Here is a 111,709-nt window from a genome sequence, read left to right as displayed (position 1 = left end):
CGAAATGCTGCGGGATCACACCGAAAACCGCCCGATATTCCCTGTTCGACCAGCTTTGTGAGGCGTCGACAGTCCACGTTCCCTGCCGCTACAGTGCCAGCCAACAAGAAAGACATCAGGGAGGTGGGCATAATGGCCCGACGTTTTATGCTGGCGCCGGCCGTAAGCCTGTTCGCCGCACTCTCGGCATCCCCCTCATTCGCACAGGATTACCCGACCCACGCCGTCCGGATCGTGGTGCCCTTTGGCGCCGGCGGGCCGGCGGACGTCGCGGCTCGGCTGATCGGCAACGTACTCCAGGAGAGCTTTGGCCAGCCCTTCGTGGTCGAGAACCGCACCGGCGCGGGCGGCGTCATCGGCACGGTCGAAGCGGCAAAGTCGCCGGCCGACGGCTACACGCTTTTGATGATGTCCAACACCCAGACCGCGAATGAATCGCTCCTGACGCCGGACAAGCGCAAATACGAGCTGATGCGCGACCTCGCGCCGATCGCGCCGGTGAACTACTCCGACCTCGTCATCGTGGTGAACCCGCAGGTTCCGGCGAAGACTCTTCAGGAGTTCATCGCGCTCGCCAAATCGCAGCCGGGCAAGCTGAACTACGCCTCCTCCGGCCAGGGCACGCCCTATCACATGGCCGGCGAGCTGTTCAAAGCCATGGCCGGCATCGATGTGGTCCACGTGCCCTATCGCAACAGCGGCGAGGCGCGCAGCGGCGTGATCGGTGGACAGGTGCAGATGATGATCGACGCCGTGCCGGCGATGGCGCCGAATATCGACGAGAACCAGGTCCGCGCGCTCGCGACCACCGGCAAGGAGCGCTCGGCCGTGCTGCCGAACGTGCCGACCGCGGGCGAAGCCGGCGTCGCAGGCTATGAGGCGACGATCTGGCTTGGCCTGATGGCCCCGGCCGGCACGCCGAAGCCCGTCATCGACAAGCTCAATGCCGCCGTGAACGCAATGGTGAAGCGACCGGACATCGTAAAGCTCTGGACCGAGCAGGGTGCCGTACCCATGTCCATGACACCGGAGGAATTCGACAAATTCCTTCGCGGCGATATCGAGAAATGGGCCGATGTCGTCAAGAAGTTCGACAAGTCCTGAGGCCGTAGAGCGATCATGCCGACCATTCAATTTCAGCTCAACGGCGCGGCGATGACCGTGGAGGCCGATCCCGACCAGACGCTGCTCGATGTGCTGCGCGGCCGGCTCGGCGTCACGGGCGCGCATTTCGGCTGCGGAGCCGGTGAGTGCGGGGCCTGTTACGTCATGGTCGGCGACCGCGCGATGGCCTCCTGCGACATGCCGATGTGGTCAGTGGCGGACAAGAACGTCGTCACGGTGGAGGGCCTCGGCACGGCCGAGCAGCCGCATCCGCTGCAACGCGCCTTCGTCTCCGAGCAGGCGATGCAATGCGGCTATTGCGTCTCGGGGATCCTGATCAGCGCGGCGGCGCTGCTGAAGCGCAATCCCTCGCCGACGGAGACCGAGGTCAGAGCCGCGCTCGATCGCAATCTTTGCCGCTGCGGATCGCATAATCGCATGGTCCGCGCCGTGCTGCGCGCGGCAGCGGAGACAGCGACGTCATGAGTATGCCGTCCCCCGTCCCGAAACTGCCGGTTAGCCTCGCGGCCAATCCAAAGCTGTCGTCCTGGGTGCGGTTCAGCGGCGAAGGCGGTGTCGCAATTTCGCCCGGCAAGGTCGAGATCGGCCAGGGCATCGTCACGGCGCTGGCGCAGATCGCCGCGGACGAGCTCGACGTCGATATCGGCAGGATCGAGCTGATCCGCGCCTCGACGGCGACCAGCCCGAACGAGGGCGTCACCTCGGGCAGCCTTTCGGTCCAGCAGTCCGGCCGCGCGCTGCGACACGTCTGCGCCGAGGTCCGCCAGCGCTTCCTCGCAGCTGCATCGGAGCGTCTCGGCGTCGATGCGGCGCTGCTCGATATCGATGACGGCACGATCTCGGGTCCCGGCAATGTCAGGACCAGCTATTGGGAGCTGGCTGGCGACGTCTCGCTCGACCGCGACGCCACCGCGGGTGTCGTGGCGAAGCCCGCTGCCACACGCGGTGTCGCCGGACATTCGGTCCAGCGGGTCGACATTCCCGACAAGGTGTTCGCGCGACCGCGCTTCATTCACGATCGCGCACTGCCGGACCTGGCACACGGCCGCGTGCTGCGGCCTGACATCTCGGGTGCCAGACTGATCGCGCTCGACGAGACGGCGGCGCGCGCCGTTCCCGGTCTCGTCGCGATCGTCCGCGACGGCGGCTTTGCCGGCGTGGTTGCCGATACCGAGGCTGCGGCGGAAGCCGCACTGAAAGCCTTGCGCAAGGGCGCAGCCTGGTCGGCCGGCGAGCTGTTGCCCAACGAAGACGATCTTGCAGGCTTTCTGAAGAGCCAGCCGGTCGAAACCACCGTCATCGACACCAGAGCAGCGTCAACGACGAAGAAAGCTGCGCGCACCCTCCGCCTGCAATACACCCGTCCCTACATCGCACACGCCTCGATCGCGCCGTCCTGCGCCATGGCGCAATGGGACGGCGAGCGTGTCCATGTCTGGACCCACAGCCAGGGCGTCTATCTGCTGCGCGCCGATCTTGCGATCGTGCTCGAGCTGCCGGCCGAGAACATCGTCGTCGAGCATATGGAGGGGGCCGGCTGCTACGGGCACAATGCGGCCGACGACGTCGCGCTCGATGCCGTGTTGCTGGCGAAAGCCGCCGGCGGCCGCCCGGTGCGGGTGCAGTGGTCGCGCCATGACGAGATGTCTCATGCGCCGTTCGGCGCAGCGATGGCCATCGAGATCGAGGCCGACCTCGATGCGGACAGCGAGATCGTCGGCTGGCGCCATGCAATCTGGAGCAACGGCCATGCCGCGCGCCCGGGACGCGCGGCGCAGCCGGCGCTGCTTGCGGCGACCGAGATCGCGAACCCCTACCCGCGCATGATCTCGACGAATCCACCGGCCGCCAATGGCGGGGGCGGCGACCGCAACTCCGTTCCACTCTACGACCTCCCGGCCTGGACCATCACGAGCCACCGGGTGCTGACGATGCCGGTGCGCACGTCGGCACTGCGGACCCTGGGCGGGCAAGGCAATGTGTTCGCGATCGAATCCGTACTCGACGAGATCGCGGTCCTGCGCGGCGAGGACCCGATCGCGTTTCGCCTGCGTCATCTCCGCGACGAGCGCGCCAGCGACGTCATCCGCGCCGCGGCACGGCGCGCGCAGTGGAAACCGCAAAAACAGTCTGGCATCGGCTATGGCGTCGGCTTCGCCCGCTACAAGAACACAGGCGCCTATTGCGCCGCGATCGCGGAGATCGAAGGCAACGACGACATCCGTGTCAGGCGGTTGACGCTTGCGGTCGACGTCGGCGAAGCCATCAATCCGGACGGCGTCATCAACCAGATCGAGGGCGGTGCGATCCAGGCCACGAGCTGGGTCCTGAAGGAGCGCGTGCGCTTCGATTGCACGCACATCACGTCGACATCTTGGACGGACTATCCGATCCTGACCTTCAGAGAGGTGCCGGCGGTGGATGTCGAAATCATCCAGCGGCCGGAGATCGAGCCGGTGGGCGCCGGCGAAGCCGCGCACGGCCCCGTGACGGCGGCGATCGCCAATGCGGTCTACGACTGCCTCGGCGTGCGCGTGCGCGACCTGCCGATCACGCGCGATAGGATCATCGCAGCCATGGAGCTTGCATCGTGACGACAGTGACCATTTTGAGCGGCGGCGCGGCGCAAGGCCTGGTGCGCGGCCTCGGCGAGCCCTTCAAGACGCAGACCGGCCTCAGCATCGACGGCGAGTTCGGCGCGGTCGGCATCATGGCCGACAAGCTGCGCGCGGGGACGCCGGCCGATCTCGTGATCCTGACGCAGGCCCTCCTTGCGAAGCTCGCCGCGGAGAGGCTCGTCGTCCCCTCCTCGATCGCAGATATCGGCCGGGTCGAGACCGCGCTGGCGGTCCGTAACCGCGATCCGAAAGTCACGGTGAAGACTGAGGCCGATCTCCGCGAGGTGCTGCGATCCGCGGATGCCATCTACGTTCCGGACACCAAAGCCTCGACCGCGGGACAGCATGTCGCCAAAGTGCTGGATCAACTTGGGATCGCCTATGAGGTCGCATCGCGTCTCAAGATCTTTCCTAACGGAGCGACCGCGATGCGGGAGCTTGCTGATTCCACCGCAACTCAGCCGATCGGATGCACCCAGGCGACCGAGATCATCGCGACCGACGGCATCGCGCTGTCAGGATCGCTGCCGCCGGGCTGCGAGCTCGTGACGATGTACACGGCTGGCGTGACGGCGCGGGCCGCACATCCGACAGAAGCGGCCGCGCTTATCGCTCTATTGACCGGCGCAGACCGGAAGGAGCTGCGCCGGAGCATGGGCTTTACCGGCTAGGTGCCGACGGCCGCCTTATTTGTGCAACTGGGTGAGACCGGTCGGCGGCCCATCGACGGCGGTCCAGCCGCCGTCGACGAACAGCGTGCTGCCGCTGACATAGCTCGCGGCATCAGAAGCAAGATAGGCGACCGCCGTCGCGACCTCGTCGGCGCTGCTCCAGCGGTTGAACACGGTATGGCCGGCATAGAGATTGTAGATATCGGGCCGCTGCTTGAACGGGCCGGTCAGCGCGGTCTCCGCAATGCTCGGCGCGATCGCGTTGACGCGGACGCCGGCGTGGCCGACCTCTGAAGCAAAACCCTTCACCAGCAGGCCGATCGCCGCCTTGGTCGAGCCATAGACGCCAAGACCGGGCTCGATGGTCACCGCGCGCACCGAGGAGCAGGCGATGATGCTGCCGCCCTTCTGCTCGACCATGATGCGGCCGAAGGCCTGGAAGAACCAGACGGTGCCCTTGATGTTGAGGTTGAGGACGCGGTCGAGATCCTCCTCGGTGTAGTCGAGGATGGTCTTGCGGATGTTGAGCCCGGGCGTCGTCACGGCGATGTCGAGCCGCGAGAATTTCTGCATGACGATCTTGGCGAGCGCATTGACGTCCGCAGCACTCGCGGCGTCGCAGCTAGCTGCTTCCGCCCAGCCGCCCTTGTCGCGAATTCCGGCTGCCGTCGCCTCGGCGGCGTCAAGCGCACGATCTGCGCAAACGACGCGGGCGCCGAGCCCGGCCAGCGCCTCGGCCGACGATTTGCCGATGCCCGAGGCGGCGCCGAGCACCACGGCGGTCTTGCCGGTGAGATCGAAGAGCTTGCGATAGTCAGTCACGAACGGATTCTCCCTGTTGCTGCTATCCCTTGTAGCCCATCAGCAGGCGGGGCAGCCACAGCGAGAACGCGGGGACGTAGGTCACGAACATCAGAGCTGCGATCAGGGCAGCATAGAACGGCAGGATGGTGCGCATCACCGCACCCACCGAGATGCCGCCGATGGCGCAGCCCACGAATTGCGTCGTTCCGACCGGCGGGGTGTTCAGCCCCAGCGCGCAGTTGATCAGCATCAGCATGCCGAACTGCACCGGATCCATGCCCGCCTTCATCGCGATCGGCAGGAAGATCGGGGTGCAGATCAGGATGGTCGCCGCCATGTCCATGAACGTGCCGAGCACGAACAGGATGACGTTGATGAGCAGGAAGATGACCCAGGGCTGCGAGGACACCCTGCTCATCAAGTCACCGGCGAAGTCGGCGACCTCGTAGAGCCCCATCAGATACTGGAACATGGTGGAGACGCCGATCAGCAGCAGCACCACGCCCGTCGTCTTCACGGCCTTGGCGGCAGCCCGCAGGAAGTTCGGCAGGGTCATGGTGCGGTAGATGAAGAAGGTCAGCAGGATCGTGTAGGTGACCGCGACGGCAGCGGACTCAGTTGCGGTGAAGACACCGGACAGGATGCCCGCCAGGATGATGCCGACGATCAGAAGTCCGGGCAGCGCGGCTGCGAACGAGCGGAAAACCTCGGCCCAGCCCGGGAACTTGCCGGCCGGATAGCCGCGCTTCACCGCGACCGCGTAGGCGGCGACCAGCATGCACACCATCAGCACGATCGCCGGCAGAAGTCCGGCGGCGATCAGCGCGCCGATCGAGACCTTGCCGCCGGCAGCGAGCGCATAGATGATCATGTTGTGGCTGGTCGGCATCAGCGCTCCGACCAGCGAAGCGTGGGTGGTGACGTTGACGGCGTAGTCGGTGTCGAACCCTTCCTTTTTCATCATCGGGATCATCACCGCGCCCATCGCCGACACGTCGGCCACGGGCGAGCCGGAGACGCCGCCGAACAGCGTGCAGGCGACCACGTTCGACATGCCGAGCCCGCCGCGGATGTGCCCAACGAGATTCTTGGCGAGCTGCACGATCTTGTCGGCGACGCCGCCATGCAGCATGAGCTCACCGCTGAAGACGAAGAACGGAATGGCGAGGAAGGAGAAGATGTTCATCCCCGACATCATCTGCTGGAAGATGACTGCGACCGGCAGGCCTTCGTAGAGGATGGTGCAGATCGCGGAGAGACCGATCGCGAAGGCAACGGGTACGCCGAGGATCAGGAAGCCGAAGAAGGTTGCGCCGAGAATGATCAGTTCCATGAGGGGACGACCTCTTCGCCGCGTAGGAGCGCAATGATGTGCTCGATTGAAAAGGAGACGATCAGGACGCCGGAGGCGATCAGCGGGACGTAGCGGATGACCTCGGGGAGCCCGAGATTGGGGATCTTCACGGTTCCGACCGACGCTCCGAGGATCCAGCCGTTATAGGCCATCGCAATGCCGAACAGCGCGACCAGAACGTGGATCACGAGCTCGATCTTCTCTCGCAGATGATCCGGAAGCATCACCAGCAAACTGTCCATGCCGATGTGTCCGGCGTCGCGAACGCCAACGGCGGCGCCGATCAGCGTGACATACAGGATCAGGACCAGCGCAAGGTTCTCCGTCCAGGTCGGGCTGGAATTGAGCACGTAACGTCCGAACACCTGGTAGAACACGATGGTGACGATGACGAGCAGGCCGGTCACGGACAGATACATGCCGAGGCGAGCAACGACGGCATTGATCCGCGACAGCAAGCCGGTCGACGGTCGGCCGGTTACCTCCTGCTCGTGGCTTGCGACATGTGGGTCTGTCATCGGCGTCTCCTTGCGGGGGTCCGGCGCCGCCTCGCGGCGACGCCGGACCCGACGCTGTGGCCCTACTTCGTGTCCTGGATCCGCTTGACGAGGCCCTTCAGCTTCTCGTCGCCGGCGAACTTGTCGTACACCGGCTTCATCGCATCGACGAATTCCGCTTTGTTGGCGATCGTTACGACCTGCACGCCGGCCGCCTCGACGGTCTTGCGGGAGGCCTGCTCACGCTCGTCCCAGAGCTTGCGCATGACGGGCACCGATTCCTTGGCCGCCTTGCGGACCATCGCCTGATCCTCCTTGCTCAACGTGTCCCAGACCGTCTTGGACATCACGAGAACTTCCGGCGCGAGCGAGTGCTCGGTGACGTTGTAGAACTTGGCGGCCTCGAAGTGACGCGAGGATTCGTAGGACGGCCAGTTGTTCTCGGCGGCGTCCACGAGGCCGGTCTTGAGCGCGGTATAGACCTCGCCATACGGCATCGGTGTCGGGTTGGCGCCGAGGCTCTGGATCATGCCGACCCAGAGGTCGGACTGCTGGACGCGGATCTTCAGGCCCTTGAGGTCGGCGAGCGATTTGACCGGCGCCTTGACGGTGTAAATGGACCGGGCGCCGCTGTCGTAATAGGCAAGGCCGATCAGGCCCGCGGGCGCCATGGACGCCAGGATTTCGTCGCCGATCGGACCATCGAGAACCGTGCGCATGTGCTGCGTGTCCCGGAACACGAAGGGCAGGCACAACGCGATGGTCTCGGGCACGAAGTTGTTCAGCGGCGATGCGTTGATCCGCATCATGTCGAGCGCGCCGATCTTCAGCTGCTCGATGGTGTCCTTCTCCGAGCCCAGGGCTCCGTTGGGAAACACCTTCACACCGAGCTTGCCGCCGCTCGCGGCTGCGAGCTGCTTGCCCATGAACTTGACGGCTTCGACGGTCGGATAATCGGCGGGGTGGATGTCGGCCGAGCGGAAATCGCGTGCGGTCGCCAGCGGCGCTGAGACCGCCAGTACGGCGGCTGCGATGATGCCGGTGAGTGTCTTCATCTGGGGCTTCCTCCTGAGTTAATTATGTCGTTGTCGGGCCGATGCTGCAGGCCGCCTTGGGTCGCTCCACTTCGGGTGTAAAGTCAAGCGTTGCAAACGCACCACCTTGGTAGGATTGCGCGGCGGAGTCGAGCGGATTTGACTGGTGAACGATCACGGCGAGGAAAGGTGCGAGCTTCATCGCGCCCTCTCCGGCGGGGACTTGCGCGGCAGGTGCCGGCTTCCCTTTAATCCCGCCTCGCCGTCGGCCAATGCCGGACGCGAGGTGACGATGCTCGTCATATCCATGGACGTTCCTCTGGTTTTAGAATCGACCGCTATTGGTTGCGGCTTGGAGGTGCAGACGTGACGGTCGCCCCATCCTTGCGATGCGCGCTGATCAGCGCGATGTCGCCAACGTCGTCCCTAGGGCGGGCGGCATTCTGAGTCCAAGCCAAATCCGGCATCGATCAATGCTGGAGTTGCATCGATCGATCATGCATCACTTCGAGGGCGCGATCGACGAATGCCCCGTTTTTCCGAAATCGCCTGCACCGGGGCGTTACTTGACGCCAGAGGTAGAGCCCGCCCAAGATGCGCCGAAACGGAACATCGCGAGGGAAATGCCCATGCCGCGGAAGCTGATCGATATTTCCGTGCCGCTCAGAAACGACGTGACGGCCGATCCGCCGGGCAATCACCCGACGATCCAGTATATTGATCACCAGCAGGGCCTGCCCCGCATGCTGCAGTTCTTCGACGGCCTCAAGGCGGAGGATTTGCCGGATGGCCAGGGCTGGGCGGTCGAGCAGGTCTCGCTGTCCACCCACAACGGCACGCATCTCGACGCGCCCTGGCACTTCCACCCGACCATGAATCGCGGCGAGCGGTCATGGACGATCGACGAGGTGCCGCTCGAATGGTGCCTGCAGCCCGGCGTGAAGCTCGACTTCCGCCACCTGGCCGATGGGTACGTGGTGACTGCCGACGACGTCGAGAAGGAGCTGAAACGGATCGGGCACACGCTGTCGCCGCTGGAGATCGTGGTCGTCAACACCAGCGCCGGCGCCAAATTCGGCCAGGCCGATTACGTCAACTCCGGCTGCGGCATGGGCTATGAGGCCACCATGTACCTGCTTGAACGCGGTGTGCGGCTGACCGGCACCGACGGCTGGAGCTGGGACGCGCCGTTCGTCTACACCGCGAAGAAATATGCCGAAACAAAAGATGCCGGCCTGATCTGGGAAGGTCACAAGGCGGGACGACACATCGGCTATTGCCATCTCGAGAAGCTGCACAATCTCGACAAGCTGCCGTCGACTGGATTCACGGTCTCATGCTTCCCGGTGAAGATCGAGCGAGCGTCCGCAGGGTGGACCCGAGCGGTCGCCATCGTCGACAATCAGGTCTGAGGCCTCACTCGCCGTCCAGGCCGCTCGCGGCGAGGTCGCGCAACGCATCGGTATCCAGCACGACGATGGCGCCGTGCTCGAGACGGACCCAGTTGCGGCCGGCCCAGGCGCGCAATTGCTTGTTGATGCTCTCGCGCGTCATCCCCACCATCTCGCTGATCTCCTGCTGCGTGATGGCGAGCGTGCCGCTGCCGGAGTCGAACTTGCGCTCTTCGGTGAGACCGAGCAGCGCGCTCGCAAGCCGGCCCGGCAGATTTTGCAGGATCACCTGCTCGACCTGCTGGCTGGTCCAGCGCAGGCGCGCGCAGAGCAGCTCGATGAACTTCATCGCTAGCGCCGGCTGGCTCTTCACGAATGGCAGGAAGTCGCGGCGGTCGATGATGTAGAGTTCGCAATTGGTGTTGGCAGTCGCGTCGGCCGAGCGCGGCGCGCCATCGAGAACCGCGATCTCGCCAAAGATTTCTCCCGGACCGATCAGATTGAGAATAGCGTTCCTTCCATCCGGCGACGAAGAGGAAATCTTCACTGTTCCCGTGATCACCGCGAACAGGTTGTTGCCGGGATCGCCCTTGGCGGCGATCGTCGCACCGCGCTTCACCGTGGTGTGCTTGGCATAGCGGCAGAGCTGATCGAGCGCATCTGGCTCCAGATCCGCGAAGATCGGGTGCTTGCGCAGGACCGATAATTTGTTGCCCGCCGCTTGTCGGGGGTCGCCGGTCTTGTCCTGAGGCACGCCGCTCGGCTCCTAAGACTGCGAGGCACTGGAGTTCCTGCGTAGTCAACGTTAGCAGGCTTTTCAACCGGAAAGCATGTGCACGGTTTGAGCCAAATACGGCGAAAATGCCGCGGTCGGGCGCCAAGGCGGCATCCGGGGGATGAGCCAATGTGTCCCGGTCGATGCAGAGTTGCAGCTATCGCGCGCACCATTGCGTTGAGGCGCTGCCGAACGGCCGCGAGCTGGCCGTGGAAGCCTCCGCGGCAAGCACGGTAAAACGCGATTGTGATCTCGGGACCGTCAGTGCTTGGCGTCCGAATCGGGGCGACCTGCGCTGGTTTGCCGGTCTGCCCATGCCAAGGCCCCGGCGAATGTGACAAAAACGACCACGACAGCGATCGTCACCAGCAGTGCGTCAGTCGGCATGATGCCCTCCCCTGTTATTTTGGGCATTATTGGCGGCGCACGACCGCCGTCATTGATTGGGATCAAAATTGGCGAGCGCCGGATCAGGCCGCAGCCAAGGCCTCGACCTTCGCCGGATCGAGCAGGCTGATGCCGCCATGAACGATCTCGATCACCCCATGTCGCTCCAGCTTGGTGAAGGTGCGACTGACGGTTTCGATGGTCAGGCCGAGATAATCGGCAATGTCCTGACGACTCATCGGCAGCTGAACCGTGTCCGACGCCCCCTTCAGCGAGAATAGCCGCTCGCGCCAGGCGAGCAGAAACGTCGCGACTTTCTCGTCCGCCGATCGGCGGCCGAGCAGGACCATGTGGTCGCGCGCCTGGCTCAACTCGCGAATCGCCAGCTCGTTGATCCGCCTGAGGAGGTGCGGCCGGCTCTCGACGAAGCGGCCGAAGGGCGCCTTCGCGAACTGGCACACTGTGACGCCACCGATCGCATCGGCCGAAAAATTGTGACGGCCGGAAATATTCATCCCCAGGAAATCGCCTGGTAACGCGAATCCCACGATCTGCCGCCGACCGTCGGGCAACAGCTTGTAGAGCCGCATGACGCCGTCGAGGAGATTGTAGAACGAGGTCGTGCTGTCCTCCTCGGAGAAGACGGTCTCGCCCCCGTCAAAGAGGACGCGGCGCCCCAGATGCTCGAATTCCCTGAGCTCGGCCGGGTCCAGCGACGAGCACACCGCGAAGTCGCGGACCGCACAATCGCGACAGAAATGCCCGTTCGGCTCAATCGTCACCACGGAAGCCTTCATCTACCGCTCCAAGCACCGGCTGCCCCGCATCAGGCCGAGCCCACCGCGCGGGCTGCATTTTACTGCACTGCGCCAAAGCCGATTGACCCAGATCAATTTTGGCGGGCATGGCCGTCTTGTGCTGTTGCTAGACCGCCTGCACCGTCCAGCCGATCAGCTCCTTTGCAATGCGGGCGAAAGCTGTGTCGAACGCTGCGACCGCCGCGGCCGGCTCGACCTTGTCAAGCGTCTCGCTGGTCTCGACGAGGCGCGACGCCACCACTTTGCCGTTCTTGTCGACGATGCGTGCCGACAGTCCGATCTCGACCCGAGCCTCGCCTTCCGTGGCGATCCGGAAGCGCCTGATGTCGATCAGGAGCTGGTAGTCCGCCTGCCCGAGATCGCTCGTGCGCAAGGGCGCGTGGGCGATGTCGTAATTCTCAAAGCTGTCGATCAGCCGCGCCTGCACCAGTTTTGGAATGCTGTCGGCCCAGAGGAATTCCGCAAAACCCGGATTATCCCCGCTGGGTGCAAACAACATCCGCTGGGTCTGGAGCATCGCGACCGCGGTCGGCTCGGGAATCGCCAGTGACGCCGAAAGCGTCTTGCCGGCCGGCCCAAGATTCTGCGGCGTGCGCAGGTCGTAGGTGATCTTCTGCGCCGGCGTCCCGCCGCCGGTCATCTTTTCGAGGCCTGCCAGAATACCGTCGATTTTGCCGGTGTTGCGCGCGAGCCCGTCGGAGAATGTCTTGAGGTTCGCGATAGTGTCCTTCAGCGGACCGGAATTGTCCTCCAGCACGGTGTCGACCCGTCGCAGCGCATCGCGCGCAGCCTGCGTCATGCTCTGGCCTGCACCGGCCTCGGCGATCAGGGTCACGGGCTCGCCGGCCTTGGCAACGATCATGCCGCCCTCCAGCGTCACCACCGGCACGCCGGTCAGCCCCTGGAAATCGAGCCCGACCTTCGTGTCGGTACGCACGGGTGTCGTCGAGGCAACCGAGATCGTCGCATTGACGAAGCGCGGATTATCCGGCGCGAGGCCGATCTGCGTCACCTCGCCGACCCGGATGCCGTTGAACAGCACACCGGCACCGACCAGCAGGCCCGGCACCGGCCCCTGGAATTGCACATGATAGTTTGCGCGCGGCCCGATGCCGCCTGTGTTGTTCAGCCAATAGACGAAGCCGAACACCGCGAGGATAGCGGCCAGCACGAAGCTGCCGATCAGCACGTAGGGAGCGCGGGTTTCCATGTCTCATCTCATCTCGTGTTGCAGCATCTGAGAGCGCTTGCCGTGGAAATAGGCGCGCACCCAGGGATGCTCGGATTGCAGCAATTCGCGCATCGGGCCGATCGCCACGATCTTGCCGTCGGCGAGCGCGGCGACGCGGTCGCAGACCGTGGTGAGGCTCGCAAGATCATGGGTGACCATGAACACGGTGAGGCCGAGGGTCTTCTGCAGCGTCCCGATCAGCGCGTCAAAATCGCCGGCGGCGATCGGGTCGAGACCGGAGGTCGGCTCGTCCAGGAACAGGATCGGCGGATCGAGTGCAAGTGCGCGGGCTAGCGCCACGCGTTTGGTCATGCCGCCCGAGAGCTCCGACGGATATTTGTCGGCGTCCTGCGCTCGCAACCCGACCATCTCGAGCTTGGCGATGGCGATCTCGTCCATCAGCTCCTGCGACAGCACGAGATTTTCGCGGAGCGGAAACTGCACGTTTTGACGTACCGTCAGCGAGGAGAACAGCGCACCTTGCTGGAACAAAATGCCCCACGTCGTGGCCGCGCCTTCGGTGCGGCCACCGATCGGCCGTCCCATGACTTCGATGCTCCCGCCCTGGCGCGGGATCAGGCCGATGATGGTGCGCATCAAGACCGACTTGCCGCCGCCGGAGGCACCGACGAGCCCGAGGATCTCGCCTCGGCGGACGTCGAGCGACAGATGGTCGAGCACGGTCTGGCGGCCGAAGCCGACCACGAGGTCGCGAACGCGGATCGCGAATACCTCTTGCGATTCGTCCATCGTCACATTCCGATCGAAGCGAAGAAGATCGCGAATAAGCCGTCGAGCACGATCACCAGGAAGATCGATTTCACCACCGACGTGGTCGTCTGCCGCCCGAGCGATTCCGCGCTGCCCTTCACACGCAATCCTTCGCTGCAGGCGACGATCCCGATCACCAGAGCCATGAAGGGCGCCTTCAGGATGCCGACCTCGAAATGGGTGACGGAGATGGCCTCATGCAGCCGCGCGATGTAGATCGCCGGTGCCATCCCGCCGTAGAACTGCGCAACCAGTCCTCCGCCATAGAGCGCCGCAACCGCCCCAATGAACGCGAGGATCGGCAGCGCGATGACGAGGGCTGCCACTCGCGGCAATATCAGGACATGGACGGGATCGAGGCCCATGGTCGAGAGCGCGTCGATCTCCTCGCGCATCTTCATCGAGCCGAGCTCGGCCGTGTACGCGCTCCCCGACCGGCCGGCGACCATGATGGCGACGATCAGCACACCCAGCTCGCGCAGCACCAGGATGCCGACCATGTCGACAGTGTAGGACTCCGCACCGAACCTGCGGAAATGAAAGAACCCCTGCTGGGCGATGATGGCACCGATCAGGAAGGTAATGAGAACGACAATCGGAATGGCCTGCCAGCCGATCCGGTAGAGCTGATAGACAAGCGATGTCAGCCGCAGCGAGCGTGGCCGGCGCAGCACGCCGATCACGGCGATGAACAATGCACCCAGCATTTGAAGAAAGATCGTGACGTCTTCGCGCGCGCCAACCGTAGATTTGCCGAGATCGCCGAGCCTGAGCAGAATCGGGTTTGGCGCGGCCGCAACCGCCGGGGGGTGGCGGTTGACCTGACGCACCTCATCCATCAGGCCGCTGAAATGATCGGCAACGCCGACGAATTCGGCCGATCTGCCGGATGATGCGGCCCGTCGCGACAGCTTCTCCAACACCCAGGCGCCGAGCGTGTCGAGCGCGCTGACGCCGGACATGTCCAGCGTCACGGCACTGGATCGATCGACATCCGCTCCGACCGATCGGGACAGCGTTTCGAGCGCCGACACATTGGCTGCCGTCCACGGCCCTTCCGGGCGCAATTTCAGCACATCGCCGGAGGGCGTTGCCAGCAACAGCGGTTCGGAGTTCACGCTTCCACCTCATCGGGACAATTGGTCCCCATTCAGCCGCCACTTCTAGGCCAGCATGTGGCGGCCGGGTTGACCTGTCTCAACACCAGGGCCACGCGCCGTCCCTTGACGCAAATCAAGCGCGGCCGCGCCGCCGGGCCTTAGGGTCGCTTCCATTCAAGGGAGTTCTCAAATCCATGTTCAACAGCGACAGGATGAGCGAAGAACTGCGAGCGCTGAAGGTTGACGTCACGCGTCTGCTGAGCACCGCAGGCGAAGAGATGTTCGACAGCTCGAAAGACCGGGCCGAGGCTCTGGCCGATCAGATCAAGGCCGCGCTTGCCGAGCTCGGAGAAACCGTCAGCGACGAGCAGGAGCAGCTTCAGCGCCTCATTGTGGAACGCCCGGTCACATCGCTCGCCTCCGCTTTCGCACTCGGCGTCGTCGTCGGCGTCATGCTGAGGAGACACTAAGTGAATACCGAGAATGTCGTCAAACATCTGCGCGTGCTGTGGCGCGCGGACAGGATCATCGCGGACATCAAGCTGCGCCATCTGTTGATCGGTCTCGGCCTGCGGGCCTTCGCGGCCCTGATCGCGACATTCGGGCTCCTGATGCTGGAGCTGTCGGCCTATTTCGCGCTGGTCCAGATCTGGAGCGCAATTGCGGCGGCTGCCATCCTCGGCACCGTCAATTTCGCCATCGCGGCGGTTCTCTTCGTCGTTGCCGGCCGTCCTCCATCCGGCCGCGACATCGAGCTCGCCAATGAAATTCACGGCGCATCCATCGAAGCCTTGCAGCTCGAGGCGCGGGCGCTCCAGGCCCAGGTGTCAGGCGCGGTCCATCATCCGCTCAGCACGATTGTGCCGGTGCTGGTGCCGCTGATCGCGATCATCGTCAAGAGTCTGCGGAAAACGGCCACGGAATCCGCCGCATCGCGCGAAGCGCACTCGTGATCGGAACGCTCAGAGCTTGAGCCTGACGTCACAGAGGTCGGGCTCGGTCGAATCCGGCTTCACGTCGAAGCCGAGCTGGCGGCACATCTCAAGCATTGTGGTGTTCTCCCTGAGAACATCACCCGAGATGGTCTTCAGCCCCTCCGATCTCGCATAGTCGATGATCAACTGCATCAACGCCCATCCGAGCCCCCTGCCCTTGAGGTCGGAGCGCAGCAGGATCGCATATTCGCCGCTCTCATAGACCGAGTCCGAATGGAGCCGGACCACGCCGACCATCTCGCCGGTCGCTTCGTCGAATGCGATGAAGGCCATTGCGCGGGCATAATCGAGCTGGGTCAGGCGCGCGATGAACTCGTGGGTGAACTCCTTCATCGGCGCGAAGAAGCGCAGGCGGAGGTCGTGCGCCGTGACGTGACGCAGGAATTCGTGGATGGTCGGCTCGTCCTCGGGACGCAGGGGCCGTACGAAGATGCGCCAGTCATCCTTGAGCGCCAGGCGGCGCTCCCACTGCGACGGATAGGCCCGGACGGCGAAATTGGCCGGGCCGGAGCCGGCGAATTTGCGCTGCGGCGGCTCCACCGCGACGCGGGCGTCGACCGCGGTCACGCCGGTCTCGTCCGCAAGCAGTGGGTTGATGTCGAATTCACGGATCTCGGGAAGGTCGGCGGCCATCTGGGCGAGCTTGACCAACACCATCGCGACGGCGTCCGGCTCGACCGCGGGTACGTCGCGATAGGCCTGCAGCAGCCGTGATACGCGCGTGCGGCCGATCAGGTCGCGGGCGAGTTGCAGATCGAGCGGCGGAAGCGCCAGTGCCTTGTCGTTGATGATCTCGACCGCCGTCCCGCCCCGGCCGAAGACGACAACGGTGCCAAAGGTGGGATCGTCGGCAAGACCCAGGATCAGCTCGCGCGCCTTCGCCTTGACGACCATCGCCTGCACGATGACGCCCTCGATGCGGGCTTCGGGACGGAGCTTCCTCGCCCGCGCGAGAATGTCGGTGGCAGCCGCGCGCACGGCCTCCGGCGTGGTCAGATTGAGGACGACGCCGCCGACGTCCGACTTGTGGACGATGTCGCGCGACATGATCTTCAGCACGACTGTGACGCCCTGCGCGAACATCTCGCTGGCGTAGGCGACAGCCTGCTCGACATCGGTTGCAGCACGGGTCGGTACCATCGCGATGTCATAGGCTCCGAGCAGGTGCTTGATCTCGATGGGCTCGAGCCATTTGCGGCCGTCCGCGATCGCAGCGGCGACGATCTGCCTGGCAGCCCGGGCGTCAGGCACGAACGTGTCGGGCATCGCGGGAGGAACCTGGCTCAGCTCCTCTACGACCTCGCGATGCCTCACGAGATGCATGAAGCCGCGCACCGCATCATCTTCGGTCGGATAATTCGGAATGCCCGCGCCGGAGAGCGCCTGAACGATGTTCTGATCGGCTCCAACCCAAGCCGCCAGCACGGGCTTCGCCCATCGACGCTGCTTCTCGCGATATTTGCCGACGAGCTCCGTCACGGTCGCGGCGATGTCGGCCGCCGGGGCGATCGCGGTCTGCACGTTGAGGACGAGGACGGCATCATTATCAGGGTCTGCGAGCAGCACCTCCAGCGCCGCCGCGTACCGCGATGCATCGGCATCACCGACGATGTCGACGGGATTTGCACCGGACCAGGTCGGCGGCAGCACTGCATCGAGGCTCTTGCGCGTCTCAGCCGAGATGGATGCCGGGATTCCACCAAGGTCCACCAACCGATCCACGGCCAGGACACCGATGCCGCCGCCATTGGTGAGGATGGCGAGACGCTTTCCCGCCGGCGGTTCGACGCGACCGAGTGTCTCGGCGCAATCGAACAGCTCGCGCAGATCGGAGACCCGCAGGACGCCCGCACGGCGGAACGCGGCATCATAGACGGCGTCGGCGCCGGCGAGCGCGCCCGTATGGGTTGCCGCCGCTTTGGCACCCTGCGCCATGCGGCCGGACTTCACCACGACGACCGGCTTCACGCGCGCCGCGGCCCGTGCCGCCGACATGAACTTGCGCGCGTCCTTGATGGCTTCGATATAAAGCAGGATCGCGCGGGTCTTGGGGTCCATCGCGAAATGGTCGAGCAGGTCGGCAATATCGACATCGATCTGATCGCCGATCGTGACAATTCCGGAGAACCCGACGCCGCGCTGCGCAGCCCAATCCACCATTCCGGCCGCGATCGCGCCGGATTGCGAGATCAGCGCGAGGTTGCCCGCCCCCGGCATGTGCGCGGCAAAGCTGGCATTGAGGCTGACGCCGGGCATCATGATGCCGAGGCAGTTCGGCCCAATCAGCCGCATGCCGTATTTGCGTGCCGCCGCGATCGCGGCCTCGTGCAGGGACCCAGGTCCGTGACCGAGGCCCGCCGAGACGATCAGCGCGCCGGCCGAGCCACGACGTCCGGCCTGGTCGATAATACCGGGGACCTCGCGCGCCGGCGCGGTGATGACCACGAGCTCGGGCACGAAGTCCAGCCTGTCCAGACTGCCCACCGCGGCGATGCCGCCGATCTCGGCATGGCGCGGATTGACGAGGCCGAACCGACCCTTGAATTCGGCCTTGTGAATATTCTCAAGAACGGCGCGGCCGACGGAGACCGGGCGGGCGCTCGCGCCGACAAGCGCAACCGAACGCGGCGACAGCAGATTCTTCAAGCGATAGGTTGACATGAAAGCAAATGCGCCCGGTCGGTGGCGGTTCCGATGGTTGGCGATCAGGCCGATAAACTGGCGATGCGCCTAGTGCGAGATAATAACCCAGCACGGCGGCTGGCCAATGACGGTCTTTGTCACACCACCCCAGACGATCTCGTTCAGGCGTGAATGATGGTAGGCGCCCATCACGATCGCATCCATGGCATGGGAATTCGCCCAGCTCCCGAGCACCTTGCCGATCGAGCTGCCGCCGCCCTTCGTCGTTTCGAACGAGGCGTAGACCCCGTGTTCCCTCAGATGGTCGACGAGCGCGGTTCCGGATTGCACGAAGGCATCGGTCTTGTCGTCCGCCACCGTGACCACCCGGGCGGATGAAGCAGCCTGAAGAATGGGCAGCGCGTCGCCGACGGCCCGCGCGGCACGGGCGGAGTGATCCCAGGCGATCATGACGTTCTCGAACTCCGGTCGCAGCTCGTCCACATGCTGTTCCGGGCAGAGCAGCAGCGGCCGGCCGGATTCGAACAGGAGCGTTTCGATGATGCGTTCCGTTTGACTGTCATGCGGCCTCACGGGGACCAACGTCAGATCGCTGAAGCGCGCATGCTCGGCCAGGATCGACGCCATCTGGTCCGCCGGCACCTTACCCGATCGGCTTTGGGCACGAATGTTGGCGCGGGAGGCTGCATTGGTGAAGGCATTGAGGAGTTGCTGCACGTCGCTGAGCTCACGCGAACCGCTCGCCTCCGGGGGATCCAAATCGCCAGGGATGATGACCTTCGGCCGCACGAAAACATCTTCCTCGAGCGCGAGCGCGGTGATCCTGGCGCCGAGGTCGGCGGCGACAGCCACGCATGTCGCGATCGCGGCGAGGGCCGGTCCGCGCGGTTGGCCGACAAGCGGCAGAAAGACATCCTTGATGGGCATCGGGATTCTCCTTACCGGTTAGGATAAGCCACCTTTCGCCGGGAAGCTTGATCCTCCTCAAGGCGGGAACACCGCGCAGCCAGCCGACGACAGGCTTTGACCGATGTCAAGGACTGGCCCCGATCCGCCTCTAAGGATTAGCCTGCTGCCTCACCGCTGACGCATCTGGAAATGCCTGCTGAGATGACAGACGATTCTGCAATCCAGGAACGGGTCTTCGAAGCTCTAAACGCGCGTCCTGGCGTAAAGCGGATCGACACCCACGCAGCGTCGGTGTTTCTCGACGGAACGCGCGCCCTGAAGATCAAGCGGGCTGTCAAGTTTCCATTCCTCGACTATTCGACGCTCGAAAAGCGCGAGGCGGCCTGCGAAGAGGAGATCAGGATCAACCGGCCGCTCGCGCCGCAAATCTATCACCGCGTCGTGGCGATCACGGAGGAACCGGATGGATCGATCGAGATCGACGGTGGCGGCCGGCCGATCGAGTATGCGGTCGACATGTCCCGCTTCGACGAAAACCGGACGCTGGACCATGTGGCAAAAGCCGGCCCGCTGGATGCAGAGCTCGCTGCGGCCATCGCGGATGCGATCGCAGCATCGCATGCGAGGGCGCCCGTCGCGGATGGCGCCGCATGGATTGCCTCCATTCCTGCGCTGATCGATGGCAACAGCACCGGGCTGCGCAGCGGTGGCCATTTCGAAGCAGCAGAGGTTGATCAGCTTGACAAAGCCTCACACCGGGCATTCCTGCGCGTCCGCGCTACACTGGAAGAACGCGCGCGCCACGGTTTCGTGCGCCGCTGTCACGGCGACTTGCATCTTGCCAATATCGTGCTGATCGACCGGCAGCCTGTCCTGTTCGACGCGATCGAATTCGACGCGCAGATGGCGACTGTGGACGTGCTCTACGATCTTGCGTTCACGCTGATGGACCTGCTGCGCCATGACCAGTCGGCCACGGCCAATGCCGTCCTGAACCAGTATCTGATGACGGCGCCCGACGAAACGCTCGACGCCCTGGCGGCGCTGCCACTGTTCATGTCCATGCGCGCCGCGATCCGTGCGCAGGTGGCGCTGGCGCGACTGAGGCGGCTTGATGCCGACGGCCCCGGCACTCTCGACGAGGCGCGCCGCTATTTCGAGCTCGCCCGGGCTTTGATTCATCCCCCCGCCCCTCGCCTGATCGCGGTTGGCGGACTGTCGGGCACCGGCAAATCCGTGCTCGCCCGCGCGCTGGCGCCCGTCGTGGCGCCACATCCGGGCGCCGTCGTGCTGCGCAGCGACGTCATTCGCAAGCAGCTGTTTCAGGTGGGACACACCGAACGGCTACCGCCGTCCACGTACCGGCCTGACGTGACGGCGCGCGTCTACGGGGTGCTGATGCAGCGCGCCCGGCAGGTTCTGGCGCAAGGCCACTCGGCAATCGTCGACGCCGTCTTTGCGCGCGAGACCGAGCGAGACGAGATGGCCGCCCTGGCACGCGAGTGCAGCGTACCGCTCAATGGACTATTCCTCGTCGCCGACCTCGCCACCCGCCAGGCGCGAATCGGCGGCCGCCGGGGCGACGCGTCCGACGCCACGCAAGAGGTTGCCGCGCAGCAAGAGCACTATAATATCGGCCATGTCGGTTGGGCGACCATCGATGCATCCGGGACACAAGCGCAGACGCTCCAGAATTGCCGGGACGTAATCGCTGAGGGCAAATAAGGCAATCTGATTGGCGCGGGCTAGGATGGCGCGACCCACCACGAGTTCGATGGCGACCGCTCGCGCCAAGCCTGCGGCGCGGCGCAATGTTCTGCCCGGCCGCCTCAGCCCCGGCATGGCCTGCGACACCGCGTTCCGGATTATCGCCCGCCGCCACCTCGATGCCGTCCTCGCCCAGCACGATGGCACCTGCCACGGCGATCCCGAGGCGCTGCATCAGATCCGGATCGCACTGACGCATCTGCGCACCGCCATCCGCTTCTTCTCGCCCATGGTCGACGATGCCCTGCGGCCGAATGTCTGGGCCGAACTGAAATGGCTGAACAGCCAGCTCGGCATGGTGCGCGACCTAGACGTGGCGATCGAGCGGGTTATCGCCGAAAGCGGAGGCGAGCTTGACGTGATCGCCGAGCTTCAGCATTGGGACGAGAAGCGCGCCGAGAGCCACCGCCTGCTGGCGCGCGCGCTGCAATCGGCGCGGTATCGCCGTCTTGTCGAGCAGACCTCCGCCTGGATCGAGAGCGGTCCTTGGTCGACCCGGCGCAGCAAGGAGGCCATCCGATTGCGCCGCTGCCCGCTTGCCGACCACGCGACGGCGCAGCTCACGGAATGGGAAACGACGCTGCTCAGGAAGGCGCGGAAACTGCGCAAGCTCGACGTCGGAAAACGGCACAAGCTGCGGCTCCTCAACAAGCGGCTGACCTATTCGATCGAATCGCTAGAGGATTTGTTTGCAGACGAATCGCTGACCAAACAGAAGTCGATCCTCAAGCAATTGCGCAAGGCGCAGAAGTCCCTCGGGCAATTGAACGACGATGCGCGAGGGCAAACCCTGGCAGCATCACTGAACGAGGCCGTCCCCGAGGCGGGCATTCGCTTCCTCAACCGGAAGCGCCAAAAGAAGCTGTTGCGGACCGCCACGAACGCTTACCGGAAACTGGACAAGGCCAAGCCGTTCCGCTCCTCCGACCTCGCCCCGAATGCAGAGCCCGAAGATTAGGTGCGGACCAGCTTGACTTGGGTCAAATCAGCTTCCTGCCGGTGACCTAAGCTCCACACATCGATATTCGTGTGAACTTGCGGAGCTTCCCCATGCGCGCCCACCAGATCATGACCCGCTCGGTCATCTCGGTTGCCCCCCACACCAGCATCGTCGAGGCGGCAAACATCATGCTGAAGCGGCACGTCAGCGGCCTCACCGTGGTCGACGATGCCGGCAAGCTGGTCGGCGTGGTCTCCGAGGGGGATTTCGTCCGCCGCAGCGAAATCGGCACCGGGCGCAAGCGAGGCCGCTGGCTGCGGTTCATCCTCGGCCCCGGCAAATCCGCCAGCGATTTCGTCCACGAACATGGCCGCAAGGTCTCGGAGGTGATGACCGACTCGGTCGTGACCATCACCGAGGATACGGCGCTCGCGGAGATCGTCGATCTCATGGAACGGAACAACGTCAAGCGGCTGCCGGTGGTGCGCGGCGACAAGGTCGTCGGCATCGTCTCGCGCGCCAATCTATTGCAGGCGGTGGCGGGGCTCGCCCGCGAGGTACCGGATCCGACGGCCGACGACGATCACATTCGAGGCCGTATCATCGACACCATGGAGAAAAACGACTGGTGCCCGTTCGGACTGAACGTCATCGTCCGGGACGGCATCGTTCATCTGAGCGGCGTCATCACTGAGGAACGCGCGCGTCAGGCCGCCGTCGTTGCGGCGGAGAACGTCGAGGGCGTCAAGAAGGTGCACGACCATCTGTGCTGGGTCGACACCGTATCGGGCGTCTATCTGAATTCGCCCGAGGACGACGATCTCGCCAGGGCAAGCTAGGCGCGAACCGAAGGCGGCTTAGCGGGGAATGACGGCAGTGGCTTCAATCTCGACGCGCGCCGCCTTCTCGACGAGGCGGACGACCTGCACCAGCGCCATCGCAGGATAGTGCGCACCGAAGGTCGCACGGTAGCTCTTGCCGAGCTCCCTCAGGTTCGCCAGGTATTCGTCCATGTCGACGACGTACCAGGTCAGGCGCACGAGGTGCTCGGGCCGCGCCCCCGCCTCCGCCAATATCTCGGCGATGTTGCTCAGGGCTTGGCGCACCTGCGCGACAAAGCCGTCCGCGAGACGCTCCTCGGCGTCCCAGCCGATCACGCCGCCGGTGACGACGATGCGCCCCTCGGCGGCCATGCCGTTGGCATAGCCTTTCGGTAGCGGCCAGCCGGACGGTTGGAGCACCTGCGCCCTAGAGCCGGTTTCGTCCTCGGCTGCTGTCGGCAGCACTGCCAGGTGCGGGCCTTTCGGCGTCGTCACGGACAATTCTTCATCCTTCTCTTATTCCGCCGCAACGCCAGAGGACGTCGCTGCAGCCTGCGCCAACTGCCGCAGGGCAAATCGCTTCAACTTGCCGGTCTCGGTCTTCGGCAGTTGCGCCACGAACTCGATCGCGCGCGGATATTTGTAAGGCGCAATCTCACGTTTGACATGCTCCTGCAACTCCGCTGCGAGTTGAGCGTCCGGCGTCACACCTGGGGCGGCGATGACATAGGCCTTCACGATCATGCCACGCGCCTCGTCCGGCGCACCGACGACGCCGCACTCGGCTACGGATGGATGCGTCAGCAGCGCCGCCTCCACATCCGTGCCCGCGATGTTGTACCCGGCTGACACGATCATGTCGTCGGAGCGCGACTGGTACCAGAAGTAGCCGTCGCTATCCATCAGATAGGTATCGCCGGTGATGTTCCAGCCGTTCTGGACGTATTTGCGCTGCCGCTCGTCGGCGAGATAGCGGCAGCCGGTCGGGCCGCGCACCGCGAGCCGCCCCATCGTGCCCGGCGGCAGGTCATTGCCGTCGTCATCGACGATTTTTGCTTCGTAACCCGGCACGGGTTTGCCGGTTGCGCCGGGACGGATCTCGTCCACGGTCGCGCTGATGAAGATGTGCAGCAGCTCGGTCGAACCGATGCCGTCCATCAGCTTGATGCCGGTGGCCTTGAGCCAGGCATCGAATGTCGGCTTGGGGAGGGTCTCGCCCGCAGAGACGCACTTTCGCAGCGAAGAAATGTCGCGCCCCGCGAGCTTGCCGATCATGGCGCGATAGGCGGTTGGCGCGGTGAAGCAGACCGAGGTCTTGTATTGCTCGATCGCCGTCAGCATGTCGTCCGGTGTCGTCTTCTCCAGCACGACGAAGGAAGCGCCGATATGCATCGGAAACAACACGCCGCCGAAGCCGAAGGTAAAGGCGAGCGGGGCTGAACCGACGAAGCGATCCTTCTGCTCCGCCCTCAAGATGTTGTGCGCATAACCGTCGCAGACCGCCAGCATATCCCGATGGAAATGCATGGTGCCCTTGGGATCGCCCGTCGTGCCCGACGTGAAGGCAATCAGGCAGATGTCATCGGCGGCGGTATCGACCGCCTTGAACTCCGGGCTCGCATCAGCAATCAGCGCCTCGAGCGAGTCCGACGCGCCGTTGCCCCAATAGACCACGTGCTTGAGGCCGGGCGCCGCCGCTTTCGCCTTCTCCATCTCCTCCGAGAGTTTTCCATCGCAGAGCGCGAGTGTAATCTCCGCCTTCTGGATCGGATAAGATAGTTCCTTGGCGCGCAGCAGAGGCATGGTCGCCACGACGATGCCGCCAGCCTTGATCACCGCGAGATAGGTCGCAACCATCATCGGATTGTTGGCGGAGCGCAGCAGCACGCGTCCGCCGGTTACGAGACCAAGCTTGCGAACCAGAACGTCGGCGATGCGGTTCACGAGCGCTTGCAGCTCGCGATAGGTGTAGCTGACGGCCGGACTGATGACGCACGGCGCGTCGCCGTGGCCCTGCTCGACCCAGCGGTCGAGAAAATAGCTGACGCAGTTCAATCGCTGCGGATAGTGCAGCTCCGGCCGCGTGAATATGAATTCGGGCCAGAACTCGCGCGGCGGCAGATGCTGCCGTGCGAATGTATCGACGTGGGCTGTCGCGGCGTTGCCGTCATACGAGCCCGACTCTTGAGCCTTAGCGGCGTTGGCCATCGCACGCTCCTTTCAGCATGGAAAGCACCCGGCAGCATCATCTAGAAAACATTTTAGGCTTAAAACAATTCGGCGCAATAGCGGATTTTGGGCATCCCATGCATTTTCCGGCGGCAAGGTGGGACTGGCGGGGTGCCCCGCTGGCGGACTACGGCCGGCGGCGACCGGCCGATTTCTGCGCCGACGCCTTTGTCTTGGCCAGGAGCCGCATCAATTCGCGAACATCCTTCGGAGTCAGGTCGGCGAACAGATCGGCGATCCAGGTCTCGTGCTCCGCAGCCATCCTGCGAAACTCGGCGCGACCCAGCTTTGTGAGGCGGATCACCTGGACGCGGCGGTCCGTCTCCGAGGTGCGCCGGTCGAGATGGCCCGATTCCACCAGCCGTTCGACGAGGCCGGTGACGTTGCCGTTGGACACCATCATGCGCTTGGAGACGTCGGACAGCGTCATGCCATCGGGCGCCTTGTCGAGCTGCGCCATCAGGTCGAACCGGGGCAGCGTGACGTCGAAGCGCTGTCGCAGGCGGCCACGGACTTCGCCTTCGATCAGGGTGGTGCAGGTGAGCAGACGCAGCCACAGCCGAAGCTCTTCGGCGTGGTCCTCCGGCGTCTCGACGGCCTTGGTCTCGGAATCGAGCATCTCGATGCAGTCACTCATGGCCGGCCCTGGCGCCAGCACGGATTCCCCAACGTTTTGAGCTTCAAATAAATCGGCCCCGGCCGCAAGCCTAAAGCTGCAACAATCGACCGCACCGAATTTCTTTAGGCTTCAAATAACTGGCGCGCCGCTTGCATGCGCACTGCCCGCAGGATGGCCACGCCTTGAGCTTGCTTGCCGCGGCCGCCATCATCGGCATAAGCTTGGATTGGAGTACGCGGCTTGCTGCGCAAGCCCGATCGTCACGGGGACACATCATGAAGACGCAAACGACCTTGGCCGCTGCCGCCCTGCTGCTCGGCACCGCGGTGAGCCCTTCCCTCGCCCAGGAGAAGATCAAGCTGGGCGTGGTCGTGACCCTGTCGGGCCCCGCCGCCGCGCTTGGCCAGCAGGTCCGCGACGGCTTTGCGCTCGCCGTGAAGGATCTCGGCGGGAAGATGGGGGGCCGAGATGTCGAGGTGATCGTCGCCGATGACGAGTTGAAGCCCGACGCAGCGGTCACGAAGGTCAAGGGCCTTCTGGAGCGCGACAAGGTCGACTTCGTGGTGGGCCCGATCTTCTCCAACATCCTCCAGGCGATCCACCGCCCCATTACGGAGTCCAAGACGTTCCTGATCAGCCCCAACGCCGGCCCATCGACTTTCGCCGGTAAGGACTGCAACCCGTTCTTCTATGTGACGTCGTACCAGAACGATCAGGTCCACGAGATCCTCGGCAAGGTGGCGCAGGATCGCGGCTACAAGCGCATGTATCTGATGGTGCCGAACTATCAGGCCGGCAAGGATTCGGTGGCGGGCTTCAAGCTCGACTACAAGGGCGAGATCGTCGAAGAATCCTACATGCCGCTGAACACGCTGGACTTCCAGCCGGAACTTTCCAAGATCTCGTCGCAGAAGCCCGATGCGCTGTTCACGTTCATGCCGGGCGGCCTCGGCGTCAATCTCGTCAAGCAATACCGGCAGGCCGGCCTTGCCGACAGCATTCCGGTGCTCTCGGCTTTCACGGTGGATGAATCGACCTTGCCGGCGCAGCAGGATGCGGCCGTCGGCATGTTTGGCGGCGCGAACTGGGCGCCCAATCTCGACAATCCGCAGAACAAGAAGTTCGTCGCGGCCTATGAAGCCGCCTACAACGTCGTGCCCGGCACCTACGCTTTTCAGGCCTATGACGCCGCGATGCTGATCGACAGCGCGGTCAAGGCCGTGAAAGGCGATCTCTCGAACAAGGATGCGGTTGGGGCTGCGCTGAAGAAGGCCGACTTCACCTCTCTGCGCGGCGCCTTCAAGTTCAACACCAACGGCTATCCGATCCAGGATTTCTATCTGACCAAGGTCGCCAAGCGTGCGGACGGCAAGTTCCAGACCGAGATCGTTCAGAAGGTCTTCGAGAACTATGGCGACCGCTATGCCAAGGACTGCAAGGCGGCAAACTAAGCCGCACCGCAATACGGGAGGACTGCAATGAAAAGCGAAATCACCGGCATCACACGGGCCAATGAAGGGATCCAGGGCATTTCCTGGAACATCCTCGGCCAGACCTATGTGCCGAAGAGCAATACCGAGCACAGCTTCTCCTGGCACGCGACATTGCCGCCGGGCACATTCGTGCCGCCGCACATCCATCCCGACCAGGATGAGTATCTCTACATGCTCGAGGGCAAACTCGACTTCGTGCTCGGCAATTCGGAGTCGCAGGCGACCGCGGGCGATCTGATCCGCCTCGGCATGGGCGTGCCGCACGGCATCTTCAACAAGTCGGAGCAGACGGCAAAGGTGCTGTTCTGGGTGTCGCCAACCCGCAAGCTGTTCGACCTGTTCTGGGGCCTTCACAACATGAAGGAACAGAAGCCCGAGGACGTGGTGGCGATGGCCGCCGAATTCAACATCCACTTCCTGCCGCCGCCGCCCGGCGGCTAGCAGCGAGTCCTAAGCGCGCACCGCCGCCAGACCCGGCACGGCGGCGAAGCCGGCCTTGGTGGCGTAGCCGCGCACGATCGCCTCGCGCTGGGAATAGCTCAGCACGTTGTCGACGTTGTCGAAGCCATCGGGTGCAAGCTGCTCGACGGCGTCGATGACGCCCTCGGGGCCGCCGCGCCGGTTGGAGCGGACGATGTCAGCGGTCATCGGCAGACGCTTCTTCTCATATTCAAGCAAAGCTTGGCGCGGATGCTCGGCGCGCACCAGCGCATCGGCAAGGCAGCGCGCGTCGAGGATCGCCTGAGATGCGCCGTTGGAGCCGACCGGATACATGGGATGCGCGGCATCGCCGAGCAGCGTAACGCGCCCGGACGACCAGTAAGGCAAGGGATCGCGGTCGCAGGTCGGATATTCGTAGAACTCGGGCGTTGCCGAGATCAGGCTTTTGATGTCGATATAGGGCACCGAGAAGCGCGCGACATGCGGCATCAACTCCTCGCGCCGGCCGGGCCGCGACCAGTCTTCCTTCCGGGGCGACGGGGCATTACCTTCGCCGACCTTCACCAGCACCGCCCAGTTGGTGAGACGGCTCGCCTGGCTCGATCCCTCTGCGATCGGATAGATCACCACCTTGGCGTTGAGGCCGCCGGCCACGATCATCGACTTGCCGGTGAGGAACAGCGGCCAATCGCGCGCACCGCGCCATAGCATCAGGCCGTTCCAGCACGGCGGTCCCTCGTTCGGGAACAGCGTGTCGCGAACGCGAGAATGGATGCCGTCAGCGCCGATCAGGATATCGCCGCGCGCAGTATGGATGTGCGCGCCCGAGCGGTCGAAGAAATAAGCGGTGACGCCGCCCTCGTCCTGCGTGAAGGCGCCGAGGCGGCAGCCGGTGTGAATTGCCTCCGGTCCGAGCCGCTCCTCGACGGCGCGATGGATGACGCCCTGAAGGCGGCCACGGTGAATCGAGAATTGCGGCACGTCATGGCCGGCGTCGATGCCGCGGGCTTCGCGCCAGACCTCCTGGCCGTGGCGATTGAGGTAATAGAGCTGGTCGGTGCGGATCGCGACGTCGTCAAGCTGCTGGAGGAGACCGAGGCCGGCAAGCTCCCGCATCGCATGCGGCAGCGTGTTGATGCCGACGCCGAGCTCGCGGATCGTGTCAGCCTGCTCGAAAATCTCGCACCCGATGCCGCGCGAGCGCAGCATCAATGCCGTGGTGAGACCACCGATACCGCCACCGACGATAATCGCCTTCATCGCCCTTACTCCACTCGAAAATACGCCAGGCAATGGGGTTAAAGTCGCACGGGCGGTCACTCCGCCGCAAGCGGCTTTGTCGCCTCCGCCTTGAGCTCGGCCCGGGTCTTGGGCTTAGCCTTAATTCTCAGCTCCTCGAGATCCCGCCGGTCGCGCACGCCGTTGCTGAAAATCTGATCGGTTCCGGGCAGGTATTGCGGCGCAAGTCACCGTTGCTGGCTTCCCGCAGCAAGTCCGGGGCTCAGTCGCCCCTGAAGACCGGCTTGACCTTGTTGGCGAACGCTTCAAAGGCGCGCTCGAAATCCGCCGTGGTCATGCACAGCGCCTGGGCAACGGCTTCCGCTTCGATCGCCTCTTCAATCGACATCGCCCACTCCATCGCCAGCATCCGCTTGGTCATGGTGTTACCGAAGGTCGGGCCTTCCGCGACCTGCTTGGCCAGCAACTGCGCCTGGGGCAGCACCTGCTCGGGCGTAACGATGCGGCTGAAAAAGCCCCAGCGCTCGCCCTCCTCCGCCGTCATGAACCGGCCGGTGTAGAGCAGCTCGGAGGCGCGCGACTGTCCGATGATCCGCGGCAGGATCGCGCAGGCGCCCATGTCGCAGCCGCCAAGGCCGACCTTGTTGAAGAGGAACGCGACCTTCGCGCCGCTCGCCGCGAGCCGCATATCCGATGCCATCGCGATGATCGCGCCGGCGCCGGCGCAGATGCCTTCGACCGCGGCCACAATGGGCTGAGGGCAGGCCCGCATCGCTTTGACGAGGTCGCCGGTCATCCGCGTGAAAGCGGTCAGCCCCTTGGTGTCCATCTTCACGAGCGGGCCGATGATCTCGAACACATCGCCGCCGGACGAGAAGTTACCGCCGGCGCCGGTGACGATGATGGCCTTGACTGCATCATCGAAAGCGCAGGCGCGGAAGAAATCCGTCAGTTCCCGATAGCTCTCGAAGGTCAGTGGATTCTTCCGCTCGGGACGGTTGAGCGTCACCGTGGCAACGCCGTCGACCACCGCCAGCAGGAAGTGCTGCGGCGAATAATCCGCGAGCGGCACGGTCACAGGATTAGCTGGTCTGCTCATGCGATCTCCTAACTATGTTTGTTCCGCGCTACTAGATTTCGCCGCCTGCGACTGCAATCGCCTGCCCGGTGATCGCACCAGCGCCGTCGCCGCACAACCAAAGCACTGCGTCAGCCACCTCTTGAGGCGTGATCAGCCGCCCCTGCGGATTGTGCTTCGCGAGCTCGGCGATCGCCTGCTCGCGGCTCCTGCCGGTCTTCTTCATGATGTTCTCGATGCTGCCGGCGACCAGATCGGTGTCGGTGAAGCCCGGACACACCGCATTCACAGTCACATTGCTTCCGGCCGTCTCGAGGGCAAGAGAGCGCACGAGACCGACGACGGCGTGCTTCGCCGCCGTATACGCGCTGACATAGGCGTAGCCCTTGAGCCCCGCCGTCGAGGCAATCGCGACGATGCGGCCATAGGGACGATCCTTCATGCCCGGCAGAACGCCCTGGATGGCATGGACAACGCCCATGAAATTGACGTCAATCATGCGCGCAAACAGGGCAGCGTCCGATTTCGCGAACGGCGCGGATTCTGCACTTCCCGCGTTGGCGATCAGGATGTCGATCGGCTTTCGCGCGCTCGCTTCAGCGATAGCGGCTTTCAGTGATAATTCGTTCGAGACGTCGGCGATCGCAGCAAAATGCGCGGCACCTGCGCCGACCGCCTCTTCTAGAACAGCGGCGTTCCGGCCGAGCACCGTCACGGTTGCGCCTGCCCCGACAAGAGAGGCTGCGATGGCGCGGCCGATGCCGCGACCGCCACCGGTCACGAGCGCGTGCGGCGAGTGCGGCAATCCGGACATGCGCTGGCTCCTTGGCTCTGCTGATCGTTCCTCGATATATTTTAACCTTCAAGTTTTTGCAACGAAGCTGCCGTAGTGCCGCGAATGCCTTCGCGCGAGAGACCGGCCCGAAAATTGCTTTAAGTATAAAATTATCGCTTCCCATCCCCCACAGGCCTGTTAGCATCGCCCGGACGAGCAAAAGGATGTCGCGTGTCGCAGCCTGCGCCAATGATAACAAAAGACGGCCGCTTCGCCTATGAAGCCGCGGGCGATCCGGACGCGACACCCCTGATCTTCCTGCATGGCATTGGCGGCGCGGCACGGGCCTGGCGGCAGCAGTTCGCGAGATTCAGCACCCAGTTCCGCGCGATTGCATGGGACATGCCGGGCTACGGCGGATCGGCGCCGCTCGCCAGCGTCAGCATCGCGGCCCTTGCCGATGCGCTCCAGCAATTCATTGAGCAGCTTGGTGCGACCACGCCAATTCTGGTCGGCCATTCGATCGGTGGCATGATTGTCCAGAAATGGCTGGCGCAATCTCCGAAACTGGCCCGCGCGATCGTCCTTGCGCAGACCAGCCCGGCCTTCGGCAAGGCCGATGGCGATTGGCAGAAATCGTTCATCGCGGCGCGGCTTGGGCCGCTCGATCGCGGCGAGACCATGAAGTCGCTGGCTCCCTCCTTGGTGAAGGAGCTTGTCGGCGACGATCCTGATCCGAAGGGAATGGAGCTTGCGCGCGAGTGCATGGCAAGCGTGCCCGAGGCGAGCTATCGCGCCATGATGCTGGCTTTGATGGGCTTCGATCAGCGCAGCACACTCAAGGACATTTCCGTCCCGACGCTGTTGTTGTCCGGCTCCAAGGACAACAACGCGCCTGCTACCATGATGGCAAAGACGGCAACATTCATTCCCTCTGCCGAATACGTCGAGTTGGCTGGGGTCGGCCATCTCGCCAACCTTGAACGCCCTGACGCGTTCGACGAAGCTCTCGGCCGGTTCCTGAATTCCGTCGCAACCAAAACGTAGGGTGGCTGCGCAATGACCATGCAAGTCAGAAAGAACATCGGCGCAACCGACAAGGTCGCGCTGGATGCTCCGATCTTCGATCCCGTCGCATTCCGCCTGAACGACGAGCAGGCCGGCATCATCGCGCGCGCCCGCGAGATCGGCCAGAGCGTGTTCGCTGGTCGCGCGGCGACTTACGATCGCGAGGCGATCTTCCCGACAGAGAATTATCGCGACCTGCATCGCGTCGGCCTGCTCGGCATCGCGGTTCCCAAGAAGCATGGCGGGCTCGGCGCGAACTATCAAACCTACGCACTGGCGGCAGCCGAAATCGGCCGCTATTGCGGCGCGACCGCCCTCACCTGGAACATGCACGTCTGCTCGACCCTGTGGTCAGGTCCGCTCGCCGACGATCTCGACATGGACGCGGAGACCCGCGCCGAGCACGAGCGGCGGCGCGCGGTTCATTACAAGCGTATCGTCGAGGATGGCGCGATCTACTCGCAGCCCTTTTCCGAGGGCGGAGCGGCCGCGGCCGGCGGCGTCGCGTTCGGCACGGAAGCAAAGCCCGTGAAGGGCGGTTGGATCGTCAACGGCAAGAAGATCTTTGCATCGCTGTCCGGTCATGCCGACTATTACGGCGTGCTCTGCACCGAGATGGAGGAGGGCGAAAAAGCCTCGCGCCGCAACACCCTTTACCTCGCGATCTCCGCGAAATCGGACGGTGTCTCGGTGGTCGGCGACTGGGATCCGCTCGGCATGCGCGGTACAGTCTCTCGCACGCTGCTGTTCAAGGATGTGTTCGTCCCTGAGGATTCCGCGCTGATGCCGCGCGGCGTTTATTTCCAGGCAGCGATGCGCTGGCCTCACATGTTCCTGACGCTGTCGCCGACCTATATGGGCCTGGCGCAAGCCGCCTATGATTTCACCGTGCGCTATCTTCGCGGCGAGGTACCGGGCATGCCGCCGGTCAAGCGCCGGATGTACCCGACCAAGCAGATCGCGGTCGCGCAGATGCAGATCAAGCTCGAGCAGATCAAGGCGATCTGGTTCCAGGCCGTCACCGAGGCCCACGCCAATCCAAGCAAGGAGCAGGTGCTGCGCGCCTATGCCGCGCAGTATTCGGTGATGGAGGGCGCCAATGAGCTCGCCGCGCTCGCGATCCGCACCTGCGGCGGTCAGGCCATGCTCCGTTCACTGCCGCTGGAGCGCATCTATCGCGACAGCCGCTGCGGCTCGCTCATGCTGCCCTGGACCGCCGAGCTCTGCCTCGACCGGATCGGGCGCGAGGCGCTGTACGAGGCCGGTGAAACGGACGACTGACCGTGGACCTCTGTAGTCTGATCGATCGCAACGCGGCGTTCGCGCCAGACAAGACGGCGATCGCCTTCGAGGGTGAGCGGCTGAGCTACGCCGCACTCGCCGCGCGCATCGAGCGGACCGCCACGGCGTTGAAGCAGGAGCTCGGCGTCGGCCGAGGCGACCGCGTCGCAATCCTGAGCCTGAACCGGCCGGACTATCTGGTTCTGCTCTACGCATGCGCGCGACTTGGTGCGATGCTGGTGCCGCTGAACTGGCGGCTGGCGGTTGCCGAGCAGCGCTTCATTCTCACCGATGCGGGCGCAAAGGTCCTGGTACTCGAGCAGGCATTTGCCGGAGTTCTCCCGGAGCTTGCGCCGGGGACGGCCGTCATCGGCCTCGATTTCGCGCCGTCGCGGGGCGTGACATTCGAAGACCTGCTGGCTCGCAGCGAGGGCAGCGGCCGCAATCCGCACGCTGATCTCTCCTGCCCGCTGCTCGTCGTCTACACGTCTGGAACGACGGGACGGCCGAAGGGCGCTGTTCTGCGGCAAGAAGCCTTGTTCTGGAATGGCGTCATGAGCCAGCACATGCACAACATGACGTCGGATGATCGCGTGCTGACGGTGCTGCCGTTCTTCCATGTCGGCGGCCTCAACATCCAGACCACGCCGGCGCTGCAGCTTGGTGCGACCGTCACGATCCACGCCCGCTTCACGCCGGATACCGCGCTCGCGGCCATTGAACGGGAACGACCGACCCTGACAGTGATGGTGCCTGCAATCCTCCAGGCCGTGAGCGAGCATCCCGCCTGGACAACGACCGATCTCTCGTCGCTCAAAGCCGTCTCGACCGGCTCGACCATCGTGCCACCGCACCTGATCGATCGCTTCGTGGCGCGCGATGTTCCGGTGCTTCAGGTTTATGGATCGACGGAAACTTGCCCCATCGCAGTCTACACCCGGCTTGGCGGCGATCTTTCGCGCGCGGGATCGACTGGACTTGCCGGCCTGTGCTGCGAAGCGAAGGTGATCGATCAGGCCGGCAATGAGGTCCCTGCGGGTACGCCGGGCGAAATCGCCGTGCGCGGGCCCAACGTGTTCTTCGAATATTGGGGCAATGCGGATGCCACGCACGATGCGCTGCACGACGGTTGGTATCGCACCGGCGATATCGGCCTGTGCGATGCCGACGGGTATTTCTGGGTCCGCGACCGCAAGAAGAATGTGATCATTTCCGGCGGCGAGAACGTCTATCCGGCCGAGATCGAGCGCGTCCTGCTCGAACATCCCGATGTCAGCGAATGTGCCGTGATCGGCCGGCCGGACCCGCGCTGGGACGAGGTGCCGATCGCCTATGTCATCGGGCGGTCCGGCTGCCGGCTCGAAGCGGAGGAGCTGAGAGCGCATCTTCAGACGCAGCTCGCCCGTTACAAGGTTCCGCGCGACATCGTCTTCGTCAACGACCTGCCGCGCACGGCGCTGGGCAAGGTCCAGCATTTCCTGCTGAAGCAGCTTGATGCGCAGTCGCGCGCGCAAGGAGAAGCATCTTGAAGATTGCAGTACTGGGTGGGGGAAACGGCTCCTTCGCGGCCGCGGGCGATTTTGCGATGTCAGGGCATGAGGTCCGGCTCTGGCGCCGCGACACCGATCAGGTGACGGCGCATCGCGCGGCCGGCTCGCAGATCCTGGTCAAGGATCATAATGGCCGGCACGATGTGAAGCTCGCGCTGGTGACGACCGACATCGCCCAAGCAATTGACGGCACCGAGCTGATTCTGTGTCCCGCCCCTGCCTTCGCGCAGCCGGACATTGCTCGTTTGCTCGCTCCGCATTTGCGGGACGGCCAGGTCGTGTTCCTACCGCCCGCCACATTCGGCTCGATGATCTTCGCCCAAGCCGCGCGGGATGCCGGAAACCACGCCAAGGCGAGCTTTGCCGAGACCGGCACGTTGCCTTGGCTGACCCGCAAGCACGGACCGTTCGAGGTCGCGATCACCATCCGTGCCAAGCGGCTGCCGGTCGGCGTGTTTCCGCTCGATCGGGCCGCGCATGCCATCGAAGTGATCGGACGCGCTTTCCCTGATGCGGTCGAGCCCTGCGGCGATGCGCTCTCCGGCGCGCTGATGAATGCTGGGCCCATCATCCACCCGCCGTTGATCGTGATGAACGCGGGCCCGATCGAGCATTTCGAACGATGGGACATCCACAAGGAAGGAACGCAGGCCGCGATCCGCCGGGTGACCGACGCGCTCGACGCAGAACGAATCGCGGTGCGCGAAGCGCTTGGCTATGGCGCACCGCATTTTCCGCTGGCCCACCACTACGCCAAAGAAGGCGAGATCTGGATGTATGGCCGTGGCTCGCACGACCGGCTGACCGATTCCGGCGACTGGCGTGAGAGGATCGTGCTGACCGAGCACCGCTATATGCGTGAGGATCTGCGGCTTGGGCTGTCGCTGCTGGTCTCCGTCGCCGCCCTAGCGGGCACGCCCACGCCGTTGGCCAAGGCCTTTCTGGCCATCGGCGACGCGATTTGCGGCGAGGATTTTGCGCAGGGCGGCCGAACGCTCGAGACACTGGCGCTTGGTAATCTCGGCAAAGCCGAGCTCCAGGCGCTTCTTCGCAGGGGATTTTGACCGATGACCAGCCGCGCCAACATTGTCTGCCTCGGGGCCGGCCGCATGGGGCGCGGCATCGCCGTCGCGTTCGCCTACGCAGGGCATACGGTCACGATGATCGACATCAAGGGCCGTTCCGCGGAAGATTTCGCCAGGTTGGAGGCGGACGCGCTCGACGAAGTCAGGAAGACCTTTGCCAGCCTGTCGAAGCTGGGATTGCTGACCGAGGCAGATGTCGATCCGCTCATCGCACGGGTCTCGGTGGTGCCAGCCAGCCGAAGCGGCGTAGCGCTGTCCGGCGCCGGAATGGTTTTCGAGGGCGTTCCTGAGGTCGTCGAGCTCAAGCGCGAGGTGCTGGGGGCGGCTTCAAAACAAGTCGGCCCGGATACGATCATCGCTTCGACCACGTCGACCATCCTCGTCGACGATCTCGCTGGGGCGATCGTGAACCCTCGGCGCTTCCTCAATGTGCACTGGCTCAATCCGGCCTATCTAATCCCGCTGGTCGAGGTTTCGCCCGGCAAAGCCACCGATCCCGCCATCATCGATGAGGTCAAGGCGCTGCTCGAAGCCATCGGAAAGGTCCCCGTGGTGTGCGCGGCGACGCCTGGCTTCATCGTCCCGCGCATCCAGGCGCTGGCGATGAACGAGGCCGCACGCATGGTCGAGGAAGGCGTCGCCAGCGCCGAGGAGATCGACAAAGCGATCCGTTACGGCTTTGGCTTCCGCTATGCCGTGCTCGGACTGCTCGAATTCATCGACTGGGGCGGCGGCGACATCTTGTACTATGCCAGCCGGTATCTCGAAGGCGCACTCGGCAGCGACCGCTATCGCGCGCCGGACGTCATTTCCCGCAATATGCGAGAGGGCCGCATCGGCTTGCGAACGGGTGCCGGTTTCCTCGATTATTCAGGCATGGACGTCGACGCCTATCGCGTGAAGCGGCTTCAGGCCATGGTCGACCTGCTCCGGCATTTCGGCCTGGCGCGCCCACCGGTCCTCGACCGCAGCTAGCCGAAGACGTCCTGCAGCACGCCTTCGCGAACGACCGCGACGCCGTCGAGTTCGATCGTCGTTCCCATCATCGGCAAATCAAAGTGGCCCGCCGTGTAGCGGCCGGCAAATTCGTTCGCGCCGGTCGAGAACAGGAAATTGCCGGAGACGGCACGAATTTCAGTGCCGTTGGTGTCGCGCTGGTCATACATCGAGAGGGCTTCGTAGCGGGCCCCCGGATTCATGCCGAAACCGACATGCGAGACCGCATAGGCCTCGCGATCGCCCCACGCTGCGAGATAGGCGCGCATCATCGCCGCATCCGTGCCCTCGCCCTCCAGCTCGACAACATAATCGTCCTTCAGCGTCATTTTCACCGGGGACGCCAGGTAGCGCTTGAAGGTCAGATTGATGTCACCGGGGGCCATCACCAGGGTCCCGTTGATCGTTCCGCTCTTGGGAAAGCTAACCACAATGCCACCCGGCCAGTGCGCCAGCGTGCCCGGCTTGTCGGTCCAGCCCCACACGCCGACCGTGGACGCACCGACCATGTCTACGTCGAGCGCCGTGCCGGCTTTCGATGTCACGCGCATCCGCTTCGTCCCACGCAACAACTTCGCCGCCGCGCGAACGCGCTTCTCGAGCGCGGGATCCGGCACCATCCGCTCCAGCGCTTCCGGGTGTTCGTTAGAGATCACCAGTATCCGCGCGCCGGCCTTGAGGATTTCCGGCGTTTCCACCGCATGCATCAAGCCCTCGATGGTGCAATCCACCACAAAGCCGGCCTGCTGGAGTGCGGTGATGACCGGACCAAGCCGCTGGATTGCCTCGCTTGCCCCGGTCGAGCGAACCGGCACGATATTCCGGTTACGCGGCGTCGGCATCACCACATGAAACGGCCGCGCGCCCATCCGCAGCAGGGCGAGCTCCGCCAAATGAACGTTCAGCGCGCGCGATTGGGTTTCCGAGAGGATTGCCGCGGTGTCGCCGGCCTTGACGGCGCAGCGCTCAAAGATCTCGCAAAACGCGTCGATCCATTTTGCCTCGATGCGATCCGCCAGCATGGTCCACTCCCGGTCTTTTGGTTTCTTCTGTTCAGTCAGATCACGCTTCGGGGAAGCCCCGCAAGAGATACGATCGCAGGCCGCCCAGCAAGCCGTTCAGGATCAACCCCAGCAGCGAAATCGTGATCAGCGGTACGAACATGTCGACGGCCTGAAAAGTTCGGGCCGCCGTCACCAGCACGTGCCCCAACCCGTCCGTCGACGTGATCATCTCGGCCAGAAACACCACGATGCAGGAAATGACAAGGCCGATCCGGCAGCCGGTCAGGATCGAGGGCATCGCTGCCGGCAAGACCACCTTGAACAAGATTTCATAGCGCGGCGTACCCGCTGCCATCGCCGACCAGATCAGCTTCTGCTCGACGGTTGATGCGCCGTAATAAGTGGACAGCAGAATGGGAAAGAGAGCGTCCGCCGCCACCAGCGTGATCTTCGATCCGTGGCCGAAGCCGAGCAGAAGCAGCAGCGCCGGATAGAGTGCGACTTTAGGCAACGGCGCCAATACGCGCACGATTGGCCGAACCACGGCATTGATCGCTGGATTAGCGGCCGCGGCGATGCCGATACTTACACCGAGCACGACCGCAATCGCAAAGCCGGCAGACAGCCGGATCAGGGTCGCCGCAATCTCCTGCTGAAACGTCCACGTCACGAGTTGCTGGAGCAACCTGCTGAAGACGTATCCCGGGGGCGGCAACAAGACCGCAGGCGCAAAGCCGAACGATACGAGGCCTTGCCAAACCGCGATCACCAGCACAATTGGCGCGAGCCCGAGAACGACGTTTGCTGAGGGAAGACGCGATGTCATGAGAAGCTCAGCGGCATGTCGAACTGAGGCTCGGACCAGCGCACCAGCCGTGCGCGGACCCGCTCGAAAATCGCATCGAGGCAAATTCCCATCGCCCCCACGATGATGATCATCGCGAAGACGGTGTCGTATTGGCCCATGTCCAGCGCATTGAACAGAATGTTGCCGGCGCCGGACTGGCGGGCGATCATCTCGCTGGTGATCATCGTGATCAGCGCCAGCACGAGACCGGTGCGACATCCGGTCAGGATTTCCGGCAGCGCCGCCGGCAGCACGATCCGCACCAGCCGTTGCAGCGGCGAAAGTCCCATCGCGGCGCCCGACCACAGCATCTTCTCTTCGACGGCCTGGGCGCCCTCGAAGCTGTGATAGATCACGGGGAGGCTGACGCCGAGGAAGATCACCAGCGTCTTCGTGATGTCGCCGACGCCCAGCCAAAGCATGATGATCGGCATCAGCGCCGCTTTCGGCACCGGATAGATCACCATTAGAAGCGGGTTGAAGAAGGCCGCGACGGCGCGGCTACGCCCCATCAACAGACCCAGCGGGATCGAAACCAGCACGGCTACACCGAACCCGATCGCCATGCGGCGAAGCGAGGCCAGGATGTTGATCAGCGACTCCTTGTCGCCAAGGATGTCCGGGATCGCGCGGATCGCCTCGATCGCCGTCGGAAAGCTGTCGTTCTTCAGCGCGAGCGACGCGACCTGCCACACCGCCAGCAGCCCGATGCAAGCGAACACCGGGGCGGCACGTTTGGCGGCGGCGGCCAGCGATGTCATGACGGCGATCCGGTTTCGTCGACCTCGTCGAACATGCGCTCGATGTCGACGACGTATTTCTGGTAGCGCGGATCGAGCAACAGCTCGTTGCGGCGACGCGGCCGAGGCAGATCGATGTCGATCACCTGCCGAATGCGGCCGGGAGATTTCGACATCATCACGACTTTGTCCGACAGGAAGACGGCCTCGTCGACCGAATGGGTCACGAACAGCACCGTCTTGCGGTCACGCTCCCAGATGTTCAGGAGATCATTCTGGAGACGTGTACGGGTGTGCGCGTCGAGCGCGCCGAACGGCTCGTCCATCAGCAGAACTTCAGGGTGGTAAGCCAAAGTCCGGGCCAGCGCGACGCGCTGCTTCATGCCACCCGAGAGCTCCTTGGGATAAAAGTTCTCATAGCCTTTGAGGCCGACCATCTCGATCAAGGCCCGGCTCTGTGCTCCGGCCTCGGCGGCACGCACACCTTGCTGGCGCGGGCCATACATCACGTTGCCCAACACGGTCTTCCAGGGAAACAGAGCGAACTCTTGAAACACTGGTCCGCGATCCGGACCCGGCCCGGTGATCGTCTGTCCCTTCATCCTCGCCACACCGCTGGTCGGGCTGACGAAGCCGCCGACGATATAAAGAAGTGTCGACTTGCCGCAGCCGGACGGACCAAGGATGGAGACGAAGGCTCCTTCCTCGATCGTCAGTGAGATGTCCGATAGCGCCAAATGATCCTTACGCGCCGAGGTCTGGAAAACCTGGGAGACGCGGTCGATCTCGATGATCGCAGAAGCCGGCCTTTGTGGCGTCACCGGATTCACCCATTCGCCCGATCTCGAAGGCACTACCCTCATTCCGTCTCTCACTTGATTCACGCGCGAACGTCACGCAACCGATCCGCTGATGTCCTCCATCAGCTGATCGAGCTTAGCAAGAAACTTGCCAGACAGGCGGTCATTCTCGCGCGGGAGCGGCGCATCATTCGAACCAAGGCCATTCTGCAGGGCCTTCATGTGTGACGGCTCCGCCCGGCGCCTGTCCGACCAGCCGCGCATACTTTGCGAGCGCACCTGCACGGTGACGGGGCGGCTTCGGCTTCCAATCGCGTCGGCGCGCCGTGAGTTCCTGGTCGTCGACCAGCATATCCATCCGCCGGTTTGCGGCATCGATCCGGATCCTGTCGCCGTCGCGAACAAGCGCCAACGGACCGCCGACGAACGCCTCGGGGGACACGTAGCCGATGCACATGCCGCGAGTAGCGCCGGAGAACCGCCCATCGGTGATCAGGGCCACCTTCTCGCCCATACCCTGGCCGTAGATCAGCGCGGTAACGCCAAGCATCTCGCGCATGCCCGGGCCGCCGACTGGCCCTTCATTGCGGATCACCAGCACCTCGCCCGCCGTGTAGGCGCGGTCACGGACCGCTTTGACACATGCCTCCTCATCTTCAAAGACGCGCGCAACGCCCTCGAAGTGCTGAGTCTTCAAACCTGCGACCTTGATCACCGCACCGTCTGGACAGAGATTGCCCTTCAGAACCGCCACGCCACCATCAGGCATGATCGGCGCACGAGACGCGTAAACGACTTCACCATCGGGAGCGTTGGCCGCGCCATATTCTTCGGCGAGCGTGCGCCCGGTGACGGACAAGCAGCTCCCATCGATGTGCCCGCTCTGGATCAACTCGCGGATCACGACGGCCGCGCCGCCGATGTCGTAGACATCCTTCGCCGTGTATTTGCCACCCGGCCGCAAGTTTCCGATCAGCGGCGTCCTGGCAAAGACCTTGCCGACGTCATCGATCGTGAATGCGATCCCGGCCTCATTCGCGATCGCCGGCAGATGCAGCGCTGCGTTGGTCGAGCCGCCCGTGGCGGCAACAATCGCCGCGCCGTTCTCGAGGGATTTCCGAGTCACGAGGTCGCGCGGCAGCGGGCCGCCACGTTCCAGCATCTCCATCACCAGTCGCCCGGCGCGGCGCGAGATCTGTGCACGTTCCGCATAGACACCGGGTACCATCGAGACGTTGGGAATGGTCAGCCCCATCGCCTCCGACACCATCCCCATCGTGTTCGCGGTAAACTGGCCGGCGCACGCGCCAATGGTCGGCAGGCAGGCGCGCTCGATCCGCTCGAGCGTGGCGCCGTCGATCTCTCCGGTCATGAAGCTGCCGACAGCTTCATAGGAGTCGAGCACCGTGAGAGTCCGCCCGTCCACCCGGCCCGGCAGCGAGCTGCCGCCGTAGATGAAAATGGACGGTACGTTGCAACGAACCATGCCCATCATCACGCCGGGAAGCGTCTTGTCGCATCCGCCGTACCCGATCAGCGCGTCATAGGCGAGACCATGAACGACGGCTTCGATCGAATCGGCAATCAGCTCGCGTGAAAAGAGAGAAAACTTCATACCCTCGTGATTCATGCTGATGCCGTCGGAGACCGACACGGTGGAGAATTCGCGCGGCGTGCCGCCCGCCTCCTCGATTCCCGTCTTGGCCGCGGCCACCTGGAAGTCGTGGGTCATATTGCAGGGCGTCTGCTCGCCCTTCATGCTGACGACGCCCACCATCGGCTTGGCTATCGCGGCGTCGTCGAGCCCCATTGCGCGCATGAAAGCGCGGTGCGGGGCCCGGTCGAGGCCGTCAGTCGTGACCCGTGATCGCAACTTCTTCATGCGCGCATCTGTTTCACGCAACGTCCGGGATGATCCGGGACGCGGCGCCCCCTCGTTCGGACAATTCGCCCGTTGCCTATTCCAGCGGCGCGACGATCGTCGCGTGCTTGAACTGCATGGCATCCAGCTTCGGCAGCATTCCGGTCTCCGCGTAGATGTCCAGCATCTTCTGGATCGCGGGGAAGTTCGGCGCCGCACCTGGATCGCGGCCGAAATCGTTGTCCTTGAGCAGATAGGTCTCGAGCACCGGAATAGGCGCCTTCAGAACCTCATTCACGACCTTTAGCGTCTCTTCGCGGTTGGCCAGCGCTTTCTTCATACCTGAGGTAATGTCACGCACGTAGGCCTTCACCAAGTCGGGGTTCTTGTCGACGAAATCAGCTCGGCAGGCTTCCAGGATGTGCACGATGTTCGGCATCGCCTGCGACAATGAGAACAGCTTTCTTGTGCCACCCTTCGCCTCCGCACGTGCGGCAAAGGGCTGGTTCATGTTGACCGCGTCGACACGGCCCTGGCGCAGCGCATCTTCGGAGACGGCAAAGCCGACCTCAACCAGCTTGATGTCCTTGGCCGGATCGACGCCATTCTGCTTGAGCAACAGGTTGAAGGGGCCTTGCGTGCCGCCGCCGATCACGGAAATGCCGACCGTCTTGCCCTTGAGATCGGCGATCGTCTTGATCGGCGAGTCATCCATCACCGCCCAATAGACCGAGAAACCGCCGGGCTTCTCGAAGACGTGCTGCGCCACGATGTAGGCTTTGAGATTGCCGCCGACCACACCGTTGGCCAGCGAGAGCGGCGCTTGCGTCGCGCAATCCAGCGCGCCGGCCGCCAATGCCTGCGTCATCGGCGCGGTGCCCTGAAATTGGGTCCATTCGATGTTGTAGGCCTTGCCGATATTGGGAAACTCAGCTGGCCTGCGCATCATCCAGTACTTGGATTCCTCGGCCGGGATGGTCCAGCCGACGCGAATGGTCTGCTGTGCCCATGACGGGGCTGCCCCCGCGCTCGCAGCCGCGGCCGCTCCCAAAGCCAGGATCCACTTCGAAACGGTTCGCATCGTGCCCACTCCGCTGCTCCGGCGCCGACCGGCGCCGCCCAACCCGACCACTCAAATGTTTCATGGTTCAAACAATCAGGCAAGCCATGCGAGCCGGACGGTTTCGCTGTCCGACCTGCAATGTATGGTAAGGCGGCGTTTGCGCTGCGACAGAAGGAGGCAACCTATGGCTGATGCGAGCAAGACAAACCCGCAGGGCGTCGAGAGGCTCGGCTATCTCGGCCTTGGACTGATGGGAACGCCGATGACCCGGCGCCTGCTCAAAGCCGGCCATCAGGTCGCTGTCTGGAATCGCTCGGAGGGCAAGGTCGCTCCGCTCGTCGCGGCCGGCGCCAGGCGCGCAGCCACGCCCCGCGACATGTTGGCGAACGCGGATATCGTCTTCATGTGCGTGACCGATGCCGCCGCCGTCGAAGAGGTGATTTTCGGGCCCGACGGTCTTGCAGCGGCTCCTGGCGCAGGCAGGCTCGTCGTCGACTTCTCGTCAATCCATCCCGACGCCGCGCGCGATCTTGCAGCGAGGCTGAAACACGCGAATGGCGCGGGTTGGATAGATGCGCCGGTGTCCGGCGGCACCAAGGGCGCAGAGGAAGGCACGCTCGCCATCATGGCCGGCGGAGAAGCTGCTGACATCGAGCGGGCACGGCCCTATGTGCTGCACATGGCACGCAGGTTCACCCACATGGGCCCGATCGGGGCTGGCCAAACCACAAAACTCTGCAACCAGGTGATCGTCGGATGCGCCATGGCCGTTCTGGCGGAAGCAACGCGCCTTGCCTCGAATGCAGGGATTGACGCAGGCCGGCTGCCCGAGGCGCTCGCCGGCGGCTTTGCGGATTCCATCCCGCTTCAGCTCTTCGTGCCGCGCATGGTCCAGGGCATCCACTCGCCGCCGCTTGGCCATATCGCGACAATGCTCAAGGATCTCGACACGGTCGCCGATGTCGCCCAGGCGACGTCAACGCCGGTGCCGATGGCGACGCTTGCGGGACAGATATTCAGGCTGGCCAAGGCTGCACGCGGCGCCGACGCGGACGCTTTGGAAATCTACAAGCTCTCGGCCACAGACCGCTGAGCCGACGAGCGTCCTCGAATCGCCTTATGGCGACTTCTTGCGTTCATCATCGGCCAGGAACCGGCCATACCCCCCGCGCGCAAACAGCAGGGGCTCCTTGGCACTGTAGGCATAGGCCTCGACCGCGCCGAGAAAGATCACGTGGTCACCGCCATAATAGCGATTGACCGATCGGCATTGAAAGTTGGCGACACTCTCGGCAAGGACCGGCGCGTTCCCGAGGCCCGGGGTCCAGTCGACGCCGGCGAACTTGTCCTCGGACGATTTAGCAAATTTGTTTGCGAGCGCCTGCTGCGACGTGCCGAGTATGTGAACGGCGAAATGGCTGGCGTTCTGAAACACGGGGAGGCTTGAGGAATAGAATCCGAGGCTCCAGAGGACCAGAGGGGGATTCAGGGAGACTGACGCGAACGAATTGCAGGTGATACCATAGGGCTTTCCATCAGCGGCCATGGCCGTGATGATCGTTACGCCCGTTCCGTATGTTCCAAGCGCGTTGCGAAAATCACGAGGATCGATCGGCGAGCTGTCGCTGGCGAGTTCGTTGGCTGGATCGGAAATGGCCGGCTGCTTCGGCAGATCATTCATCGGCCGGCCTCACAGCGTGAGATTCTCGGACGGCAGGCCCAGAGCCACCCGTCCGTAATTGGTTCCGGCCGCATCGAAGTTGAACGCAAGATGCGAGTTTATCGCGTGCGCATCGCGGAACTGCCGCTGCAACACGCCCGTCGTGAACAGACCGCGCGCTCCGCTCGCAGCAAACAGCATCGAGACCGCGTCGGTGCACAGATTCACGGAAAATGCGCCATCGCGACGATATCTGGTCTTGGTCGCCATATCAGGAATACGGCCGCGCCTTGCATCTTCCATTGCATTGACGCAGGCCGAACGCATGATCAGGCGCGCAGCGTCGATCTTGGCCGAAGCCTCCGCGATCTTGATCTGCGTGCTTTGAAAGTCGCTGAGCTTGGCGCGGTTGTAGGTCGAGATGCGATGACGCGCGACCTCCGCATAATCGTCGAGGCATGCTTGAGCGTTCCCCAGCGCGACGCCGGAGAGGACGTAAGGAAACAGCGAGAACACGGGTAGCGCATACAGCGGATTGGGATTGACCTTGCTTCCCGGCGTCGGGCCGCCGGCAAGATCGCCAACCGCGACCGTCATATAGTCGGCCACGAAAGCGTCCCTGACTTCGACATCGCAGGAGCCGGTACCGCGCAGTCCCGTGACATTCCAGGTGTCGAGCACCTTGTAGTCGACTTTCGGCAACAGGAAGATTCGGTACTCGATTCCGTCTGCTTCGTCGTCAGAATAGACAACGCTTGCAAGCATGTTCCATTCGCAGGAGGCAACGCCGGAGGAAAACGGCCAGCTGCCGTGCAACCGGTAGCCGCCCTCGACCCTCGTGGCACGTCCGGCAGGAAAAATGAACGAGGACGCAATCAGCGCGTCCGGATCGCGGTCCCAGACCAGATCCTGCGCCTTTTGCGCGAACATGCCGAGCATCCAATGATGGCTCGCCAAGTTCGCGAGATTCCACGCCACTGACGCATCCGCCATTCCCAGCTGTTCGGCGCAGTCGACAAGAGCGACATAGTCAAGCTCGGCACCGCCGATGCGCTTCGGCTGCAGCATGCGGAACAGGCCAGCGTCGTGGAGATCCTTCTCGGTTTCCGTCGGAAGATGCCGCAGTTCCTCCGTACGGGCAGCCCGCTCTCGCAGCCGCGGCACGAGCGCCCGGGTCCTCGCGATCATTGCCGCATAGGCACGTTCGCCGACTTCCTGCCCCGTCGGCTGGCCCATGCTCGGCTCTTGACCAGGCGCCATTCGAGTCCCTCGCTTTCACATAGTTATGCGGCGGGAACTTCGCCAAATCAAGCTGGGCAGGGTTAACGTTGCGTGGTCGCCCTGCACCCCGGCTGTTCGCAGGAATGCAATGTCGCGTATACCGTCTTCTCAAAATCAGCTATCCGCAAGCTTTGCGATGCCTGGCTCCACGGAGCTGACCGCTCGAGCTTAGCCTGAGGTCGATGGCTTGCCTGATCCAAAGACGCCCTTCTGAGTGAACTCCGAAATCCGGCGCTCGTCGTAACCGAGCGTATCACGCAGGACGTCTTCGGTATGCTCGCCTAACAGGGGCGCAGCGACGGGATCAATCGCTCCCGTCAGGCTCATATTGATCGGAGGTTCGATATTGGGGACCCACTCTGCCGTACGGTGCGGAATCCTGTTCAGGCGATGGCGCTCGCGGGCCTCGGGCGCGTTGAACCCCTCCTCGACCGTTCGGAGATAGCCGACCGGGATATTGGCCAGCTTCATCTTCGCCATCCAATTCTCGAGGGTATCGCTCGCAAAGACCTCTGCGATGGCTGCCCGCAGGAGCTCCTTGTTCTCAGAGCGCGCCTTGCGCGACGCGAACTGCGGATCAGTGATCAAATCGGGCCGGTTCAGCACCTCGACCACCAGCCGACGATAGAGCCGGTCGTTGGCGCAGGCCATGTAAAGCGGCCCATCGGAAGCTTCATAGACACCGACAGTGGGGGACCCGTTCGGCGAATTGCCGAACCGGCCAGGGTTTTCGCCGTTGATCAGATAGGCCATGCCGTAGAAGCCGGTCATGCCCATGGCGACGTCGAACAGGGCGACCTCGACATGCTGCCCACGGCCGAGCCGATCGCGCGCCAACAGCGCCAGCAGGATGGCGTTGCAGGCGGACATCCCCGTCGCCATGTCCACGATCGGCGGGCCGGTACGAACCGCAGGCCCATCGGCAAACCCATTGAGGGACATGAAGCCGCTTTCCGCCTGCGTGATGGGATCGAAGCCGGGCCGCGCGGCAAATGGTCCTGAGCGTCCGTAAGCCGAGATCGAGCAATAGACCAGCCGCGGGTTGAGCGGCGCGACCGCCTGATAGTCGAGGCCGAATTTCTTCATGACTCCACTTGAAAAATTCTCCACGACCACATCCGCCTTCCGGATCAGGTCCAGCGCGATCTCGCGAGCCTGCGGCACGGTCAGGTCGAGCGCGATACCGCGCTTGTTGCGGTTCAGGCTCAGATAAGCGGCGCTTTCGCCGCCGATTTCGGCGTGCTCGTAGGCGCGCGTATCGTCGCCGCCATCCGGATTCTCGATCTTGATGACGCGTGCACCGAAATCGGCAAGCGTCTGCGTGCAGGCCGGCCCCGCCACGACGCGCGTAAAATCGACGACCAAGAGACCGTCGAGCGCGGTAGGCGCGCCCGTCGCCCGCGACGAACGTTCCGGTAATTGAGGCTTGGTGGGCATCGACGGCGCTCCCTTACATCGGCTTATGGTCGCCGAATTTCCTGCAAGAGCAAACTTAAAGCCCGGCACCACCAACTTCGCAAGTGCTTCACCCGCATCGCTTCAATACGCAAAAAGGGCCCGGTAGCCATCAAGCTGCCGGGCCTCCCAACATTTTGGGCGTACGAGGCCACGCCGTGTCTGGCATTGGCCATCCTACGCCGAGAAGAGCACGTTCCGCATCACGGGAAACCCCGCTCAGCGAAGCCACTTCCGCCAATAGAGCGTGTGCGCCCAGGCCCAGGGCACCTCTGGCTCGAAGAGCCGATAGCTCGCCTGGATGAAATTATTCGCAGAGACCGGATTGTCAGTCGTATCAGAGACAATGGCATCCCATCCGACACGCCGCCCCCTCGCCTCGATCACACGCATCAACCTGCGCTGGAGTCCCCGCCCCCAATGCCGTTGTAACACGCCGACCCTGGAGAAGTAGCCGCCGTTTCGAACGTGCGTCGACGGCATGACGCCGGCAAATGCGACCGCCTCATCGCCATGATAGCCAAGCCACCAAGCTCCCAACTCGAATTGCGGCATGGCCGCCGCATCGAAGAACGTCGACCGATGCAGATCAGCCAACGTGTCAAGGACGTCGTCATCGGACGCATCGACGATACGAATTTTGTACATGAGACGGCCCGTTTGCGGGAAATAGCGTGAGTGCAAGTGCAGCGATGTCGTCACGGTGGCGGCTCACTTGCCCAGCACGACCTTGACGCCAAGCCAAACGGCGCCCGTCAGTCCGGTCGCGAGCACCGTGATAACGGCCTTGAAGGTGTAGCTTTGCGCCTGCTCCACGCTCTTTCGCCACCTTCGCAGGTGCTGAAAATCGGCCCTTAGCTCCTTCCGGTCGTCATCTTCGATTCCGAAGGACGCCAGCACCGATGCGACAGCCTTCACTACGATCGCATCGATGCTCTCCTGTTGCAGTCTGTGTTGCTCGGCCAGTGTCTCGGCCACGATCGCCCTGATTTCGTCATCTGGCATCTTCACCGCTTGATGATCCTTGCAACGTTCTCGAAACCACGTTTGGCGAAGTAGAAGGAGACGACCAGATTGGCCGTGATCGCTGCAAATCCCGCCAGAGGGTCCGTCGTTCCGAGGCCGAGAACCTTGTCGAAGATCAGGAGTTTCGCAAAGTAGAGAGCGACGCAGTAGCCCATCAGCTTGTCCGGCTCCCACCTGCGAGCGATATCAGATAGGCGGTCATCGTCTCTCCACGAAAAAGAAAATGCGCGGCAGATCGCGTGACGAAGCCGCGATCGTTTCGGGCGCGAACCCTATCTCCGTGTCTCCGGAGACCGCAGCGGCGCGAGCAACAGGCCCAGCGCCGCGGGCCGGCACGTTCGCGCGTGCACGGCCAGCAATGGTACGGACGGCGGCGCGCCGATCGGCGCCCCTTGAACGTGGTCTAGCGAGTGCGTGGCCGGATGCGCGGCCACCGTCCGATCTCGGAATCGAGACGAAAAAACCCGCGGCGGATGCTTCCGGCGCGGGTGAACCAAACTCGTCTCGATGATGTCATTCTGCCGGTGTTTTGCCCGACGTGTCAAACCTTGTGTTGAGTGAGATCGTCGTCGCACGAAGCGGAAACAAAAAAGCCCGCTCGCGCGGGCCGAACCAAACGTCTTTCGATGATGCCATTCTGCCAGTGTTTTGCCCGACGTGTCAAACATTCCTCGTTCGACCGCACCGTGCCGGAACTTACCCGAAGAGCGACGCGTTCATTCCATCAGTCAAAGGAACGTGCGCGCGATGAGCCACACCGTATTGGTTGTTGACGACGATCCCGGCGTCCTCGACGTCATCGTTGGCATGCTGGAAGATCTCGGCTGCGAGGTGACAAGCGCCCAAAGCGGCCCGGATGCGCTCGATCGGCTCAGGCGGAACGAGAACATCTCCATCCTCATCACGGACATCAATATGCCGGGCATGGATGGTCACGAACTGGCCGAACTGGCGAAGCGGCTATGCCCGGAATTGAAGATCCTGCAATTATCGGGGCGCGAACCGCGGCGCGGGCGCCTGCCAATGATCAGGAAGCCGTTTTCGTTCGAGGAGCTCGCCGACACCATGCGGCGAACCACCGGCGTTTGCTGAACGCCAGATGCTCAAAACAAAACCCGCGGCGGGGGCTCCCGCGCGGGTCGAACCAAACTCATGTCGATGATGCCATTCTGCCGGTGTTTTGCCCGACGTGTCAACGCGGCGAACGCGGAAGAAGGAGCCCTCCCTCCCACTCTGATATGTGGTGCGCAAGGGGCTTGCTTCAAGCCCCCCGCCCTGCCGTAGAACCCCCGACCCAATGAGCATCCAAAGCAGCAACGCGAGGGGTCCACATGCCTGTATTGCTTCCGTCATCCCGGCCGCGCGGCCGTTCCGAGCGGGCCGGCGCCAGCCGCGCGAGTCACCATGCCGTGGTGATCGCCGGCGGCGGCCCGACCGGTTTGATGCTGGCCGCCGAGCTGGCGCTCGCGGATGTCGACGTCGCCGTGGTCGAGCGGCGCCCGGATCAGGAGCTCGTCGGTACGCGGGCCGGCGGATTGCACGCGCGGACCATCGAGATCCTCGATCAGCGCGGCGTCGCGGAGCGCTTCCTGCGCGAGGGGAAAGTCACCCAGCTCGCAGGCTTCGCCTGGACCAGGCTCGACATCGGCGATCTCCCCACCCGGCACGCTTATGGCCTCGCGCTGCGGCAGAGCCACATCGAGCGCATCCTGGCCGACTGGGTTGAGGAGCTCGCAGTGCCGATCTATCGAAACTCCGAGCTGACGGGCTTCGTTCAGGACGCGACCGGCATCGACGTTGCGCTCTCCGGCGGCAAGACATTGCGCGCAAGCTATCTCGTCGGCTGTGACGGCGGTCGCAGCCTGGTGCGCAAGAGGGCCGGCATCGATTTCGCCGGGTCCGATCCAACGCTCAGCAATCTCATGGCCGAAGTCGAGATGCGCGACGAGCCGGCATGGGGCCTCCGCCACGACGCCATCGGCTTTCATGGCCTCAGCAAGGCGGAGAGCGGTCGCGTGCTGGTCGTCGTGACGGAAGCGACGCTCGACCGCACCGGCGAACCCGGCTTGCGCGATCTCAGCGATGCGCTCGTCGCCGTCTACGGCACCGACTTCGGGCTCCAAAATCCCGCCTGGATCTCCCGCTTCACCGATGCGGCGCGGCAGGCCGTGTCCTATCGCCGGGAGCGCGTGCTGCTCGCCGGCGATGCCGCGCATATCCATCACTCCGTCGGCGGGCAAGGCCTCAACACCGGCGTGCAGGACGCGGTCAATCTCGGCTGGAAGCTGGCGCAGGTGGTCAGGGGCATTTCGCCCGACGGCCTGCTCGACACCTACCACGCCGAACGTCATCCCGTTGCCGCGCGCGTCTTGCGCAACACCATGGCGCAAATCGCCATGCTCCGCCGCGGCGAAGCTGGCCTCAAGGCCGCGCGCGACGTGGTGTCCGACCTGCTCGCCATGGACGAGCCGCGCAAACGCTTTGGCGCGATGATGAGCGGGCTCGATATCCGCTATGATCTCGGCGAAGGCCACGAACTGCTCGGGCGCCGGATGCCCGATCTCGACCTCACGGTCGATGGCTGCCGCCGAAAACTCTTCGCGCTGCTGCACAGCGCACAGGCTGTGTTACTCAATTTTGGCAAGCCGGGCAGCGTCAACATCGCGCCCTGGGCAGATCGCATCGGAACAGTCGACGCCGACTACAACGGCGCATGGGAGCTTCCGGCCATCGGACAGGTCACCGCGCCAAAGGCCGTACTGGTGCGGCCGGACGGGCACGTGGCGTGGGTCGAAGATGAGAGCCAACGCGGACTTGCGGATGCGCTGACGACCTGGTTTGGACCGCCGGCTGCGGCGTAGCGCGCGAACGTCAGAGACGCCATACAAACAAAGCCCGCGGGATTCCGCGGGCTTGATCCGAACTCATCTCGATGATGCCATTCTGCCAGTGTGTTGCCCGACGTGTCAAACGACCTCGCGTGGTGCGCCTAGGACTTCGACGCCTTCACTCCGGCCGAAGCAACGGCCGTATCCAGCGCGCAAACCATTCTTCAGCATCATTGCGCGGATTACCCCGATCATCCGAGCCGAAGATCGGCGGCGGAATGATGTAAGGCGGCTCATCCGCGAACGCGCCCATCGGCTTGCTTACCTGCCGCGGGCTCTCACCAATCGGCGCGATCCAGTTACCGAACCGATCGTTGAATTCCACGGAAGGGAGATACGGGACCGGCGCACTCCCTGATGTGAAGACGCTGCTCGCATTTGTCGCGTTGACGCGGGTGAGACGCCGAACCTCTTCGGGTGCGACTGCTCCCGCGGCAGGAGCGGTCGGCGCTTGTTGTACATTCTGGGCAGGCATAGCTCCGGCTGGCGTGTCGGTCCAGTTTCCGAACCGATCTGCAAAGGTGCTGGCACGTTCGGGCTCTGAACCAAGGATCCGGCTCTCCGTTCGCGGTGGTCCGGATGGCCCGAGAGAATCCCCCCATCCATCATCAACGCGTTGGACAGGAACGTTGACGTCGAACGGTTGATAGGGAGCTGCTCCGTTGGAAAAGACGCTGCCATCTCCAACCTCGGTATCGCTGGAGATGGTTGCTGGGAAAGCGGGGCGAGTGAGGGCGCCAACAGTTGAGCCTGCGAGCAACGCGGCGCCAAGGCCTTGTGCTCCAGGTATCATCATGGCTCCTGTACCAAGCACAGCCGCCCCCATCAGCGACGCAGAGCCCTGATCAGGAGGTGCCTGCGGCCCCAGCACCTGTGATCCATCAGAGAGATACGTGAGTGGCTGGCCTATCTCCGAGTGAAATTGCAAGACCTGCGGCTCCGGCGGCACAGCCACACTGGGAGGGACTTGCATCAGACGGTGCCAACCTGAGGGAGGGACCGGAAACCCTGGCAATCCATACGTCAGAAGCGGATTGCTTGGTGTAAACCCTTCCGGCTCGTTCGCTCCCTCAAGTGAAGGCGGAATGAATCCTGGCAAGCGGGTATGGACAAGGGGTGGAACGAGGCCCGGAAGATCAGGGACGGGGCCGACAGGGGTGAACTGCAGCGAGATAGGGGAGCCTTCCGGGAAGCGCTTTAAGATTTCGATCCTCTCTGCCATGCTGAGATCGCTGGTCGGGGACAGAAGCGGAAAATACAAGGCCGCATCCGCTTGACCAGCATTGGACAGCTGGTCCACTGTCTCCTGCATCTGCTGGATCTGCGCTTGATTGTCGGCGGCATATTTTCTCCAGTCTCTGAACCAATTCCTGTTCGCCGCGTTTGCTTCCTCTGACGTCATTCTCGTTGAGGTGTTGGCAAAGAGATGGCCGTTCGCCAACGCGTACTTGGCAGCAGCCACAAATGCGTTCACATCCGAAGCCACCTCATCTAGCCCTCGCGTATCGCCCGCAAGAGCCGCAGCGTAGCTTCGAGATATTTTGACGTGCTTCAGGTACTCGCAAAATCCCTCGTAGTACGTTCCGAGATGCCCCCCAGTATGCGGACTCGAACTGAGATCGGTTGCCAGCCCCTGACTGGACGGCAAGAACATACGATTTCTAATTGCTTCAGGATTGAATCGATCAGCCAGAAAGTAGATGACCGGGTGGCTTGCGAAATGCTGAGGCAAGACGTGATGATTTTGAAACATGCAGCCGCTACTTTCTGGCGCACGCCGGCATCCGAGCTGCTCGTGATCGCAGCCGGCGGGTCTGATCTGAAATGCTTGGTGGATGGCCGGCGGTGAGAGCCGGCCTCTTTGCGTGCGCGCTAGATATCCATGTGGCCGCCGCACCCGGCATCGCCGATCGGTACGCCGCACCTACAACGTCGTCGCCTTTAAGTCGGCGTGACGACGGCAGCGATCCGTACTATTGAACTGAATCGGAGCATCCGCCCCTCTGCTAGAGTGTGCGAATGTCTTCGGCGAGTCCGCAAACGGACAAAGCCAAGTCTTCCACGAATCTCGACGTGAAGACACTAAGGACGAAGGTTCTTATAATTGCCGTAGGGATCTCCGAAGCTTAGGCCTCTAAGACCGGCAGCCTTGCAGGCGTCCTTCATTGCTTGGTCGCAAATAATCCTCGTCTCCAGAAAGCGTGGCCGGAAAATATGAGCAGAACCGATGGCCTCCTCTCTAAAGACAAAGCTGGAAATCGCCACGTTACTGTACCGCCTGAAATCTGTCCCATCATCCAGGATTTCGACGTTCGACTTTTCCTCGTCGATGACATCGAGCTGGCGCACGATATCGCCAAGCCAATAAACCGGAGCAGATCCATTCAGTGACCGCGTTTCGCACTTCAAGAACGCCACCCCCTCTCTATCCATGGCCTCCAGAACGCTCTTCATCCGATCGGATACAAGCCAAAAGTCGTGAAATAGCTCCCAATCGACCGGCGGTCGACCGAGAGATTTGTCGATCAGCAACCGTGGCGTTTCGGCGAGCGGAGGAAAGCTTCGATTGCCCCGCGGTGAAAGCAGCACGCGGCCGGCGCCAAGCGCGGCGAAATTTTCCATTTCCAAACCGGGGGGCGTGTGAATTCTGAAATCCAGCCCGACACGATAGAGTTTCGGCGCCTTCGGCTTTCGCCGTTCAGTAGGGGATGCGGCCATGAATCATTCCTCCCTCCGAATATGCGCTCGGCTCATCACACTCATTACGCCAAACCGTCGGTACGGAAGACAGAAGCAATCGACTTCGTAGTAGCGCTGCTTCGCGCTTTGGGCCGTTTTGCAGTATAATCTGTTGCTTCGTACCCATGACCATCATGCGCGTCGAGACGCGACGTAGAACGACCATCAACTGCCAACAAAAAAGCCCGCGGCACCCCCGCGGGCTTGATCCAAATTCATCTCGATGATGCCATTCTGCCAGTGTTTTGCCCGACGTGTCAAAACGACGGATCCTAAACGGCTCGCCCGCAACTCCTTCGCGTATCATCACTCGCTATCCTGCCGAACCGTCGGTGCAGAAAAGCACAGGCAGGCCGCCGAATTGATCGGAGTTCTTGTAACGAACCAAGAAGCGCTCGCGCGAGTCGCGACCAAACGTATCACCGTCTTTGACCACAAGCCCGTGCTCAACCAGATAGACGGCAAGGCCATTCACTTTTTCGATCAGGGTTGCAAGTGTCAGCTTGTGGGTCTCGAACTCAACTTCACGCTCGGCAAATGCTGACAGCCCCATCGTTACTGCGCCGATGCCTGTGTCCGATCGGAACGGCAGTATGTCGACCCACAGCGAGGAAGGGTAATCGGGAAACGGCGCAAACGATCGGCTGGACATGTCTAGCCATAGATCTGTGGGTCGCGCGACCTTGCCGTTCCAAACGACGGCGCAGCATTGCGGCATGGTCGCGATCAACGCGCCGATGACAGCAGTCGTCAGACGAGCGGTGGGCAAAGGTCGCTGGTTTTGGCCAAGCACCGAAACGATCAGATGCCCTCGGTGCCGCGCCGCGATCGCCTTGCCCTGCGGCCATGTCGCGGAAGCGCGCGACCACAGGCCGGGATCTTCTGGAATGGGCGCCGGCATCGACATGACCGCAACGAGTTCGTTGCCACAGCGAAGGAGCGGCGAACCCTGGCGACCGCTCCCCTCGCCGCCTCCGTCCATCTCCATCGGCAGTTCGGGATGTCGCGCGCGAATAGCCTTGGCAACCGCGGCCATGTCCGGAGTTGCAGGCGTCTCCAACAAAACCAAGGCAAGAAACGACTTACTCATCCGGCCGCCTCAGGTAAGTTTCGAGGCGTGACCACCGATCACGTCTCGCTCATAGGTTGAGTTGACGGCATTTAGAACATAACAAGAACGATGTCAACGCATGTTCGCCCGGTACTTCGCGCTTCTGCTGTTCCGACCGATGCGCGAAGTCCATGCATGCGAGCTCGTTGCCTGGCAGCGTGTTCGCGCTCGACCTGTCGGGGCTGACGGTCCCCGGCTCAAGGGACTAAAACCTCGCCGCGACGGACGCTCGAGAATTTCAGCGGAATGTATCAAATGTTGCAGACGCCTGCCGAGGACAGGCCTACAGTCAGCCATCACCGTGCGGCAAGTGGCATCGGTCGGTGATGAGAACGCCAGTTGCGCTCCCGCCCCACTCTAACGAGGGAGCAGTGTCATGCTGAAGCGACGTCGTTTCAAACAGTCCAAAACTCTCCACGAGCGGCTCGCAGACGAGGCCGCACGCCTTCGCGAGGAGGCCCAGGTGCTTGCGCCGGGACGCCGCCGTGAGATCCTGCTGCGCCGGGCGCGACAGGACGAGACGGCCATCCAGATCGAGTCCTGGCTGCATTCGCCTGGCCTGAGGCCGCCGTCATGACCCGGCAATACCGCGCCTATCTGGTCGGCGAGAACGGCGTGTTTCGCTCTGCCGAAGCGTTCGAGGCTGACTCCGATGCATCCGCGCTTCGCGTTGCACAACAGTTCACGCGCCGGGGCAACGTCGAGGTCTGGCAGCTCGACCGGAAGATCGGGCTGCTGTTGGCGGAAGCCACGCCGCCCGTCGCAGCCTGACCGGCAGCCACGCTGCCCAACCGCCGCACCGGAAGGTGTCACTCCTCCGCAAGCTTCCGCTCGATATAGGCGTCCACCGTCTCCGCGAAGGAGCGCTGCACCCCGACCGCGGCACCGTGCTGGTCGAGCGCATCGCGCTGGAGCACGCGGAGGCCGCGCCCCCGGAGGCTGGCCGGCGCGGTGTTCAAATATTGATCGATGGCGCCTTTGGCGAGCGGAATGGCCCTCGGATCGCCCCTTGCGATCAAGAGACGCAAGAGGCTCTGGCAATCGGCCAAACCGGGCATGGCTCCGCCTTCAGCGTTGCTGCGATTTCGGCTTCGGTCGCTTGACCGGCTGGGTGTGGGTGCCGAACAGCGCCAGCAGAAACGCGACTTCTTCTTTCGAACCGACCTGGATCATGACTTGTCTCCTTCTCGCTCCGTTGGTCGAGGCGAACGGGCGCGGCGTTCAGGACAATCGGGTTTCAGCAATGTTTCAGGCGTGTTTCGTCGAGACCGAAAACGATCTCCGGTTGCCTGCTGAAGGTCTGCCGGCGATGCAAAAGGGCCTGCCCCAGTGTTTTTGTCGGACCAGCCCTAACTCCTGAAAACGGCCCCGGCGCGGGACGGGGGGCTGGGGGGCGCCGGAGCCGCCATTCCAGGCCGGCCATCGGCGGTGGGCCGACCACAAAACTAATTCCAGTTTGCAGCAAGAAGTTCCAAAGGGGACTTGGCAAAGCGAACAGCTCAATACTGAGGACGCTTCAACAGCTCCGGCAATCGCGCGATTGCCGTTGCGATCCGTCGCGCCTCGTCGCGCGATAGATACTGGTGGGCATATTGGTAGCCCCACGAGTGCAGATCATCGCGATGAAGAACGCAGCGATCGTGAAGCCGTTCGCGTCCTTGACTCGGAAACACCCCTCTTCCGCGATCATGACCCACGGCGCCGGAAACCGCCTGAGATTGTCCATCCATGATCACGTGCGTGCGTGGCCCCGTTGCTGCTCAATTCCGTGCGGTACGAGGCGGCGCTTGGCAAGACCAGTCCGCGGCGTTGCCAGCGGCCGGCGCGGAACGAAAAGGCTGTGCACGAGAATAGGCTCGCTGTCGCCGAGCCACGTCCGCTCCTGAACCAGGCCGCTCATCACGACGCGCATCTTCATGATCTCTTCCGCCACGAAGGTGCAGTCCTCGTCGCGATTGATCTGCTCGTGCATGATGGCCTCGGCCTCTCGCATGCTGACGCGTAACGCTCTGACGATGTTGCGGATTTCATTGATGCGATTGTCCACGGCCGATCTCCACCTGACGACGGGACAATAAGAACAAATCATGAACATTTAGTCAATACGATCTTCACTTCGGGTTCATGGTGCCTTGCCTCAAGCTGCGGCCAATAACGGCACGTAGGTAGGAAACATGTCCTTTGACGCGATGGCCGCTGCGGTTGACTGGCTTGATGCCTACCGCGCCGGCGACCATCGAAGCCATTTTGGGAATGTATGCCGATGACGCGATCGTCCCTTGCGCCTGCGGCGGCATGAAGACGATTTCGACGCGGCAGGGCCTCCGCGCCTATTGGGTCGATCGTCTCAGGGATTGTCCCGCTTCGCATCTGGACGATCTCAATCCGTCCGTGGATGGAGCAGCCATCTCCTATATCGCGCGCGATGGCGTCGTGAGCGCGACCCTCACCTTCAATGCGTCCGGCAAGATTGCTTCGCTGACGTGCAGGCCTTTGAACTAGGGCGTGTACTCATAAAGGAGCAGACGTCGGCTGTCGGGGTCTAAGCAGAAATTCTTTGCTCAATCAGAGTATTGCCGGTTTTGACCCAACTCGGACCTCGACAGCTACGGCCGCGCGTCCAGTGTTGCCAGACGATTTCTTATGGCTCTCAACTACTTCTTGTAGCCGACGTAATAGATGCCGATTTCGGCGCCCGTACTGTCCTTGATCGGTTCATATCCGGTTATGTAGGGCGTACCCAGTATAGGCACCTCGCCGTAATGGCTCTTCCCCGCCTTGATCGATTCAAGCGCTGGCCCGGCTAGGACGGTGCCAACTGCTCGGCCACTTCCATCGGGTTTTGGCACACTTGTGGATACTCGGACGTATTCGCCTCCGTCTTTTGCAAACAGCGTGGCCGTCATCCCTTTGCCGTCCTCGCTTCCAACCGCGTCGACGATGTCGAAGTTGCTATTGATCTTAGTCGTGCCGAAATACAGAGCTGGTGCGTCTTTACCCCCAACAGCTTCCCTTCCTTCGAGCTTGGGGGCTCCTAATTTCGCCGTCATGGCTTTTAAGGTTTCCATCGATTTCGTTACTCTCGGATCCGCTTGGGCGTGCCCGGTGCCCGGTATTAGTGTAGAGGTTGCAACAAGGCATGCGGCGGCCATAACGCCGACCAGAAAGGTTTTCCGATCCATTGTAAGCTCCTGATTGTGAAATACGGCATTTTCCTTCACGCGCACCTCACGCGGTGTGCACGTCATTCGCGCCTTGGTTTTGACTGCGATTGAACAGACCAGAGATTACAGGTCTAGGAATTGCCCGCCGACGGCATCAGCGCTGCCGCTGAGATAATTGGCGAATACGGGACTGTCGGCACGTCCTCATGGCAGCTCGCAAGAGAAGTTACATCACTTCTGCCTTGCCGCAAAGCGCGGTCGTGGCCCGCGCGTTGGCACACGGTTCACTCTGCTACCTGACGCTTCGAATTTTATCCAAATGCGGCGAAGCGGATTCGGCGGAATGAAATCTCTCCGCGTCATGCTGGGACATGTCCCTTGCGAGGGCGCATGGGCAAGCTGGAGATTTCGTCGATGTATTACGTCGCCGCCGCATTGCTGGTGCTGTCGGGACTGTTCTACTCCGCGAGCCATCACGAGCTCGGCCAGTTCGGTGCGAACGTGTGCAGCTATGGCAGCACGTTCTGCGACAACCCGGTGGTCGTCTTCACCGGCGGCGCGCTGGCCGCCGCCTGGGGCATGTTCGTCAGCATCAAGTAGCAGCACGCCCCGGGGCGCATGCGTCGGACGCGTTACGTCGCCAATTCCTTGCGGACGGCGGCGGCCGAATTGCCGACCTTGTCGACAGCCTTTTGCAGCTCCTCCTTCGATATGCCGAGCGCGTGCGTCCAGTACTTGACCTCGTGGGCCTCGTGCATGTTGATCTTGCTGCGGTCCGGTTGCCCGCGCTTCGTCAGATTGTCCATCGCGTTTCCTCCCTCATGGAAGAGCAAACGCCACCATGGACCGGCCGTTCCAAACGGCAGGACGAGACTCATACGTCGAGGCTCACGCGTCGAGGCTCATACGTTCAGCCACAGCATCGAAGCGAGCACCGCTGAAAACAGAAACAGCCCGACAATTGCAATTCTGAAAACCAGATCGGCGGCCAAATGTGCCCCCTTTTGTCGTTGCAAATTCTTTGCTCGTACCGCGCGCGGCCTCGCCTTGGGCAAGGCAGGACCGCACCGTGACTTTGCTGCCGGGGCGGGTTGGAACGGCCCGTCAAACGGCACCGCAACGCGCTCATCCAGCTTTGGTTCCAAATTTTCGGAAGGCGCGAATCAGAGCAACAACGTTAACCCCGCCGGGCGGAGGGCGCCACTGGCATGAGAACCAGACCGTCGAGCAAGTGCTGCCTGATCGCCGACGGCTTTCTGTGACCAGGGATCGGCCGACCGTCGGCGACATGTTCTGGCGCGCGGGGCTGGCGACCGTTTTGAACGGAGGGAAAAGGAAGAGCCCGCAACCGGTGACGGTGCGGGCTCGAACGATCTCTGTGATGGTACTACTCTACAAGTGTTTTGCCCGACGTGTCAAAGGATGACGTGGCATTGGCTTCAGCAGACGGCGCGACGCCGGCCGACGCAGGAACTTTGCGGCCATGACGCGCTTGAAGCACACTTCGCAATTCCGGAATCCGGAAGGTCAGCCCCTGTCAAACCGATCGAAGCAGCACGCCGCCAAGCACGCCAGCGCCGAAGGATCGGCGAAGTCCGGGCCGAGGCTGCTGCAACGGCTGGGGCCCGGGCTCATCACCGGCGCAGCCGACGACGATCCGTCGGGCATCGCCACCTATTCGCAGGCGGGTGCGCAATTCGGCTACGGGCTGCTCTGGACGGTGTTTCTGACCCTGCCGTTCATGATTGCGATTCAGCTCGTCAGCGCTCGGATCGGCCGGGTCACCGGCAAAGGGCTCGCCGCCAACGTCCTGCAGCTCGCGCCGCGCTGGATCGTGCTGGGGCTCGTCTCGCTGCTCGTCATCGCCAACACCTTCAACATCGCCGCCGACATCGCCGCGATGGCGGAGGCGCTCTCGCTGGTCATCGGCGGGCTCAATCACGAGCACGCCCTGATCTTCGCGGCGGGCTCGACCCTGCTCCAGGTGTTCGTGCCCTATCGCCGCTATTCGCCGGTGCTGAAATTCCTGACGCTGACGCTGTTCGCCTATGTCGCCACCGCCTTCACCGTGAATATCCCGTGGGGCACCGCGTTGCTCGCCGCGGTATGGCCGAAAGCGACGATCAGCGCCGACTATTTCCTGATGGTCGTCGCCGTGCTCGGCACCACCATCAGCCCCTATCTCTTCTTCTGGCAGGCCTCGCAGGAGGTCGAGGAGATGAACCAGGGCAAGCGCGACAAGCCGCTGCGCGACCTTCCAACCGGGGGCGCCCCTGAAATCGCGCGGATCAAGGCCGACACCATCGTCGGCATGCTGCTCTCCAACAGCATCGCCTTCTTCATCATCCTGACCACGGCGGCCGTGCTGAACGGCAATGGCGTCACCAGGATCAACTCGGCGACGGAAGCGGCCGAAGCGCTGCGTCCGCTCGCCGGCGACTTCACCTTCGCGCTGTTCGCGCTCGGCATCATCGGCACCGGCCTTCTGGCGATCCCGGTGCTGGCGGGCTCGGCGGCTTACGCCGTCGCGGAGACTTTCGGCTGGCACGCCACGCTGGAGGCGAAGCCGGAAAAAGCGGTCGGCTTCTACACCATCATCGCGGCCGCAACCATCATCGGCTTCGGCCTCGGCTTCACCGGCATCGACTCGATACACATGCTGGTATGGAGCGCGGTGCTCAACGGCATCGTTGCCGTGCCGGTCATGGCCATGATGATGCTGATCGTCTCGAGCCGTGCGATCATGGGCCGCTTCAAGGCCCGCTCACGGCTGGTCGCGCTGGGTTGGCTCGGCACCGCGATCATGGCGCTGGCCGTCCTCGCGCTGCTCGGCTCGTCCGCGATCGGCTGACCAGACCGGCGACAGCGACGCCGAGATCTGCGGCGCCAAGATCTGCGACGCCAAGATCTGCAGGCGACGGCGATGATGAAGGCCGCGACTACGGCCGGCACGCTGATGAACCGTATTACGGCGTCACGGGATTGACGGTCGGAGATGTCTTCGGCCCCGGCCGCTCCGGCTCGACCGGCGACTTCGGTGCGGTGGGAAGCACCTTGGCGCCGGCGGCATGTGCGGCCTCGCCCGTCGTCGCATACATCGCAACATGAGCCGGCTGAGTCTTGGCGCGGTTCCACGGCCCGTGATCGACGATCACCATCGCAGCAATCGTCAAGCCGGCCACGATCAGCGCGATCACGCCGGGATGGCGAAGCGCCGAGGACATGGAGTTTGCGAAGCGATGTGTTGTCATCGAAGGACCCGTACTGTTTCCTCTCGCGGGTTAACTCAAACGCATCCTGCGAGTTCCGCGCTTCGCTTAAGCAAGTTCCGAGCCACTGCGCGGAACTGATCGTCCCGATACGATCACTTTTTCACGTCCGGGCGCGCATCGCCGACGAAGCTGTCGCGGTTCGGCATTTTGACTGCCGAAAGCGATTTGGCATCGAGTGTCGCATCGGCTCTCACCAGCCCGTTCAGGTTCAGGATATAGGCGGACACCGCATAGACGTCCTCGTCACTCAGCGACTGCGGCGCGTTCTGCGGCATGGCGCGGCGGATATAATCGAAAAGCGTCGGCGCATAAGGCCAATAGCTGCCGACGGTACGGATCGGCTTGGCAGTCCCGATCGTGCCCTGCCCACCGGCGAGCCGGTCACCCAAGCCACCCTCGCCTTTGTCGCCATGGCAGGAAGCACATTGCCGAGCGAACACCTCGCGCCCATGGCTGACCGAGCCGCCTCCCTTCGGCAGATTCTGGCCGTCACGGCCGACATCGATATTCCAGCCCGCGATCTCCGCAGCCGTCGCCGGGCGACCGATACCGTACGGGCTTTGCGCCTGCGCTTCGCTCGCGAAGGCACCCAGCGCGATTGCGACGGCGACGCCGCAGGTCTCACGCCAGGGCATTGGTCACCTCGCCGTCGGCCGCGATCCGCCAGGGCCAGATCGCGTTGTTGTGGTAGAAATAGTTCTCGCCGCGCACCGCGAGCAGCTCGGCCAGCGTCGGCTGCACATAGCCGGTCTCGTCGACGGCACGGCTCTGGATCACGGCTGGCTTGCCGTCCCATTGCCAAGGCAGGCGGAAGCGCGTGAGTGCGCGCGTCAACACCGGCTCCTGCAATCGCGCGTCCTGCCAGCTCTTGCCGTCATCGACCGAAACCTCGACACGCTTGATCTTGCCATGTCCGCTCCAGGCGATGCCGGTGATCTCGTGGAAGCCGGGCGCGCTCAGGCGATGACCGCCCGAGGGACGCGTAATGATCGACTTCGCTTCCATGTAGAAGGAAAATTCGCGCGCCGTGCCGTCGGGCAACAGATCGGTGTATTTCGAGGTCTCTTCGCGCGAATAAGTGGGCTCCGCGGTCACGTGCAGGCGGCGCAGCCACTTCACGCTCATATTGCCTTCGAAGCCGGGCAGGAACAGCCGCAAGGGATAGCCCTGCTGCGGACGCAACCGCTCGCCGTTCTGGCTGTAGACCAGAAGGGCGTCCTCGAGGCATTTCTCGATCGGAATGCTGCGCGTCAGCGCGGCGGCGTCAGCGCCTTCGGCGACGACCCATTTGGCGTCCGGTTTCAATCCGGCCTCCTGGAGCACCAGCTTCAGGCTCACGCCGGTCCATTCGGCGCAACTCACCAGACCCACGAGGTCCGATGCCGTCTTGCCATAGGGCTTGGTGTAACCGGGATTGCCGGAGCATTCGAGGAAGTGGATGCGCGACTCCGACGGGAAGCGCCTGAGATCGTCCATCGTGAAGATCAGGGGCCGTTCGACGAGGCCGTGTAGCATCAACCGATGCTGCGCCGGATCGATGGTCGGAACACCGCCATGATGCCGCTCGTAGAACAATCCATTCGGCGTGATGATGCCGTCGAGCTCCTGCAATGGCGTCCGGCTGGAGGCCGATATGTACTGCTTGAGATTCTTCGAGATGTTCTTGACGACGTCCTTCTCGAACGGAGACGGCGCGCCATAGGGCTGGGCTCCCATCGGCTCGCCCGGCGCCTTCATCCATTCGGGAATGTTGGGCGGAAGGTTGTCCGTCTCCGCCGCGGCCGACGCACCAGCGCCCAGAACGGCGCCACCCGCCACCGCGGTGCCGACCTGCAGGAAGCGACGGCGTGATGTTCTCGCGGATTTTCCGGCGGCGTCGATCGTGCTGCTCATTGCGGATCCTCCCTAAGCGCGACCCGCATCAAACCCTCCGCGAAGGGCGTTTGCAATCCGCACCTATTTCAAAAACAGGCGATTTCGACCAGGACTGGTCTAGATCAGCCGGCCGCAACAGCCATTCCTTTCTTCGCGATGCAAAACAGCTCTCAGCTGTCACTCGCCCGGTGCGATCGCGTTACTCGGCGTCGGGCGGTCGGTGATCTGTTGTCCGAACAGGCTGCCGATCAGCTCGACCGCAGTGCGCGCGGTGCGACCGCGCTCGTCCAGGAACGGATTGAGTTCGACGATGTCGACCGATCCGACCACGCCTGAATCATGAAGCAGCTCCATGATCAGATGGGCCTCGCGATAGGTCGCTCCGCCCGGCACCGTGGTGCCGACTCCCGGCGCCACACACGGATCGAGGAAATCGACATCGAAGCTGACATGGAGCACGCCATCGCACGCCTTGACGCGCTCGATGACGCGCCGGATCAGCACAGCGACGCCGAACTCGTCAATCTGGCGCATGTCGACAACCCTGATCCGGCGTGTGCGCATCAATTCCCTTTCGAGCTTATCGATCGAACGCGCGCCGAACAGGTCCAGCCTGTCGGGATCAATCGAGGCGCGCGGATCATCGCCGAGCAATCCGTCGAGGCCGGGCTCGCCACACAAGAACGCCGCCGACATGCCGTGCATGTTGGCGGTGATCGTCGTCTCGGGCGTGTTGTAATCGGCATGGGCGTCGAGCCAGAGCACGAACAGCTCGCGTCCGCGCTCCTGCCAGTGGCGCGCCATGGCATTCACCGAGCCCATCGACAATGTGTGATCGCCGCCGAGGAAGATCGGCAACGCCCCGGTCTGCGCGATCTCATGGCCTCTGCGGCTCAGCAGACGCGTCCAGCGCTGGATTTCGCGATAGTGATTGGCCTTTTCGGGCGGCCTGTCAGCGAGGTCCCTGACCTCCGCCACGGAGAGATCGCCGTAGTCGACAACTTCGAAATCAAGGCCTTCGAGCAGTGGCGCAAGGCCGGCGGTGCGCAGCGCTGCGGGGCCCATCAAGGTGCCGCGCTGCGAAGCGCCCATGTCGATGGGCGCGCCGAGCAAGGCGATGCGCCGGGCTTGATCCGTCATGATCCGATCGGTCACGGCAATCTCCTGAGATCAGCAAGCCTCCGCCAGCCTAACAGAGATTCGCATCCGTCGTTTCCCGGGATTACGGGACGAAAGAGCTCGCGCGCCCGGAACAAATTCCCGAACGCCGCATTTTCTCTGCAGGGCCGGCATCCGCCGTTCAAAACGGCGCCTGTCGCGGATAGCCAAAGGTCTCTCGACCCGCTGTTCAAAACGAGCGCACGCGCGGATAGCCAAAGGTGCCGGCCTCCATCTCTTCGCCAATTCCGGAGGTCGCGATCTTGAGCACGGACATACCGCAGCCCAATCCCCCGCCCGGCATGGCCGAGCGTGCCATCGACGCAGCAACCGACGTGTCCCGCACCATTGGCGAGGTGGCAGGCGGCCTGCACGCCGCGGTCGATCGCCTCACGGCCGCAATCGACGAAGCACGAAAACCCGGCCGGCCGCTCGCGACCGTCGCGGCAATCACGCGCGAAGCGCCCTTGGCCAGTCTGTTCGTCGCCTTCCTCTTTGGCGTGGCAGTTGCACGCCGGCGGTAGCGATCGGAGTTGAAGCGGTTCAGGCCGCGCTGACGGCTTCGAGTTCAGCCGGCAGGAATTGCCTCTCGAACGCCCCGGCAGGCATCGGGCGGCCGAAGAAATATCCCTGCCCTTCCTCGCATCCCATGCTGACCAGGAAGTCGGCCGTGGCACGGTTCTCGATGCCTTCCGCCACGACAGTGAGCCCGAGCTGCTTGCTGAGACCGATGGTCGAGCCGACGATCGCGGCGTCGTCGGAATCGGCGAGCAGGTCAAGCACGAACGACCGGTCGATCTTGAGCCCGTCGAGCGGAAACTTCTTCAGATAGCTCAGGCTCGCATAGCCCGTGCCGAAATCGTCGAACAGAACGCGGACGCCGAGCTGCTGGATCCGCTCGAACATGTCGAGCACGCGGCTTTCGTCATGCAGCAGGATATCCTCGGTGACTTCGAGCTCGAGCAGCGACGGCGTGAGCCCCGTCCCCGCGAGCAGCGCCGCAACGGAATGCGCGAGGTCGCCGGACTCGAGCTGCGACGGCGAGAGGTTGATCGCAACGCGCACGCTGTTTCCGGACAATTCCCAGGCTCGCGCCTGCCGACAGGCGGTCTCCATCACCCAGTTCGCGATCCGCTCGGACAGGGACGAGGTGTTGACCACCGGCATGAATTCCCCGGGCGAGACATAGCCGCGCGCGGGATGCCGCCAACGGATGAGCGCTTCGGCCCCGAGCAGGCTGCCGTCGACCAGCCGAACCTGTGGCTGATAGAACAGTTCGAACTCGCCGCGATCCGCGGCAAGCGCCAGTTCGCTCTCCAGCGTCAGCCGGTTCTCCAGCTCCTGCCTGATCGCACTCTGGAAGATCACGTGGCTGCCGCGCCGCGTCATTTTTGCCTTGCTCAGCGCCAGATGACCATTGCCGAGAAGATCATCGGCGTTGTGCCCACCTTCCGGATAGACGGCGACGCCGATGCTGATCCTGACGCGATGTTGGCGCGCGCCCGTTGCGAGCGGCACTTCGAACGCGCGCGCGATCCGCTCGGCAAACTCCACAATCGGCTCGCCAGCCTCCGTACAATCAAGCGCGATGGCGAACTCGTCGCCGCTGAGCCGGGCGACGACCGCCTTGCCATCGACCTTGGTCCGGAGGCGCTCCGCGACGGCCCGCAGCACGAGGTCGCCGGCCGAATGTCCAAGCATGTCGTTGACCTGCTGGAAGCCGTCGAGCCCGAGCACGAGCAGCGCGACGTCGGACGATCGCCGCTCCGCCGCGGCGATCAGATTGGCGAGGCTTGCATGCAGCATGTTGCGGTTGGCAAGACCGGTCAACGCGTCATGTTCGGCGAGATACCTGACGCGTTCGGCTTCGCGCTTGCGGACCGAGATGTCGCGCAGGATCGCTCCGTACTGGAAGCCGTCCGTGCCCTGCCAGCCCGAAAAGCTCGCTTCGACCGCGAACGTCTCGCCGTTCTTCCGCCGCCCCTGGAACTCAACGACGACGGCACCGCCGGGCACCAACAGCGCCTGGCGCGCAGCATCGCGCATGGCAAATGCCTTTGCGCCACCGCCGGCGGGCTCCGCACAGAGCGTTTCGAACGGACGCCCGATCATTTCGGTCGGCATGTAACCGAAGATCGCGCTGGCGCCCGGATTCCACACCGTGATCCGATGATCCTCGTCGGTGCAGATGAGACCGTCGCCGAGCGACATCGCGATACGATGAAAGCGGCTCTCGGCAATACGTCCCAGGAGACTACGGAAATCGATCTCGTCGAGTGCAATCGCGGTCAGATAGGCAATGATCGCAATGTGAAACAGCGACGTGTCGATGATGAGCGGCCAGCTTGCCTGCACGAGCGCAGCGGCAAGTTCCACGCCCGCTCCTGCGGCGACGAGGATGGTGACACGGACGCCTGGTGCGGAACGGCGCCACGAATACATCATCGCCAGGCAGATCAGGCCCAAGCCAATGATCATGCCGGCATCGGACGTCCAGCGCAGCATCCGGTTCTGGAGGATCGATTCCGCCGCCAGGGCCTGGAGGACGGGTCCAGAGACGATCTTGCCGTTGGGAACGCTGAACCGGTCGCCCAGTTCGAGCGCGGTAGCACCGACGATGATCTTCTTGTCTCTCAGCTTGTCCAAGGTCGCGGCATCGCCGCGCAGCACGTCAAAATAGGAGACACTTGGGATGGAGGCCGCACGAATGCCGAAATCGATCAGGAAGGGCGGGCGCCGATTGGCGTCCTGCCCGGCCAGCACGACGGCCATGGACGGCATCACGGCATCGCCAAGCTTCTCTCCGACCGGATAGCGGCGCACGAGCCCGTCGGATTCGATCGCAACATTGACGACGGCCGGCCACGACTGGTTGCTGAACGGCTTCAGTGGACGATTGATGTGAACCGCGCCACCATTCGGCGTCGGCTGCTTGAAGGAGGGCAGGATCGTCGAACCGCCGACCTCCCGAAGCGCGGTGACGAGGGCTTCGTCAGAGGCCGGATCCGATGGTGTGCTGAAATCGACGTCGAAGGCGACGTCCTGTGCCCCCGCCGCCTCGAGCCTGTGCAACAGCTCCGCGTGCAGCCGGCGCGGCCAGGGCCATATTCCGATCTGGTCGATCGAGGGTGCGTCGATGGCCACCACGACGACATTGCCGCTGGCCGTACGCGATTGCCAGGCGAAGCGCAGATCGGTGAGCGCGTTGCGAAGCGCGCCGTGCCACCCCGTGGACAGCACGACCGCAAGCGCGATCATGACAAGAATATGCGGCCGATGGCGTTTCACTTTGCTCCCCTGCACCGGCGGTCCCTGCCGCCAGGCGCTCCCCTATGCCGACGACACGGTCCTAGCGATGGCCTCTGCCCCAATACCAACCGTAGTGGTGGCCATGATTGCCGTTACCGTTGTTGCCGTTATTCCCGTTTCCGCTGTTCCCGTTGCCGTTGTTGCCATTATTGCCGGTGCCGCCGCTTCCGTTGCTGGTCGTAACAGTCCCGTTGCTTCCGCTCCCGGAGCTTCCGCCGGACACATCGCTGGTCGAACCAGAGGTGGTCGCAACCGTCGTCGTCGTATTTGACGACGTCGACGTGGCACTGGCCGCGGGTGCACTGCTGCTCACCGTAACCGCCGTCACGTTGGAGCTGTTGGCGGCCGTGGTCGTCGTGCTCGCCTTCGTATCGCCCCAGACCGTCTCGGTCCCGGTGCTGGCGTTCGCGTTGCGCACGTGCCCCGTTGTCACGGCGCCGTGGGCGAGCCCGTTCGTGACCTTGTGGACGTTCAGCTTGACCTCACCGAGCGAACTGGAGATGCGCACGACGACGCCTTTGGGCGCCTGACCGCCGGCCGCTTGATGCGATTGCGCCGGCGCGCCGGCCGCCTTGGTTCCCTTGTCGATCGGACCAAGCGCATGGATCGCATGGCCGTTCGCCGCATTGCGCGGTGCCGACAGGCCCGATTTCGGCACCGGGACACGCTCGATCGTCGAGGCGCGCGGCTTGCCGTGCTCGATCGGATTGAAGGTCCCGGCACCACTCAGGCTGAGGCCGGGCTTGCCGTGCTCAAGGGAGGTGGCCGCCTGTCCCGGCATGACCTGCGCGATCTGTCCGGACTTGAAGTCGGAGACTTCAACCTGGCCGCGGAGCACGCCGACCTTGGTGCTGCCAGCATTCACGGTGACGCTGAATTGCGTTCCCTTGACCACGGCGGCGAGATACGGCGTCTCGACCTCGAAATGCTTGACGTTGCGCTTCTCGACCTCGAGCAGGATCGAACCCGCCTGCTGGATGATGGTGGTCGAGAGCCCTTCCTTCTTCTCGGCCGGCAAACCGACCACCGAGTTCGGGGAGATCAAAATCGATTCCTCGCCGCGGACGAGTAGCACGCGTCCGTTGCGTCCGGTGCGAATGGTATCACCGGCCCTCAGCGTCCCTTCCTGGGTCAATGACACAGGCTGCGCGCCGTTGGCGGCAAGCCAGACCTCACCCGAGGACTTGCTGACTGACCAGACGCCATCGTCCGCGGCAGATGCGAACGAGGCCGTACCCAGGATCAGCGCGGCCACGAAGGCGCACCGCATTCCAACTCTGCCCAGCATCACGATCCTCAGTCCCGCATTACAGCCAGTCCTGAGGCGTATCCGAAATCACTCAAGAGAGAATTAGCGGGAACCGGCAAGTCCAATGGCTGCATTAACCAATCATTGACCATAAAAAACTAAGAAAAATCATGCAGCTAACGAACTCTTACCGGCTCTTGTGCACTGCTCCGTTAAACTACGGGGAGCGGCTCGTTGCGCGCATTGAGAAGCGGCATCTCCTCGTTGCACTGGTGCTGGCGGCACCGATTTTCACGGGAATTTCGCAGGCGTTCGCTCAACAGGCGAACCAGCCCGGCTTCGATCCGCGGCAGCCCGAGAAATACTTTGAAAACCAAACCGAGCAGGAATCGCTGAGCCGTCCTCCGGTCACGCTGCCGGCGGTCGGCCGGCCCAACACAGGCGGGGATACGAAACCGCAATTCGTGTTGCGCGGGATCGATGTCAGCGGCGCCCAAGCCATTCCCCGCGATCGCATCGCCGCAGCCTATCAGCCCTATCTCGGAAAGAAGGTCTCGCAAGCCGACCTCGCCGCGATCGCCGGCGCGATCAGCGATCTCTACCGCGCAGACGGCTTCCATCTGAGCCGGGCGATCGTGCCGCCGCAGGACATCGCCGACGGCCGCGTCCGGATCCAGGTGATTGAAGGCGCCATCGTGCAGGCCGAGCTGAAAGGCGACGGCGCCGAGCAGTTTGGCGTGAGGCCGATGCTGGGGCCGGTTCTCGCCGAGCAGCCGTCGCGCCTGGCAACGCTCGAACGTCAGCTCTTCCTCATCAACAGCGGGCCGGGCATCCGGATCACCGACACCGCGCTCGAGGAGATCGGCGGTGCCACCGGCCGCTTTCGCCTCATCGTCCATTTGAAGACCTGGCACGTCTTCTCGTCGGTCGGCCTGGATAATCTGGGCTCATCGTCGGTCGGCCCGTGGCAGACCTATGCGACCGGCGCTTTCAACTCCTACCTCACGCCCGGCGATACGCTGGCGGTCAACCTGTCGACGATTGCCAACGACCCGCGTGAGCTTGGCTTTGCGCGACTATCCTATGACGCGCCCGTTGGCGTCGATGGCGTGCGCCTCGGCGCTTCCGTCCTGTACAGCGCGGTCCGGCCGGGTGACGCCCGCCGCCTCGACAGCGACATCACCACGACAGAGGCGTTCGAGCTGCGGGCAAGCACCATGCCCTTCATGTCGCAATCATCGGCGTTGACGCTGACCTTGGCCGGCACCTTCAGCAACGTGTCCGAGCACGATCTTTACGGCCCCTGGTACAACGACCACATCAGGACCGCGAGCCTGACCGCCGATTATCGGCTCCAGGATCGCTTCGGCGGCACCAATTTCGCGACGCTGACCTACCGCCAGGGTCTCGACATCTTCGGTGCCTCGCATTTCGACGACGATCTGCTGTCGCGCGACGGCGCCGCGTCGAACTTCTCGGTGCTGGACCTCTGGTTCACGCGCTACCAGACCCTCAACGACGCCTGGTCGCTCAAGCTGTCCGCAGCCAGCCAGACGGCATCGCGGCCGCTGTTCATTTCGCAGCAATTCTATCTCGGCGGCGCGGCTTTTGGCCGGGGCTATGGCGCGGCCGAGATCAGCGGCGATAACGGTCTTGCCGGCTCGCTCGAGCTGCGCTTCGACCAGAAGCTCAATTTCCGCTACTGGACCGGCTATCAGCTCTACGCCTTTGGCGACGCCGGCGCAGTCTGGAACGACGGTTACCGCCTGAGCGACGGCCTGTCGCTGACATCGGCCGGAGCCGGCGTGCGGTTCTTTCTGCCGGATGATCTTCAAGCCGATCTCGGCGTAGCCGTCCCCTTGAGCTACCGGGCGCCAGACAACGAGCGCCGCAGCCCACGCTTCCTGTTCACCCTCTCGAGCGCATTCCGGCTCTGCCCCGAACGCGGCAGGGGCGGCTGCCTCTAGCTGCCGCGCTTTGAGCACACCCGGCATGCGGCCCTTTTGCGGCCTTGCTCACAGACTTGCCTAAATTTAATCCCGTAACCTGCTCACGATCGCTCGATCCGGGGGCTTGCAATGACCATTTTCAGTCAAAAGTGATTGGGACGGAACCATGAAGAGGGTGTTTGCAATCCTGGCCTTTCTCTGCGTGCTCGGCGTCGGCCAGTATTTCGTGGTCAGCCGGTTCGCGATCCGACATGAGATTTTGACCCTGTTCGATGCCTCGCGCCAACGGCCGATCTCGGTCGAGATCGCGGTGCGGCGCGACTACGAGACCAAGGCCAATCTCGGGCTCTGGAAGCTCCCGCTCGCCATCATCAGCAACGGCAACACCGTCAAGGCGACCGAGTATTCCTTCCTCGCCAACGTGCTCGCGGCGCGCGGTTATCTCGTTGCCAGCATCCAGCAGGACCTGCCGAGCGATCCGCCGTTGATGACCCATGTCGGTCAGCAATATGTCGGGCGGCGCGAGGTCTATATCCGCTGCGAGGCCAACATCCTTTTCGCCCTGGCCGAACTGAAGCGACGGCAGGAAAACACCGACTACGACCACATCACCCTCGTCGGCCATTCCAACGGTGGCGACGTCTCGATGTATGTCGCCCATCAGCACCCGGAGATCGTGTCGAAGGTGATCACGCTCGACAATCTGCGGGTGCCCTTCGTGCTCAGCGACAACCTGAAGATCCTGTCGTTCCGCTCCAAGGATCCGCATTTCCAGACCGACCCGGGCGTGCTGCCGACGCCTGAAGAGGCCAAAGCGCGCGGCATCGACATCGTCCATACCGGTGCTCAGCACACCGAGATGAGCGATCGCGGTCCCGATGCGGTCAAGGAGAAGATCCAGGCGACACTCGACCGCTTCTTGCGTGACAGTGCCAGCAGCTCGCTCGCGCCGGCTGACACCAGAAGCCCGATGATCATGAACCCCGGCGACTACTAGCCGGGCCCCCTTTGCGGCAGATCAAGGCAGCTCCAGACTGGCGACGATAGGAAGGGCCTCACCATCCCGGAGGGGCACGTGTCGCACTCCATCGAAAGTCTCGATACGAAACGTCTCGATACGGCAGGCCTTGGCCTGCCAGCTGCGAGGACACCGGCAATCGCGCGGTATCTCTATCGTGCGACCCGCACGCTGCTGCGGTCGATCATCGCCCGCATCGATCTCTCGCAATTTCCGGGATCGTGCTGCGGCTGAGCGCGGCGTCACGCAGGATCAATTTGCGGGCACGCGGCGCACACCGGAACTCAGGACTTTCCCTTGCCGGGCTGCATGAAACTCCCGGTCATCTGGCGCATGTGGTCGCCGGCGCTGGTGAACTGGCTGCGCAGGAAGTCGGACTGGATTCGCATCGCTTCCTGAAGGTCGGTGGCATGCACGAGCTTGCGCGCGTGCTCGAACGCCGACTTCATGTTCTGCTCAGTGAACGCGAGCGCCTGCTTGGACACTTCGGTACCCGCTCCGGGAACCGACGTCATCGACTTGGTGGCAGCTTCGAAAAACATGCCGAACGCCTGTTCCGCCTGGTCGATCGTCTTTTCGGCCAGGTCGCGCAGTTCGGCCGGGACTTCGAGCTTCGGTTCGATCATGGTCATACTCCTCCCCGTTTTTCCCAACTGAATACCACACTTGCCGGACCGCATTCCAGCGGCAGCCTGGGGGCAAACGTCGCCCGGCGGTCCGCTCCGGCAGGAAAACGAGGGACGAGGCGTAAGGCCGGCGCGCGGCCGGGGGTCAGGATAGGGGGTGCTCGGGAAGGGTTTCTTCGGTGCCGAGGTCTTCGACCAGCTTGATGACCTCGAAACGCTGTCGAGGCCCGAGCTTCAGGAACGCGCGAAGCAGGCGCAGACTTTCAACGGTGCTGCTTGCAGGCGCGCCGAGCTTGAGGTGCAGTTCAGCCGCGAAATTGAGGTTTTTCATCTCGCACCTATGACAAGCATCAGCCCTCGTGATCAGACGCCGAGGTCTCGCTCGAGAACCGAACACCATGACCGGACGCCATGGTGACCTTGAGATCTCGGCCGGGGCACCCGGTGGGTTAACACGCTGAACCACATGTCCATACGGACTGGCTCAACCGAACAGGTTGCAATTATGTCAAGAAACAACCCTTCCGGCAAGCCCATCCGTCGCCGTAGCGATGCTTCGTCCGCATCGCACCACGGCAATTCCGGATAACAGGAATATGGACCGTCGTCACCCACCTGCGTCAAGAAGTGGCATCACTCACGCACACGGCCTCGGTCGCTGTCAATCGGTGCGGCGTTTCGCCGTGTTTCCGGTGTGAAAGAGGCCAGATTAAAGTTTCTTCAGCGTATACACGTAATTGTTGAGTCCGACCTCGGCGGTTGTATCGTCGGCGAAATGAACGTCGAGCCGCGCAGCCGGCCTGCAGCGTCTTGATCCGTCCGCCAGTGAAGCCCCCCTTGAGCTGCTCGGCTTGGACTCGGTTCCCCGCACCAGGGTTCATCGGTTCGAAGATATCTCCGCCAATGAACCGTCGTTCAAGGTTGAACGACCAAGCGGTTGCGATGCGGCCACGCGGACCACGGGCGCCATGGCTGACGGACTTCTCGATTCGGGCGCGCCTCAGCACCAAAGGACGACAGCATGCTTTCCCGCTGCGATCTCATCAAGGGCGGCGCGATCGCGCTTCTCACTTTCTCGATACAAGGCGCATGGGCGCAGGAGACCAGGATGAATCTGTTCAAGATCGTCACCATCAAGGACGAAATCGTCGTCGGATTGTCGGCGGAGGAGCTCCAGGCGCTCGGCGGCAATGATGCGAGCGCGGTTGCGCATGCGCTGGCGCAGAAGGGCGATCTCACGGTCTGGCAGTACAACGTGCATCGCGGCCCGAACGGTGAATTGCAACAGGCGCCGACCGCGAAGATCGGGCTCTTGGCCAACGCGTCTCTCCGTGTGGAGCCCTACACGACGCCTTACCAGATCGTGCCGCATCCGTAACAAGCGACCCGGGCGCGCCTGCGGCGAGACCCGCAGGCGCACCACTACTCTCAACGCTGCTTGGCGCGCCGAGCCCGGCCTTCCGTCGCAAAGCCGTAGATCAGCGCCAGCCGGTCCAGGCATTCGCGAAAGCGCCGCGCGAAATAGTCGTTCCAGCGCTGGGTACGGACAGCGCGCCGCTCCCCGATCTGATCCATGGTCAGCCCCAGCACCAGGACGTCGTGCACCAGCGCGGCGCCGTCGGTACCGAGTTCGCGCTCGACCCGGTTCAGGCGCAGCACAGCCTGGCGCTGGTCCTCGGTGACGGGCTCGCGCGAGCGCGTGCCATCGACGTATTCGCGCGTCGGGTCCACCGCCTGGGGCCCGCGCTCCGCCCTCTCCCAGTCGTTCTGGAAGGCGCGCCCGCCGCGATACTGCGCCTCGTCGATCTGATGATGCGCGTGCAACCGGCCGAGCGGATCGCCGCGGATCGAGCGGACGGCGACGATCTTCTCGCCGGCATCGAGCGCCAGCGGATTGTCGACCTCGACCTCCGCCACCTCTGCATTGAACGGCACCTCGCGCGAGCGCCGATCGTAGATTCCAGTCAATCTGTAGGACTTGTTACGTCGTGCACCTGCCACTCGGATACTCCTCGCAAATTGAATGAATAGCGGTCCCGTCAGGCGGCAGAGATCAGCCTCAGGACGACGGGACCGGCGGCGCGAGCGGACGCAGCCTCAGACCTTCGCGTCAGGCAGGAATGCGGCGTGCAATAGCTGGAGCCCGGCTGGCGCGGATGGCCGCAGAAGGCGATCCCCTCCCCGTCCTTGTCGCCACCATAGGGATAGCGGCAGTCGTCGCGCCCGAGTTCGCCTAGCGCGACCAGGCGGGGCTGGACGCCGACACAGCGCAACTTGACCCGCGCGGGTTTCATTGCGGATTTCGGTGGCAAGTTCAGGTTCGGCACCGCCGCACGGGGCGGCCCGATGAGACAAGCTCCTGACGGCAAGGACGGCACGATCGACGGACTCGTCATCCGCGCCGGTGCCGCGAGTCCAAGCCGCTTGGCGCGGCCGGCCACCGCGTTGCGTGTGTAAGCCGTTCCAAACCTTCCGTTTATCTGTCTTCCGATCTCCGCATAAGACATTCCCTTGAGAAAATAGTCGCGAAGCGCGTCGGAGTGCTCCGACGGCCAATGACCCGGTTCCATGCTGCTGTCCTGTGATGCGCCTCCTCCGATCGCTCGATCGCGAGGCGGAACGTACATTCCGTTATTCCGAAGCAACTGTCAAGCGACAATTCTGATATTCATAATTGCATCAATTCCGAATTTCGGATTACAAGAGGCGGGACGATGGGCAATCGAGGGAATCACCATGTTGGACGTTGCAATGATCGAGCGGGGCCTGGAGAAGACGGGCAAAAGCAAGGGCGGCCTGGCGGCGGCCATGGGCGTGCGGCCCGGCGCGGTGTCGGAGATCCTGGGCGGCGAGCGCCTGGTGAAGGCGTCCGAAATCATTCCCATCATGAAATATCTTGAGCTCAATCTCGCGCCGATCATGGGCCGCGTCGGGGCCGGCGCGGTGATCGAGCCCGATTATGAACAGGTTCCCCCGGAAGGCCTCGGCGATATCGCGCTGCCGTTCCCGATCATGGAAGAGACCGTCGCCTTCGAGATCGTTGGCGATTCGATGCTGCCCAAATACGAGAGCGGCGACGTGATCGTCGTCTACAAGGACCAGCGCCATCCGCTGTCGAGCTTCTACGGTGAAGAGGCCGTGGTCCGGCTCAAGACGGGTGAACGCTATTTGAAGACCATCGAACGCGGAAAAACTCCCTCCGTCGTCAATCTCAACAGCTTCAACGCCAAGCCGATCGTCGGCGTCAAGCTCGAGTGGGTCGGCGAGATCTGCCTGTCCATGCCCAAGGGCCAGCTCGAGCGGCTGCGCGCCAAGTCGGCACGCCCTCGCAAGAAGAGCAAATAGGCGCCGATTTCCGATTTTTGGAAATCTCTCTTGACTTAATTCTGTTTTTCGGAAATACTCTGCCGCGCTCCCGGCTACGGGGCGCGGCAGGATCGTTTCATGCAGTATTTCGTCGTGATGATCGACTATGGGCGGCGCGGACGCGAGGCGGTCGTCGATCCCGAGATCACAAGGCGCGAGGTCATCTCCCGCGTCGCTTCGGGTGAATATCGAAACATCTCGTTCATCCACGAAATCGCGGAGAATGCGGTGGAGGACGTGACCGAGGCCATCCTGACCGAGGCCGCCCTCCCCCAGGTTCCGCCTGAAGAAGTCGACCTCCAGGCCATCCGCCTCGATCACGCCCGCGACCTGCGCAAGCACGAGAAGACGTGACGCAGGCCCAAGCGGCCTGCGTCACGTCACTGCCCGGCCGGATATCACACCGTGAGAACGGTCGATCCCGTGGTCTTGCGCGCAGCGAGATCGGCATGCGCTTTGGCGGCATCCTTCAGCGGGTACGTCTGGTGCACCTCGATCTTGACCGCGCCGGACTTCACAACGTCGAACAGCTCGTTCGCCATCGCGACCAGGGCCTCGCGCTTGGCAGCGTAGGTGAACAGCGTCGGACGGGTGACGTAGAGCGAGCCCTTCTGCGCGAGCAGGCCGAGATTGAGCGGCTCGACAGCGCCGGAGGACGCACCGAACAGCGCGGCAACACCGAGCGGCGCAAGACAATCCAGCGACTTCAGGAACGTGTCCTTGCCGACGGAATCATAGACCACCGGCACCTTCTTGCCGCCCGTGATCTCGTCCACGCGCTTCACGAAATCCTCGCGCGTATAGATGATCACATGATCGCAGCCATGTGCCTTGGCGAGCTTTGCCTTCTCGTCGCTGCTGACGGTGCCGATCACTGTCGCGCCGAGATGTTTTGCCCACTGGCTCAAGATGAGACCAACGCCGCCGGCTGCGGCGTGGAGCAGGATGGTGTCGCCGGCCTTCACGCGATAGGTCTGCCGGATCAGGTATTGGGTGGTGAGCCCCTTCAGCATCATGGCCGCCGCGGTCTTGTCGTCGACGCCGTCGGGCAGCTTCAACAGCCGGTCGGCCGGGATCAGCCGCGCCTCGGAATAGGCACCGAGCGGCGAGGCGCCGTAGGCAACGCGATCACCGGGCTTCAAATCGGTGACACCGGCCCCGACTTCCTCCACGACGCCGGCACCCTCACTGCCAAGGCCGCTCGGCAATTGCACCGGATACACACCGGAGCGGTTGTAGATGTCGACGAAGTTGAGACCGACGGCCGTGTGGCGAATGCGCGCCTCGCCCGGCCCGGGCTTGCCGACACTGACTTCCTCCCAGACCAGGACTTCAGGACCGCCGGTCTTGTGAAAGCGAATGGCATGCGTCATGGGCGTTGCTCCCTTATCGTTGCAGTGAAGGTCCGTGGAAAACGGATCGGCCTGTCAAATAGGAATTCGGTCGGCCCGTTACAGTACAGAGACGTAACAAGAATGTCACAGCGAATGACAAACGCCTGCCGTTCCGCCTCTGTTCGAAAGAGTTGATGACGGCACCGGCGCGTTCCGGCAGTAGCCTTTTCGCGGGGTTTGGTGGTCGCCTGCGAAGGAGAGCCGAGATGCCAGCTTATGTACAGCATCATCAGGACATCGAAATCGCGCCTGTAATTTGTCCCGCCTGCATGGGGTTCCTGCCGATGTACGTCCGCGAGGTCGAACCGCATTGGGGCCTTGCCAAGATCGACTTCGTCTATGAATGCGCGGACTGCGGCGCCGAAGTCCGGCAGACCATCCGCAAGCCGGAGCTGCGGCACTGACCGCACGATCAGCCATCGCTTAAGTATTTGCGCTGAACGGAAAAAGCGACGTTCAGCGCGGGTCAGGCCGTCCCAAACGAGGCTTGTTCTTTGCCGGGAACGCAGGCAGAACAAGCCTCAAGCAAGACCTTTGGGAGCGCCCTTTCGTGGCTGAACAGAAGGCCTCGACCTCGATCGAGGCAGTGGAGAGCGGCCTCGCCGCGCAGGGCTATATCGCGAGCCGGCAGATCGCGACCGCCGTCTATTTGTCGCAGCAGATCGAGAAACCGATCCTGGTCGAAGGGCCCGCGGGCGTCGGCAAGACCGAACTTGCCAAGGCCATTGCTGCCTGGCGCGGCATGAAGATGATCCGCCTGCAGTGTTACGAGGGCCTCGACGAGGCCAAGGCGCTCTACGAGTGGAAATACGCAAAACAGCTTCTCTACACCCAGATCCTCAAGGACAAGCTCGGCGAAGTCCTCGGCGGCGCGCAGACGCTGCATGACGCACTCAATCAGCTCCACGATTTCGGCGACGTGTTCTTCTCGAAGGAGTTCGTCGAGCCGCGGCCGCTGCTCCAGGCGCTGGAGCAGCCGGGCGGCTGCGTGCTGCTGATCGACGAGATCGACAAGTCCGACGCTGAATTCGAATCGCTGCTGCTGGAAATCCTCTCCGATTTCCAGGTCACGATCCCGGAGCTCGGCACGGTCGCGGCGATCACGCCGCCGACGGTGATCCTCACCTCGAACAGCGAGCGTGACCTCGGCGACGCCCTGAAGCGGCGCTGCCTGCATCTGCATATCGGCTTCCCCGAGCAGCGACTCGAAGAACGCATCGTCGAGAGCCGCGTCTCCGGCATCTCGCAGGCGCTGCGCCGGCAGATGGTCGGCTTCATCCACGAGATCCGCTCGCTCGACCTGAAGAAGCTGCCTTCGGTCAGTGAGACCATCGACTGGGCGCGCGTTCTGGTTCTACTTCAGGCCTCGGAGCTCGATACGGACATCGTCAAGGACACGCTCAATGTGCTCCTGAAGTACGAGGCCGACATCGAGGCAGCAACGCCGCAAGTTACGACCTTCATTGCCAAGGCGGCACGGTCCAACGTCTTCGGTTGACGCCGATGCGCGAGAATCTCCATCGTTTCTTTCGAGCGGCGCGCGGTGCCGGCGTGCATGTCTCGCCCGCCGAAAGCATCGATGCGATGCGCGCGGTCAACCAGGTCGGCTTTTCCGACCGGGCCATCCTGCGCGATGCGCTGCTCCTGACGCTCGCCAAGTCGCAGGACGAGAAGCTCGCCCTCGGCGACTGCTTTGATCTCTTCTTCAGCCAACCAGAGCCGCGGCAGGATCAACCCGAGGCCGACGACAACGACGACGCATCGCAAGACGCGGATCAGCCCCCCTCACCCGGCTCGGCCAGTGAAGCAGGCGAAGGCCAGCCTTCCGAAGGATTAGGCCCGCTTGCGCAGATGCTGCTGTCGCAGGATCGCAACGCGATCGCAGCCGCGATCGCCAGCGCTTCCGGCGCGGCTTCGCTGTCCGACATCCGCTATTCGACTCAGCGCGGGATCTTTTCCAGCCGCATCCTCGACGCCATGGGCCTTCAGCGCCTGCGCGACGATCTCGACGCGCTCACCGCGACCAATCCGTCGCTGGCCGAGCGTCTGCGCGGCGCGCTGGACGCGTTGCGCGAAGCAGTTCGCGACACGGTCTCGCAAGGCCTTGCGCTTTATGCCCGCGAAGAGGCCGAAAACCTCCGCAACGAGATCCTGCGCAACGCGCCTCTCGCCCGCATCGAGCGGCGCCAGGTCGCGGAGATGCGCGCGCTCATCCGCCAGATCGCGCGGCGCCTGCGCGAGCGCTACTCGAAGCCGCGCAAGCGCCAGCGCCGCGGCCATCTCGACGTGCGTCGCACACTGCGCCGCAACGCGGCCTGGGGCGGCGTGCCCTTCCTCACCGCGTGGAAGCGCAAGCACCGCGACCGGCCCAAGATCGTCGCCATCTGCGACGTCTCAGGCTCGGTCGCGCAGGTCTCCGATTTCTTCCTGCTCCTGATCCACTCGCTGCACGAGGTGGTCGACGACGTCCACTCCTTCGCCTTCTCCTCGCATCTGATCGAGGTCAGCGAGATCCTGGAGAAGAAGTCGCCGGAAGAGGCGATGGCCGAGATCATGTCCAAGGTCGGCTTCGGCTCATCCGACTACGGCTCCTCTCTCGTCGATTTCGAGAAGGAGTTTATGAGCACGCTGACGCCGCAGACCACGGTGATCGTGCTCGGTGACGCCCGCAGCAACAATCTTGACCCGCGCGCCGACATCCTGCGCCGCATCTCCGAACGCTCGAAGCGCGTGGTCTGGCTCAATCCCGAAGGACGGCTCGCCTGGGGCTTCGGTGATTCCGAGATGCCGCGCTACGCGACCTTCTGCACTGTCGTGCGCCAATGCGCCACCGCACAGCAGCTCGAACGCGCCGTGTCCGACATCGTGGCGACTTATCAGTAGACGGCAATCACGTCCGCCGCCGGCGTCAGGCGGCAGTCAGCTCGGCCTGGACGAGGTTGCACTCCCGAAAGTGATGCGCAATTTCGTCGAGCGCGCGCTGCTCCCATTCCTGGGCCTGCGCGAGCCAGAACGCCCGTCGCTCCGAATCCAGCGCCGCGCGCTCTCGGCAGAGGAATTCCTGACTGCGAATTGCCATCAGCCTATTCATGCACTCACACTCCTGTCGTGTGAAGCCAATCCCCTGCGAATCAACGTAGCAGAGTCCAGTCAGAGTCCAATCGCCCTCGCTTCACGATTTCTGTGCATATCGCGACGCGCAATGGGACAGTGATGCTTCCCGTGCACTGCGGTAACTCTCGCCGCACGATCAAGCGCACATCATCAATTAGTGATCGGAGACCGGGACGATTTTCGTGCGCGAACGATCTTAACTGTTGTGGCGCAATGAAGTGCGGCAATTCGTGAAGAGAGGTTCTAAACAGCTTACCGAATTCCCGACTCATTGTCGTCGCATGGTGTTCATGCGGCGCCGCTAACAGAGGCTCGCGAACTTGGACTATCGCTTGAGGCAACATGAGCAACGACATCGACTTCGATCTTTCGCCGGACCAATGGGAAGCGCTGAAAGCGCTTCGCAACCCCGTGTCGAATGGTCGCCTCTCGAAGGCCTATCTCGTCGAAGGTCTCGTCAAGCTCGGTCTCGTTGTTGTCAATGACGGCGTACCTTCGATGACGCCAACCGGACGCAAGGTGCTGGTGCGCGGATCGTGCCGGCTACTGGATCTCGTGGCGTGACGAGACTGTCCGCGCAATAGCTCCGCATGATCGCCTGAAGAATAATCTCTTGCGTTCCCGCTGACGGCGCGTCGCGGGGAGACCTCAACCCGCCAAGGTAACGATCAAAGGTCCATTTCGGGTTGCGACAACCGTGTGCTCGTACTGAACGGTAGGCGCCTCGGGGCTGCTGTAGAGCGTCCATGGATCGTCATCACCGTTCTCGGCCCACTCCGCGCCAAGCGACAGGAACGGCTCGACGGTGAACACCAGGCCATCGCTCATGATGCGGCGCTCGGAGCGATCGGGCCATGTCGCGATCTCCGTCGGCTCCTCGTGGAGCGACAAGCCGACACCGTGACTGGCTAGGTTCTTGACGAGCATGTAGCCGTTTTTCCGCGCAAACGTCCCGATGGCTTGACCGATGCCGGCAATCGGCTTGCCGGCTCCAACCTGCCGCAGGCCCGTCCACATCGCCCGCCGACCATCCCTGCAAAGACGTTCGATCGAACGGGTCGCGGGCGGAACGGCGAACGAGGCTCCCGTATCGGCAAAGAAGCCGCTCTTCTCGGCCGAGACGTCGATGTTGACGAGGTCGCCACGCTCGATCCGCCGGGCACCCGGGATGCCATGAGCGATCTCTTCGTTCACGCTGATACAGGTTGCGCCAGGAAAGGCATAGGCCAGTTCCGGCGCCGAACGCGCTCCGGCGGCCTCAAGGAGCTCTCGTCCGATCCGGTCGAGTTCCGCGGTAGTCATGCCGGGCTCGAGGGCCTTCCCCATCGCATCAAGGGCATTGGCGACGATACGCCCGACCTCTTTCAGGCAGATCAGATCGTTCTCATTCGAGATTGTCATATCAGGCTCTTGCGAAAGCCGGGACATAGCTGTTGCGATGCCGACTTGCAAACGGAAGAGCGCGCGCAGGAATCCTTGGATTTTGCGGCGCCCTGGATGACTTCCAGGACCAAGCCGCGACAATCTGGCACGGTTGTTGCTCCTTTTTGACATCCAAGACGCGTCAAACCGGGGGAGTCCACCATGTCGACCATCACCGCGGCACCTACCGCCGAGCCGAAGCCGCTCTACACCTCGCTGTTCGTCCAGGTTCTCGCCGCGCTGGTGCTTGGCGTCATCCTGGGGATGGCCGTTCCGGACTTCGCCATCGGGCTCAAGATCCTCAGCGATGCCTTCCTGAAGCTGATCTCGATGATCGTGGCCCCGATCGTGTTCTGCGTCGTCGTGCACGGCATTGCCGGCGCCGGCGACCTCAAGAAGGTCGGCCGGGTCGGCGTCAAGGCGCTGGTCTATTTCGAGGTGATGACGACGGTCGCCCTCGTGGTCGGCCTGCTGCTCGCCTATCTCTTCGGCCCCGGCCACGGCATGAACATCGATCCCTCGACGCTCGACGCCAAGGCGCTCAACACCTATGCCGACAACGCCCACAAGCTGTCCGGCGGCGGCATCGGCGCCTTCCTGATGAACGTGATCCCCAGCACCTCGTTCGATGCGCTGTCGCGCAACGACGTGCTCCAGGTGCTGTTCTTCGCGGTCCTGTTCGGTGTCGGCCTTGCGCTCGTCGGCGGCGAGAAGGGCGCGCTGGTCACATCGATCATCGACGCAGCCTCCACCGTGCTGTTTCGGGTCATGGGGCTGATCGTGCGGGTCGCGCCGCTCGGCGTGCTCGGCGCGGTCGCCTATACCGTCGGCAAATACGGTGTCGGCTCGCTGAAGCAGCTCGTTTCGCTGGTGATGCTGTTCTACGTCTCGGTCGGCATCTTCGTGCTGGGCGTGCTCGGCGGCGTGATGGCGCTCGCCGGAATCAACATCCTCAAATTCCTCGCTTACTTGCGCGAAGAGCTGACCATCGTGCTCGCGACCGCGTCCTCCGATGCCGTGCTGCCGCAGATCATGAAGAAACTGGAGCGGATGGGCGTGAAGGATTCCGTGGTCGGCCTCGTCATCCCGACCGGCTATTCCTTCAACCTCGACGCTTTCTCGATCTACCTGACGCTCGCTGTCGTCTTCATCGCGCAGGCGACCAACACGCCGCTGTCCTTCGGCGACCTCTTGCTGGTGCTCGGCGTCTCGCTGATCACGTCGAAAGGCGCGCACGGCGTGCCGGGCTCGGCGATCGTGATCCTGGCCGCGACGCTCAACGCGGTGCCGAGCATTCCCGCCATCGGCCTCGTGCTGGTGCTGTCGGTCGATTGGTTCATCGGCATGGCCCGCGCGGTCGGCAACCTTGTCGGCAATTGCGTAGCGACGGTGGTGGTAGCCGCCTGGGAAGGCGACCTCGACCGCGCCAAGGCGGCCAAGGTGCTGGAGGGCGGCGAACTGGTGGACGTGACCGCGGGATAGGCCGCGGATCAATCATTCCACTGGAGGAGCGGCGTTCCATACGCCCTCCTCCAAACCGACAGGAAGCGCGGAAACCAGGAGTGCGCCACGGCGCCCTTATACGCCCAGGTGCGATACTTCAGGCCCTGCTCCGAGATCAGCTCCTGATAGCCGCCATGGACCTCGGTCGCGGTCCGAATGGCCTTCAATATCCCCTGCGCGCAAGCCCGATAGGTATCGCTCCCTGAGGCTTCATCAAAATCCAGCATCCGATCCGCGAATTCGACATTGAACGTCGGCCACGACGAGCGCCCCTGATAGGCCGGCGCCGCGATCTTGTGGATCATCTTGTTCCGTGGATTATCCGCGGACACCAGGAAGTGGAACGTGCTGGGGATGCGAAAGCGCGGCTCGGCGATGATCAGATCCGTCGTAGCCGCAAACAGCGCCCGCTCGCTGGCATCGTTCATGTCCCAGAAGCCGCGATGCACGCTGACGAAATCCAGGGCCACCAAGGACACCGGTGCGCCCGCCGGGCCGTCAAGCGAATGCCTGATATGGCCGTCCTTGCCGAACAAACGGAGCAGATCTCGCTTGTACTGCGCAAGGTCGCGACCAAGCAGCCGCTTCAGTTCGTTCTCGTCGACGATCCCGAGCTGCACGCCCCACGCGAACGTCGTGTAAACGCAGGCGTTGGTGACGAAGCGCCTGCGCTCGGCCCGCGTATCCGTTGCCGCAGAGCGAGGTCCGCCGGCATCGCACAGCAAATACCTGGTACCGTCAGCGTCAAATGGCTCCAGTTCGCTCGCAAGCCGGAGGATCGCTCGCTTCAGGTCTGCGCCATACTCGGCCAGCAACAGGCGGCCGGCATGTGCGCATTGCGACATTGCCAGATAGGAAGACACTCTCTCGTCGGCACCTATCATCTGCTGGAGACCGGCGAGAATGCCGAGCAGCGTATCCGAGGGCCGCGAGAAATAATTCACGCCGAGGTACCGCCCGCGCCCTGCAGGAACGATGGTCGTCGTGACCACGTCGGCGCGAACCGCCTCCAGCAGGAGGCGAACGCTCTTTTCGAGCAGGCGCGCCCGACGGACCGCGTCCTGCGCATCCATGATGGTTTCAGGGTCCAGGACGTCGGGGTAAAACCAGGCGAAGTCGCGCGGGTAATAGGCGGAGGCGTGCGGCGCTCCCGTGACGAGGAAGGCCTCGGTCACCGAAAAGGCACTGTCCATCGAGTGCCGGTAGAGGTCCTCTATGTCCGACAACGCATGATGCGATTGTCTCAGGAAGCGATCACCGAGAAAATTGACCGCCTGAAGCGCGTTGGCGACAAAGGTCGCAGCCATCCCCTGGTAGAACCGGTTCTCACGATGTGATGGAAAAGAGATGTCGCTGTTCATATGCGTCAATCGGCTGATGTCTCGTGACCCCGTGATGGCGGCCACCATTTTAAACATGACTGATTCGTATCTCTACCCGGTGACTTGCGGGCTTCAGGCTATCAGTTCGCGCCGGCACGGCCCTCCTGCGGCCTGAAATTCTCGATCACCCGCAGCAGCACGCGCGCGCCGGCGTCGGCATCGGCGAGCTCGACGTGCTCGTCAGGGTGGTGGCTGATGCCGCCGCGGCAGCGGACGAAGATCATGCCGACATCGGCGATATCGATCATCGCCATGCCGTCGTGCCCTGCCCCGCTCGGCAGCTCGAACACCGACGCGCCTTCGGCGGCGATCGCCTGTGCGATCTGGTCCTTCAGCCAGGGTGCGCAAGGCGCGGTGCGGTTCTCGTGAGTGACGTCGAGCTGGAGCACCAATTGCCGGCGCTTGGCGATGGCCTCGATCTGGCGGACGACGTCGGCGACCGCGCGCTTGCGATGCATGTCGGTCGGTGCCCGCATGTCGATGGTGAACGACACTTCGCCCGGGATGACATTGGTCGCCCCGGGCCTCGCCTGGATATAGCCGACGGTGCCGACCAGCCCGTCCGCGTCGGTGCGGCAAAACTGCTCGATCGCGCCGATGCATTCGGCCGCGCCGGCGAGCGCATCGCGGCGCAGCGCCATCGGCACGGTGCCGGCATGACCGGCCATGCCGGTCAGCCGCGCAGCGAGCCGTGTCGCGCCCGCAATCGCAGTGACGACCCCGACGGGCAGGTTCCGGGCTTCCAGCACCGGGCCCTGCTCGATGTGCAATTCGAGATAGGCGAGCAGTTCGCGCCGGGCCCGCGCGGCCGCGCCGATGTGATCGGGATCGAGGCCGAACGCGACGAGCGCATCGCGCATCGACACGCCGTCGCGGTCGCGCGTGTTCAGGACGCTCTCGTCGAAGGTGCCCGCCACCGCCCGGCTTCCGAGCAGCGTCGAGGCGAAACGTACCCCCTCTTCATCGGCAAAGCCGATCACCTCGATCGCGAACGGCAGGCGCTTGCCGCGGCGATTGAGATCGGCGACGCAGGCGATCGCCGTGATCACCCCCAGCGGCCCATCCCATTTGCCGGCATCGCGCACCGTGTCGTAGTGCGAGCCGAGCATCAGGCAGGGCGCCCCCGGCTGCTCGCCTTCGTAGCGTCCGCAGACATTCCCGATCGCATCGAGATGCGCGCTCATGCCGGCTTCGCGCATCCAGTCCAGGATGATGTCAGCGGCCTTGCGCAGCTCGTTGGTGAGATAGATGCGGGTGAGCTTGTCGCCGTCTTCCGAGATCGCGGCGAGCTCGTCGATCCGTCGCACGATCTCCCCGCCGAGCGATGCATTCTGAACGGCGTTACCAGCAACCATCTCGGCGAGCTTCCCATCTCTTGGTACCGCGGCGGCGGTCCTGGCGGCTATCGATACAAGTTCGGTGCCAGCAAAAAATCACGAACGCGGTCCCGATCCGCGCGTGGGTAGCATGAATGCGGGTTGCCGGCAGTTCGTAGCTCCCGCCATGGACACACACGAGCTGGCCTGGCTGCTCAACTCAATTGCATACAACTTCTATATTTTGCTCAAGAATTAATCTGCCAGCTTACTCGGCGGGATTCTGAAAATTTATAAACACGATACTTTTCAATGGCTTCAGATCAATTGACTGTTCCGTGGCCTCTGGCACGAAGCTTGCGACATCCTATCCCCAGGCTCCGCCAGACCGGCGCGGCCGCGAGATTAAGGCGGGACATCCGCCAAGGGGAGCGAGCAATGGATTTCGGCAAGATTTCACGACGTCATTTGTTGCAGGGCGGCGCGGCCCTGACCCTCGGTGCAGCGGCGGGCGTCCGTCCCGCCTTCGCGGCCGATACCACCATCGGCTTCATCTATGTCGGCTCGCGCGACGACTACGGCTACAACCAGGCGCATGCGCAGGGCGCGGCGGCACTGAAGAAAATTCCGGGGCTGAAGGTCGTCGAGGAAGAGAAGGTGCCGGAGACCGACGCGGTCGAGAAGACGATCGAGTCCATGATCAACCTCGACGGCGCCACCCTGCTCTTCCCGACCTCGTTCGGCTACTACAACCCTCACATGATCAAGATGGCCACCAAGTTCCCGAAGCTGCGCTTCGAGCACTGCGGCGGCCTGTGGAGCGACAAGGATCCGAAGAACGCCGGCAGCTATTTTGGCTATATCGACGAGGCCCAGTACATCTCGGGCATCGTTGCCGGCTACACCTCCAAGAGCGGCAAGGTCGGCTTCGTTGCCGCCAAGCCGATCCCGCAGGTGCTGCGTAACATCAACGCCTTCGCACTCGGCGCCAGGCTCGCCAATCCCAAGGCCACCACCCAGGTTATTTTCACCGGCGATTGGTCGATGCCGGTCAAGGAGGCCGAAGCCACCAACAGCCTGATCGATCAGGGCGTCGACGTGCTCACCTGCCATGTCGACGGTCCGAAGACCATGGTCGAGAACGCGGCCCGCCGCGGCGCCTTCGTCTGCGGTTATCACACCAATCAGTCGCCGCTGGCGCCGAAGGCGTATCTCACGGGCGCCGAGTGGAATTGGGAAGCGCTCTATCCGAAGTTCGTGAAGATGATCGCCGCCGGCGAAAGCATCCCGAACTTCTATCGCGGCGGACTCAAGGAAGAGATCGTCAAGACCTCGCCCTACGGTGAGGCAGTCTCCGCCGAAGCGCGCAAGCACGCCGACGAGGTCAAGGCCAAATTCCTGTCGGCGGAGGGCTACGCCATCTTCAAGGGCGGGCTGCTCGACAACAAGGGCAAGACGGTGATCGCAGCCGGCACAGATCGCGGCCAGAAGGATCCTGAGCTGGAGAAGATGGACTACCTGGTCGACGGCGTGATCGGAGCGACTTCGTGACAACGGAAGCCGCGGATTCCACTGAAGCGGCCGGGGCAATTGCCCCGGCCGCCGGTCCCGGCTTTCTTCAGCGCCACGGCGCGACCATCGAATACGTCCTGATCCCGGGCGCGGCGCTGGCCGGCGCGCTCGTGATCTTCGGCATCTTCGTCGCGATGTTCGGCAAGAACCCGCTCGATCTCTATTTTTATATGTACTACGGCGCTTTCGGCACCTGGTTCTCCTGGCAGAATACGTTGACGCGTGCTGCGCCGCTGATCCTCACCGCGCTCTGCACCGCACTGCCGGCACAGCTCGGCATGGTCATCATCGGCGGCGAAGGCGCGCTCCTGATCGGCGCGCTGTCGGCGACCAGCGCCGCGCTGGCGCTTCAGGGCATGCCGCCGCTCGTCGTGCAAATTGCCATGGTCATCGGCGGCGTGATCGGCGGCGGTCTGTGGATCATGCTGTCGGGCGGCTTGCGCCAGTATCGCGGCGTCAACGAGACCATCTCGAGCCTGCTGCTCGTCTACATCGCGCTCGCGATCCTCAACCATCTTGTTGAGGGGCTGATGCGCGATCCCGCCAGCCTCAACAAGCCGTCGACGCGCGAGATCGGCGCCGCCAACATGATCGGCAGCATTCCCGGCACCGACGTGCATTGGGGCCTCGTCTTCGGCCTGATCGCCGCGATCGCTGCCTACGTCCTGATCTATCACACCGTGTTCGGCTTCGCCGCGCGCGTCGCCGGCGGCAACATCCGCGCCGCAAAGATCGTCGGTCTCGGCGTCAGCAAGTTGATCCTGACCATCTGCTTCCTCGCCGGCGGCGCCGCGGGCCTTGCCGGCATGATCGAGGTCGCCGCCGTGCAGGGACGCACCAACGCCAACCTTGCGGCGGGCTACGGCTTCACCGGCATTCTCGTCGCCTTCCTCGCCCGGCAGAATCCGCTCGCGATCATTCCTGTCGCGATCCTGCTCGGCGGCATCAGCGCCAGCGGCGGCCTGCTGCAGCGCCGCCTCGGATTGCCCGACGCATCCGTTCTGGTGCTTCAGGGCATCATCTTCGTCTTCGTGCTGGCCAGCGATGCACTTTACGGCCGCATCGGATTTTTGAAGGGAAAATCCTGAGATGGCGGACGGATCGATCGGCCTCTGGACCGTCCCCCTCGCCGTGCTCGGCGGCGCCATCCGCGTCTCCACGCCGTTCCTGTTCGTGAGCCTGGGCGAATGCATCACCGAGCGCTCCGGCCGCATCAATCTCGGCCTCGAGGGCACGCTGGTGATGGGGGCGATGAGCGCCTACGGCATCTCCTATCTCACGGGCTCGCCCTGGCTTGGCGTGCTTGCCGCCGGCATCACGGGTGCACTGCTGGGCGCATTGCACGCCGGTATCTGCTCGCTGCCGCGCGTCAACGATATCGCGGTCGGCATCGCGCTGATGCTGTTCGGCACCGGCCTTGCCTTCTATCTCGGCAAGCCGCTGATCGAGCCCACCGCGCCGCGCCTGCCCGCGATCGATTTTGGCTGGTGGAGCGACGTCCCACAGGTCCGCGCCGCGCTGCGCGTCAACGTCCTGTTCCTGATCGGCGTCGCGCTCGCGCCAATCCTCTATTGGGCCTTCCGTACCACGCGCTGGGGCCTTTTGATCCGCACCGCCGGCGAGAGCTCCGATGCCACGCGCGCGATGGGCCATTCCGTGCTGCTGATCCGCCTGCGTGCGACCATGGTCGGGGGTTTCCTCGCCGGCATCGGCGGCTCGTTCCTGTCGCTGTTCTATCCCGGAAGCTGGAACGAAGGCCTGTCCTCCGGCCAGGGCATCACGGCCGTGGCCCTCGTGATCTTCGCGCGCTGGGATCCCCTGCTCTGCCTGTGGGCCTCGCTCGCCTTCGGCGGTGCCGCGGCCCTGGGCCCTGCACTGCAATCGGTCGGCGTCACCTCCGGCTACCACCTCTTCAACGCCGCCCCCTACATCCTGACGCTGGCGATCATGATCATCACCTGCTCGCCGAAACGCACGCTGACCGGAGCCCCGGCCGAATTGTCGATCACCCGCTAGAGAGCGAAATCATGCCCGAGCGCTATCTCAAGTCCGAGCCCTACGCCTGGCCTTACAATGGCGATCTCCGTCCCGAAAACACCGCGCTCATCATCATCGACATGCAGACCGATTTCTGCGGCATCGGCGGCTATGTCGACAAGATGGGCTACGACCTCTCGCTGACGCGGGCGCCGATCGAGCCGATCAAGAAGTTGCTCGCAGCGATGCGCGCGCAAGGCTTCCACATCATCCATACGCGCGAAGGCCACCCCCCCGATCTCTCCGACCTTCCCGCCAACAAGCGCTGGCGCTCGCGCCAGATCGGCGCCGGCATCGGCGATCCCGGCCCTTGCGGGCGTATCCTCGTTCGCGGCGAGCCGGGCTGGGACATCATCGAGGAGCTGGCGCCGCTGCCGGGCGAGCCGATCATCGACAAGCCCGGCAAGGGCTCGTTCTGCGCCACCGACCTGGAGTTGATCCTGCGCGTGCGCGGCATCGAGAACATCGTGCTGACGGGCATCACGACCGACGTGTGCGTCCACACCACCATGCGCGAGGCCAACGACCGCGGCTTCGAATGCGTCCTGCTGCACGATTGCTGCGGCGCGACCGACAAGAGCAATCACGACCATGCACTGAAGATGATCAAGATGCAGGGCGGCGTGTTCGGCGCGGTCTCGACGTCGGACGCCTTCATCGGAGCTATTTCGTGATCATCGGCGAAACGCCGCCGCCAGCAGGCGCCTTCGGCGTCGACGCCATCGCAATGACCATGCGCTTCGGCGACTTCCTCGCGCTCGACAATGTCGAGCTGAAGGTGCGGCCGGGCTCGTTCCACGCGCTGCTCGGCGAGAACGGCGCCGGCAAGTCGACGCTCGTCAAATGCATCATGGGCTATTACCACGCGACCGAAGGCGACATCCTCGTCGGCGGCCGCGAGCAGGCGATCGCAAATCCAAAGGACGCTCACGCGCTCGGCCTCGGCATGGTCTACCAGCATTTTACCCTGGTGCCGGCCATGACGGTCGCCGAAAACCTCGTGCTGGCCCGCGACGATGTGCCGGCCGTGATGAACTGGCCGAAGGAGATGAAGGAGCTCGAGGCCTTTCTGGCGCGGATGCCGTTCAAGGTGCCGCTCGGCGCCAAGGTCTCCGACATCTCCGCCGGGGAGCGGCAGAAATGCGAGATCCTCAAGCAGCTCTATCTGAAGCGCCGCTTCCTGATCCTGGACGAGCCGACCTCGGTGCTGACGCCGGCGGAGGCCGACGAAGTGCTCGGCATGCTCCGCGACATGGTCGTCAAGGGCGAACTGACCATCCTGATGATCACGCACAAATTCCGCGAGGTTATGGCCTTCGCCGACGACGTCACCATCCTGCGCCGCGGCAAGCTCGCAGGTGCCGGCAAGGTTTCCGAACTCACACCGGATGCGATGGCACGAACCATGATCGGCGCCGAGGAGCTGACCGTGCAGCCGCCGCGCACCGGCGAAGCCGGCCAGGCCCGGCTGGAACTGGCAAAGGTCCGCGCGCTTGACGACGCAGGCGCCATCGCCGTGCACGACGTCTCACTCACGGTCCGCGCCGGCGAGATCGTCGGGATTGCCGGCGTTTCCGGCAATGGCCAGCGCCAGCTCGTCGAGGTATTGGCCGGCCAGCGCGAGGCGGAGAGCGGAGAAGTGCGCGTCGCCGGCGATTCCTATCATGCCAGCCGCGAAGAGATGCGCCGCCACAAGATGTCGCTCCTGCCCGAGGAGCCGCTGAAGAACGCCTGCGTCGGCGGCATGAGCGTCGCCGACAACATCGCCTTCCGCGAATTCGACCGCGCGCCCTTCGCCAGCGGCGGCTGGTGGCTCAACCGCGGCGCCTTCCGCGACGATGCGAAGAAGAAGATCGCCCAGTACAAGATCAAGACCCGCACCCCGGACACGCCGATCGCTGCGCTGTCGGGCGGCAACGTCCAGCGCGCCGTGCTGGCGCGCGAGCTTGGCGGCAACGTCGAGGTGCTGATCGCGGCCAATCCCTGCTTCGGCCTCGACTTCGCGGCGGTGGCGCAGATCCACGCCGAGATCATGGCCGCACGCAACCGTGGCGCCGCCGTGCTGCTCGTCAGCGAGGACCTCGACGAATTGCTCGAACTCTCCGATCGGCTGGTGGTGATGTTCCACGGCGAATTCGTGTATGAAGCACGAACCAGCGAAGCCGATCTGACCGTGGTCGGCCGGCATATGGCGGGGCATTGACCAGGGACGAGCGATGAGCGGCGGATCCGAGCGCGACGAACACTTCCTCCGCCTGTCCTTTACGGTCGCGCGCCGCTCCCTCACCCATGGCAACCATCCGTTCGGCTGCGTCGTCGTCGATGCCGAGGGCAACGCGCTGATCGAGACCGAGAACGGCTACATGCCCGACCACGACGGCACTGCGCATGCCGAGCGCCTGGCGGCCACGCAGGCCTGCCGTACGCTCAGCCGCGAGGTGCTGGCGACATCCACGCTCTATTCCTCCGCCGAGCCCTGCGCGATGTGCGCCGGCGCGATCTACTGGGCCGGCATCGGTCGCGTGGTTTACGGCCTCAGCGAGCACCGCCTGCGCGGCGTCACCGGCAATCATCCGGAGAACCCGACGCTCGACCTGCCCTGTCGCGAGGTCTTTGCCAGCGGCCAGCGACCGACGGAAGTCGTCGGGCCGCTGCTTGAGGACGAGGCCGCGGCGCTGCACGACGGCGTGTGGACCAAGTAGCGAGCTCAACAACTTGACTTCGGAGGGTGGGCAAAGCGAAGCGTGCCCACCAATCCCAACCGCTCGAAGAGATGGTGGGCACGGCGCGCTGCGCCTTTGCCCACCCTACGCTCTCACAAACGCCGATGGCGCTACGCATCTCTGCGCGGCGCCATCGTTGTAGCTTGGAGACTCAGCCGATCAGAACTTCACAGTGATACCGCCGTAAACCGTCGACTCGGTGCAGCTGTTGGTGCTCTGGCCGGTCGCGGCGACCGTGCAGACGCCGGGCATGGCGTTGTGGTCGAGGCCGAACTTGTTCTGCCAGTAGCGGTAGGCGACCCAGAGGTCGACGAAGTGCGAGTACTTGTCACCCCAGGCGGCCTTCGAAGCGTCGAAGGTCAGACGGATCGGTTCGCTGTTCAACTCGACCTTGGAAGCAGTAGAGAACCGGCCAGGGCCGGAGAGCGCGGGAAGGCCGTTCGAGTCGCCCTTCGCTCCATACCAGCCGGCGCGGCCGCTGATCGACCAGAACTGCATGTTCGGCGGCAGGAAACCGAGGTCCATGTAGTAGTTGATTTCGACGGCCCAGGTCGGGTTGTAGCTGACATTGCCATCGGAATTACAGCTCACACCCGGGAGGGGGCCAGCAAAACCGCTGCCGCACTGAGTGAAGGCGTTGTGGTTGGAGAACTCCCAGTACATCAAGGGCGCGACGTTGATGTAGCCCTTGTAAGGAAGATCGAAGGCGAACTGGAGACCGGCAACGACGTCCCGCTTCGCGGGCGCCAAGAAGGTGTTCTCGGAATTGCCATCCATACCGACTTCAAACGAGATGTTCTGCAGCGGCCCCGTGGTGAAGGCCTTGGTGTTGAAGAGCTGGTTCCAGCCGAAGGTCGAGCGGAATAGGCCGTAGATCTCGGTCGCGCCGGCGCAGTCGGCTGCACCGAAGGAGGAGGACAGACCAGGTGCGATACAGGGCGAAGCAGGGTCGTTATGACCCGACTTGAACATGGAGATGGTGAAGAAGTTGGTGCCGTAGGCCCAGAGGTCGAAGTGCGTGAACGAATAAACCTGCTTGGCGGTCGTACCGTTGATGCTGCCGTTCGGATTGACGCTCCACATGCCGGGGTCAGTGCCCTTGGGCATCCAGGAGAACGTGACGCGGTTGTCGATCACCAGGAAGAACGGGACGTCCGACGCTTTCTTGGCAGCCTTGACCGGCAGGTCCGCTGCCTGAGCCAGGCCACTGGTAGCGAGTGTAGCAATCGACAGCGCCGCGGCTGCGATTGCCTTGAAACCAAACGACATCCTGAATACCCCCAAGTTTGGACACGTAAAAATGAACGCCCCTTGGGGGCGACACTTGCGCCGATCTTCCGGAGTGAGAAGCCTCAACTTTTTTCAAGGCATGCCGCTTGTTTCGGCAGGAGGCGGCCTTTCAACCCAGGAATTCGAGGATCTTTTCCGTTTCGCTGTTGCGTGCGTGCGGTGACGCGATGCCGAAGATTCCCGTTTGATTTCATTTGTCTTTTGTGGCGGCGCAAGAATGCAGACACAATTGACGATAGCGACCGTTGGCCCGGTCGGGAATTGCATACGCGCGCCGGCGCGACTTTGCTCAACTTCACGTCAGGCCTGCACAGCGGGTTCCGATTTGGTTTGAGCCGTCACAAATTTGCAACAGGCGTCTCTCGCAGGAGGCCGCCGCAATGGCTCTCCCTGATGTCGGTTGGAAACGATCATCGACTGACAAGGGCCGCGACTCGCGACACAGACCGCCTGCCGAAGCGTTGAGCAAGGGATGACGCTTTTTCACATCTTACGCGACGGTTCAAACTAGCCCACAATTGAGGCAATTCACCCCGTGCCAGCGCATCAGCGAATGTTAGACCAGACGTCCAACGACCTGCATTCCGGCGAGCCCCCTCTGCTTCAGACGATCGGGCTCACCAAGCGCTATGGTGATTTCCTCGCCAACGATTCCATCGACATTGGTATCTGGCCCAAGGAAATCCACGCTCTGCTCGGCGAGAACGGCGCCGGCAAGTCGACGCTGGTCAAGGCGATCTACGGGCTGATCCAGCCCAGCGCCGGCGAGATTCGCTGGCAGGGCGAACGAATCGTGCTGTCGGGTCCGTCGGAAGCGCGCAGCCGCGGCATCGGCATGGTGTTCCAGCATTTCTCGCTGTTCGACAATCTCACGGTCGCCGAGAACGTCGCGCTCGGCCTCGACGGCAGGGAATCCTTCAAGGACATGTCGGCGCGGCTGGAGCAGGTGTCGAAGACCTATGGACTGCCGCTCGATCCCAGGCGCGAGGTCTGGCAACTCTCGGTCGGCGAGCGCCAGCGCATCGAGATCGTCCGCGCGCTGATGCAGGATCCGAAATTCCTGATCCTGGACGAGCCCACTGCCGTGCTGACACCGCAGGAGGCCGACCAGCTCTTCATCGTGCTGGAACGCCTCAAGGCCGAAGGCCGCGCCATCCTCTACATCAGCCACAAGCTCGACGAAGTGAAGCGGCTCTGCGACACCGCCACGATCCTGCGCGGTGGCAAGAAGGTCGAGACCTGCAATCCCAGACTCGAGACCGCGGCCTCGCTCGCGCGGATGATGGTCGGCGGCGAGATCAGGGAAGTGAGAGCACCGGCAGGCCGGAAGACCACCGTGCCGCGGCTCGTCGTCAACGACCTTTCACTCGCGCCGAGCGAGGCGCATGGCGTGCGGCTCGAGCACATCTCGTTCGAGCTGAAGGGCGGCGAGATCCTCGGCATCGCCGGCGTCGCCGGCAATGGCCAGGACGAGTTGTTCGCCGCACTCTCCGGCGAACGCCTGTCGAACGACCCCGGCACCGTCGTGATCGAAGGCATCGCCGCCGGCCACCTCTCGATCACGCAGCGCCGCAAGCTGGGCGCGGCCTTCGTCCCGGAGGAACGGCTCGGCCACGGCACCGCGCCGCGCATGAAGCTGTCGGAGAACGCGCTGCTGACCGGGCACGCCGCCAGCGGCATGGTCCATCACGGCTTCATCGACACCGCGGCGACACTAATGACCGTGGACCGCGCGACCGAAACGTTCGACGTGCGCAAGGCCAAGCGGGATCCGGAAGCGGCGAGCCTGTCCGGCGGCAATCTGCAGAAGTTCATCGTCGGCCGCGAGATCCTGCGCAACCCCGCGGTGCTGGTGGTGAGCCAGCCGACCTGGGGCGTCGATGCCGGCGCCGCCGCCGTGATCCGCCAGGCGCTGCTTGATCTCGCAACCGCGGGCGCCGCCGTGCTCGTCACCAGCCAGGATCTCGACGAGCTCGCCGAGATCGCCGACCGCATCGCCGTGATGTTCCATGGCCGGCTGTCGACGCCGCTTGCAACAAGCGAAGCCACGCGCGAAAAACTCGGCCTGTTGATGGGGGGCAGCAGCCTGGAGCCGAAGGAGGCCGCGCATGCAGTTGGTGCTTGAGAAGCGCGTCGAGCGTTCCAACACGATCGCGCTGGTCTCGCCGCTGATCGCGATCGGCCTCACGATCGCGACCATGACCGTGCTGTTCGCGATCCTCGGCAAGAATCCCCTTCTGGCGCTGCAAGCCTATTTCATCGCGCCGTTGACCGACGGCTATTCACTGCAGGAGATCGCGGTGAAGGCGACGCCTCTGGTGATGATCGCGATCGGGTTGTCGCTCTGCTATCTCGCCAATGCCTGGAACATCGGCGCCGAGGGGCAATTCCTGATCGGCGCGGTCGCCGGAAGCTGGATCGCGGTGAAGACGCAGGGCACCGATGCGGGCGCCTGGGTGCTTCCGACCATGCTCGTGCTCGCGGCCGCCGCGGGCGCGCTCTACGCGCTGATCCCGGCGATCTGCAAGGTGAAGTTCGGCGCCAGCGAAATCCTGACCAGCCTGATGCTGGTCTATGTCGCCGACCTCTTCCTCGACTATCTCGTGCGCGGCCCCTGGCGCGATCCGCATGGATTCAACTTCCCGACCACGGCGGAGTTCGATCCGGTAGCGACGGTGCCCCTGTTGATTGAAGGCGGTCGGCTGCATCTCGGCTCGATCATCGCCCTGCTAGTCGTCGCGGCAGCCGCGATCCTGCTCGGCCGAACCATCAAGGGCTTTGAGATTCGCGTGGTCGGCGCGGCGCCGCGCGCCGCACGGTTCGGCGGCTTCAACGCCAACCAGCTGATCATCCTGACCTTCGCCGTCTCCGGCGCGCTCGCAGGCCTTGCCGGCATCATCGAGGTCGCGGGTCCGGTCGGGCATCTCCAGCCCGGCATCTCGCCCGGCTACGGCTTTACCGCGATCATCGTCGCCTTCCTCGGCCGGTTGAACCCGCTTGGAATATTAATTGCAGGCCTTTTCCTCGCATTGACCTTTATCGGCGGCGAGCAGGCGCAGATCGCGATGAAGATCCCGTTGGACGTCACCAAGGTATTCCAGGGCATTCTGCTGTTCTACGTGCTCGCCTGCGATTCGCTCATTCTCTATCGCTTCAAGCTGGTTTTCCCGAACCGACAGGTGGCCCGTGGAACTGGTTGAAGCCATCATCCTCGCGGTGCTCGCCGCATCCACGCCGCTCCTGATCGCGGCGACCGGCGAGCTCGTGACCGAGCGCTCCGGCGTGCTCAATCTCGGCGTCGAGGGCATGATGATCGTCGGTGCAGCCTGCGGTTTTGCAGGTGCGTGGCTCACCGGCTCGATCTTCATCGGCGCGCTGTTCGGCATCGTCGCGGGCACGCTGATGTCGCTGGTGTTCGCGCTGATGACGCTCGGGCTCGCCGTCAACCAGGTTGCAACGGGTCTCGCGCTGACCATCCTCGGCGTCGGCCTGTCCGGCCTGATCGGCGCCGGCTTCGTCGGCGAGCGCATCACGCCCGCGATGCACCTCTATATTCCCGGCCTCACGGACATGCCGCTGATTGGCCGGGTGCTGTTCGGCGAGGACGCCTTCGTCTATTTCTCCATCGCGCTCGTCGTCGGCGTCTGGTGGTTCCTGTACCGCACGCGGGCGGGGTTGATCTTGCGCGCCTGCGGCGACAACCATGTCTCCGCGCATGCGCTCGGCTACCCCGTGCTGCGCATCCGCACCTTCGCCGTGATGTTCGGCGGCGCCTGCGCAGGCCTTGCCGGCGCCTATCTGCCGCTCGCCTACACGCCGTTCTTCATTCCCGGCATGACCGCGGGGCGCGGCTGGATCGCGCTGGCGCTGGTCGTGTTTTCGTCCTGGCGGCCGGGCCGGCTCGTGGTCGGCGCTTATCTGTTCGGCGCGGTGACGATCCTGCAACTCCACGCTCAGGGCTGGGGCGTCGGCATTCCCTCGCAATTCATGTCGGCGCTGCCTTACCTCGCAACCGTCATCGTCCTGGTCCTGCTCTCACGCGCGCGCACCGGCGGCTCGACCGCGCCGGCCGCGCTCGGCACTGTGTTCGTGCCGGACCGCTAGCGTTTCATTTCCGCGGCGTGCGCGATGGGGCGCGTACGTTGCGGATCGTGGCTGTCCCCTGATGTTTGGAGATTGATGATGAGGAAATCACTTCTTGCGCTGGCTGCCGGGCTTTTGCTTGCCGGAAGCGTCAGCGCAGCCTCCGCCGCCGACAAGCTGAAAGTCGGCTTCATCTATCTGGGTCCGATCGGAGACTTGGGCTGGACCTACCAGCACGACCTAGCGCGCCAGGCCCTGGTGAAGGAGCTGGGGGACAAGATCGAGACCACCTATCTCGAGAACGTGCCCGAAGGTCCCGACGCCGAGCGCTCCATCGAGCAGCTCGTCCGCGCCGGCAACAAGCTGATCTTCACGACCTCGTTCGGCTACATGGACCCGACGCTGAAAGTCGCCAAGAAATATCCGAACGTGCATTTCGAGCACGCCACCGGCTACAAGCGCAACCCGAACATGTCGACCTACTCGGCCAAATGGTGGCAGGGCCGCTACATCCAGGGCCTGATCGCGGCCAAGATGTCGAAGTCCGGCGTGCTCGGCTATATCGGCTCGTTCCCGATTCCGGAGGTCGTCTCCGGCATCAACGCGACGATCCTGGCGGCGCAGACCATCAATCCAAACATCAAGGTCAAGATCATCTGGGCCAACACCTGGTTCGACCCGGGCAAGGAGGCCGACGCCGCCAAGGCGCTGATCGACCAGGGCGCCGACGTGATCATGCAGCACACGGATTCGCCGGCGGCGATGCAGATTGCCAGCGAACGCGGCAAGCTCGCTTTCGGCCAGGATTCCGAGATGATCAAGTTCGGGCCGAAGACCCAGCTCACCTCGATCCTGGACACCTGGGGCCCTTACTACATCGAGCGCGTCAAGGCCGAGCTCGCCGGCACCTGGAAGTCCGAGGACAGCTGGGGTGGCCTCGACAGCCATATGTTTGCGATGGCGCCCTACACCAACATGCCTGACGACGTGAAGAAGCTCGCCGAGGATGCCCAGGCCGCGATCACAGCGGGCAAGCTGCATCCATTCAAGTGCCCGGTCGTTGGGCAGGACGGCAAGCCGGTCGAGTGCAAAGGTGGCGATCACCTCGATGACGGCCAGATCCTCGGCATGAATTTCTACGTCAAGGGCATCGACGACAAGCTTCCGGGCAAGTAGCACGCTTCTTGCATTGCCTAGATCACCTGCTCCTCCCGGAGGAGGTTCGGAGGGGGTGGCCAGAAGCACCCGGCACTTGTGGTCGCCCCCTCTTTCTTTTTTGCCCGGATTATCCCGCCTGCATCGCCCGCGCCGCGGAACCGTGGCGGCGGATGAGATCGGGAACATCCAGTCCCGGGATCGCGCCGTCGATCACGGCCCATTGTCCCGCCACCATCACCCTGTCGGCCCGATGCGCCCCGCACAGCACCAGCGCGGCCAGCGGATCGCCGTGACCGGAGAAGCGTAGCTCGTCGAGCCTGAACAGGGCGAGATCGGCGGCCTTGCCGACGGCGATCTCGCCCAGCTCCGGCCGGCCGACGCAGGCCGCCGAGCCCTTGGTGGCCCAGCGCAGCGCATCCTTGTGGCTGACCTTGGCCACTCCGTAGCGCGCCCGCTGCAGCAGGAACGCCGCCCGCACCTCCTGCATCAAATTCGATCCGTCGTTCGAGGCCGAGCCGTCGACGCCGATGCCGATACCGACACCGGCCTCCTCCATCTCGCACACCGGGCAGCAGCCCGACGCCAGAATCTGGTTGCTGCACGCGCAATGGCTGATGGTCGTCTTCGCCTTGCCGAGCCGCCTCATTTCCTCCGCATTGAAGAAGATGCCATGGGCGAGCCAGGTCCGCGCATTGAGCCAGCCGCATTGCTCGAGATAGTCGAGCGGGCGGCAGCCATACATCTGCTGGCAGAATTTGTTCTCGTCCTCGGTCTCGGCGAGATGGGTGTGCAGGCGAACGTCGAGCTTGGCGGCGAGATCGGCGGTGGCGCGCATCAGGGACGTCGTCACCGAGAAAGGTGAACATGGCGCCAGCGCGATCTGCACCATCGCATCCGCGCCGCGCTGGTGATGCTTTGCAACCACGCGCGCGCTGTCGGCGAGGATGGTGTCCTCGTCCTGTACGACGCTGTCGGGCGGCAGGCCGCCGTCGCGCTGCGACAGGTTCATCGAGCCGCGCGTGAGCAGCACCCGGACACCGAGCCGTCTTGCGACTGCGACCTCGATATCGACGGACTCCTCGAGCCCCGCCGGGAACACATAGTGGTGATCCGTTGTGGTGGTGCAGCCCGAGAGCAGGAGCTCGGACATCGCCACGGTGACGCCGAGCTCGAGCGATTCCGGCGTCAGCCTCGCCCACACCGGATAGAGCGCCTGGAGCCAGGGAAACAGCTCGCGGTCCATCGCCGCCTGCAGCGCCCGCGTCAGCGTCTGGTAGAAATGATGATGCGTGTTGATTAGGCCCGGCAGGACGACATGCTCGCCCGCGTCGAACACCGCGACATTCGCCGTCGCAGGCCTGCCGCCGGCCGGCACGAGCTCGACAATCCGGCCATCACTCACCACGATCCCGCGCTCGGCACCATCAGCGAGGATGGCGAGGGGATCCCTGATCCAGATCGGCTTTGCATCGCTCATGATCCTGGTTCTCCTCACATCCGCTGATGACAGGCCCGCGAAGGCGGCCGCCGGCCCGATCACCTTCATGCTACGACTTGCTTGTTGCGACTTGGCTCCGGTCTTGCAAGACTCATCTGTACGATTCACCGGGTGGAAGCTTTGGCGCAGCCATGGATTTGAATACCATCACGACGGTGGCCCATCCGCAAACGCGCGCGCAGCTGCCCGCCTGGACGGAAGGTGATGCGTGGCTCGCGGGTGGCACCTGGCTGTTCTCGGAGCCCCAGGTCCACCTGAAGCGGCTGATCGATCTCACTGACCTGAAATGGCCGGCGCTGACGATCACCGACACTCATCTCACCATCTCCGCCACCTGCACCATCACGCAGCTCGACGGTTTCGCCTGCCCGCCCGACTGGCTCGCAGCACCGCTGATCGGCCAGTGTTGCCGGGCTTTCCTTGCGTCATTCAAGATCTGGAGGACCGCGACGGTCGGCGGCAATCTCTGCATGTCGCTGCCGGCGGGACCGATGATCTCGCTCACATCAGCGCTGGACGGCGTCTGCACCATCTGGAAGGCCGGCGGCGGCGAAGAGAAGATACCCGTCGTCGACTTCGTCATTGGCAACCAGCGCAACCGCCTGACGCCAGGCGACCTGATCCGGCAGATCGATATCCCGATTGCCACGCTGAAGCGCCGCACGGCCTTTCGCCAGATCTCGCTAGCCCCTGTCGGCCGCTCTGCGGCGCTTCTGATCGGCAGCCTGGACAGCGATGGCACGCTGACGCTGTCGGTGACCGCATCGACCGTGCGACCGATCCAGCTGTCCTTTCGCAAGGCTCCGGACGCGGGCGCGCTTCACGACGCGATCGCAGAGCAGATCCCGGATGATCTGTACCACACCGACATCCACGGCAAGCCGCTCTGGCGCAAGCATATGACGCTACGGCTCGCCGAGGAGATTCGCGGCGAGCTCCTGGGGGCGATGCCGTCATGAGTTTCGAGGTCAACGGCAAGACGTTCCCGCAAGAGCCGCGCGCCGGCCAGTGCCTGCGCACGTTCTTGCGCGAGCTCGGCCATTTCGGCGTGAAGAAGGGTTGCGATGCCGGCGATTGCGGTGCCTGCACCGTGCTGCTCGACGGCGAGCCGGTGCACAGCTGCCTGATCCCGGCGTTCCGCGCCGAGGGGCGCGCCGTCACCACGATCGAAGGGCTCGGTGGCGACCACGGCGTGCATCCGATGCAGCAGGCCTTCCTCGATGCGCAGGGCTTCCAATGCGGCTTCTGCACCGCCGGCATGATCCTGACCTGCGCCTCGCTGAACCAGGCGCAGCGCACTGATCTCGGATCGGCACTGAAGGGCAATATCTGCCGCTGCACCGGCTATCGCTCGATCGAGGACGCACTGCTCGGCAAGACCAATGTCGAGGAGAGCGTCGAGCCCGGCGCCGCCTTCGGCCGCAGCCTTCCGGCCCCAGCAGGCCCCGATGTCGTGCGCGGTAAGGCGCACTACACCTTCGACACCGCCATCGACGGCCTGCTGCACATCAAGCTGCTGCGCTCGCCGCACGCCCACGCGAAGATCGTCGCGATCGACAAGTCGGACGCGCTGCGCGTGCCCGGCGTGCACGCGGTCATGACGCATGAGGATGCGCCGTCGGTTCTGATCTCGACCGCGCGGCATGAGAAGGACTGGATGGATCCGGAGGATACCCGCATCCTCGATGACGTCGTCCGCTTCATCGGCCAGAAGGTCGCCGCCGTCGTCGCCGAGAGCGAGGCCGCCGCCGAGGAGGCGTGCCGGCGGCTGAAGGTCGATTACGAAATCCTGCCTGCGCTGATCGACCCGGAGCAGGCGATGGTACCGGGTGCACCTGTCATTCATCCTGACCGCACCACCGCGAACCGCATCGCCGATCCCCAGCGTAACCTCGCGGCGGAGACGCACGGCGAATACGGCGACGTGGCGGCGGCACTCGCCACGTCCGCCGTCACCTATGAGGCCACCTTCCACAGCCACCGCGTGCAGCATGCGGCACTGGAGACCCATGGCGGCCTCGCCTGGCTCGACGCTTCCGGCGTGCTCAATGTCCGCACCTCGACGCAGGTGCCGTTCCTGACCCGCCGCGCGCTGTCGGACATCTTTGGGCTCCCCATGGACAAGGTCCGCGTGTTCTGCGAACGCGTCGGCGGCGGCTTTGGCGGCAAGCAGGAGATGTTCGTCGAGGACATTCTGGCGCTCGCGACGCTCAAGACCGGACGACCGGTCAAGCTGGAGCTGACCCGCGAGGAGCAGTTCATCGCGACCTCGACGCGGCATCCCATGCGGGTCCACATCAAGGCTGGCGCCGATGCTGACGGCCGGCTCACCGCGCTCCAGCTCGAGGTGCTCTCCAACACCGGCGCCTACGGCAATCATGCCGGCCCCGTGATGTTCCACTCGCTGTCCGAGTCCATCGCGGTCTACAACTGTCCTAACAAGAAGGTCGACGGCTTCGCCGTCTACACCAACACGGTGCCGTCGGGCGCGTTTCGCGGCTACGGCCTGCCCCAAACGCAGATCGCGATCGAAGCCGCGATTGACGAGCTGGCACGGCAGCTCGGCATCAGCCCCTACGACATGCGCCGGCGCAACGTCGTCAAACCAGGCGATCCCATGCTGTCGCCGCCGCCGTCCGAATTTCACGACGTGCTCTTTGGCTCCTACGGGCTCGACCAGTGCCTCGACCTTGTCGAACGCGCCATGCAGGCCGATGGCCCGCAGCCGGACCTGTCGCCTGAGTGGCTGATCGGCGACGGCGTCGCGCTGACCATGATCGACACGGTGCCGCCGGCCGGCCATCTCGCGGATGCGATGATCGCCCTCAACGACGACGGCGGCTTCGACCTCACCGTCGGCACCTCCGAGTTCGGCAACGGTACCAGCACCGTGCACCGGCAGATCGCGGCGACGACGCTTGCAACCACCGTCGACCGCATCCGCCTGCGCCAGTCCGACACCGCCCATGGTGGCCACGACACCGGCGCCTATGGCAGTGCGGGCACCTTCGTTGCGGGCAAGGCAACGCATGCGGCCGCGATGCAGCTCGCGACCGAACTGATCGCTGTGGCCGCCGGCGCCTGGCTGTGCGACGCCGCGAGCTGCACGCTCGACGACGAAGCAGTCGTCAGCGGCGTGCGGCGCATGTCCTTTGCCGAGCTGGCGAAGCTTGCGCGCGAACGCGGGCAGCCGTTCACGGCCAGCGGCAATTCCGAGGGGACGCCGCGCTCGGTCGGCTTCAACGTCCAGGGCTTTCGCGTTGCCGTGAACAAGGGCACCGGCGAGATCAAGATTCTCCGGAGCGTGCAGGCGGCGGACGCCGGCGTCGTCGCCAATCCCATGCAGTGCCGCGGCCAGGTCGACGGCGGCGTCGCGCAGGCGATCGGGGCGGCGCTCTACGAGGAGATGGTGATCGACGCAACCGGCCGCGTCACCAACCCGAAATTCCGCGACTACCACCTGCCCTCCTTCGCAGACGTTCCGCGCACGGAGGTCTTCTTCGCCGAGACGTCCGACACGATCGGGCCGCTGGGCGCCAAATCGATGAGCGAGAGCCCGTACAATCCGGTCACCGCCGCGCTCGGCAATGCGATCGCGGATGCCACCGGCATCCGCTTCACCGCGCCGCCGTTCAAGCCGGACCGGCTGTTTCCGGCGCTGCACGAGAAGTTTGGGAATTAACTGCCGCGATAGGTCGAGTAGCTCCACGGCGTGACCAGCAGCGGCACGTGGTAGTGGCTTTCCGGCTCGCTGATCGCAAAGCGCAGCGGGATCTCGTCGAGAAACGGCGGGTCGGACAGCGGCACGTTGCGCTCGGCGTAATATTTGGCGACGCTGAAGCGAAGCTCGTAGCGGCCGATCGGCAGCGGACGGCCGCCGATTAGCGGCTGGTCGGTGCGGCCATCGGCATTGGTGATTGCGCGTGCGATCACGCGGCTCTCACCGAGGCTCGCGAGCTCGACGAGCTCCACCGGGATGCCGGCTGCAGGCTTTCCGGCGTGATTGTCGAGCACATGCGTCGAGAGCCGGCCGTGCACCTTCAGCTTGTCGTCGGCGACGACGAGCTGATCGAGCCGCAGCGCGGAGATGCGGCTGATCTCCTCGATCGCGCGCCGCGTCTCGGTCTTGGCGATATTGCGCAACCGCGTCTCGAAGTCGCGCAGCACGGAATCCCTGGTGTGACGGCGCACGCAGACGATATAGGGGAAGCCGAACTTGTCGCGATAGGCGTTGTTGACGCGCTCGAACGCCGCGTATTCGGCCTCCGACAGCCGGTCGAGGCCGGCACTATTCTGCTCGTCGGTCGACTCTACCGTGAGGCCCGCGGCGCGCTGTGTCTTGTCGGCGAGATCGGGATGCGCCCGGATCAGCGCGAGCTGCACGTCGGGTTCGGCAGCCTGGATCGCCGCCATCAGCGCTGAGTGCAACTGGTTGATACCGGCGAACGGCCGCTGCCCGGCGAGTTTCTCCGCAATCCAGGGCGAATATTCGACGACGTTGGCAAGGGCCGCGACAAAGCTGGCCTTATCAGCAACATTGAGATCGGCGAGCGAGATTTGCGCCATCGTCCTCACCCGATCTCGAAGGCATCGGCGGCGAGATGCGCATGCTTGTCGTGCCAGTGCTGCGCGATCTGGAGCCGCGTCGGCACCCAGACGCGATCGTGCTTGCCGATATAGTCGAGGAAGCGGATCAGTCCCGCGGCACGGCCGGGCCGGCCGGCAAGACGGCAGTGCAGCCCCACCGACATCATCTTCGGCGCGGTCTCGCCCTCGGCATAGAGCACGTCGAAGGCGTCCTTCAGATAGGTGAAGAACTGCTCGCCTTCGGCAAACCCCTGCGGGTTGATGAAGCGCATGTCGTTGGCGTCAAGCGTATAGGGAATGATGAGCTGCTTCCCGCTCACGCTCTTGACCCAATAGGGCAGATCGTCGGCATAGGAGTCGCAGAGATAGAGGAAGCCGCCCTCCTCCATCAGGAGGCGGTTGGTGTTGATCGAGGAGCGCCCGGTGTACCAGCCGAGCGGCCGCGAGCCCGTCGCCTCGGTGTGGACGCGAATGGACTCGGCGATCTCGGCGCGCTCTTGCGCCTCGGTCATGTCCTTGTGCTCGATCCATTTCAGGCTGTGGCTTGCGATGTCCCAGCCTGACTCCTTCATCGCCGCGACAATTTCGGGATTCCGCTTCAGCGCGGTGGCAACGCCGAACACAGTGGTCGGCCACTTCCGCTCGTTGAACATCCGCCACAGCCGCCAGAAGCCGGCGCGCGAGCCATATTCGAACATCGACTCGATATTGGCGTGGCGCTGGCCCGGCCAGGGCTGCGCGCCGAGGACGTCGGACAGAAACGCTTCCGAGGCGCGATCGCCGTGCAAGATGTTGTTCTCGCCGCCTTCCTCGAAATTGACGACGAACTGCACCGCGACCCGCGCGTTGTCAGGCCATTGCGGATGCGGCGGGTTGCGGCCGTAACCGCGGAGATCGCGCGGGTAGCGAGTATCCGTCACTCAGACTTCCTCGAAGCGGATCGGCAGGGCGCCCTTCCACAGCACGCTCTTGCCGAGGGTCGCAAGATTCTCGAGGCCCGAGGTCAGCGTGATGAAATGGTTGCCGGCGAGCTGGCCCATTTTGCTGGCGAAGTGCACGCCGCCATAGGCGAGCAGGATCTCGGTCTCGCTGATGCCGCCGGGATAGAGGATGATCTGACCCGGCGCGGGATAGCTGGTGTGGTTCTCGTAGCCGACGCCGAAATCGAGATCGCCGAGCGGCATCCAGACGCCCTCGCCGCTCCAGCGCACATGGATGATGTGGCTTTCGAACGGCAGCGCCTTGCGGAACGCAGCGACGGTCTTGGGCGCCAGTTGCTCCTCGAAGCGGGCATCGAAGGTGAAGTCGCCGGCGCGGATAACGAGTTTGCTCATCTCATCTCTCTGGATCGGGGGCTAAAGGCCCACGGGGAATTTTCAAGCAAAGAGCATTCCATCGGGTTTCGCGCAAGTGGCGCGGCCCGTCATCTGCGGTCGTAGGACCAGCCGAAAATACCACTCCGCCGCACCTCCGGCTCGGGGTCGGCGGCGGGCGCGGCCGAAGGGGGCGCCTCCTTCAGTTCCGCCTGTGGCGGAGGTGGAGGCGGCGCCGGCAGATTCTCGCATTTCATGGAGTAGACCAGCTTGCCGTCCGCGGTCCGCCCGATCGGGGCGCACGGGTCTGGATGCGCTGCCGAGGTCTTTGGCGTGAGCTTAACCTGCGCGGCCGCCGGCGAGGCGATCAGGAGAAGGACCAGCAGATATTTCGACATCGTTGTCGCCTGAGAACTCAATTCGCCTCATTGAACCGGATTGCCGGGGGCAAGTCCACCGGCGCTGCGGGCGCGATTGCCGAATATTTGGCCGGCGCCAGAAAATTTGCTCGCCCCAACGTGATGGCCACGCTTCGGATCGTGAAATCGGCCCGGCTGATATCCGGCAGGACACATCGCCATGTCAGCCACGAGCGCGAACACAGGAGACATTTTTCTCACAGCCTGAATCGCCGTCACGGGAGAAACAATCATGCGAAAGACCTTTGCCATTCTCGGCGCCACCCTGATCGCCGCCGCCGCCACCATCCAGACCGCCGCCGCGAGCGACCGCCACCACAGAAGCAAGGCACAACCCGCCCCGATCACCCAGTCGGTCCGCGACTCCAACGCGTTCTGGCCGTCGCAGTCGACCACACCCGACTGGCAGCGCTACGCCAACGGCGCGCTGTCGGCACCGGCGGGACGGTGATGCGGGCGTAGAACGCGGTTGCTCTCTCGTGTCCCGGACGCGCTGCAACGCGCAAGCGTTGCTGCGCAGAGCCGGGACCCAGAAAGCGACACGGTACAATGCGGAGAGTAGAATGCGGAGACATGGGCTCCGGCTCTGCAGCACACCGCAAGAGCGCTGCGCTGCGTCCGGGGCACGAGACAGAGTATGAGGCAGCGGCGGCGTCCTCCAAGTGCCATTGTCATTCCCCGCGAAAGCGGGGAATCCAGTACGCCGCGGCCTCTCGGCTCAATCACAGCCGTCTCTGGAATGCTGGATCGCCCGGTCAAGCCGGGCGATGACAGCGAGTGCTGCAGACGCACCAATGGCCGACGCGCTGACAGTCGCAGAACCTTTGGCGATGGGCGGGCCGTCGCTCTCGGTCATCGTGTTCATTCCTGTTGCGTCGCGACAGGATAACTCGCTTCCGCTTTTTTGGCGGCATAGCGAACCTTGCCCGGACTTGCCGGTAGGTCAACCGAATGACCCCAACCGGACTTTGGCTGCGGGCCTCACGCATGCGCTACGCGGTTCGGGATGAACCCTGCATGACACGCTTGACCACCATGGCCGCGATCCCCGCGAGCACGGCCTTTGCCTGCGGGGACGCAAGTATGTCGATGATCGGGTTCGACGGTTGGGCTTGCTCGTGAGGCTGGGCATCGCCACTGGCGAGGATATCCCGGAGCTGACCGGGCCTCCCATGCAGATCGGTGAGCACCTCGCCCAGTTCCTTCGGTTCGGGGGCCACTTGTCCCGGTAGCGCCACGCCGCGCGCGGCGGCTCGCTCCTGCAGCATCTTCACGAACGCCGCCCGTTCTTCCGGCGAAAGCTTGCCCAACGCTTCTATCGCTGCCTGCGCGTACTGGTCAGACGGCACGGCGTGTGACACATCACCATACCGTTTGAGAACCTCTTGATCGGAATAACCCTCCGACGGATTTCCTTGTTCGTATCGATCAACGAAATCCCGATACTCTTTCTGGCGTTGCCCACCGCCCAGTAACTCGTCAAGGATACCCATGTACAGCTCCTCCTTGCGTGATTAGCTCAGGCTGCTTGCCACAGACAACCACACGTTTCCCTTGCGTGACATACGAGCGATATCGGCGTTACGCAGAAGATACAGGCGAAGAGTGCGGTCGCTCCGATAGTTGCTACTTCCAAGGTAAACCCACGTTGAGAGTATTGACCTAGGTCAAAGGGTCATGGCGGCCGTGCAAACTGAAAGTTTTGCTTGTGAGGCGTGAGTGGACATTCCACGCGCGTGTCGCAATGATCGCTATTGTCCCTGCTGAAGCTTTTGGATCCGGCCAAATGTGCGGTTTGCGCCAAAACGGGCTGCACTTACGGTCCTCGGATTACGGCATTCGCCACATCGCGCCCGCCGTTTGTCTACCGGTTCGTATCAAATAAAATCGGGAATGCGCGATGGCAAATATTCGCAAGGGTCACCGTCGCGCGGTCCCCGCCCATCCTTTTGCTCTCCACAGGACCCGGTGACCGATGCGGATGGTCGCTCTGCGACGCCCGGCAATCCAGAGGAGCAAAAGATTCGTTTTTACGCCGGAGCAGCTGCCTTCGCCTGATCCGACGCATCAGGTTGCGCGCAGGTCACGTGAACGACTGCTTCCAAGGCTGCACCGAACGACCCGCTTGCTACCAACGCGTTGGAAGCGTTTCCCACCGTTTCTGCGGCTCCCGTTCCCAGCAAAGCGAACAGGATACGGGTTGCGCCAATCCTTTTACTGAGCCCTCGAACGACGTGCTGAATCTTGGCGGTGGACGGCTGACTCAGATAGCAGACACATACAAGCGCGGTGTTCGCCAATTCGAGCGAAAGCAATTTCGACATTGATGAAGCATCAGCCTTTTCCGCAATTGCCTGAATCCCGCGGTACCGCAGAAGCTGCGCCAGCACAAGCGCCGTCGCCTCATCGAGTCGCCCGGCACCAGGGATGCAAACGACCGAAATCGACGAGGTCGGCGGCTCCGGAATCAAAGCGTGCTCGGAGCCTGCTCGCTCGAATGTAATGGCAGCTCCCGGGCTTGAGCTTAGATCCGGGGAACTGGGTCCTGTTGCTTCCACGTCATGGTGTGCCCCCAGCTCAGCGACCAATTCTTCCACCGTTGAGACTACCCGATCTAATCGGTCCTGATCGAGGTGACCCAATTGACGGTCGGCCTCCGCGAGTCTCAGGCCTTTCAAGAGGATGTCGTCATAATAATTCTCAAGCGACGAGTCATTCAGGTATTCATGTGCCTGTTCCACCGCTTCAATGGGATCTCCCGCCAGCATTCGTTGATAAGCCAGTTGCGGCGGCGTCAACGGTGGTCGGTCGCCAAGCATAACGTCAAGAAATTTAAGACGATCGACATGCCGCCCAAGGACGACGAGACAAATTGTCAGGGGCGTGGCCAACACCAGTCCGACCGGCCCCCAAAGCCACGTCCAGAATGACGCTGACAGGATAATTGCAATCGGGGAAAGACCCGAGCTATGCCCAAAAATCAAGGGTTCGAGGACCTGTCCTGCGAGCAACTCAAGCACGACGAACAATGCCGCCGTAAGTATCAGCATCTGCCAGCCCGTGCCCACCGCCGCCGCGAGAATGAGAGGGAATACCGCAGATATCAATGCACCGATATACGGTACAAATCGCATAATCATCGCGATCAGACCCCATAGCGGAGCCGAGGGGACACCGATGAATTCAAGACCTAAGCCTATTGCAAGACCGAACACGCCATTGAACGCGATCTGGGTAAGAAAGAGCTTGCTCAGACGCTTACCGGCGTCGTCCAGGGCCGCAGTCGTGCGTTGAATATCCGCGGATCCGGCCAGTCGGACAAGCCGATTCCTCAGATCTTCCCGTTGCAGCAGGACAAAGACAACAAAGATCACGACGATCCCTGTCGTCGTTAAAGGTGAAATCAGTGGCTGGATGATTGCGCCAAACGTCGACAGAGCACCAGGATCGGGTTGCCTTACCTCAACGGGTATGGGTATCGGCTTGTCTGAGGGCTGTCTGGTGAGTTCGCCGTCAGTAGGTCGACCGGCCCCATCTCGATTCTGCAACTCTGTCTTCAATTCTTTCAGAACTGTCGACGCCTGCTCCAATGTTCCAGAGCCGCCGCCCATTAAGCCGCGCAGGCTTTCGATCTTGTCACTCAATGTTTGTTGATAGCCTGGCAGCTTGGTGGCGAGCCGGGTCGCCTGCGAAACCATAAGACCGCCTAGACTAAATATGATCGAGAATCCGATGAAGACGACCACCAGCACAGAAATCGTGCGCGGAATTCGCCAGGAACGTAAGCGCATCACGAAGGGCGCCATAACGAAACTCAGGAGAACTGCTAACGCGAAGGGAACAAAAATTTCACGACCGAAATAGAGCGCAGCAATTATCAACGCTGCGACGGCCATATTCGTCAGCACAGTCCCCCGCGGCTGTGCCAATCTCATTTGAGGAGATTTCTCTTCCATGGCGCGTCTTCCATGGCGCGGCTCATTCATCCCATACGTGGGTGAATTCTCCTTCGCGACACCATCCTACACCGAACTAACTTGTTCCGACAGCCCGAGCATGCCGTTCAATGTCGCTAGCTCGTCTCATAGCACGCGGGTTGACAGCCCGCCGGGTGTTTTGCCCGTCGGGCAACACAGAGACGCGTAGCCCGGACGGAGCCAACGGGTCGGCGCGAAGCGCCGCAGGATGACACGCTCCGTGCAATCCGGGCTACGGCGAGAACAGGTGCCTAATAAGGTTGATAGTAGCCACGCGGACCGTAATAGGGACCGCCGCCATAATATCCCTGACCGCCATAGTAAGGACCCGGGCCGTCATAATAGCGATTCTCGTAGTACTCTTGGCGCCGGCTCTCTGCGATCGCACCTCCGATCAGACCTGCCGCCACGCCCATGAAGGCAAGCCCTGCCGCATTTGGACCGCGGCGATAGTAGCGGTGGCGGCGGGCGGCGCTGAAATCGGTCGCTGCTGATCTGCCCGATGTCGCAGAGTCCGCGCTGACGGACGGCGAACCGGCCGGCGCCGCAGACGAGGGCGAGACGGAAGCTGTCGCCAGAGCCAGACTCGCAAACGCAGCCAGCGCGGTGTTGCGGCCAAACCTGGAATTTACGGGCCTATCGCTCATCTCACCGTCCTTTGCTCTCGCTCAAAGTCAAAATATGAAACGATCCACAACGTGCAAACCATTGAAAAGTTTCGTGATCGCGGCAATCTGCCACGCTTCGAACGATTGTAAACCGAACGACCAGATGCAGCTTGAACCACTCAACCTGAGCGGATAATGAACAGCCGCGCCGTTTTTCGGTCGCCGTAAGCGTTTCACGTGAACCAACGCATCAACCGACGCCGTCGGGATCGATGCATTTTCGCAGGTTCAACGTGACTGACGCGTCCTTTTCCTCAAGAGAAATCAGATGATTGCGGTTCGCAAAC

The 111,709-nt window shown here is 63.5% G+C and carries 113 protein-coding genes and 1 pseudogene (1 of these 114 only partly in view); 51 read left to right on the top strand and 63 right to left on the bottom strand.

Annotated features, from left to right (window positions below; translation table 11 throughout):
* The first annotated feature begins 132 nt into the window (after positions 1-132).
* The 4 genes from ABIB99_RS26225 to ABIB99_RS26210 are packed head-to-tail and all read left to right on the top strand — an operon-like array spanning position 133 to position 4,414.
* Complete coding sequence (locus tag ABIB99_RS26225) at positions 133-1,104, top strand: Bug family tripartite tricarboxylate transporter substrate binding protein (RefSeq protein ID WP_247303228.1); 972 nt, start codon at positions 133-135, stop codon at positions 1,102-1,104.
* A 15-nt stretch (positions 1,105-1,119) separates the two neighbouring features.
* Positions 1,120-1,590 (top strand): (2Fe-2S)-binding protein, encoded by a 471-nt coding sequence (locus ABIB99_RS26220; protein ID WP_247303230.1) that lies wholly within the window; start codon positions 1,120-1,122, stop codon positions 1,588-1,590.
* A gap of 2 nt (positions 1,591-1,592) precedes the next feature.
* Positions 1,593-3,719 (top strand): xanthine dehydrogenase family protein molybdopterin-binding subunit, encoded by a 2,127-nt coding sequence (locus ABIB99_RS26215; RefSeq protein WP_208089506.1) that lies wholly within the window; start codon positions 1,593-1,595, stop codon positions 3,717-3,719.
* Positions 3,716-4,414, top strand: coding sequence for a molybdate ABC transporter substrate-binding protein (locus tag ABIB99_RS26210; RefSeq protein ID WP_208087829.1), 699 nt, complete (start codon positions 3,716-3,718; stop codon positions 4,412-4,414). Before ABIB99_RS26215 ends, ABIB99_RS26210 begins: the two co-directional genes overlap by 4 nt.
* A gap of 15 nt (positions 4,415-4,429) precedes the next feature.
* Here the strand turns inward: ABIB99_RS26210 and ABIB99_RS26205 are convergent, their stop codons facing one another.
* The 5 genes from ABIB99_RS26205 to ABIB99_RS26185 form a co-directional block, all read right to left on the bottom strand.
* Positions 4,430-5,236: an SDR family NAD(P)-dependent oxidoreductase gene (locus ABIB99_RS26205; protein WP_247303232.1), complete on the bottom strand. Its 807-nt coding sequence runs from the start codon at positions 5,234-5,236 to the stop codon at positions 4,430-4,432.
* A 22-nt stretch (positions 5,237-5,258) separates the two neighbouring features.
* The gene (locus ABIB99_RS26200) at positions 5,259-6,551 is read right to left on the bottom strand and encodes a TRAP transporter large permease (RefSeq protein WP_208087830.1); all 1,293 of its coding nucleotides are present in this window, start codon (positions 6,549-6,551) and stop codon (positions 5,259-5,261) included.
* Complete coding sequence (locus ABIB99_RS26195; protein WP_208087831.1) at positions 6,542-7,090, bottom strand: TRAP transporter small permease; 549 nt, start codon at positions 7,088-7,090, stop codon at positions 6,542-6,544. Before ABIB99_RS26195 ends, ABIB99_RS26200 begins: the two co-directional genes overlap by 10 nt.
* 62 nt (positions 7,091-7,152) lie before the next feature.
* Entirely contained in the window at positions 7,153-8,124 is a 972-nt protein-coding gene (locus ABIB99_RS26190; RefSeq protein WP_071911867.1) for a TRAP transporter substrate-binding protein, read from the bottom strand.
* A gap of 22 nt (positions 8,125-8,146) precedes the next feature.
* On the bottom strand, positions 8,147-8,305 hold the full coding sequence (locus tag ABIB99_RS26185; protein WP_208087832.1) for a hypothetical protein: 159 nt from the start codon (positions 8,303-8,305) through the stop codon (positions 8,147-8,149).
* Positions 8,306-8,732: 427 nt separating this feature from the next.
* Between ABIB99_RS26185 and ABIB99_RS26180 the strand changes: the two genes are divergently transcribed.
* Positions 8,733-9,515 carry a cyclase family protein gene (locus ABIB99_RS26180; protein WP_071917324.1) on the top strand — a complete coding sequence of 261 codons (783 nt, stop codon included), beginning with the start codon at positions 8,733-8,735 and terminating at the stop codon, positions 9,513-9,515.
* A 4-nt stretch (positions 9,516-9,519) separates the two neighbouring features.
* Here ABIB99_RS26180 and ABIB99_RS26175 read toward each other — a convergent pair whose 3' ends face one another.
* From ABIB99_RS26175 to ABIB99_RS26150, 6 genes are all read right to left on the bottom strand, one after another.
* Positions 9,520-10,248, bottom strand: coding sequence for a Crp/Fnr family transcriptional regulator (locus ABIB99_RS26175; RefSeq protein ID WP_028149678.1), 729 nt, complete (start codon positions 10,246-10,248; stop codon positions 9,520-9,522).
* A gap of 282 nt (positions 10,249-10,530) precedes the next feature.
* Entirely contained in the window at positions 10,531-10,656 is a 126-nt protein-coding gene (locus tag ABIB99_RS26170; RefSeq protein WP_256461316.1) for a hypothetical protein, read from the bottom strand.
* A gap of 83 nt (positions 10,657-10,739) precedes the next feature.
* Positions 10,740-11,453 carry a helix-turn-helix domain-containing protein gene (locus ABIB99_RS26165; RefSeq protein ID WP_208087833.1) on the bottom strand — a complete coding sequence of 238 codons (714 nt, stop codon included), beginning with the start codon at positions 11,451-11,453 and terminating at the stop codon, positions 10,740-10,742.
* Positions 11,454-11,580: 127 nt separating this feature from the next.
* Positions 11,581-12,684 carry an ABC-type transport auxiliary lipoprotein family protein gene (locus tag ABIB99_RS26160; protein WP_208087834.1) on the bottom strand — a complete coding sequence of 368 codons (1,104 nt, stop codon included), beginning with the start codon at positions 12,682-12,684 and terminating at the stop codon, positions 11,581-11,583.
* Between the two features lie 3 nt (positions 12,685-12,687).
* Complete coding sequence (locus ABIB99_RS26155; RefSeq protein WP_208087835.1) at positions 12,688-13,455, bottom strand: ABC transporter ATP-binding protein; 768 nt, start codon at positions 13,453-13,455, stop codon at positions 12,688-12,690.
* Positions 13,456-13,457: 2 nt separating this feature from the next.
* On the bottom strand, positions 13,458-14,594 hold the full coding sequence (locus tag ABIB99_RS26150) for an ABC transporter permease (protein WP_208087836.1): 1,137 nt from the start codon (positions 14,592-14,594) through the stop codon (positions 13,458-13,460).
* A gap of 176 nt (positions 14,595-14,770) precedes the next feature.
* Here ABIB99_RS26150 and ABIB99_RS26145 point away from each other — a divergent pair, with 176 nt between their 5' ends.
* Positions 14,771-15,046 carry a hypothetical protein gene (locus ABIB99_RS26145; protein WP_208087837.1) on the top strand — a complete coding sequence of 92 codons (276 nt, stop codon included), beginning with the start codon at positions 14,771-14,773 and terminating at the stop codon, positions 15,044-15,046.
* Entirely contained in the window at positions 15,047-15,529 is a 483-nt protein-coding gene (locus ABIB99_RS26140; protein ID WP_208087838.1) for a phage holin family protein, read from the top strand.
* A gap of 9 nt (positions 15,530-15,538) precedes the next feature.
* On the opposite strand, the gene ABIB99_RS26135 is transcribed toward ABIB99_RS26140, so the two are convergent.
* Positions 15,539-18,232, bottom strand: a complete 2,694-nt coding sequence (locus ABIB99_RS26135; RefSeq protein ID WP_208087839.1) for a bifunctional acetate--CoA ligase family protein/GNAT family N-acetyltransferase — start codon at positions 18,230-18,232, stop codon at positions 15,539-15,541.
* A 69-nt stretch (positions 18,233-18,301) separates the two neighbouring features.
* Positions 18,302-19,141 (bottom strand): universal stress protein, encoded by an 840-nt coding sequence (locus ABIB99_RS26130; protein WP_354178091.1) that lies wholly within the window; start codon positions 19,139-19,141, stop codon positions 18,302-18,304.
* A 183-nt stretch (positions 19,142-19,324) separates the two neighbouring features.
* Between ABIB99_RS26130 and ABIB99_RS26125 the strand changes: the two genes are divergently transcribed.
* The 3 genes from ABIB99_RS26125 to ABIB99_RS26115 all read left to right on the top strand — a co-directional run bounded on the left by ABIB99_RS26125 (position 19,325) and on the right by ABIB99_RS26115 (position 22,669).
* A complete protein-coding gene (locus ABIB99_RS26125) occupies positions 19,325-20,848 on the top strand; it encodes a bifunctional aminoglycoside phosphotransferase/ATP-binding protein (protein WP_354178089.1) in 1,524 nt (507 codons plus the stop codon).
* Between the two features lie 25 nt (positions 20,849-20,873).
* Complete coding sequence (locus ABIB99_RS26120) at positions 20,874-21,848, top strand: CHAD domain-containing protein (RefSeq protein WP_354178087.1); 975 nt, start codon at positions 20,874-20,876, stop codon at positions 21,846-21,848.
* Positions 21,849-21,940: 92 nt separating this feature from the next.
* Positions 21,941-22,669, top strand: coding sequence for a CBS domain-containing protein (locus ABIB99_RS26115; RefSeq protein WP_071911847.1), 729 nt, complete (start codon positions 21,941-21,943; stop codon positions 22,667-22,669).
* 18 nt (positions 22,670-22,687) lie between these two features.
* Here the strand turns inward: ABIB99_RS26115 and ABIB99_RS26110 are convergent, their stop codons facing one another.
* From ABIB99_RS26110 to ABIB99_RS26100, 3 genes are all read right to left on the bottom strand, one after another.
* Positions 22,688-23,146 (bottom strand): RidA family protein, encoded by a 459-nt coding sequence (locus ABIB99_RS26110; protein ID WP_354123911.1) that lies wholly within the window; start codon positions 23,144-23,146, stop codon positions 22,688-22,690.
* Between the two features lie 21 nt (positions 23,147-23,167).
* Entirely contained in the window at positions 23,168-24,859 is a 1,692-nt protein-coding gene (locus ABIB99_RS26105) for a benzoate-CoA ligase family protein (RefSeq protein WP_354115037.1), read from the bottom strand.
* 148 nt (positions 24,860-25,007) lie between these two features.
* Positions 25,008-25,517 (bottom strand): MarR family winged helix-turn-helix transcriptional regulator, encoded by a 510-nt coding sequence (locus ABIB99_RS26100; protein ID WP_014493760.1) that lies wholly within the window; start codon positions 25,515-25,517, stop codon positions 25,008-25,010.
* 257 nt (positions 25,518-25,774) lie between these two features.
* On the opposite strand from ABIB99_RS26100, the gene ABIB99_RS26095 reads away from it, so the two are divergent.
* The gene (locus ABIB99_RS26095; protein ID WP_085405776.1) at positions 25,775-26,950 is read left to right on the top strand and encodes an ABC transporter substrate-binding protein; all 1,176 of its coding nucleotides are present in this window, start codon (positions 25,775-25,777) and stop codon (positions 26,948-26,950) included.
* A gap of 27 nt (positions 26,951-26,977) precedes the next feature.
* Positions 26,978-27,433, top strand: coding sequence for a cupin domain-containing protein (locus tag ABIB99_RS26090; RefSeq protein ID WP_028149662.1), 456 nt, complete (start codon positions 26,978-26,980; stop codon positions 27,431-27,433).
* A 9-nt stretch (positions 27,434-27,442) separates the two neighbouring features.
* On the opposite strand, the gene ABIB99_RS26085 is transcribed toward ABIB99_RS26090, so the two are convergent.
* The 3 genes from ABIB99_RS26085 to ABIB99_RS26075 all read right to left on the bottom strand — a co-directional run bounded on the left by ABIB99_RS26085 (position 27,443) and on the right by ABIB99_RS26075 (position 30,564).
* Positions 27,443-28,693: a flavin-dependent oxidoreductase gene (locus ABIB99_RS26085; protein ID WP_354178083.1), complete on the bottom strand. Its 1,251-nt coding sequence runs from the start codon at positions 28,691-28,693 to the stop codon at positions 27,443-27,445.
* Between the two features lie 241 nt (positions 28,694-28,934).
* A complete protein-coding gene (locus ABIB99_RS26080; RefSeq protein WP_028156623.1) occupies positions 28,935-29,771 on the bottom strand; it encodes an enoyl-CoA hydratase family protein in 837 nt (278 codons plus the stop codon).
* 31 nt (positions 29,772-29,802) lie between these two features.
* Positions 29,803-30,564 carry an SDR family NAD(P)-dependent oxidoreductase gene (locus ABIB99_RS26075; RefSeq protein ID WP_354178081.1) on the bottom strand — a complete coding sequence of 254 codons (762 nt, stop codon included), beginning with the start codon at positions 30,562-30,564 and terminating at the stop codon, positions 29,803-29,805.
* Between the two features lie 192 nt (positions 30,565-30,756).
* On the opposite strand from ABIB99_RS26075, the gene ABIB99_RS26070 reads away from it, so the two are divergent.
* The 5 genes from ABIB99_RS26070 to ABIB99_RS26050 are packed head-to-tail and all read left to right on the top strand — an operon-like array spanning position 30,757 to position 36,484.
* Positions 30,757-31,572, top strand: coding sequence for an alpha/beta fold hydrolase (locus ABIB99_RS26070; protein ID WP_502917513.1), 816 nt, complete (start codon positions 30,757-30,759; stop codon positions 31,570-31,572).
* Positions 31,573-31,584: 12 nt separating this feature from the next.
* Complete coding sequence (locus tag ABIB99_RS26065) at positions 31,585-32,874, top strand: acyl-CoA dehydrogenase family protein (RefSeq protein ID WP_354178077.1); 1,290 nt, start codon at positions 31,585-31,587, stop codon at positions 32,872-32,874.
* Positions 32,875-32,876: 2 nt separating this feature from the next.
* Positions 32,877-34,403: a class I adenylate-forming enzyme family protein gene (locus ABIB99_RS26060; protein WP_354178075.1), complete on the top strand. Its 1,527-nt coding sequence runs from the start codon at positions 32,877-32,879 to the stop codon at positions 34,401-34,403.
* Positions 34,400-35,488 (top strand): NAD/NADP-dependent octopine/nopaline dehydrogenase family protein, encoded by a 1,089-nt coding sequence (locus ABIB99_RS26055; RefSeq protein WP_354178074.1) that lies wholly within the window; start codon positions 34,400-34,402, stop codon positions 35,486-35,488. Before ABIB99_RS26060 ends, ABIB99_RS26055 begins: the two co-directional genes overlap by 4 nt.
* A gap of 3 nt (positions 35,489-35,491) precedes the next feature.
* Positions 35,492-36,484: a 3-hydroxybutyryl-CoA dehydrogenase gene (locus tag ABIB99_RS26050; protein WP_354178072.1), complete on the top strand. Its 993-nt coding sequence runs from the start codon at positions 35,492-35,494 to the stop codon at positions 36,482-36,484.
* Here ABIB99_RS26050 and ABIB99_RS26045 read toward each other — a convergent pair.
* From ABIB99_RS26045 to ABIB99_RS26020, 6 genes are all read right to left on the bottom strand, one after another.
* The gene (locus ABIB99_RS26045) at positions 36,481-37,527 is read right to left on the bottom strand and encodes a 2,5-dihydroxypyridine 5,6-dioxygenase NicX family protein (RefSeq protein ID WP_028156630.1); all 1,047 of its coding nucleotides are present in this window, start codon (positions 37,525-37,527) and stop codon (positions 36,481-36,483) included. The two genes, ABIB99_RS26050 and ABIB99_RS26045, sit on opposite strands and share 4 nt — an antisense overlap.
* 40 nt (positions 37,528-37,567) lie before the next feature.
* Positions 37,568-38,335, bottom strand: a complete 768-nt coding sequence (locus tag ABIB99_RS26040; RefSeq protein ID WP_354178069.1) for an ABC transporter permease — start codon at positions 38,333-38,335, stop codon at positions 37,568-37,570.
* Entirely contained in the window at positions 38,332-39,117 is a 786-nt protein-coding gene (locus tag ABIB99_RS26035; RefSeq protein WP_259256656.1) for an ABC transporter permease, read from the bottom strand. Before ABIB99_RS26035 ends, ABIB99_RS26040 begins: the two co-directional genes overlap by 4 nt.
* On the bottom strand, positions 39,114-39,959 hold the full coding sequence (locus tag ABIB99_RS26030; RefSeq protein ID WP_354178067.1) for an ABC transporter ATP-binding protein: 846 nt from the start codon (positions 39,957-39,959) through the stop codon (positions 39,114-39,116). Before ABIB99_RS26030 ends, ABIB99_RS26035 begins: the two co-directional genes overlap by 4 nt.
* 124 nt (positions 39,960-40,083) lie before the next feature.
* On the bottom strand, positions 40,084-41,778 hold the full coding sequence (gene ilvD, locus ABIB99_RS26025; RefSeq protein ID WP_354178065.1) for a dihydroxy-acid dehydratase: 1,695 nt from the start codon (positions 41,776-41,778) through the stop codon (positions 40,084-40,086).
* Positions 41,779-41,854: 76 nt separating this feature from the next.
* Positions 41,855-42,838, bottom strand: a complete 984-nt coding sequence (locus ABIB99_RS26020) for an ABC transporter substrate-binding protein (protein WP_085405924.1) — start codon at positions 42,836-42,838, stop codon at positions 41,855-41,857.
* A gap of 166 nt (positions 42,839-43,004) precedes the next feature.
* On the opposite strand from ABIB99_RS26020, the gene ABIB99_RS26015 reads away from it, so the two are divergent.
* Positions 43,005-43,913: an NAD(P)-dependent oxidoreductase gene (locus ABIB99_RS26015; protein ID WP_354178062.1), complete on the top strand. Its 909-nt coding sequence runs from the start codon at positions 43,005-43,007 to the stop codon at positions 43,911-43,913.
* A gap of 24 nt (positions 43,914-43,937) precedes the next feature.
* Here ABIB99_RS26015 and ABIB99_RS26010 read toward each other — a convergent pair whose 3' ends face one another.
* The 6 genes and pseudogenes from ABIB99_RS26010 to ABIB99_RS25985 form a co-directional block, all read right to left on the bottom strand.
* Positions 43,938-44,501 (bottom strand): flavin reductase family protein, encoded by a 564-nt coding sequence (locus ABIB99_RS26010; protein WP_259256652.1) that lies wholly within the window; start codon positions 44,499-44,501, stop codon positions 43,938-43,940.
* A gap of 9 nt (positions 44,502-44,510) precedes the next feature.
* A complete protein-coding gene (locus ABIB99_RS26005) occupies positions 44,511-45,740 on the bottom strand; it encodes an acyl-CoA dehydrogenase family protein (RefSeq protein WP_354178060.1) in 1,230 nt (409 codons plus the stop codon).
* Between the two features lie 189 nt (positions 45,741-45,929).
* Entirely contained in the window at positions 45,930-47,198 is a 1,269-nt protein-coding gene (locus ABIB99_RS26000; protein WP_354178058.1) for a CaiB/BaiF CoA transferase family protein, read from the bottom strand.
* 237 nt (positions 47,199-47,435) lie between these two features.
* Positions 47,436-47,864 (bottom strand): GNAT family N-acetyltransferase, encoded by a 429-nt coding sequence (locus ABIB99_RS25995; RefSeq protein WP_354178135.1) that lies wholly within the window; start codon positions 47,862-47,864, stop codon positions 47,436-47,438.
* Positions 47,865-47,927: 63 nt separating this feature from the next.
* On the bottom strand, positions 47,928-48,227 hold the full coding sequence (locus ABIB99_RS25990; protein WP_354178056.1) for a hypothetical protein: 300 nt from the start codon (positions 48,225-48,227) through the stop codon (positions 47,928-47,930).
* A pseudogene (locus tag ABIB99_RS25985) lies at positions 48,224-48,418 on the bottom strand (hypothetical protein); the annotation flags it as partial. The pseudogene ABIB99_RS25985 and the gene ABIB99_RS25990, both read right to left, overlap by 4 nt.
* 571 nt (positions 48,419-48,989) lie before the next feature.
* Here ABIB99_RS25985 and ABIB99_RS25980 point away from each other — a divergent pair.
* Together ABIB99_RS25980 and ABIB99_RS25975 are read left to right on the top strand one after the other, a co-directional pair.
* Positions 48,990-49,334: a response regulator gene (locus ABIB99_RS25980; protein WP_354178133.1), complete on the top strand. Its 345-nt coding sequence runs from the start codon at positions 48,990-48,992 to the stop codon at positions 49,332-49,334.
* Between the two features lie 239 nt (positions 49,335-49,573).
* Entirely contained in the window at positions 49,574-51,103 is a 1,530-nt protein-coding gene (locus tag ABIB99_RS25975; protein ID WP_354178052.1) for an FAD-dependent monooxygenase, read from the top strand.
* Between the two features lie 145 nt (positions 51,104-51,248).
* On the opposite strand, the gene ABIB99_RS25970 is transcribed toward ABIB99_RS25975, so the two are convergent.
* The 3 genes from ABIB99_RS25970 to ABIB99_RS25960 all read right to left on the bottom strand — a co-directional run bounded on the left by ABIB99_RS25970 (position 51,249) and on the right by ABIB99_RS25960 (position 54,959).
* Positions 51,249-52,883 carry a hypothetical protein gene (locus ABIB99_RS25970; protein ID WP_354178050.1) on the bottom strand — a complete coding sequence of 545 codons (1,635 nt, stop codon included), beginning with the start codon at positions 52,881-52,883 and terminating at the stop codon, positions 51,249-51,251.
* Between the two features lie 329 nt (positions 52,884-53,212).
* Positions 53,213-53,848 carry an imm11 family protein gene (locus ABIB99_RS25965; protein WP_354178049.1) on the bottom strand — a complete coding sequence of 212 codons (636 nt, stop codon included), beginning with the start codon at positions 53,846-53,848 and terminating at the stop codon, positions 53,213-53,215.
* Between the two features lie 334 nt (positions 53,849-54,182).
* The gene (locus ABIB99_RS25960; RefSeq protein WP_354178047.1) at positions 54,183-54,959 is read right to left on the bottom strand and encodes a DUF4261 domain-containing protein; all 777 of its coding nucleotides are present in this window, start codon (positions 54,957-54,959) and stop codon (positions 54,183-54,185) included.
* 397 nt (positions 54,960-55,356) lie between these two features.
* On the opposite strand from ABIB99_RS25960, the gene ABIB99_RS25955 reads away from it, so the two are divergent.
* Positions 55,357-55,557, top strand: a complete 201-nt coding sequence (locus ABIB99_RS25955) for a hypothetical protein (protein ID WP_354178045.1) — start codon at positions 55,357-55,359, stop codon at positions 55,555-55,557.
* A complete protein-coding gene (locus ABIB99_RS25950; RefSeq protein ID WP_354178043.1) occupies positions 55,554-55,751 on the top strand; it encodes a hypothetical protein in 198 nt (65 codons plus the stop codon). The genes ABIB99_RS25955 and ABIB99_RS25950 overlap by 4 nt, the downstream gene beginning before the upstream one ends.
* Positions 55,752-55,789: 38 nt before the next feature.
* On the opposite strand, the gene ABIB99_RS25945 is transcribed toward ABIB99_RS25950, so the two are convergent.
* Together ABIB99_RS25945 and ABIB99_RS25940 are read right to left on the bottom strand one after the other, a co-directional pair.
* A complete protein-coding gene (locus ABIB99_RS25945; RefSeq protein ID WP_014493719.1) occupies positions 55,790-56,038 on the bottom strand; it encodes a hypothetical protein in 249 nt (82 codons plus the stop codon).
* A gap of 674 nt (positions 56,039-56,712) precedes the next feature.
* A complete protein-coding gene (locus tag ABIB99_RS25940) occupies positions 56,713-57,027 on the bottom strand; it encodes a hypothetical protein (RefSeq protein WP_354178041.1) in 315 nt (104 codons plus the stop codon).
* Between the two features lie 167 nt (positions 57,028-57,194).
* Here ABIB99_RS25940 and ABIB99_RS25935 point away from each other — a divergent pair, with 167 nt between their 5' ends.
* Positions 57,195-57,482, top strand: coding sequence for a nuclear transport factor 2 family protein (locus tag ABIB99_RS25935; RefSeq protein WP_354178040.1), 288 nt, complete (start codon positions 57,195-57,197; stop codon positions 57,480-57,482).
* Positions 57,483-57,634: 152 nt separating this feature from the next.
* Here the strand turns inward: ABIB99_RS25935 and ABIB99_RS25930 are convergent, their stop codons facing one another.
* Entirely contained in the window at positions 57,635-58,201 is a 567-nt protein-coding gene (locus ABIB99_RS25930; RefSeq protein ID WP_354178038.1) for a Cache 3/Cache 2 fusion domain-containing protein, read from the bottom strand.
* A 357-nt stretch (positions 58,202-58,558) separates the two neighbouring features.
* Here ABIB99_RS25930 and ABIB99_RS25925 point away from each other — a divergent pair, with 357 nt between their 5' ends.
* Entirely contained in the window at positions 58,559-58,744 is a 186-nt protein-coding gene (locus ABIB99_RS25925; protein WP_014493715.1) for a hypothetical protein, read from the top strand.
* Between the two features lie 32 nt (positions 58,745-58,776).
* Here the strand turns inward: ABIB99_RS25925 and ABIB99_RS25920 are convergent, their stop codons facing one another.
* Positions 58,777-58,950: a DUF3606 domain-containing protein gene (locus tag ABIB99_RS25920; RefSeq protein ID WP_071911790.1), complete on the bottom strand. Its 174-nt coding sequence runs from the start codon at positions 58,948-58,950 to the stop codon at positions 58,777-58,779.
* A 677-nt stretch (positions 58,951-59,627) separates the two neighbouring features.
* On the opposite strand from ABIB99_RS25920, the gene ABIB99_RS25915 reads away from it, so the two are divergent.
* Positions 59,628-60,995 carry an NRAMP family divalent metal transporter gene (locus ABIB99_RS25915; RefSeq protein WP_354178037.1) on the top strand — a complete coding sequence of 456 codons (1,368 nt, stop codon included), beginning with the start codon at positions 59,628-59,630 and terminating at the stop codon, positions 60,993-60,995.
* Between the two features lie 115 nt (positions 60,996-61,110).
* Here the strand turns inward: ABIB99_RS25915 and ABIB99_RS25910 are convergent, their stop codons facing one another.
* The 4 genes from ABIB99_RS25910 to rocF all read right to left on the bottom strand — a co-directional run bounded on the left by ABIB99_RS25910 (position 61,111) and on the right by rocF (position 64,446).
* Positions 61,111-61,395, bottom strand: coding sequence for a hypothetical protein (locus tag ABIB99_RS25910; RefSeq protein ID WP_028153026.1), 285 nt, complete (start codon positions 61,393-61,395; stop codon positions 61,111-61,113).
* Positions 61,396-61,508: 113 nt separating this feature from the next.
* On the bottom strand, positions 61,509-62,051 hold the full coding sequence (locus tag ABIB99_RS25905) for a c-type cytochrome (protein WP_354178036.1): 543 nt from the start codon (positions 62,049-62,051) through the stop codon (positions 61,509-61,511).
* Positions 62,038-63,309 carry a sulfite dehydrogenase gene (gene soxC / locus ABIB99_RS25900; RefSeq protein ID WP_354115066.1) on the bottom strand — a complete coding sequence of 424 codons (1,272 nt, stop codon included), beginning with the start codon at positions 63,307-63,309 and terminating at the stop codon, positions 62,038-62,040. The genes ABIB99_RS25905 and soxC overlap by 14 nt, the downstream gene beginning before the upstream one ends.
* Positions 63,310-63,468: 159 nt before the next feature.
* The gene (gene rocF / locus ABIB99_RS25895) at positions 63,469-64,446 is read right to left on the bottom strand and encodes an arginase (protein WP_354178034.1); all 978 of its coding nucleotides are present in this window, start codon (positions 64,444-64,446) and stop codon (positions 63,469-63,471) included.
* 266 nt (positions 64,447-64,712) lie between these two features.
* Between rocF and ABIB99_RS25890 the strand changes: the two genes are divergently transcribed.
* Positions 64,713-64,973: a hypothetical protein gene (locus tag ABIB99_RS25890; protein ID WP_071911781.1), complete on the top strand. Its 261-nt coding sequence runs from the start codon at positions 64,713-64,715 to the stop codon at positions 64,971-64,973.
* A 19-nt stretch (positions 64,974-64,992) separates the two neighbouring features.
* Here ABIB99_RS25890 and ABIB99_RS25885 read toward each other — a convergent pair whose 3' ends face one another.
* Complete coding sequence (locus ABIB99_RS25885; RefSeq protein ID WP_354178032.1) at positions 64,993-67,737, bottom strand: EAL domain-containing protein; 2,745 nt, start codon at positions 67,735-67,737, stop codon at positions 64,993-64,995.
* Positions 67,738-67,798: 61 nt separating this feature from the next.
* On the bottom strand, positions 67,799-69,046 hold the full coding sequence (locus ABIB99_RS25880) for a FecR family protein (protein ID WP_354178031.1): 1,248 nt from the start codon (positions 69,044-69,046) through the stop codon (positions 67,799-67,801).
* A 131-nt stretch (positions 69,047-69,177) separates the two neighbouring features.
* Here ABIB99_RS25880 and ABIB99_RS25875 point away from each other — a divergent pair, with 131 nt between their 5' ends.
* The 3 genes from ABIB99_RS25875 (at position 69,178) to ABIB99_RS25865 (ending at position 72,208) form a co-directional block, all read left to right on the top strand.
* Positions 69,178-70,974, top strand: coding sequence for a ShlB/FhaC/HecB family hemolysin secretion/activation protein (locus ABIB99_RS25875; protein ID WP_354178029.1), 1,797 nt, complete (start codon positions 69,178-69,180; stop codon positions 70,972-70,974).
* A gap of 148 nt (positions 70,975-71,122) precedes the next feature.
* Positions 71,123-71,953 carry an alpha/beta hydrolase gene (locus tag ABIB99_RS25870; protein ID WP_063982042.1) on the top strand — a complete coding sequence of 277 codons (831 nt, stop codon included), beginning with the start codon at positions 71,123-71,125 and terminating at the stop codon, positions 71,951-71,953.
* Between the two features lie 78 nt (positions 71,954-72,031).
* Positions 72,032-72,208, top strand: a complete 177-nt coding sequence (locus ABIB99_RS25865) for a hypothetical protein (RefSeq protein ID WP_354178027.1) — start codon at positions 72,032-72,034, stop codon at positions 72,206-72,208.
* A gap of 50 nt (positions 72,209-72,258) precedes the next feature.
* Here the strand turns inward: ABIB99_RS25865 and ABIB99_RS25860 are convergent, their stop codons facing one another.
* Positions 72,259-72,600 carry a phasin gene (locus tag ABIB99_RS25860; RefSeq protein ID WP_014493705.1) on the bottom strand — a complete coding sequence of 114 codons (342 nt, stop codon included), beginning with the start codon at positions 72,598-72,600 and terminating at the stop codon, positions 72,259-72,261.
* Between the two features lie 145 nt (positions 72,601-72,745).
* A complete protein-coding gene (locus ABIB99_RS25855; protein ID WP_063982041.1) occupies positions 72,746-72,931 on the bottom strand; it encodes a hypothetical protein in 186 nt (61 codons plus the stop codon).
* Between the two features lie 690 nt (positions 72,932-73,621).
* Here ABIB99_RS25855 and ABIB99_RS25850 point away from each other — a divergent pair.
* Positions 73,622-73,978, top strand: coding sequence for a hypothetical protein (locus ABIB99_RS25850; RefSeq protein WP_028152906.1), 357 nt, complete (start codon positions 73,622-73,624; stop codon positions 73,976-73,978).
* A 50-nt stretch (positions 73,979-74,028) separates the two neighbouring features.
* Here ABIB99_RS25850 and ABIB99_RS25845 read toward each other — a convergent pair whose 3' ends face one another.
* A complete protein-coding gene (locus ABIB99_RS25845) occupies positions 74,029-74,601 on the bottom strand; it encodes a hypothetical protein (RefSeq protein WP_063982039.1) in 573 nt (190 codons plus the stop codon).
* Positions 74,602-74,639: 38 nt separating this feature from the next.
* Complete coding sequence (locus tag ABIB99_RS25840) at positions 74,640-75,170, bottom strand: GcrA family cell cycle regulator (RefSeq protein ID WP_354178024.1); 531 nt, start codon at positions 75,168-75,170, stop codon at positions 74,640-74,642.
* 166 nt (positions 75,171-75,336) lie between these two features.
* Between ABIB99_RS25840 and ABIB99_RS25835 the strand changes: the two genes are divergently transcribed.
* Together ABIB99_RS25835 and ABIB99_RS25830 are read left to right on the top strand one after the other, a co-directional pair.
* Positions 75,337-75,945, top strand: coding sequence for a S24 family peptidase (locus tag ABIB99_RS25835; RefSeq protein ID WP_354178022.1), 609 nt, complete (start codon positions 75,337-75,339; stop codon positions 75,943-75,945).
* 99 nt (positions 75,946-76,044) lie between these two features.
* Positions 76,045-76,320 carry a hypothetical protein gene (locus tag ABIB99_RS25830; RefSeq protein WP_259256627.1) on the top strand — a complete coding sequence of 92 codons (276 nt, stop codon included), beginning with the start codon at positions 76,045-76,047 and terminating at the stop codon, positions 76,318-76,320.
* Between the two features lie 44 nt (positions 76,321-76,364).
* Here ABIB99_RS25830 and ABIB99_RS25825 read toward each other — a convergent pair whose 3' ends face one another.
* The gene (locus tag ABIB99_RS25825; RefSeq protein WP_071911763.1) at positions 76,365-77,339 is read right to left on the bottom strand and encodes a quinone oxidoreductase family protein; all 975 of its coding nucleotides are present in this window, start codon (positions 77,337-77,339) and stop codon (positions 76,365-76,367) included.
* A gap of 227 nt (positions 77,340-77,566) precedes the next feature.
* Between ABIB99_RS25825 and ABIB99_RS25820 the strand changes: the two genes are divergently transcribed.
* The 3 genes from ABIB99_RS25820 to ABIB99_RS25810 all read left to right on the top strand — a co-directional run bounded on the left by ABIB99_RS25820 (position 77,567) and on the right by ABIB99_RS25810 (position 80,243).
* Positions 77,567-77,764 carry a hypothetical protein gene (locus ABIB99_RS25820; RefSeq protein WP_208087881.1) on the top strand — a complete coding sequence of 66 codons (198 nt, stop codon included), beginning with the start codon at positions 77,567-77,569 and terminating at the stop codon, positions 77,762-77,764.
* Positions 77,765-77,910: 146 nt separating this feature from the next.
* On the top strand, positions 77,911-78,858 hold the full coding sequence (locus ABIB99_RS25815; RefSeq protein WP_014493696.1) for an AAA family ATPase: 948 nt from the start codon (positions 77,911-77,913) through the stop codon (positions 78,856-78,858).
* A 5-nt stretch (positions 78,859-78,863) separates the two neighbouring features.
* Positions 78,864-80,243 (top strand): vWA domain-containing protein, encoded by a 1,380-nt coding sequence (locus ABIB99_RS25810; protein WP_354178021.1) that lies wholly within the window; start codon positions 78,864-78,866, stop codon positions 80,241-80,243.
* Between the two features lie 25 nt (positions 80,244-80,268).
* On the opposite strand, the gene ABIB99_RS25805 is transcribed toward ABIB99_RS25810, so the two are convergent.
* The gene (locus ABIB99_RS25805; RefSeq protein WP_028152900.1) at positions 80,269-80,451 is read right to left on the bottom strand and encodes a hypothetical protein; all 183 of its coding nucleotides are present in this window, start codon (positions 80,449-80,451) and stop codon (positions 80,269-80,271) included.
* A 365-nt stretch (positions 80,452-80,816) separates the two neighbouring features.
* Here ABIB99_RS25805 and ABIB99_RS25800 point away from each other — a divergent pair, with 365 nt between their 5' ends.
* Entirely contained in the window at positions 80,817-81,038 is a 222-nt protein-coding gene (locus ABIB99_RS25800) for a hypothetical protein (RefSeq protein ID WP_028152899.1), read from the top strand.
* An 84-nt stretch (positions 81,039-81,122) separates the two neighbouring features.
* Here ABIB99_RS25800 and map read toward each other — a convergent pair whose 3' ends face one another.
* On the bottom strand, positions 81,123-81,875 hold the full coding sequence (map, locus tag ABIB99_RS25795) for a type I methionyl aminopeptidase (RefSeq protein WP_354178130.1): 753 nt from the start codon (positions 81,873-81,875) through the stop codon (positions 81,123-81,125).
* A 183-nt stretch (positions 81,876-82,058) separates the two neighbouring features.
* On the opposite strand from map, the gene ABIB99_RS25790 reads away from it, so the two are divergent.
* Positions 82,059-83,378 carry a dicarboxylate/amino acid:cation symporter gene (locus ABIB99_RS25790; protein WP_063982032.1) on the top strand — a complete coding sequence of 440 codons (1,320 nt, stop codon included), beginning with the start codon at positions 82,059-82,061 and terminating at the stop codon, positions 83,376-83,378.
* Between the two features lie 8 nt (positions 83,379-83,386).
* On the opposite strand, the gene ABIB99_RS25785 is transcribed toward ABIB99_RS25790, so the two are convergent.
* Together ABIB99_RS25785 and ABIB99_RS25780 are read right to left on the bottom strand one after the other, a co-directional pair.
* On the bottom strand, positions 83,387-84,760 hold the full coding sequence (locus ABIB99_RS25785) for a hypothetical protein (protein WP_354178128.1): 1,374 nt from the start codon (positions 84,758-84,760) through the stop codon (positions 83,387-83,389).
* 101 nt (positions 84,761-84,861) lie between these two features.
* Positions 84,862-86,136, bottom strand: a complete 1,275-nt coding sequence (locus ABIB99_RS25780; protein WP_354178018.1) for an allantoate amidohydrolase — start codon at positions 86,134-86,136, stop codon at positions 84,862-84,864.
* A gap of 399 nt (positions 86,137-86,535) precedes the next feature.
* Here ABIB99_RS25780 and ABIB99_RS25775 point away from each other — a divergent pair, with 399 nt between their 5' ends.
* From ABIB99_RS25775 to ABIB99_RS25750, 6 genes are read left to right on the top strand one after another with little or no spacing between them, the layout of a single operon-like run.
* A complete protein-coding gene (locus tag ABIB99_RS25775) occupies positions 86,536-87,648 on the top strand; it encodes a BMP family ABC transporter substrate-binding protein (RefSeq protein ID WP_354178017.1) in 1,113 nt (370 codons plus the stop codon).
* Positions 87,645-88,757, top strand: a complete 1,113-nt coding sequence (locus tag ABIB99_RS25770; RefSeq protein ID WP_354178015.1) for an ABC transporter permease — start codon at positions 87,645-87,647, stop codon at positions 88,755-88,757. The genes ABIB99_RS25775 and ABIB99_RS25770 overlap by 4 nt, the downstream gene beginning before the upstream one ends.
* 1 nt (position 88,758) lies before the next feature.
* On the top strand, positions 88,759-89,685 hold the full coding sequence (locus ABIB99_RS25765) for an ABC transporter permease (protein WP_354178013.1): 927 nt from the start codon (positions 88,759-88,761) through the stop codon (positions 89,683-89,685).
* Between the two features lie 11 nt (positions 89,686-89,696).
* Entirely contained in the window at positions 89,697-90,380 is a 684-nt protein-coding gene (biuH, locus tag ABIB99_RS25760; RefSeq protein ID WP_354178011.1) for a biuret amidohydrolase, read from the top strand.
* Positions 90,377-91,909, top strand: coding sequence for an ABC transporter ATP-binding protein (locus ABIB99_RS25755; RefSeq protein WP_354178009.1), 1,533 nt, complete (start codon positions 90,377-90,379; stop codon positions 91,907-91,909). Before biuH ends, ABIB99_RS25755 begins: the two co-directional genes overlap by 4 nt.
* 13 nt (positions 91,910-91,922) lie before the next feature.
* Positions 91,923-92,408 (top strand): nucleoside deaminase, encoded by a 486-nt coding sequence (locus ABIB99_RS25750; RefSeq protein ID WP_354178007.1) that lies wholly within the window; start codon positions 91,923-91,925, stop codon positions 92,406-92,408.
* A gap of 180 nt (positions 92,409-92,588) precedes the next feature.
* Here the strand turns inward: ABIB99_RS25750 and ABIB99_RS25745 are convergent, their stop codons facing one another.
* Complete coding sequence (locus ABIB99_RS25745; RefSeq protein WP_354130744.1) at positions 92,589-93,698, bottom strand: hypothetical protein; 1,110 nt, start codon at positions 93,696-93,698, stop codon at positions 92,589-92,591.
* A gap of 574 nt (positions 93,699-94,272) precedes the next feature.
* Here ABIB99_RS25745 and ABIB99_RS25740 point away from each other — a divergent pair.
* The 4 genes from ABIB99_RS25740 (at position 94,273) to ABIB99_RS25725 (ending at position 98,978) form a co-directional block, all read left to right on the top strand.
* Entirely contained in the window at positions 94,273-95,844 is a 1,572-nt protein-coding gene (locus ABIB99_RS25740; protein WP_354178005.1) for an ABC transporter ATP-binding protein, read from the top strand.
* Positions 95,828-96,919 carry an ABC transporter permease gene (locus tag ABIB99_RS25735; protein ID WP_354178003.1) on the top strand — a complete coding sequence of 364 codons (1,092 nt, stop codon included), beginning with the start codon at positions 95,828-95,830 and terminating at the stop codon, positions 96,917-96,919. The genes ABIB99_RS25740 and ABIB99_RS25735 overlap by 17 nt, the downstream gene beginning before the upstream one ends.
* Positions 96,906-97,823, top strand: a complete 918-nt coding sequence (locus ABIB99_RS25730) for an ABC transporter permease (protein ID WP_135215155.1) — start codon at positions 96,906-96,908, stop codon at positions 97,821-97,823. The genes ABIB99_RS25735 and ABIB99_RS25730 overlap by 14 nt, the downstream gene beginning before the upstream one ends.
* A 78-nt stretch (positions 97,824-97,901) precedes the next feature.
* The gene (locus ABIB99_RS25725) at positions 97,902-98,978 is read left to right on the top strand and encodes a BMP family ABC transporter substrate-binding protein (protein WP_063986211.1); all 1,077 of its coding nucleotides are present in this window, start codon (positions 97,902-97,904) and stop codon (positions 98,976-98,978) included.
* A gap of 109 nt (positions 98,979-99,087) precedes the next feature.
* Here ABIB99_RS25725 and ABIB99_RS25720 read toward each other — a convergent pair whose 3' ends face one another.
* Positions 99,088-100,437, bottom strand: coding sequence for an 8-oxoguanine deaminase (locus ABIB99_RS25720; RefSeq protein WP_354178000.1), 1,350 nt, complete (start codon positions 100,435-100,437; stop codon positions 99,088-99,090).
* 152 nt (positions 100,438-100,589) lie between these two features.
* Here ABIB99_RS25720 and ABIB99_RS25715 point away from each other — a divergent pair, with 152 nt between their 5' ends.
* Together ABIB99_RS25715 and ABIB99_RS25710 are read left to right on the top strand one after the other, a co-directional pair.
* A complete protein-coding gene (locus ABIB99_RS25715) occupies positions 100,590-101,417 on the top strand; it encodes an FAD binding domain-containing protein (protein ID WP_354177998.1) in 828 nt (275 codons plus the stop codon).
* A complete protein-coding gene (locus ABIB99_RS25710; protein WP_354177996.1) occupies positions 101,414-104,140 on the top strand; it encodes a molybdopterin-dependent oxidoreductase in 2,727 nt (908 codons plus the stop codon). Before ABIB99_RS25715 ends, ABIB99_RS25710 begins: the two co-directional genes overlap by 4 nt.
* Here ABIB99_RS25710 and uraD read toward each other — a convergent pair.
* The 5 genes from uraD to ABIB99_RS25685 all read right to left on the bottom strand — a co-directional run bounded on the left by uraD (position 104,137) and on the right by ABIB99_RS25685 (position 107,029).
* Positions 104,137-105,024, bottom strand: a complete 888-nt coding sequence (uraD, locus tag ABIB99_RS25705) for a 2-oxo-4-hydroxy-4-carboxy-5-ureidoimidazoline decarboxylase (protein ID WP_354177994.1) — start codon at positions 105,022-105,024, stop codon at positions 104,137-104,139. The two genes, ABIB99_RS25710 and uraD, sit on opposite strands and share 4 nt — an antisense overlap.
* A 5-nt stretch (positions 105,025-105,029) precedes the next feature.
* A complete protein-coding gene (gene puuE / locus ABIB99_RS25700; RefSeq protein ID WP_354177992.1) occupies positions 105,030-105,965 on the bottom strand; it encodes an allantoinase PuuE in 936 nt (311 codons plus the stop codon).
* Positions 105,966-106,379 carry a DUF3830 family protein gene (locus ABIB99_RS25695; protein WP_014493672.1) on the bottom strand — a complete coding sequence of 138 codons (414 nt, stop codon included), beginning with the start codon at positions 106,377-106,379 and terminating at the stop codon, positions 105,966-105,968.
* A gap of 89 nt (positions 106,380-106,468) precedes the next feature.
* The gene (locus ABIB99_RS25690; RefSeq protein ID WP_166100356.1) at positions 106,469-106,756 is read right to left on the bottom strand and encodes a hypothetical protein; all 288 of its coding nucleotides are present in this window, start codon (positions 106,754-106,756) and stop codon (positions 106,469-106,471) included.
* A gap of 27 nt (positions 106,757-106,783) precedes the next feature.
* On the bottom strand, positions 106,784-107,029 hold the full coding sequence (locus ABIB99_RS25685; protein ID WP_354177989.1) for a hypothetical protein: 246 nt from the start codon (positions 107,027-107,029) through the stop codon (positions 106,784-106,786).
* On the opposite strand from ABIB99_RS25685, the gene ABIB99_RS25680 reads away from it, so the two are divergent.
* A complete protein-coding gene (locus ABIB99_RS25680) occupies positions 107,010-107,228 on the top strand; it encodes a hypothetical protein (protein WP_354177987.1) in 219 nt (72 codons plus the stop codon). The genes ABIB99_RS25685 and ABIB99_RS25680 overlap by 20 nt on opposite strands.
* A 541-nt stretch (positions 107,229-107,769) precedes the next feature.
* Here ABIB99_RS25680 and ABIB99_RS25675 read toward each other — a convergent pair.
* From ABIB99_RS25675 to ABIB99_RS25665, 3 genes are all read right to left on the bottom strand, one after another.
* Entirely contained in the window at positions 107,770-108,270 is a 501-nt protein-coding gene (locus tag ABIB99_RS25675) for a hypothetical protein (protein WP_063982015.1), read from the bottom strand.
* A 537-nt stretch (positions 108,271-108,807) separates the two neighbouring features.
* On the bottom strand, positions 108,808-110,733 hold the full coding sequence (locus ABIB99_RS25670) for an AI-2E family transporter (protein WP_354177985.1): 1,926 nt from the start codon (positions 110,731-110,733) through the stop codon (positions 108,808-108,810).
* A 272-nt stretch (positions 110,734-111,005) separates the two neighbouring features.
* A complete protein-coding gene (locus tag ABIB99_RS25665; protein WP_063982014.1) occupies positions 111,006-111,401 on the bottom strand; it encodes a hypothetical protein in 396 nt (131 codons plus the stop codon).
* A 289-nt stretch (positions 111,402-111,690) separates the two neighbouring features.
* On the opposite strand from ABIB99_RS25665, the gene ABIB99_RS25660 reads away from it, so the two are divergent.
* Positions 111,691-111,709 carry the 5' end (the start) of a DUF2798 domain-containing protein gene (locus ABIB99_RS25660; RefSeq protein ID WP_014493668.1) on the top strand. 239 nt of this gene lie beyond the right edge of the window, so only the first 19 of its 258 coding nucleotides appear in the window; its start codon is at positions 111,691-111,693; its stop codon lies beyond the right edge, outside the window.

This window comes from Bradyrhizobium sp. LA6.1, from assembly GCF_040547805.1.
Taxonomy (GTDB): domain Bacteria; phylum Pseudomonadota; class Alphaproteobacteria; order Rhizobiales; family Xanthobacteraceae; genus Bradyrhizobium; species Bradyrhizobium barranii.
This window is presented reverse-complemented; position numbering and strand designations above follow the sequence as displayed.

Excerpts from the sequence above, each read along its gene's own strand:
- ABIB99_RS26090 (WP_028149662.1), top strand. The coding sequence starts at position 26,978 with ATGAAAAGCGAAATCACCGGCATCACACGGGCCAATGAAGGGATCCAG.
- ABIB99_RS25955 (WP_354178045.1), top strand. The coding sequence starts at position 55,357 with ATGCTGAAGCGACGTCGTTTCAAACAGTCCAAAACTCTCCACGAGCGG.
- ABIB99_RS26100 (WP_014493760.1), bottom strand. The coding sequence starts at position 25,517 with ATGAGTGACTGCATCGAGATGCTCGATTCCGAGACCAAGGCCGTCGAG.
- ABIB99_RS26155 (WP_208087835.1), bottom strand. The coding sequence starts at position 13,455 with ATGGACGAATCGCAAGAGGTATTCGCGATCCGCGTTCGCGACCTCGTG.
- ABIB99_RS25780 (WP_354178018.1), bottom strand. The coding sequence starts at position 86,136 with ATGGTTGCTGGTAACGCCGTTCAGAATGCATCGCTCGGCGGGGAGATC.
- ABIB99_RS25935 (WP_354178040.1), top strand. The coding sequence starts at position 57,195 with ATGCCTACCGCGCCGGCGACCATCGAAGCCATTTTGGGAATGTATGCC.
- ABIB99_RS25690 (WP_166100356.1), bottom strand. The coding sequence starts at position 106,756 with ATGTCGAAATATCTGCTGGTCCTTCTCCTGATCGCCTCGCCGGCGGCC.
- ABIB99_RS26120 (WP_354178087.1), top strand. The coding sequence starts at position 20,874 with ATGGCGCGACCCACCACGAGTTCGATGGCGACCGCTCGCGCCAAGCCT.
- ABIB99_RS25685 (WP_354177989.1), bottom strand. The coding sequence starts at position 107,029 with ATGGCAAAGGTCTTTCGCATGATTGTTTCTCCCGTGACGGCGATTCAG.
- ABIB99_RS26050 (WP_354178072.1), top strand. The coding sequence starts at position 35,492 with ATGACCAGCCGCGCCAACATTGTCTGCCTCGGGGCCGGCCGCATGGGG.
- ABIB99_RS25915 (WP_354178037.1), top strand. The coding sequence starts at position 59,628 with ATGACGCGCTTGAAGCACACTTCGCAATTCCGGAATCCGGAAGGTCAG.
- ABIB99_RS25835 (WP_354178022.1), top strand. The coding sequence starts at position 75,337 with ATGTTGGACGTTGCAATGATCGAGCGGGGCCTGGAGAAGACGGGCAAA.
- ABIB99_RS26160 (WP_208087834.1), bottom strand. The coding sequence starts at position 12,684 with ATGGAAACCCGCGCTCCCTACGTGCTGATCGGCAGCTTCGTGCTGGCC.
- ABIB99_RS25945 (WP_014493719.1), bottom strand. The coding sequence starts at position 56,038 with ATGCCCGGTTTGGCCGATTGCCAGAGCCTCTTGCGTCTCTTGATCGCA.
- ABIB99_RS25840 (WP_354178024.1), bottom strand. The coding sequence starts at position 75,170 with ATGGAACCGGGTCATTGGCCGTCGGAGCACTCCGACGCGCTTCGCGAC.
- ABIB99_RS25920 (WP_071911790.1), bottom strand. The coding sequence starts at position 58,950 with ATGGACAATCTGACGAAGCGCGGGCAACCGGACCGCAGCAAGATCAAC.
- ABIB99_RS26195 (WP_208087831.1), bottom strand. The coding sequence starts at position 7,090 with ATGACAGACCCACATGTCGCAAGCCACGAGCAGGAGGTAACCGGCCGA.
- ABIB99_RS25970 (WP_354178050.1), bottom strand. The coding sequence starts at position 52,883 with ATGTTTCAAAATCATCACGTCTTGCCTCAGCATTTCGCAAGCCACCCG.
- ABIB99_RS25745 (WP_354130744.1), bottom strand. The coding sequence starts at position 93,698 with ATGTCGTTTGGTTTCAAGGCAATCGCAGCCGCGGCGCTGTCGATTGCT.
- map (WP_354178130.1), bottom strand. The coding sequence starts at position 81,875 with ATGACAATCTCGAATGAGAACGATCTGATCTGCCTGAAAGAGGTCGGG.
- ABIB99_RS26085 (WP_354178083.1), bottom strand. The coding sequence starts at position 28,693 with ATGAAGGCGATTATCGTCGGTGGCGGTATCGGTGGTCTCACCACGGCA.
- ABIB99_RS25830 (WP_259256627.1), top strand. The coding sequence starts at position 76,045 with ATGCAGTATTTCGTCGTGATGATCGACTATGGGCGGCGCGGACGCGAG.
- ABIB99_RS25965 (WP_354178049.1), bottom strand. The coding sequence starts at position 53,848 with ATGGCCGCATCCCCTACTGAACGGCGAAAGCCGAAGGCGCCGAAACTC.
- ABIB99_RS26185 (WP_208087832.1), bottom strand. The coding sequence starts at position 8,305 with ATGAAGCTCGCACCTTTCCTCGCCGTGATCGTTCACCAGTCAAATCCG.
- ABIB99_RS25855 (WP_063982041.1), bottom strand. The coding sequence starts at position 72,931 with ATGAAAAACCTCAATTTCGCGGCTGAACTGCACCTCAAGCTCGGCGCG.
- ABIB99_RS25665 (WP_063982014.1), bottom strand. The coding sequence starts at position 111,401 with ATGAGCGATAGGCCCGTAAATTCCAGGTTTGGCCGCAACACCGCGCTG.
- ABIB99_RS25720 (WP_354178000.1), bottom strand. The coding sequence starts at position 100,437 with ATGAGCGATGCAAAGCCGATCTGGATCAGGGATCCCCTCGCCATCCTC.
- ABIB99_RS25680 (WP_354177987.1), top strand. The coding sequence starts at position 107,010 with ATGCGAAAGACCTTTGCCATTCTCGGCGCCACCCTGATCGCCGCCGCC.
- ABIB99_RS26125 (WP_354178089.1), top strand. The coding sequence starts at position 19,325 with ATGACAGACGATTCTGCAATCCAGGAACGGGTCTTCGAAGCTCTAAAC.
- ABIB99_RS26095 (WP_085405776.1), top strand. The coding sequence starts at position 25,775 with ATGAAGACGCAAACGACCTTGGCCGCTGCCGCCCTGCTGCTCGGCACC.
- ABIB99_RS25800 (WP_028152899.1), top strand. The coding sequence starts at position 80,817 with ATGAGCAACGACATCGACTTCGATCTTTCGCCGGACCAATGGGAAGCG.
- ABIB99_RS26035 (WP_259256656.1), bottom strand. The coding sequence starts at position 39,117 with ATGACATCGCTGGCCGCCGCCGCCAAACGTGCCGCCCCGGTGTTCGCT.
- ABIB99_RS26130 (WP_354178091.1), bottom strand. The coding sequence starts at position 19,141 with ATGCCCATCAAGGATGTCTTTCTGCCGCTTGTCGGCCAACCGCGCGGA.
- ABIB99_RS25925 (WP_014493715.1), top strand. The coding sequence starts at position 58,559 with ATGTATTACGTCGCCGCCGCATTGCTGGTGCTGTCGGGACTGTTCTAC.
- ABIB99_RS26225 (WP_247303228.1), top strand. The coding sequence starts at position 133 with ATGGCCCGACGTTTTATGCTGGCGCCGGCCGTAAGCCTGTTCGCCGCA.
- ABIB99_RS25670 (WP_354177985.1), bottom strand. The coding sequence starts at position 110,733 with ATGGAAGAGAAATCTCCTCAAATGAGATTGGCACAGCCGCGGGGGACT.
- ABIB99_RS26000 (WP_354178058.1), bottom strand. The coding sequence starts at position 47,198 with ATGCCCACCAAGCCTCAATTACCGGAACGTTCGTCGCGGGCGACGGGC.
- ABIB99_RS25910 (WP_028153026.1), bottom strand. The coding sequence starts at position 61,395 with ATGACAACACATCGCTTCGCAAACTCCATGTCCTCGGCGCTTCGCCAT.
- soxC (WP_354115066.1), bottom strand. The coding sequence starts at position 63,309 with ATGAGCAGCACGATCGACGCCGCCGGAAAATCCGCGAGAACATCACGC.
- ABIB99_RS25715 (WP_354177998.1), top strand. The coding sequence starts at position 100,590 with ATGGATTTGAATACCATCACGACGGTGGCCCATCCGCAAACGCGCGCG.
- ABIB99_RS25790 (WP_063982032.1), top strand. The coding sequence starts at position 82,059 with ATGTCGACCATCACCGCGGCACCTACCGCCGAGCCGAAGCCGCTCTAC.
- ABIB99_RS25750 (WP_354178007.1), top strand. The coding sequence starts at position 91,923 with ATGAGCGGCGGATCCGAGCGCGACGAACACTTCCTCCGCCTGTCCTTT.
- ABIB99_RS26030 (WP_354178067.1), bottom strand. The coding sequence starts at position 39,959 with ATGAGGGTAGTGCCTTCGAGATCGGGCGAATGGGTGAATCCGGTGACG.
- ABIB99_RS25875 (WP_354178029.1), top strand. The coding sequence starts at position 69,178 with ATGCAGCTAACGAACTCTTACCGGCTCTTGTGCACTGCTCCGTTAAAC.
- ABIB99_RS25740 (WP_354178005.1), top strand. The coding sequence starts at position 94,273 with ATGTTAGACCAGACGTCCAACGACCTGCATTCCGGCGAGCCCCCTCTG.
- ABIB99_RS26135 (WP_208087839.1), bottom strand. The coding sequence starts at position 18,232 with ATGTCAACCTATCGCTTGAAGAATCTGCTGTCGCCGCGTTCGGTTGCG.
- ABIB99_RS25850 (WP_028152906.1), top strand. The coding sequence starts at position 73,622 with ATGCTTTCCCGCTGCGATCTCATCAAGGGCGGCGCGATCGCGCTTCTC.
- ABIB99_RS26165 (WP_208087833.1), bottom strand. The coding sequence starts at position 11,453 with ATGAAGGCTTCCGTGGTGACGATTGAGCCGAACGGGCATTTCTGTCGC.
- ABIB99_RS25980 (WP_354178133.1), top strand. The coding sequence starts at position 48,990 with ATGAGCCACACCGTATTGGTTGTTGACGACGATCCCGGCGTCCTCGAC.
- ABIB99_RS26180 (WP_071917324.1), top strand. The coding sequence starts at position 8,733 with ATGCCGCGGAAGCTGATCGATATTTCCGTGCCGCTCAGAAACGACGTG.
- ABIB99_RS25775 (WP_354178017.1), top strand. The coding sequence starts at position 86,536 with ATGGATTTCGGCAAGATTTCACGACGTCATTTGTTGCAGGGCGGCGCG.
- ilvD (WP_354178065.1), bottom strand. The coding sequence starts at position 41,778 with ATGAAGAAGTTGCGATCACGGGTCACGACTGACGGCCTCGACCGGGCC.
- ABIB99_RS25860 (WP_014493705.1), bottom strand. The coding sequence starts at position 72,600 with ATGATCGAACCGAAGCTCGAAGTCCCGGCCGAACTGCGCGACCTGGCC.
- ABIB99_RS26200 (WP_208087830.1), bottom strand. The coding sequence starts at position 6,551 with ATGGAACTGATCATTCTCGGCGCAACCTTCTTCGGCTTCCTGATCCTC.
- ABIB99_RS25870 (WP_063982042.1), top strand. The coding sequence starts at position 71,123 with ATGAAGAGGGTGTTTGCAATCCTGGCCTTTCTCTGCGTGCTCGGCGTC.
- ABIB99_RS25810 (WP_354178021.1), top strand. The coding sequence starts at position 78,864 with ATGCGCGAGAATCTCCATCGTTTCTTTCGAGCGGCGCGCGGTGCCGGC.
- ABIB99_RS25960 (WP_354178047.1), bottom strand. The coding sequence starts at position 54,959 with ATGAGTAAGTCGTTTCTTGCCTTGGTTTTGTTGGAGACGCCTGCAACT.
- ABIB99_RS26015 (WP_354178062.1), top strand. The coding sequence starts at position 43,005 with ATGGCTGATGCGAGCAAGACAAACCCGCAGGGCGTCGAGAGGCTCGGC.
- ABIB99_RS26190 (WP_071911867.1), bottom strand. The coding sequence starts at position 8,124 with ATGAAGACACTCACCGGCATCATCGCAGCCGCCGTACTGGCGGTCTCA.
- biuH (WP_354178011.1), top strand. The coding sequence starts at position 89,697 with ATGCCCGAGCGCTATCTCAAGTCCGAGCCCTACGCCTGGCCTTACAAT.
- ABIB99_RS25825 (WP_071911763.1), bottom strand. The coding sequence starts at position 77,339 with ATGACGCATGCCATTCGCTTTCACAAGACCGGCGGTCCTGAAGTCCTG.
- ABIB99_RS26005 (WP_354178060.1), bottom strand. The coding sequence starts at position 45,740 with ATGGCGCCTGGTCAAGAGCCGAGCATGGGCCAGCCGACGGGGCAGGAA.
- ABIB99_RS26020 (WP_085405924.1), bottom strand. The coding sequence starts at position 42,838 with ATGCGAACCGTTTCGAAGTGGATCCTGGCTTTGGGAGCGGCCGCGGCT.
- ABIB99_RS26115 (WP_071911847.1), top strand. The coding sequence starts at position 21,941 with ATGCGCGCCCACCAGATCATGACCCGCTCGGTCATCTCGGTTGCCCCC.
- ABIB99_RS25995 (WP_354178135.1), bottom strand. The coding sequence starts at position 47,864 with ATGTACAAAATTCGTATCGTCGATGCGTCCGATGACGACGTCCTTGAC.
- ABIB99_RS26170 (WP_256461316.1), bottom strand. The coding sequence starts at position 10,656 with ATGCCGACTGACGCACTGCTGGTGACGATCGCTGTCGTGGTCGTTTTT.
- ABIB99_RS26065 (WP_354178077.1), top strand. The coding sequence starts at position 31,585 with ATGACCATGCAAGTCAGAAAGAACATCGGCGCAACCGACAAGGTCGCG.
- ABIB99_RS25975 (WP_354178052.1), top strand. The coding sequence starts at position 49,574 with ATGCCTGTATTGCTTCCGTCATCCCGGCCGCGCGGCCGTTCCGAGCGG.
- ABIB99_RS26145 (WP_208087837.1), top strand. The coding sequence starts at position 14,771 with ATGTTCAACAGCGACAGGATGAGCGAAGAACTGCGAGCGCTGAAGGTT.
- ABIB99_RS26080 (WP_028156623.1), bottom strand. The coding sequence starts at position 29,771 with ATGAGCAGACCAGCTAATCCTGTGACCGTGCCGCTCGCGGATTATTCG.
- ABIB99_RS25805 (WP_028152900.1), bottom strand. The coding sequence starts at position 80,451 with ATGAATAGGCTGATGGCAATTCGCAGTCAGGAATTCCTCTGCCGAGAG.
- ABIB99_RS25735 (WP_354178003.1), top strand. The coding sequence starts at position 95,828 with ATGCAGTTGGTGCTTGAGAAGCGCGTCGAGCGTTCCAACACGATCGCG.
- ABIB99_RS25820 (WP_208087881.1), top strand. The coding sequence starts at position 77,567 with ATGCCAGCTTATGTACAGCATCATCAGGACATCGAAATCGCGCCTGTA.
- ABIB99_RS26220 (WP_247303230.1), top strand. The coding sequence starts at position 1,120 with ATGCCGACCATTCAATTTCAGCTCAACGGCGCGGCGATGACCGTGGAG.
- ABIB99_RS25765 (WP_354178013.1), top strand. The coding sequence starts at position 88,759 with ATGGCGGACGGATCGATCGGCCTCTGGACCGTCCCCCTCGCCGTGCTC.
- ABIB99_RS26010 (WP_259256652.1), bottom strand. The coding sequence starts at position 44,501 with ATGAATGATCTGCCGAAGCAGCCGGCCATTTCCGATCCAGCCAACGAA.
- ABIB99_RS25905 (WP_354178036.1), bottom strand. The coding sequence starts at position 62,051 with ATGCCCTGGCGTGAGACCTGCGGCGTCGCCGTCGCAATCGCGCTGGGT.
- ABIB99_RS25675 (WP_063982015.1), bottom strand. The coding sequence starts at position 108,270 with ATGGGTATCCTTGACGAGTTACTGGGCGGTGGGCAACGCCAGAAAGAG.
- uraD (WP_354177994.1), bottom strand. The coding sequence starts at position 105,024 with ATGGCGCAAATCTCGCTCGCCGATCTCAATGTTGCTGATAAGGCCAGC.
- ABIB99_RS25880 (WP_354178031.1), bottom strand. The coding sequence starts at position 69,046 with ATGCTGGGCAGAGTTGGAATGCGGTGCGCCTTCGTGGCCGCGCTGATC.
- ABIB99_RS26075 (WP_354178081.1), bottom strand. The coding sequence starts at position 30,564 with ATGTCCGGATTGCCGCACTCGCCGCACGCGCTCGTGACCGGTGGCGGT.
- ABIB99_RS25710 (WP_354177996.1), top strand. The coding sequence starts at position 101,414 with ATGAGTTTCGAGGTCAACGGCAAGACGTTCCCGCAAGAGCCGCGCGCC.
- ABIB99_RS26040 (WP_354178069.1), bottom strand. The coding sequence starts at position 38,335 with ATGACATCGCGTCTTCCCTCAGCAAACGTCGTTCTCGGGCTCGCGCCA.
- ABIB99_RS25785 (WP_354178128.1), bottom strand. The coding sequence starts at position 84,760 with ATGAACAGCGACATCTCTTTTCCATCACATCGTGAGAACCGGTTCTAC.
- ABIB99_RS25695 (WP_014493672.1), bottom strand. The coding sequence starts at position 106,379 with ATGAGCAAACTCGTTATCCGCGCCGGCGACTTCACCTTCGATGCCCGC.
- ABIB99_RS25950 (WP_354178043.1), top strand. The coding sequence starts at position 55,554 with ATGACCCGGCAATACCGCGCCTATCTGGTCGGCGAGAACGGCGTGTTT.
- ABIB99_RS26215 (WP_208089506.1), top strand. The coding sequence starts at position 1,593 with ATGCCGTCCCCCGTCCCGAAACTGCCGGTTAGCCTCGCGGCCAATCCA.
- ABIB99_RS26045 (WP_028156630.1), bottom strand. The coding sequence starts at position 37,527 with ATGCTGGCGGATCGCATCGAGGCAAAATGGATCGACGCGTTTTGCGAG.
- ABIB99_RS26105 (WP_354115037.1), bottom strand. The coding sequence starts at position 24,859 with ATGGCCAACGCCGCTAAGGCTCAAGAGTCGGGCTCGTATGACGGCAAC.
- ABIB99_RS25725 (WP_063986211.1), top strand. The coding sequence starts at position 97,902 with ATGAGGAAATCACTTCTTGCGCTGGCTGCCGGGCTTTTGCTTGCCGGA.